The sequence below is a fragment of the Parabacteroides sp. D25 genome (genome assembly GCF_000307475.1).
GTDB classification, from domain to species: domain Bacteria; phylum Bacteroidota; class Bacteroidia; order Bacteroidales; family Tannerellaceae; genus Parabacteroides; species Parabacteroides distasonis.
Genome location: NZ_JH976507.1, coordinates 57,672 through 173,014, shown reverse-complemented (window position 1 = coordinate 173,014; position 115,343 = coordinate 57,672). Strand labels below are relative to the sequence as shown.

The window sequence follows — 115,343 nt, the reverse complement described above, 5'->3', positions numbered from 1 at the left end:
ACGAGGCGTAAAGGCTTTCGTCCCCTATCCGGAACATCCCGGAAACGAGACACCCGCCTATATCTCCGAGCATATCCTAGGCGTAATGAACTACGTGGAATATGTGTATGGCGACGGAGAGACGCGAGGCTCCCAGAAAGTAGACCCGAGCGGCAAAGACATCGTCCGCTCTTGTTTCCTATGTCATGATCCCAACGCACTTTTTAGGATTTGAAATCTAACTCATAAATCATAAATTACATGTCAGACAGTTTATCCCGCTTAGTAGAAGCGGTTCGTTCGGCGGGTGTAGATATCGCCCCCGGATATTGTGAATACGTGCGCTTGGCGTTTGCCATCGCCAACGATTGCGGCGAGGCAGGACGAGAAGGGTTCATCGCCCTGTGTTCCCTATCGGTGAAGTTTAACCGGGAGAAGGCCGAACGGCTTTTCTCCAACGCCTTGAAAAAGGGAGACCACAGGATACACCTCGGTACGGCCTTCCACTTGGCCGAACTGGCGGGCGTACGCCTGGAGCCTCCAAGCCGCCCCCGCGATACGCACGCAAATAATGCAAGTAATGCAAGTAATGCAGCACCTTTTTCCCACACACGTGCGCGCGATAATAACGTAGAGATCGAGATCGAGGAGCAGGTCGATCCGTTCACCCACCTGCCCTTCTTCCCCGAGGGGCATGAGTGGCCCCGGATGTTGCGGCAGATCATGGCGTTCGGACAGAGCCGGGAGCAACGGGACGTACTCCTCCTCGGCGGGCTCACCACCTTGGGCGCCTCGCTCGCCCAGACGCTGCGGTTCCTATATGGAGGCAAATGGTTCTTCTCCAGTTTGCAAACCTTCATCGTCGCTCCCCCCGCCTCCGGAAAAGGCGTGCTCGCATGGACGCGAATGCTCGTGCAACCGATCCACGACGAGATCCGGGCGACCGTGGCGGAGGAGATGAAAAGGTATAAGAAAGAGATGACCTCCTTCAATTCCTTGGGACGGGAAAAGGCGAAAGCCGAGGAACCGGAAATGCCTCTCAACCGTATGTTTATATTCTCCGGCAACAACACCGGTACCGGTATCTTGCAGAATATCATCGACTCGGGCGGCGTGGGGATCATCTGCGAGACCGAGGCGGACATGGTCAGCAACTCCATCGCCTCGGATTATGGCCATTGGAGCGAGGTGATCCGCAGCTCGTTCGATCACGACCCGCTCAGTTACAACCGGCGGACAGACCGGGAGTATCGGGAGCTGCGGCACTCCCACCTGTCGGTATTGATAAGCGGGACGCCCGGGCAGGTGAAGCCGCTGATCCCTTCCAGCGAGAACGGATTGTTCTCCCGGCAAATGTTCTATTATATGCCCCGTGTACTTCACTGGATCAACCAGTTCAGTCTACAGCGGACCGACACGTCGCTGGAATTCCAGAAATTGGGCAAGGACTGGATCGTTCACTTGAGAGAGATCCAGAAACTGGGGGTGATCTCGCTTCGCTTGACCGACGCGCAAATCGCCTCCTTCAACGAGGTGTTCCAAACCTTGTTCGAGCGCTCCCGGAAGGGCACCGGCAACGAGATGAACAGCTCCGTCGTACGGATGGCCATCAATATCGGACGTATCCTGTCGATCGTCGCCCTATTGCGAATAACAGGGGAATGCGAGGAGGCGGGAGACTTCGCCGCCAGCCTGCGCAAGTCGCCCCGGCTCACACCAGACCCGCAGACCTGCGCCGACAACATCAAGGACGGGATCATCACCCGCTGGGATCTCTCCATCCAAGAGGATGATTTCCAAGCGGTCCTTTCCTTGGCCGAGCCTATGTACCTACACGCCGTACACATACTCTCGTTCCTTCCCGCCAACGAGGTGAAGAACCGGGGCATGGCCGACCAAGAACGTCTCTTCATCACCTTGGATACGGAGTTCACCTATCAATCCCTCTTGGAAGAAGCCGAGAAGCTGAAGATACCCAAAAACACCGCATGCAGTTGCTTGCAACGTTGGCAGAAACAGGGAATCGTCCGAAAGGGAGAAAAACGAGGGGATTATAAGAAAACATAATCCCTTTTCCTCCTCTTCTTTTAAGTATGTACGCACGTGTGTGGGAAAACAGGTACTGCATTACTTGCATTATTTGCATTACTCGCACGCCCCACACGTACACCGGCATCGCCTCACGCCTACGCCCGCATAGGGCCACGGCGATATACGTGTGGGCTAACGTCAATATACACATGAAGCGATGCCGATATACGCATGCGAAAGCGAACGTGGAAGATCCTCGTTCAAGGACGGCCCAAATAGCGAAAGATCAGTTCCACTTGCAGGGAGGTGAAAATCCGCTGCCGGTTTTGGTAGCCTGTCTCATCCAGCTCATGGCTGAGCTTCTGATGATGTCGGACCCATCCCGCCAAGCGGTTGAGAGCGGAACTCGGACTGATATCGGGAGCATAGGCCATGGCCAACTCCCGTTTGCTATAAGGGCGCACCGGCCACTCATCCAGATATTCGTTGTTTGTTTGCATAAAATAGGTATTTTTCAATTCATTTACAGGAATAAAGATACTGAAAAAGTACGAATCCGGCAACGATCCGATCCACTAATATTCATCTTTTATCACCTTATTCCCCTCGATTTCACACCGCCTCTACGAGACTCATTCCGGAGGAAACCGGAAGTCGTACATTCGTAATCGAAAACAGATCGATCCCATTTTCAATTATCAATTATCAATTTTTAATTATCAAAACTATGGCATTAAATTACAGTGTGGCCCTTCGGCCCAACCCCTTGAAGAAAGACGAGCCGGCGAAAGCGTACGCCACGGCACAGATCAATGGAGAGCTGTCGCTCAAGCAACTGAGTCGCCGGATATCCAAGCAAACCACCGTCAGCCGTGCGGACGTGGTGGCGGTATTGATCTCCACCGTCGAGAACCTGCTCGATGCCCTCCAAGAGGGAAAGCAGGTGGATTTCGGCGAGTTGGGCAAATTCCGTCTACAGATCCTCAACGAGGGGGCGGAGAGTCTTGAGAAATTCACATCTACAAACATCACCGGTGTCAACATCCAGTATATACCGGGCGAGGACCTGAAGAACATCTTCGCCGGACTGGAGTTCCAGCCGGTGGCCAGCCGCAAGGCTCAGCAAGCCGTGCTTCGTGCGGAGAAGGCCGGGGAGACCTCTGTAGATATCAGTAAGAAGCCCGCTTCCGGAGGGGACGACTCGGAATCGCCTGACGAGATATAGCGTGTCACTTTTGGCTTGACCCAATCGGTATGTCACTTTTGGCTTGACCCAAAAGTAACCAAAAGGTCAAGGCTGACGCTGACGGGCTACTTCGAGACCTGCGCTCGCTGTCGCATCCCAACTCGCTGCGCTCAAACAGGGATGCTCCGGGCGCTCGCTACGGTCTCTCCGCTTCACGCCCGTCCGCTGAGGCCGTCCGAAGGAAAGCGTCGCTTTCCTCTTATATCAGCCGGGATATCATTATTCATTATTCATTGTTCACTATTAATTATTAATTATCATGAAGAAGTCTGTTTGGAGTACCATTCTCAAAGTGATCATCGCTGTTGCTACCGCCATCGCAGGGGCCTTCGGCCTGCAAGCTTGCCAATTGTTTTAGCAAGCCTCCCCCACCCGTTCCCACTCCCTAAAGAAGACAACCTCCCCAAAAGAGGACACCCTCTACCCAGAAGGACAGTCTTTCTCAAGGGGCCGGCCTCTCCTCAAAGAGCCGGGAACGGCTCTCCATCCGGCCTTAGCGGGCGGGCGTAAAGCGAGGCGGCCGAAGTGAGCGACAGGAGCGTCCCTGTTTGAGCGAAGCGAGTTGGGACGCGACAGCGAGCGAAGGCCGACGAGTAGCCCGTCCGCGTCAGCCTTGAACTTTTGGTTACTTTTCTTTCAAGAGAAAAGTAACACACAAACAAAAAAAAGAATAAAAATGAAACAATATTGCTTTTACCAGAATTACAGGGAGGTTCGCCTCCTTGTAATTCATTGCAGCGCAACACGCTACGACCGGGATTTTCCAGTGGAAGCGCTTCGGAGCGCACACAAGGATCGTGGGTTCGCCGACATCGGCTATCATTACTATATCACCCGGGATGGCGAGCTGCACCGCTGCCGGCCGGAGAACCAGATCGGGGCACACGCCTCGGGCTGGAACGATCACAGTCTGGGTATTTGCTACGAGGGCGGATTGGATGAGCGAGGTCTTCCCGCTGATACCCGCACCTACGCCCAGCGTTGTACCCTGCTCGATCTCTTGCGGCAGCTACGCCGTGATTACCCGTCAGCGCATATCCTGGGACATTACCAACTCAGCCCCTATATCCGCAAGGCTTGCCCCTGCTTCGACGCGGAGAAAGAATATACGGAATTGTATTAGGCTTCGTGATATTTGAATAGGCAACAGATTTTTTCGTATGTTTGCGGACAATATAGAAAATAAACAAAAAGATACGACATGAACTACTACGAACTTAGTTTCACATACACCTCTCCTATCGAGAAAGAGATTATCAATGACGTGCTGGCCGCCGAGTTGGGGGAAATCGGTTTTGAGAGCTTTACGGAAAGCGAGAAGGGTTTGCTGGGATATATATCCGAGGCTTTATACGACAAAAAGACATTGGATGATAAACTGGCCGACTTTCCGCTAGAGAATACCCGGATCGATTACACCTCCAAATGGGTAGAAAGCAAGGACTGGAATGAGGAATGGGAGAAGAATTATTTCAAACCCATCCGGATCGGAAACGAGTGCATTATCCGTGCCTCCTTCCACGAGGCGGAGCCCGGCTATACATATAATATAATAATAGACCCGAAAATGGCTTTCGGTACCGGCAATCACGAAACGACTTATTTGATGATAAGCGAGATGCTGAAACTAGACCTAGAAGGCAAGGAGTTACTGGATATAGGATGCGGCACAGCCGTGCTGGCCATCTTGGCCCGGCTGAAAGGGGCGAAACGGGTAGCGGCCATCGACATCGACGAATGGGCTTATAACAACGCCCTAGAAAATATCCGCCTGAATCATACCGAAGACATACAAGTTGCCTTGGGCGGCGCCGAGAAAATCAAGGAATTCGGGCAATTCGACATCGTCTTCGCCAATATCAACCGGAACATCCTCCTGAATGACATTTGTCAATATACAAACAGTATGAAACCGGGAAGCATCCTATTTATGAGCGGCTTTTATGTAGAAGATATCCCGGCGATAGAAGCAGAATGTCAGAAGAACGGGCTGAAATTGGATTCTTATAACGAAAGAAATAACTGGGTTGCCGTGAAGGTCTTAAAAGGATAACTTTTTTTAACAACAAAAGTTAAGACAAAGATAAACCTTAATCCAAATAAATACGTTATCTTAGTGGAAACTTCTAAAAAGAAAAAGTTATGAAAAGCGTAGATTCAAAATTATTACTTGGCCTTGTAGTAGGTGCGGCTGTTGGTGCCGCTGTAGGTTATTTGGCAGCGACAGATAAGAGAGAACAATTACTGGAAGAATTGAACGGTGTTGTCGGAAAAGTAAAAGAAGGTTTTAACTCCGCTCTTGCCAAATATAAAGAAGGAAAGCAAGAAGTAGTACAGGCAACAGAAGAAATCGTAGCTGAATAAGCTTTGTATGGAGAAAGATTCAGGAACAGTCTTCCGTGAGCTGAAAGAAGATGTATCGGCTTATGTGGAGTTAAAACTTGAGCTCCTAAAGTTGAGCACATATGAGAGAACGGGTAAAGTCATAGCCGTTCTCTCATATGGCTTGATATTATTGTTCTTGGCGTTCTTCGCCATCTTGTTCATATTCTTGGCCTTGGGCTTCTTCCTAGGGGATTGGCTCGGCTCCTCCGGGTTCGGATTCGGTATCGTGGCGGTCTTGTACCTGCTACTTATCGGCATTATAATAATGAATAGGGACAGGATCAGCACAAAAGTATTAAATGAGGTAATAGCCGCCATGACGGCGAATGACGATAAAAATAACGCGACAAACGATGAACAACCGGCAAACCCCACTGGAGAAACTGATTTCTGACAAAGAACGCATACAGAGACAATGTAAGCGACAGGAACAGAAATTGAATGAGGATTTCTCTTATATACAGGAGAACGCCGGAAGTTTATTGTTATCCGGATTATCGTCTCTCCTTTTCCCGAGCAATAAGTCAACGACAAAAACAAACGACAAGAACACAGCTCCCGTAACGGCTGGACAACCCTCCATCGCTTTAGGGATCTCAGACTATTTATCCATAGCGAAAGGCATGATTCCCATCGCTTGGGATCTCGCTCAACCATTTATTATGACGTGGGGAATCAAAAAAGCGAAAAAATGGTTCTCTAATCTCTTATTCAAGAAAAAGAAATAACCTCCAACAATTAATTTATGTTAGAGGGCAGCTTTTTTCTGGCTATATTATAAGGCTCAATACAAAAAACATGACTACATTTGCAGTCGTTAAAGCAAGGATAAAATGAATATCTACTCCTTGCGATGGATAAGAGATAAAAATAAAGACTTATTATTAATAAACCCATAAAAAGTTTTATTACAATGATCAAACTAGGTATTAACGGTTTTGGCCGTATCGGACGTATGGTGTTCCGTGCTGCAGTTGCTAACTTTGGCAACGACATTCAAGTTGTAGGTATCAACGACCTTTTGGATGCTGATTACTTGGCATACATGTTGAAATATGACTCAGTACACGGTCGTTTCGACGGCGAAGTAGCTGTAGAAGACGGCGCTTTGGTTGTAAACGGTAACAAGATCCGTTTAACTGCTGAGATGGATCCTGCTAACTTGAAATGGAACGAGGTTGACGCTGACGTTGTTGTTGAGTCTACTGGTTTCTTCTTGACAGACGAGACAGCTCGCAAACACATCCAAGCTGGCGCTAAGAAAGTTATCATGTCTGCTCCTTCTAAGGACGCTACTCCTATGTTCGTTTACGGTGTTAACCATACAACTTACGCAGGTCAAGACATTATCTCTAACGCTTCTTGTACTACAAACTGCTTGGCTCCTATCGCTAAGGTTTTGAACGACAAGTTCGGTATCGTTAAAGGTTTGATGACGACAGTTCACGCTGCTACAGCTACTCAGAAGACTGTAGACGGTCCTTCTAAGAAAGACTGGAGAGGTGGTCGTGGTATCCTTGAGAACATCATCCCTTCTTCAACGGGTGCCGCTAAGGCTGTAGGTAAAGTATTACCTGTATTGAACGGCAAATTGACAGGTATGGCTTTCCGTGTACCGACTTCTGATGTTTCTGTTGTTGACTTGACAGTAGTTCTTGAGAAAGAGGCTTCTATGGCTGACATCTGCGCTGCAATGAAGGAGGCTTCTGAAGGCGAATTGAAAGGTGTTCTTGGTTATACTGAAGACGCAGTTGTTTCAACTGACTTCCGTGGCTGTGCTAACACTTCTATCTTCGACGCTAAAGCTGGTATCTCTTTGGATTCTAACTTCGCTAAGATCGTATCTTGGTACGACAACGAGTGGGGTTATTCAAACAAAGTTTGTGAGATGGCTCGCGTTATCGCTGGTAAGTAATTTATTACCACTCTACATAGAAAAGGCTATCCTCTTTGAGGATGGCCTTTTTTTTCGTACGTTTGTATCATGAAATCATATGAACTTATCACGATTCTAGGGCCTACGGCTTCCGGAAAGACGACCTTCGCCGCCGCTCTCGCCGCCCAGTTGGATACGGAGATCATCAGCGCTGATTCCCGGCAGATCTATCGTTCTATGGATATCGGGACGGGTAAGGATTTGGCCGATTACAACGTGAATGGAAAACAAATCCCCTATCACTTGATCGATATCTGCGAGCCCGGCTATAAATATAACGTATTTGAGTATCAGCATGACTTTTTCCGGGTCTATGAGGATATGAAGCGGAGGGGTAAACTCCCGATCTTATGTGGAGGAACCGGGATGTACATAGAGGCCGTACTAAAAGGATATAAGCTATTAGACGTGCCTCAAAATCCTGAGCTAAGGGAATCCTTGAGGAATAAAACCTTGGAGGAACTGGAAACCATCCTCGCCTCTTATAAGATATTACATAATAAAACGGACGTGGACACCGCCCAGCGGGCTATCCGTGCGATCGAGATCGAGGAGTATTATAAGACTCAGGCACCAGACGTAAATGAATATAATCCGATCAACAGCCTGATCATCGGTATCCACATCGACCGGGAATTACGTAGGGAAAAAATATCCAGACGCTTGCGGACCCGGTTGGACGAAGGAATGGTGGATGAGGTTCGTACGATCTTGGCTACGGGTGTTAAACCGGAAGACTTGATCTATTACGGATTGGAATATAAGTTTCTTACTTTATATATTATCGGGGAGCTTTCTTTTGAGGAGATGGTCTCGCAACTCGAGATAGCGATCCATCAATTCGCCAAGAGGCAAATGACTTGGTTCCGGGGCATGGAGCGCCGGGGTTGCGAGATTCATTGGATAGACGCCACTCTACCGACCGAAGAAAAAATAGCGACAACAATGCGAATTCTAAATAATCAGCTATGATAACAATAAACGATCTAAATAAAAGCGAGAACTTCTTCTTGATGGCAGGTCCTTGCGTAATCGAGGGGGAAGATATGGCGTTACGTATCGCCGAGAAAATAGTGGGTATCACGGAAAGACTGCATATACCCTATGTATTCAAAGGCTCCTATCGGAAAGCGAATCGCTCCCGTCTGGATTCTTTCACGGGCATCGGGGATGAGAAGGCGTTAAAGATCTTACGGAAGGTGAGCGAGACGTTCGATATTCCCACCGTTACCGACATCCATGAGACAACGGAAGCTGCCATGGCCGCCGAATATGTCGATGTCCTTCAAATCCCGGCTTTCCTATGCCGCCAAACGGATTTATTGGTAGCGGCGGCCGAGACCGGGAAGATCGTCAATATAAAGAAAGGACAGTTCCTTTCGCCGGGTGCCATGCAATTCGCCGTACAAAAGGTAGTGGACGCAGGAAATGATAATGTCATGATCACCGAGCGGGGAACGACATTCGGCTATACCGACCTTGTTGTCGATTTCCGGGGTATCCCGCAAATGCAAACATTCGGTTTCCCAGTCATTATGGATGTAACCCATTCCTTGCAACAGCCGAACCAAACCTCCGGCGTGACCGGTGGATTGCCCGCCCTTATCGAGACGATAGCGAAAGCCGCTATAGCCATAGGCACGGACGGCCTGTTTATAGAGACCCACCCGGAGCCAAGCCAAGCCAAATCCGACGGGGCCAATATGCTCAGACTGGATTTATTAGAAGATCTTTTGACACGTTTGGTACGTTTACGCCAAGCGATCCTATAAAAAATAAGGGGCCCTTACTAAAAAGGCCCCTTTATTTCTTATTTTTACGATCAATAATCTAATTATCCCATCTTGCTGATTTTCTTCAACCGATCTTCATCTATCAACTTAATCTTTCTACCGTCTAAAGCAATGATACGTTCCGCCACAAAGGTAGACAACGTGCGAATAGCATTCGATGTAGTCATATTAGATAGATTTGCCAGATCTTCACGAGCCAAATAGATGCTTAACGTAGCACCGTCTTCTTCCAGTCCGTAACTATCTTTCAGGAATAACAAAGATTCAGCTAATCGCCCACGAATATGTTTTTGCGTAAGGTTAACCGTACGTTCATCCGAGATACCGAGATCAATGGATAATTGTCGGATGAAAAACATAGCCAAATTCGGATTACTCATTAAAAGGCCCGTAACCACTGTCATAGGAATCATGCAAACCGTAGAAGCCTCGAATGCGGAAGCGTTCGTCAAGTAATCTTCTTGAGCGAAACTAGCCCGGTAACCAAAATACTGCACAGGCTTAATCATTCGGATAATCTGGCTTCTGCCACCTACTCCATCCTTGTAAATCTTCACTTTACCCTTTAACAAGCACATCATGTCCTTTGGTTCGTCGCCCTCGCAATAAATCAACTCGTTACGTTTGAAATGCTGGATCGTCGAATTACTACGGAGGATCTCACGTTCCTTATCGGTCAGAACCCTCCACACCTCTGATAAACTGGCCGATAAATCGACCTCTTCTTTTTGCTGTTTAACCACGACTGCTATATAACATACTTATGAAGCACAAATATACGATTTTTCTTTTGATAAAATAAAAACTTTTGTACGATTAATTACACCATATTGTAACATTTTACTTTCTTTCACGTCTAAACTGAAATTTATTCATTATGTTTGTCTGGAAAGAATGTAAAATCGTTGAAAAAGTTATATTCGATACTTACCTTGATTTTAATCTCTATAAGTATTTTCGCGAAGAGCACTGATACTTATAGTGATAAGATCCTGTCTTTTGGCAAGGGGAATCGAGAAACGAGAGAACGGGCGGACTCGATCATGCACCTTGTTATCGAAAAGGCAACCCAATATCAAAATACGGTATCGAAATATGAGGCTGAGATCTATATCAAAGGACGTACAGAAATTTTAAAACAAAATATGTTAATACGTCTCGCCCACCATATCTTCCCTATCGACCGAAAAAATAAGGATATGCTTTTTGAGATGGTCAGCCAATCTAAATTTAACGCTCCGCAGAACTATCTTCATGATCTAAAGGCGGTCAACGGAAACAGCATACCCAACGGGAAAAAGCAGCAGGAGGCCTTGGCCTTCTTGAATTTGAACGTATACTCCCCTACCGCTTACGATGATGCTATCTTCATGCCGATAGCTAGCAACGCTTTTAAGTTTTATACGTTCAATTTGGAAGGGCTGGAAACTATCAACGGCTTGACGATTTACAAAATCCGTTTCCTGCCGAAGCAATGGAGCCAGAAATTGGTATGCGGGGATTTATATGTCATCGACCAGTCATGGACGATCGATAAGATCGATATGAACGGTCGTTACTCTTTCGCCGAATTCAACCTAGTCATGAGCTACGGACGGGATTTCAGGCGGTTCATCCTGCCCGAGAAGGCGGATCTATTCCTCCGATACAGGGTATTGGGAAACGCAGTGGCAACCACCTACCATTCTTCCTTTAAGTATCAGGAAGTGGAATGGGTGGAGGAGGACAACGAAAGCCATAAATGGAAATCCTTGGACCTGACCAATTATTACAAGCTCTCGTCCGATACGGTTCCTATTATCAGGGATTCCACGTATTGGAATATCCATCGTGACAATCCCTTGAGTCCGGATGAAGCCCACTTATACAATAAAGCCCAAGAGCAGAATATAAATAAAATCGATACGGCCGATGATCTCCAGAAGTACGTTAAACTAACGGAGCAGTTAACGAATACGGTCAATATGGATTATAAAACGACCCGTATTAAATATTCCGGGCTTCTGAATCCATTCCAATTGGGTTATTCCGCCCGTAACGGCATCACTTACAAACAGCGATTCCGTATCAGCAAGACATTTACCCGTGACAAGCAAATTCGTTTTCGTCCGGAGATAGGTTACGTATTCAAGCGCAAGCAGATATTTTTCAAGGTTGGAGGCGATTGGGAATACTCGCCGCAGAAACGGGGAATTTTATCGGTAGAAGTAGGAAACAGTAATGAAAGCTATTCCTCCGAGATCACCCAAAAGATCAATGAGGAACTAAAGGATTCCACCTTCAATTTTGATGATTTAAACCTTGAGTATTTCAAACACTACTATGCGGAAATAAAAAACTCCATTGAGTTATTCAATGGGTTTCAATTAACAACAGGCATCTCTTACCATCGCCGTATCCCCTCTAAAAAGAAAGTGGCGATTGATCCCGGGGATGATGTAGAGGAAATACTTAGCCAAAATTATAATGACTTTACGCCCACGCTCGGTTTCTCCTATACCCCCCGCCAATATTATCGCATGGACGGATACCGGAAGGAGTATGTCTATTCGTATTATCCCACGATATCAATCGAAATAGCGAGAGGTATCCCCGGAGTCGGGAAAAGCTCGGGAGATTACGGACGTATAGAGGCGGACGTGCATCAAAGCCTTATGCTTGGCCTATGCAGACGATTGAACTATCATATCAGCGCCGGTCTTTATACGCAACAGAAGTCTACCTATTTCGCAGACTTTAGGTATTTCACCCGCAGGAATTTCCCCGATACATGGGATGATCAGATCGGCGGAGTCTTCAATCTGCTGAAAGGCGAGTGGTTCAATGCCTCCGATAAGTATATACAAGCGCATTTCATGTATGAAAGCCCTTTTGTCTTATTCAAGATCCTCCGCATCAACTCCACGAAAAAATTCATGCAAACGGCCTCACGCTATATCCTCTCCGAACGCTTTTATCTGAGCCAGCTATGGACACCGGTCTTGCCTAGCTATACGGAAGTCGGATACGGGATCGGGAACCATATCTTTAATATCGGGATATTCGCCGGATTCGATCGCTGGCATTACCAAAGCATGGGATTCAAGTTTGCCTTCGAGTTATTTCAATAAATCGATAGTGGGCGGGCTACCAATATCCCTTTACAGCTCTTTATCCCCTCGGCGTAATCTCGTAAGGAGGATACTTGGATGATTACCTTTTTAGCGGAAAAAGAGGCATGGATAAATGTCAGTTGTCCATCCTTCCAATAGGCGATCCCGACATGCGTCACGTCCAGCCCCTTGATAGAAGTAACAAAACAGAGGATATCGCCATTCTTGATTCCGGACGAACATTTCTCGATCTCCTGTTTAGGCACATAATAATGAGGACGCAGGTTTATCTCCTTTTCCTTATCGGCCATCCTTCGAACCCTTTCCGGATGGTTCTTCAATTGCTTATAGCTATCCGGATGCGTGGATATAAAAGATAAATCCAAAGGTAGGGAGGCACCACCGATCTCCCGCCCCATATCTTTCACGATTCCTTTTCGCTCGTTCTCATAGAACCAGTCGGTCATATAATGCAAACGATCCGTGTAATCATGGATCGTGCCGTCTCTGTACCGGAGCTGCTGTAAATTCTCACAGAAGTTCTCAAAGGTAGGATTTTCTTCCCACAGGGTGCGGGATAAAGCCAATACGCTCTCCGCGAATGTGGTACAATCCAGTTCCCGCAGATTAACCACCAAGCCCTCCGGCTCCTTTTCCAAGGTAGAGGCGACATAAGGAGTCCCCCGGAAGAAAAGGGCGGTATGGATCATTAGCTTGTCTAGGGGTAACGACTTCTTAGGTTCCATCTGAGTACAATACCGATCGAAAATAGCACGATCCTCATCCGTACAATACAACTTACGGGATGTATGCTCTTGGGCGTTCACTAAAAACACCATACATACACACATCCAAAAACCGAGCAGTAGCATTCCCCTTCTCATAAGCTAATCCTTTTTCGTTTTCAGTAAATCCTCCAATTTCACCAGCTCGTCACGGAATTGGGCAGCCTCGATGAAATCCAGTTTCTTCGCCGCCTCTGTCATCTGTTTGCGAGTCCGCTCGATCGCCTTCTCAAGCTGCGTACGGTTCATGTATTGCACGACCGGGTCCGCTACCAAGCTTGGTTCCGGCTCTATATAAGCGTAAGGCTCCGCCGTTTGTTGTTTCTCGGCAAGCATGGATACACTGTTTTTCATGACTTGCTTCGGAGTAATGCCATGCGCCTCGTTATAAGCCATCTGTTTCTCCCGCCGGCGATTGGTCTCGTCCATGGTCTGCTGCATACTCGCCGTGATCTTATCGGCATAGAAGATAACCTTTCCATTCACGTTTCGGGCGGCACGTCCAGCTGTCTGCGTCAAGGATCGGTGGGAACGCAAAAAGCCTTCCTTATCCGCATCCAAGATAGCGACCAACGAGACTTCCGGTAAATCCAGCCCCTCGCGTAGCAGATTGACACCGATCAGCACATCAAACAGGCCATTCCGCAGGTCGTCCATAATCTGTACACGTTCCAAGGTATCTACATCGCTATGTATATAGTTGCATCGTACCCCCATGCGGGTCATATACGTAGTCAGCTCTTCCGCCATACGCTTGGTCAAGGTAGTCACCAAGACTCGTTCGTCTTTTGCCGAGCGCTGCGTGATCTCCTCCATCAAGTCGTCGATTTGGTTTAATGAAGGACGGACATCGATAATCGGGTCCAGCAGGCCTGTCGGACGTATCACCTGCTCCACCACCACTCCCTCGCTCTTTATCAACTCGTAATCAGCGGGAGTAGCGCTCACGTAAATGCCCAGAGGCGTCAACGACTCGAACTCATCAAAGGTAAGCGGACGGTTATCCATCGCCGAGGGCAAACGGAAACCATACTCCACCAAGTTTTTCTTCCGGGCATAATCCCCGCCATACATCGCACGAATCTGCGGGATCGTCACATGGCTCTCGTCTACGACAAGCAGGAAGTCTTTCGGGAAATAATCCAACAGGCAGAAAGGGCGATCACCCGCCGCGCGTCCGTCGAAATAACGGGAATAGTTCTCGATACCCGAGCAATGCCCTAGCTCCCGGATCATTTCCAGATCAAACGTGACACGCTCATACAGGCGTTTCGCCTCGAAGGGCTTACCGATCTCCTTGAGGAAATTCACCTGCGTTCCCAGATCCACATCGATCTGACCGATCGCCATATTGATACGCTCTTGGGTGGTCACGAATAAATTGGTAGGATAAATATTCAGCTCATCTTGCTCATCATACTCCTCGCCTGTCAACGGATTGAAAGAGGAGATGCGGTCTATCTCATCATCCCAGAACTCGATACGGTACGCCATGCCGTCGAAGGTCTCGATCGCCGGGAAAATATCCACCGTATCACCATTCACACGGAAACAGCCGCTTTTGAACTCCAGCTTATTATTCACGTACAAGGCGTCTACAAACCGGCGCAACAGCTTATCCCGGTCGATACGCATACCCCGTTCCAGATGCGTCACTTTCTCGGCGAATGCCGTAGGATCCGCCATACCATATAAGCAGGATACGGATGAGACCACGATCACGTCCTTACGACCCGACAATAAGGAAGCCGTGGCCCTCAAACGCAGCTTATCGATCTCCTCATTGATCGCCAAATCTTTCTCTATATAGGTATCGGTAGAAGGTAGATAGGCCTCCGGCTGATAATAATCATAATAAGAGACAAAGTACTCTACCGCATTATTTGGGAAAAACGCTTTAAACTCACTGTATAACTGAGCGGCAAGCGTCTTATTATGGCTGAGTATCAAGGTTGGTCTCTGAACTTCCTTTATCACGTTAGCGATCGTAAACGTCTTACCAGAACCGGTAACACCTAAAAGTGTTTGAAAAGGAACGCCGCTCTTGATCCCTTCCGACAATGCCGCAATCGCCTCGGGTTGGTCACCCGTGGGACTGAACGAAGACGATATTTCAAAATTCATTCTTTATCCGATCTGTTGTTTAGGCATTATTAACCATAATATAATGTAGAGCAGTATACCGAATCCGGCGAAAAGAACCATCAATACCCATACGATCCGTACGATCGTCGGATCGATATCCAAGTATTCCGCAAGACCGGCACAAACACCCCCTATCATCTTATTATTCGAACGAGTCAATCTTTTCTTCTCTTCCATTATCCTCTATTTTAACAATTAGACAGTATACACGCAAAGATAATTTTTTCCCTCTAATAAAATAACAACTCCTGTCGATAATTCTTACAAATACGACAATGCCCATTGCAGGCTCTTTATAATGGGCATTATAAAGCACTTACAATGGGCATTCAACACCGCTTACAATCGTGATTAAGCGGCCTATCGATCCAGCAACTCTTGCAAATATTTACGAGTTTGGATCACATAATCATGGCGGGTACCATTCAGCTCACATTCAATTGTTATCGCACCCTTGAATCCTTGTTTTTTCAACTCGGCAATCACTGCGGGAAAATCTACATCGCCCGTAGGGATCGGTACCTCATGGCCCAGCTCATACGGATTGTTAGGATCCGGATACTTGCCATCCTTCGCATGGAACTCTTTAATCAAGTTACCAAACAACTTGACCGCATCCAGGGAGTTCGACTTGCCATACATTAGTAAATTCGCCAAATCACAATTGATAAACAAATTACCCGTACCGATATCCCGGATCGCACGAATCAAAGTGATTGGTGTCTCCTGCCCAGTCTCGAAATAAATCAAGACATTACGCTCCTTCGCATAAGTAGCCAAGCCACGCATCACCTCAATGAAATCCTTATACTGCGCCGAAGACGGATCCTCTGGAATAAATCCAAAATGCGAGTGCATAGCCGGAATACCAGCCTGTACACAAAAATCGATCATTTTACGGTATAAGTCCAACTTCTCGAAACGCTCATCGATAGGTACCAGGCCGATCGTAGCCGGTCCTTGACGAAAATTCCACGTACTTTTACTTCCCGGCACACCAACCAACGTAGTTACCCGGATCCGGTGCTTCTCGGAAGCGGCCTTCACCTGCTCCGCCAATTCCTTCGTGAATCTTTTTTCACTATAATTTAACTCACAAGAACCAAAGCCCTGCTCATGCAGGGCTTTGAAACTCTTATCTATATCGCGTACATCATATTGGATAACACCGATCGTGATCTGTTCCTGCGCCTTCACGCCCGGACAAATCAAGGCCATAGCCACCACGTACGCCCATATATATTTCCTAATGTTCATATTCCTTATTATTCAATCTAAGAATCAATCAATTATTGTTCCATAGTCGGATTGAACGTACCTCCCCAATTATTATTCTGCTCCAAATTCGGGTTCTCGTCCAAGTAAGTTTTCTTGATCGGGAAGAAATAGAAGCTTTCCTCGATCACGAACTGGCGCTCAGCTGCCTCCGTATAAGGAACTTGATGGATTACGTAGCGAAAATCACCGGTAGTCAACTCATTCTTGGCGATCCGGTCGCGAGCGACGTTCAAGTCCATATCCGAGCCATCCGGGTTGACTGCGATCGCCTCGATACCATGTTTCGTCCAACCGGCCAACATCATCATATTACGCGTACGGCGCAAGTCCCAGAAACGATGTCCCTCATAGCACAGCTCGATATGACGTTCATCCAAAATCGCCTGACGGATCTCCTCACGGCTACCAACCTTCAAGCCATACAAACCATCCGCCCCTGCCTCTATACCCGCACGCTTACGGATCTGTTTCAACAAATCGATAGCTACATCAGAATGTCCGTTCTCATTAGCGGCCTCCGCATAGATGAACATCACTTCGGCAAAGCGCATCAAGATATAATCAATATCGAACGTCATCACCTTGTCTTGTGTCAAGGAAAGATCAGACACTTTGTAATTATACATTCCAGAGAAAATATCATTGTTGGCCGCATTGACACCCGCATTCGGATTGACACCATATTGATCGTCTGCGTTGCTCACACCCAAGGCGTTATACATACGGTTGTCGGCAGATCTACCAGCTACCGGCCATTCGCGTCCGTTATACAAACAAGCCCTGTTGAAACGCGGATCGCGATTCTTCCAGAAAGCCTTCAGCAAAGCCTGCTCGTCACCTACGTAATACTTGCCCGTAGGATCGTCGTAACGCTTACCATCCAACATCGGGAAATCCTTTACGAATTCCCAAGTAGGATTATGATAAGGTTTATCACGGCTCACAGAAGCCGGACGCGTACCATACTCCCAAGTAGCGACACGGTTCGGATTTGAATAAATAACCGGGAAGATAACCTCCGGACCTCTTTCTTGCAACCAAATATCCGCCGGATTCTCTGTCAACGCGATGCCATTCTGCACACAAAAATCATACGCCTCCTTAGCCGCCACGTAAGCCTCTTTCCAGTATGCGTTATCATACATACGTTTCGGATTGAACTGAGGAGAAGCTTTCAGTAACAAGGTCTTTGCTTTCCAAGACTTTGCAAAACACTGGTCTATACGCCCATAATCACTGGAACTACCAGCTATTTTGGCAGGCAACAAGGAAATCGCATGATCCAAATCCTCTATCATAAACTGGAAACATTCCGGCGTAGAGTTACGTTTCACGTACAAATCATCCTTATCTTTATCTTGCGGCACTTTCAAATAAGGTACGCCACCATGATGCAACACCATCCAATAATACATATAGGCACGCATGAAATAGGCTTGTCCCAACATGAAATCCACAGCTTTCTTATCCTCTATCACGCTAGACTCCAGTTTAAAGATCGCCTCATTGATGTGGCGGATCTTGGTATAGTCCCATTTTTTATAACTATCCCCAGTCTCCGTGATCGTACCCAAATACCAAGGAATGCCCGTCACTTGATCCGAATTTTGGTCGGCAGAAACACTCCAGCCCTCAAAACACTCCTCATACAGATTGTTCACGTACGCCTGAGCCAGGTTAAGGTCTCCCCAAACCATAGACTCATCGTAGGTCTCTAGGTTGTCGATATCCAACGTGTCACAGCCTGTTGTCATTCCACCTAACAGAAAGGCCGCACTAATTATCGCATATTTAAATTGAATCATTTTCATATCTTCCTATATTATATTTAGAATGAGAAATTAAGACCAAAAGAGAACGTTCTCATCAAAGGATAAGAATCATAATATTCTTGTTCCGGATCCAAGAACTCGGTCACAGCTGAAATACAGAACAAGTTAGTAGCATTCGCAAATACCTGAGCATGCGTGATTCCTAACGGACGAAGAATAGCCATAGGCAAATCGTAACCAATATTTAGATTCTTCAAACGCAAATAAGCGCCATTGCGCATCCAGTAACTCGTATTACCCGCTCCAGACTCATACCAACTCGTGCCCGTGATACGTGGATAAACCCCATCCGGATTAAGTTCCGGATCATACACCTTATCACTCGTCCAAATCGGGAAATAAGGACGAATCGTACCACCATGTTGATAGAAACCTCCATCTACGCCACCTACGAAGCGATCATATTTTCCGACCCCTTGAAAATGCACATCCAGCGTGATTCCCTTCCACTTGATACTACCGCCAAAACCATAATTGATACGTGGCGTACCATTCTCACTCAACAAATTATACTCATCATTGCTATCAATACGTCCGTCCGGTCCCTCCGAGTAGCCATCGCCTCTCGTATCCTTATACAAGATACCACCCAGATAAGGATCCCGTCCGAATTGCTTGAAACCTTTCGCCTTCAAGGCTTCCACCTCTGCCGGATCCGTCAGCAAGTGATCGGCGATCAGGCCCGTCAAGATTCCCTCAGCCTTACCCTGTTTTGACAACGCATGCAGGTTACCCCCTTCTCGATAAGTGGCATCCTCATCCAATACATCCCAACGATCACGAGCGAATCCCAGATTCAAGTAGGCAGAGTAAGTAATCTCGCCATTCGCGGCCTTATCCATCCAAGTCAGAGCCAACTCACCGCCTCGCCAAGAACGCTCGGCATAGTTTTCCGGAGCCAAAGCCTGTCCGTACGTGCTTGGGAGTGTCACCGTACGCGGTCCGAGGATATCTACCTCTTTCCGATAAAAGGCATCGAACGTTCCAGACAAACGATTATTGAAGAAACCAAAATCCAAACCACCATTATAAGTAGTTGAGGTTGCCCATGTCAAGGCATAGTTCGGAGTCGCTCCAGCCACAATCGTATTTGCCAAGTTATTACCAAAGATATATTTTTCACCCAATTGATACTTTTGCAAATAAGAGAACGCATCCACCTTGTCAATCGGGTCCTTGCTCAAATCCATATCATTACCCGTCGTACCATAAGAGGCACGGATCTTCAAATTACTCAACCAATCAGATGTCGGCTCCATGAAAGACTCTTGGCTGATACGCCATGCGGCAGATACAGAGGGGAAGAAGCCCCAACGCTTACCGTCTGGGAAAAGGGTATTACCATCGTAACGGAAAGAAAATTCTGCTATATACTTCTGATCAAATGTATAATTGAAACGGCCGATCCAAGAAAGGCGCCCTCCGTTCTTCTCCTTCGCCTCGCCCCAGCGTCGCAAAGCATCGGATGAGTAGTTGAACATCTGGTCTAAATTCGTAAGCGGAGACTCACCTTTGGCCGATACCTCCTCGCCACCATTAGATGCCTGCTCGAATACCACCATGGCTGCCACATCATGCTTACCGAACGTATTGGCATAATTCACGAACCAGTTGAATTGCTCGGTCCACAATTGTTTAGTCTTATACTCCAGATTCTCGTAATTCTGCGAGAAGTTGAAGGTATTATATTCATTCAAATTCAATGGAGCCGGCAAAAAACGATTGCCTTGCGGATCCGCTTGCTGGAATTTATAGTTTTTCTGGAAGGTCATAAAGCGCTTCCGGTTGTAATCGTGGCCTAGATAAGAGGCCATCACTTTCGTGCTCAAACCTTTCGTTATGAAATCAAGGTTGATATTGAACGAAACGATACCGTTCAAATTACGCCGACGTGTCTTCAAATAACGGTTTCCAACCACTTGATCCACGGGATTCCATCCCTGCCAAGAGCCATAGTCTTGATAGATCGGATAATCCGTGATGGTGTTAGCGGGCGTTCCGTCTAAGTAAGAGTAAAACGGCGTTGTCTTCATTGCGTTGAAGGTACAACGATATAAATCGTACACCGATTGGTCGTCATCGTCAGAGAAAGGCCAGTAGAAACGCTTATCGTTCGATTGATTCGCATCCAAGTTCACATTCATGGTTATATACTTGGTCAAATCGACAGAAAGGTTCGAACGTAAGGAGAATTTCTTATTCTCCAACGACACATACGATCCCTCCTCGGCCAAGAACGATCCCATCACATAATACTTTACCTTATCCGTACCACCGTTCACGCTCAAGGAGTGTTTCGTATTCCAGGGATTCTGCCAAATATAATCGTTCACGTTATAGTTGATCTTATTATCACGGAAATAGGCATACTCCTCCTCGCCATTAGGAAGCGGCGTACCTTGGAAACGAGCTACCGCATTCTGGTAGTCCAAATCATCAATCGCATCCCAACGGTCGGCAAACAATTCCTGAGTCGGTTTACTAAACGCATAAGAACCTTGGTAATTAAATATCGGTTTTTGGTTTTTCGTTCCTCCCTTAGTCGTTACCAACACGACACCATTTCCAGCAGCGGAACCATAGATTGAGGCGGTAGCCGCATCTTTCAAGAAGCTCATTTGGTCTATTTCATAAGGTTCCAATAAGTCGAAAGCCTCTTTATCGCGAATCACCCCATCAATAACGAACAAAGGATCACCGAATCCTCCACGCATACGAATCTCGGATTTAGCCCCCATCAAACCAGAGTTGCCCGTGATCGTAGCTCCCGGAGCACGTCCGGCCAAAGAGTTTGAAAGGTTTGTACTCGGGATCACAGATAGATCATCCGCTTTCACGTTCGATATAGACCCGGTCATGTTCACTTTTTTCTGCACGCCATAACCTACGACAACGACCTCATCCAACTTCTGCGTATCCTCTTTCAAACGGATTTCCAACGTACTTTTCCCTGCCACAGGAATCTCACGGTCTAGATATCCGATATAAGAAACCACCAAGATTGCGTTTTCAGGAACATTGATTAACGTAAACTTACCATCCATATCGGTAATCGTACCGTTTGTCGTACCTTTTACAAGAATGTTTGCACCAATCACTGGTATACCGGCTTCATCAATAACGGTACCCGTCAATCTTATATCATTCTGATTTACAGAATAATTATGGGGGGGGGGTATTTTGTACACCATACAACGGAGAGAACGCTCCTAACGCTAAAAGCACCGTTGCTAAGTAATATTTATTATTCATAAAACTAGATTTAAGTCTCTTTTACACTTGAATTATACTAAAAATTCTTTTCAAAAACATCTCATCTGAATGAGATTACCCACACACTGTTCTATCCATCTCTCACCATATCTAAAATTTAAGATTTATTCATTAAACATCAAGGTTAACTTGCCTCAAAATCTTGTTTGCATTGAGAAGCATTTTTCTTTTCACCGCAAATATAAATAAAAATCATAAAAAACAAACAACACGATCAGGTTCCGCCAACATCCATTCAATAATTCAATCCGAACTACAAATAGACTATAGATTGAACCAATAATTCATTTTGATCATGAACGTATTTGTAGCGGGGAGTCCCCACATACGATCCAGATTACTTCCCCAGCCGGAGGAGTACCAGTTGTCCCGGTTAGACATCCGGTGTTCCCATACGAAATAAAGCGTGGAACCGGGCAAGTATTCCCAGCGGGCTACCAAGTTGGAACGAAACTCGTTAAACCTAAAATCAGGGTTCCTAAAAGGCATCTGCCCAGCTCCCTCCCCGATGGTATAGACTCCATCCGCATAAGTCAATTGATCCGGATCAATACGTTGGAAACGGTTCTCAAAGGTATGCGACTTCGTATCCGCCGCTAATTTAAAATCATCGTATTTAGCGATGGAGGTGAACGGGGCACCATAAAATTGAATGGAAATATCGGGGGTCACGTTCACTTGTAATTTCAGCGTGAGGCCATAGGTCTTCTGATCCATGTGGCCCATGACATAATAATAAGGGGCCAAGCTACTCGAGCTAAGCGGACTCGTCGTAGCCACATATTGCATCTCATCCGTATTCCACGCATAATCCAGTTGACCGGACAAATAGACATGGTTTCCCAAGCGGAATGTCAAGCTCGGCGAGATCGTATTGAAGCGATTTCCCTCGAAATTATGATCGCCCTCGTATTTGAGCATGAACATCATTCGTTTCGCCTTATCGGTATTGAACTTAGCGGAAGTTAAGAAATAAGAACCGAAGCGAACATCCGGTCCCCCTCGCAGCAAGCGGCTATCCAGCCAATTCCAAGCAAAGGTTTCCTTGACATCCCATTCATACCGGTTCATCGTCATACTTTGCCAACGCAAAGAAGCGTTGTTGCTAAAAGGAGTACCGCCGTAATTCCACATATTCTTTTGGGACAGGGTAAAGGCGTTGTACCGGAATATCTTCCAGATATCGGTCTGCCGATACATGATCTCCGTCTCATTCATCAGATAATCTGTCTCCTTCATATATCCCATATCATTCAAGTCGAAACCGGGTGACGACCAAGTAAAGGTCTCCGAGAAGTTCCATTTGGCGTTTCCTTTCCGTCCCACTTTCACATAACCACCCGTTCCGGTCAGGGAGCGACGGGTAGGATCCACCCCCAGATAATCGGCGGAGGAAGCCCTTTGATAATAATGCGCCACGCTATTCTGCAAAGCCGTGATCGCCCCGGCGCTACCATGCAAGGAACTCAACATTCCCTTTACATCTATATAATAAAGGCGATTCTTGAAATACTGGGTAAAGTCAATACCCGCCGTGAAAGCGTTACGCACCATGAAATCCTCCAGATAAGGCTGATCCAAGGCACGGTTTACCGAAGTCACCATACCGCCCAGCAAGGTATTCCCCTTCCAGTTCTTTTGCACACGGGCCACGGTATAGTTTGTCAAAGGCTCCACGACTTCCACATCCTCCACCCCGTTACGGGTAACCTTGGAGGAGGAACGTGCCGTTACGCTCTCGATCACTCCGATCGTCAAGCCCCGTTTATTCGTACCCGTCAGTTTCAAAGCACCAATAATCGGCACATTCTCTTTCGTCTCGGCATAACTGCCTACATTGTCTATACCCCGTGGCGTATAAGAGGGAGAGGCGCCGATCCTACGGGTATAAAACATCATATCGCTACCGTTCGCAAAATCCAAGATATGTTTTCCTTCCAAGAAGAAGGGGCGTTTCTCATCGTAAAACGTCTCGTAAGCCGTAAGGTTCATTACGGAGGGGTCCAACTCCACTTGTCCGTAATCCGGATTGATCGTCATATCCAACGTATAATCCGAGAGGGCGAACTTAGCGTCCAAGCCCACGTTTCCTCCCCAGCTATGCCCTTTTTGATAAGGGCTGCCGTCTATCCGGGGTTCCTGCCTGTATTTACCCATTACATACGGCAAGAACTCGATGCCGCGAGGCTTGGGAACAGAGTCCATGCCGCTCATGTTTCCGAACGAAAAGACATGTCCATTATTCTTCAAGGGAATCATGCTCCAATTTTGCACCTCGTTATTCCTACGTATGATACGGCGTACGTGCAAGCCCCAAACGCCATCCTCCGATTGCTGGTTATAGCGCAACTGGCTGAACGGGATACGCAGCTCGGCGGTCCAACTGGAATCCGCCCGATCAATATGCGTCCGGCCCTCCCAAACGGCGTTCCAGCTCTTATTGACATCCAACTTGTCGGTAACGATTAAATCGGTCTTATTCCCTCCCAGATTGATATTAAATTCCGGCGCCGCCCGATAATCATGGTAGGTATCGAAAGCGACACTGATCAAATCGCCCAGACTATTATCATCCCGGTTCCCGATAAAACGGTTCATCTTATCCGGCACGGCGTCCTTACAATACACGCCTATATAGATATATTTATCATCATAGAAAAGTTTCACCCGGGTCGGAGATTGGGTGATCGCCCGCTCATAGGGGATAATCTGTACGAAACGATCCGACCATTCGCCTTGCTTCGTCCAAAAGTCCTCATCCAGCTTACCGTCAATCGTAGGTTTCACTTCCGATACTTTCCGGATATTATAGGTACGCTTATAAGCTTTCTCAAAAGGGACGATCGAATCTTGCTGGGCTTCGCACAACAACGAGATTCCTAAAAACACGAGTAGAGTCAGATATTTCATAATGGTCTAGACTATAAGATAACAATAAGCCTCAAAGATAAGCACTTCTTTTCAGAAAAGAACACATCTTCCTTAGATTTATCGCAACGAAGCCGAAGGCATACGATATCAAGTACTCACTGCACCCCGTTTTGCAGTATTACTGCGACACACGTGCAGCGCTACTGCAACCGGCGTGCAGTAACACTGCAATGCGGGTTGCAGTACAATAACAATAGCGTCACGATAAAAATCAACAACCGCCTCCCAACGCCCGGTATAGCAATATCTTCTTCCGGCATAAATCGGTGACGATATCGATATGCTCCAGCTCGCTATCCAGATAACGCTCCTCGGCGGAAAGAACCTCCAAGAAACCGGTATAGCTTAATTGGAACATCTCGCCGGCATTCACCACGGAACGTTGGTGGGCAAGGGATTCTTTCTCTTTCAAGCGGATACGCTCCGTTTGGGTCTGGCTGGCGCAATAGAGATCGAGCACCTCGGTGTAAGCGTTCAAAGCGGTCTCGTGGTATTGGGATAAAGCGATACGCTGGGAAGCCTTCGCCTCGTTCCACATCGAACGGATCTCATTGCGGCGGAAGATAGGCGCCGTGATACCCGCCGCCAAGTCGTACACCAAAGAGGCCGGCGAATGAAACCACTTACCCACATCAAACGCATTGAAACCGCCACTGGCGCCAAGCACCAACGAGGGATAGAAAGCTGCCTTCGCCGCTATCACATCCGCCTTGGAGGCGATCAGCTCCATCTCGGCGGAACGTACATCCGGACGCAACGTCAAGAGGTTCGCCGGAATCCCTTCCGACAAGGGAACCGGCAACTTACGCAACTCATCGAATCCCATCCGGCGAATCTCGAAAGGGAAAACACCCAACAGGCAGGCGATCGCTCGCTCCTTCTCACCGATCAACTGATCGTTTTCCAGCAACTTACTCTCGATCGACAGCACACGGGCATAAAACTGATCGACCGCCAACTGCGTCTCCGCCCCTTCCTTCTTCAACTGGCGGGTCAGCTCATGGGAACGACGGGCACTGGCCAGCGCGTTCCGCAACACCTCCTTACGCCGGTCCAAGCCGATCAACTCATAATATTGAATCGCCAAATCGGAGATCAACATCGACTGGGCAAAACGGGTAGCCTCCACGGAAGCCATCCAGCGAGCGGCGGCGGCCTGCTTCTTCCGGGTCAGTTTGCCCCAGATATCCGCTTCCCATTGAAAGCTCAAGCTCAAGCCGAAATCCCGGTAAGGGTCCGGTATATGCTTATCTTTTGGCAAAGAAGGCACGTTCGTCTCGCTATTCCCCACACCATCCATCGTATATTCACCGAAACGGTTCACGGAGGCTCCGATGTTCAAATTCACGTCCGGCAGCAAAAGCCCTTTCGCCCGCTGCAAGGCCGCGCGGCTCATGGCGATGCGCTCCATGCTCTGCCGGAAGGAATGGTTATTGCGTAAAGCCACATCCACATAGCCTCGCAATAAGGTATCTTGGAAAAAGACATCCCACGACAGCGGTTTCACGAACGTAGTGTCGTTCATTCCCATCTCGCCGGATTCCGGAAGCGAGATCCGCTCGTCCATCGATAGCTCGGGAGTCTTACAACCGGCCAAAGCAATCAGAGCCAAGGCGCAGCCTATCATTATATATCTCATCTTATCAATACACATACTCGTCTTCTTTAATTTGCTCTTTCTCTTTTCTCTTTTTAAAATAAGTAGCCAGCGACTCGAAGATCACGTAAAGCCCCGGGATCAAGAAGATACCGACAAACGTACCGATCAACATACCTCCGGCCGCCGCCGTACCGATCGAACGATTACCCAAGGCACCGGCTCCCGAGGCGATCGTCAACGGGATCAAGCCGCTGATAAAAGCGAAGGAGGTCATTAGGATCGGGCGCAAACGACTGGTAGCCCCTTGAATAGCGGCCCCCATCACGCTGATACCTTCCTTACGGCACTGGTTCGCCACCTCGATAATCAAGATCGCGTTCTTTCCCAGCAAACCGATCAACATCACCAACGCCACCTGCGCGTAGATGTTATTCTCCAGCCCTACCACGTACAGCAAGAAGAACGAGCCGAACACACCCGCCGGAAGCGACAGGATGACCGGAAGCGGAAGCAATAAGCTCTCGTATTGGGCGGCAAGCAACAGATAGACGAATGCCAAACAAATAGCGAAAATCACCAATGTTTGCCCACCGGACTCATTCTCCTCCTTCGCCACACCGGACCATTCGGTATCGTAACCACGGGGCAATACCTCGGAAGCGATCTCCTCGACAGCAGCCAAAGCCTCACCCGAGCTGACACCCGGGGCGGCCTCGCCGGTAATCATGGCCGAGGTAAACAGGTTGTAACGGGTAATCTGGCTCGGGCCATACACACGCTCCATCGTCATGAAGTTGGAGTAAGGCACCATATTCCCCTCCTTATTCTTAGCATACAGGCTGAACAAATCCTCCGGATTCATACGATACTCCGGCGCCGCTTGCAACATGACCTTGTACATCTGGCCGAAACGGACGAAGTTGGAGGAATAGAAACTACCTACATAGGATTGCAAGGTTTCCATGGACTCGTTCACGTTGATGCCTAGCTTAGCCGCCTTCGCCAAATCCACCCGGAGCAGATATTGCGGGAAATTCGGGTTGAAGCCGGAAGTGACACCGGTCAGGCGAGGATCAGCGTTCAGCTTCGCCACGAAGTTCTTGGCGACCTCATCCAGCTCGGCGAACGTACCGGCGGTCTTATCTTGCAGACGAAGCTCGAAGCCACTCGCGTTACCGAATCCCGGAACCGTAGGCGGTAGGAAGAACTGGATGTCCGCATCCTTGATATGGGCGACACGATCGGCGTACACGCTCATCAACTCCGCCGCTGTCTGCTCCCGTTGATCCCAAGGGGTCAGGTTAATCATACCCATACCGAAGCTGGCACCCTCCGTCTCGGTCATCAAGCTATAGCCGGCCAAGGTAGAGATCGTCTCCACCTCTTCCAACGGCAACAAAGCCGCTTGCACCTTGTTCAAGGCCGCTTCCGAACGCTCCAAGGTAGCTCCGGGAGGCGCATCTACGTTCACATAGATCATACCTTGGTCCTCGTTCGGGATAAAGCCGGAAGGCAACACGAACGTCATGCCCCACGTGGCCAGACAGAAAAGGATCAAGGTTGCGTACGTCAGCATCCGACGGTTCAAGAACCATCTTAAATTCAAGCGATAACGACGCTCCAAGAAATCATAACGGCGGTTAAAGCCCTCGAAGAAACGAGTCAGAAGGCCCTTCTTCGCCTTTTTCGAATGAGATACCGGCTTCAGTAACAAGGCGCAAAGAGCCGGAGACAACGTCAAGGCGTTCACGCCGGAGATCACGATCGCCACAGCAAGCGTCAATGAGAACTGGCGATAGAAGATACCCACCGTACCATCCATGAAACCGACCGGGATAAACACGGCGGACATCACCAGCGTAATAGCGATAATCGCCCCTCCGATCTCACCGATCGCCTTTTTCGTCGCCTTCAACGGGGGCAGCTTCTCGTTGTGCATCTTCACGTGGACCGCCTCTACCACCACGATCGCGTTATCCACCACGATACCGATAGCAAGCACCAAGGCGAACAAAGTCAGCATATTGATCGAGAAACCCAGCATCTGCATAAAGAAGAACGTACCGATCAACGATACCGGAACGGCGATAGCGGGTATCAACGTAGACCGGAAATCCTGCAAGAAAAGATACACCACGATAAATACCAAGATAAACGCCTCCAGCAAGGTCTTGAGCACGACCGATATGGAAGCGTCCAAGAAACGGGATACGTCGTACGAGATATTATATTCCATACCCGGGGCAAACGTCGTTTCCTTCAATTCCTCCATCTTCGCCTTGATCTGCTGGATCACCTCACGGGCGTTCGAGCCCGGACGCTGCTTGATCATGATAGAGGCCGAGGGCTTTCCGTCCGTCATGGAGATCATATTATAATCCTCGGAATCAAACTCGATCGTAGCCACGTCTTTCAGGCGAAGCACGGAACCGTCCGGCAGGGCTTTCAAGACGATCTCGCCATATTCCTCCGGCGTGCTGAACTTACCGCTATACTGCAAGACGTATTGCAATTGCTGCGGGATCTTGTCGGAGCTGATACCCGTCTTACCCGGCGCCGCCTCGATATTCTGCGAGCGGATCGCCTCCGTAACCTCTTGCGGCGACATATTATAAGCCGCCAACCGGTTCGGGTTCAGCCATACACGCATCGCATAGTCGCGGCTACCCATGATCTCCACGAATCCCACGCCATCGATGCGCTTCAACTCACGCAAGATATTGATATCGGCAAAGTTATATACGAATTTCTCCGTATGGGTACTATCCGAGCTCATGATGTTCAGGTACATCAACATACTGTTTACCTCCTTCTCCGTAATCACGCCGGCACGGATCACCTCTTCCGGAAGCTCATCCAGCACGGTGGTCACACGGTTCTGCACATTCACGGAAGCTACGTCCGGGTCGGTACCGACCTTGAAATAGATCGTAGTCAAGGACATACCGTCGTTCGTACAAACAGAGGTCATATAGGTCATTCCGGGCACGCCGTTGATAGCACGCTCCAGCGGGGTCGCCACCGTTTTCGCCATCACGTCGGCGTTCGCTCCGGTATAACGGGCGGTAACGGTAACGGATGGGGGCACGATATCCGGGAATTGGGTGATCGGCAAGGAGTTGATCGCCAGCAATCCCAAGAAGACAATTACCACCGATATCACGCCCGATAAGATAGGGCGTCTGATAAATATTTCAAACATAGGGCTTACTTATTATTCTCGATTTCATTAGACGATTCCAATTGGCGACGGATCGTGGCTCCATCTACCATATCGGGATTGATAGTCATGCCGTCTGTGATCATCTGAACACCCTCGTAGACGATGACGGTCTGGTCCGGCAAATCCTGTGTTACGTAATAAGAACCGTGGCGGGCCAACGGCTCGAAGCTACGCACGCTCACCTTTCCATCTTCCGCTACCGTATATACATAGGTAAAATCCTGTATCTCGAAAGTGGATTGCTGGGGAACCAAGACCACGTTCTCCATCTTGGTCAGCATCCGGATCTTACCGGATACGCCATGTCGCAGCAAACGTTCCGGGTTCGCAAAACGGGCACGGAAAGCGATCGATCCGGTACCCCGCTCAAAGTCGCCCTCCACGGTCTCTACCTTCCCTTTATACCGATAGGTGGATTGGTCGGAAAGGATCAGCTCCAGATTATTATACTCCGGCTGGTCGATACCGCTCAACTGCGTCCGTTTATATTCCAGATACTCCTTCTCGTTGATCTTGAAATAGGCGAACATATCCGATACGTCCGTCAAGGAGGTCAATAAGCTGCTCGGCGTAACCAAACTTCCCACCTTAAAGGGGATGCGGTCCACGTATCCCTCGAAAGGAGCCGTGATCGTCGTGTACGAGAAATTAGTCTCCGCACGTTGCAAACGGGATTTGGCCTGTTGCACCTGCAAGCGTGCCACGTCCGCCTCGGCCATCGCCTGCTCCAGACGAATCGGCGAGATGATATCTTTCTCCACCAAACGCTTGATGCGGTCTACCTCTACCTCCGCCATCTTCAACTCGGCTTGGGCCTGTTTGTGATTGGCTTGCGCCTCTTTCACCTCCTCGTACAATTCCGCCGAGGAAAGCTTGAAAAGCACCTGCCCTTTCTTCACGTGCTCGCCCTCATCTACAAGGACGGCCTCCACGAACCCTTCCACTTTCGGTTTCACCTCTACGAACTGTACGGCTTGTACATCCGCTACATAGGACTGCGGCACCTCGATCGTGGTCGTGGTTAACCGCATCACCGGCGTATGATCTTTCTTCCCGGACTTTTTCTCCCGGTTTTGGCTACAAGATACCCATACACAAGCCGTTAAGCATAGTAAGGGTAAATAGTTAGAAAACAATTTTATCCTCATAAAACTTATAGATTTATAATTATTTGAATACGACGAAAAGCACATAGGCGAATCACCCCATGCGCGACAATAAGAAACAGGTAAGTTCTACTAAATCAGATAGGAACAGAACCAAACGAAATTCTGTGCTTTGTGTAGGTTATAAAATAAAGGAAGCTTGGCGCATTGCCGTAGTTCCAAGGAATGAATTAATTCATGTAAATCCAGAATCGTAAACAAGTCCCATATCAAATCGATCTCCAAGGCTCGGATTTGCACTTGCTCCTGACGTACCGTTCGCAAGGAGGCGTTATCGTCAAAATCCAACAACACATCGGGTGCCTCTTTATCGACTATTTCCATCGAGGTAGTGGTAATATTCTCCGGAAAGAAATCGCTTCCAATGGAATAAAACTGTAACAGCACCAACATGATCATAAGCATGATACGCTGGTGAAACCCAAAACGATTATTCACTGTTACATTTAGCATCTTTTATCTAATGGAGGCGCAAAGATAAACAATCTTTTTGGGAAGAAAAAACATTTCACCCGCATACGAGTATTGGTATCGCCCCACGCCGGTATAGGCATGAGGCGATGCCGGTATAGGCGTAGGGCTACACCAATACCGACACAGGCTCACGCCTATACCAGCACTTAAATATATGCTTTTACCTTCTCCCGATCCGTTTGCACCGTCTCGAATTCGGAGGACACGATACTGCTTCCCATCGGGACATTCTCATTGCGGTATTCCATTTTACTATATACGATACTTCGGGCGGACGTATGAAACTCTTTCGCTCCTGTCTCCGCCTCTATTTTCCCGATATTATTCTCACGTACGCCACATCCCGGCATGATGATGATCCGTCCGTCCGCACGTTTCACCAGCTCGGCGATCAAGGGGATTCCTTTCACGGCATCCGATTGCTGGCCGGAGGTCAAGATACGGTCGCATCCCAACTCGATTAGCTGCTCCAACGCAGTGAATGGGTCCCGGCAAACATCGAAAGCACGATGACAAGTTACGGACAGAGGTTTTGCCGCCTCGATCAAGCGCCGCATCAAGGGTACATCGATATCCCCGTCTTTCGTAAGACAGCCGAAAACGACGCCATGCACTTTTAGCTCCTTGCACAGTTCTATATCCAATAGCATGGATTGTACCTCGGCTTCCGTATACAAGAAATCACCGCCTCTCGGACGGATAATCACATTGATATCGATCTTGGAAGTCAGAGCCTTCGCCGTCTTGATCTCTCCATAACTAGGTGTAGTTCCCCCTTCGGGTATCCCGGCGCAAAGCTCTACACGGGTAGCGCCTCCCGCCTCCGCCTCCACACAGCTCTGGGCGGAGTTCGCGCATATCTCAATAATTCGTTTCATGTTTATTTAGTATTGTTGACGTACAAAATTACATAAATATCACCACTTGCTCAACAGAACCACAAATAACTATCCGATACCATTAAAAACACCTCTATTATGGATTAACAAAATAAAACAGAACTGTCACCTTTACTATCAAAAAGGCAGCAAATTCGTATCTCCTTATCTATCTATGCCTTAGAAATTTGACTATAGCTTTCTGATTCGTCCAAATAAGAAACAAATTGGTCTATTTCGGAACTACAGCTAAATAGTTTAATGTTTAACTAATCTCAAAAAGACACAAAAAGTTCTATTTTCAAGGATCGAAACGCCATAAAACGTAATATTGCAACGACATTTTAATAGGTTAAGATAAATAACAAATAGGCTTTATGGGAGAAATAAAAGGCTATATCTCACAGGTTATCGGCCCGGTAGTGGATATCCACTTTGATTATGGGACAGAAGAAACAGTAACCCTCCCCCGTATCCACGACGCCATGGAGATTTCCCGCCCAAACGGAAAGATCTTGATCGTCGAAGTTCAGCAACACATCGGGGAAAACACCGTCCGTACCGTAGCGATGGATACGACCGACGGATTGAGACGAGGCATGGAGGCCGTGTCATACGGAATGCCCATCACCATGCCGACCGGCGACCAAGTCAAAGGACGTTTAATGAATGTCACCGGCGACCCTATCGATGGCATGGCCCAGCTTACTAAAGACGGGGCTCTTCCCATCCATCGTGAGCCTCCTAAATTCGAGGATCTGACAACGACCCAAGAGGTCTTGTACACGGGTATTAAAGTAATCGATTTATTGGAACCTTACGCCAAAGGAGGCAAGATCGGACTTTTCGGAGGAGCCGGAGTCGGCAAAACGGTATTGATCATGGAATTGATCAACAACATCGCAAAGAAAAACAACGGATTCTCCGTCTTCGCCGGTGTGGGTGAACGTACACGTGAAGGAAATGACCTATTGCGTGAAATGATCCAATCCGGTGTCATCCGATACGGCGAGGAGTTTAAGAAGAGTATGGAGGCAGGCAACTGGGACTTGTCGAAGATCGATTACGATGAATTGGCTAAGTCGCAGGCGACCTTGGTATTCGGGCAGATGAACGAACCGCCGGGCGCCCGCTCGTCCGTGGCCTTATCCGGTTTGACGATCGCCGAATCCTTCCGTGACAAAGCCTCTGAGGGAGAAAGAAAAGATATATTATTCTTCATCGATAATATCTTCCGTTTCACCCAAGCCGGTTCCGAGGTTTCCGCCTTGCTGGGGCGTATGCCTTCCGCCGTAGGTTACCAACCGACATTGGCCACGGAAATGGGAGCTATGCAAGAGCGTATCACTTCAACCAAGAAGGGCTCCATCACCTCCGTACAGGCGGTGTATGTTCCTGCCGATGACTTGACAGACCCAGCTCCGGCGACTACCTTTACGCACTTGGACGCAACAACCGTCCTCAGCCGCAAGATCACGGAACTCGGTATCTATCCGGCCGTAGACCCGCTGGAATCCACCTCCCGCATCCTTGATCCGCTGATCGTAGGCAAGGAGCATTACGACACAGCGCAACGGGTAAAACAAATCCTGCAACGGAACAAGGAACTTCAAGATATCATATCCATCCTCGGTATGGAAGAACTTTCCGACGAGGACAGGCTAACGGTCAACCGGGCCCGCCGTGTACAACGTTTTCTGTCCCAGCCCTTCTCCGTGGCAGAACAATTCACTGGCGTACCCGGTGTCATGGTCTCTATAGAGGATACGATCCGGGGATTCAAGATGATCATGGACGGGGAAACGGATGACATACCCGAACAGGCATTCTTAAACGTAGGAACCATCGAGGATGTCTTGGAGAAGGCCAAGCAGCTGAAAGAACAAGCAAATTAATCGATATGAAACTGGAAATTGTATCACCGGACGGCATTCTTTTCGAAGGCGAGACCGAATCTGTCTCATTCCCGGGAGTTGCCGGTTCATTCGATATCTTGCCTCATCACGCCCCATTGATAGCAGCGTTGAAGGCGGGTACGATCCGGTTCGAGGCAAACGGCAAAAGACAAGAACAAACGATACAAAGCGGATTCGTAGAGGTAAAAGACGACATCCTATCCGTTTGCGTCGAATAAAAACATACGACAATGAATGGCAGATTAAAAATGAGGTTAATGGGTTTGATCACGTTTATCAACGTGGCAATAGGCGTTTCATTGGGTGGTTTATTATATACCATCTGGCCGGAACACTATTTCTCGTGGTATCCGTCCATTCCCTTCTTTTACTGGGTCATGGCCATGGCGATGACTTTCTTCCTAGACCGGGTAAAAAGGAAAAACGGAGATGTGACCGTAACCATGTACATGCTAGTCCGGTTGTGTAAGTTCACGCTCGCTTTCGTCTTCTTATGGATGTACGCAGCGTTTGTCGGGCAACAATTAAAGACATTTGGTTTCACGTTGATGTTATTCTATTTCATTTACCTCGGACTGGAGACTTACATTTTATATCTGTTTGAAAAGAAAAGAATGAAAAGAGAGAAAAGGGAAAAGGATGATGAGTACAATCAAAGATAACAAATACATATGGATCGCTTTCTGGATGTGGCTCAGCTTTCTCACTCCGGCAAAAGCGGCGTCCGGCGAGATAGACGTGCAGGATATCGTCTTCTCCCACATTCAAGACGCCTATACATGGCATATCACGGAATGGAACGGACAAGAGATTGCGATTCCCCTGCCTATCTTGGTAAAAAGCGAGGAAAGAGGATGGGATTTATTCCTGTCATCCCATCTACATCATGGCCGGACGCATCACAATTATTATATCGCCGGGGAAGGTGAGCATGCGGGAAAGGTTGTTGAGAAGAACAGTGCAGGAGAAGAGGTTCGCCCGATGGATTTCTCATTGACCAAGAATGTTTGCGGACTGTTCCTCAGTTGCGGCCTCTTGCTTTTCATCGTTCTCCGGACCGCCCATTGGTATAAAAAGCACCCGAACGAGGCGCCGGGCGGATTTATCGGATTGATGGAAATGGCCATCTCCTACATACAAGACGGGGTGATCAAAGAGGCGATCGGAAAAGAATATAAGCCGTTCTCGTCCTATTTGCTGACGGTATTTTTCTTTATCTTGATCAATAACCTGATCGGGATCATACCGGTTTTCCCGGGAGGCGCTAATATTACGGGAAATATAGCGGTAACAGGCGTATTGGCACTTTGTACGTTTATAGCGGTCAACCTGTTCGCCACGAAAGTGTATTGGAAAGAGATTTTTTGGCCCAAAGCGCCGATCTACTTGAAACTGCCCTTGCCGATCATGCCGTTCGTGGAGTTCTTCGGGGTATTCACCAAGCCGTTCGCGTTGATGATCCGTCTGTTCGCCAACATCATGGCGGGCCATACGATTATCTTGGCGCTAACCTGTTTGATATTCATAACGGTAACGATGGGAGTAGCCGTGAATTTCGGTATGACGATCGTATCCGTCTTGTTCTGTGCGTTCATGAACTGTCTGGAATTGTTAGTGGCTTGCTTGCAAGCTTATATTTTCACCCTGCTGTCGGCCAACTATATCGGATTGGCCAAGGTAAGGGAATAAATCCAAAGAAATTAAGGTATTAGAATTATATTATTAAGGTTACTAATTTAAAATTAAACACTATGTTATCGACTATTTTATTACAAGCGGCAGCCGGGATGGGCGTAGCGAAGATGGGAGCCACTATAGGAGCGGGATTCGCCGCCATAGGTGCAGGTATCGGAATCGGATTGATCGGTAAAGGTGCCGTTGAAGCTATTGGACGCCAGCCGTCGGCCGCAGGAGAGATCCGTACCTCGATGTTGATTATGGGAGCGTTGGTAGAAGGTGTGGCATTGTTCGCTATTGTCGTATGTTTCTTAGCGTTGTTCCAATAAAAAAGTAACAAACTATGTCTTTATTAACACCGGATTCAGGGCTTCTATTCTGGATGATCGTTTCATTCGGGATTGTCTTCGTGATCCTTTCCAAATACGGTTTTCCCGTGATCGTCAAGGCAATCGAACAACGGAAAGCTTACATTGACAATTCCTTAGAGACGGCACGTCAGGCGAATGAGCGACTTGCCCATATCCAAGCCGAGGGCGAGAAGATGCTAGCCGAGGCCAAGGAAAAGCAAAACGCCGTCCTGAAGGAAGCCTTTGCCGAAAAGGAGCGGATCATCGAGGAGGCACGGAAAAAGGCTGTCTCCGAGGCACATCTGCAGATAGAGGAGGCTACCCGGCGTATCCGCGAAGAAAAAGAGAAAGCTATTCGCGAAGTCCGCTCGGAGATAGCGGATCTGTCTATCGCTATCGCAGAGAAAGTAATGAAAGAGAAAATCGGCCGGGATAAGGAACAACAACAGATGATCGACCGGCTGCTGGATGAGGTATCGTTTAGTAAATCGTAAGGTATGGATATAGGAACTATTTCTTCCCGGTATGCCAAAGCGCTTTTCTCCCTAGCGAAAGACAAGGAACAGGAAAGCCGGGTATATGATGATATGAAGATGTTGGCGGACAGCTTCTCGATGGAGCCGGAGCTTAGGGGCGCCTTGAGCAACCCGATCGTTTCCGTACCGGAGAAAGTGAAATTGCTTACGGCGGCGGGGGGTATCGAGGTCTGCGAGCTATATACACGTTTTATCAATCTGGTATTAGCCCATAAACGGGAGACACTACTGCCCTTCATCGCATACATTTATATCCATTTGTACCGGAAAGAAAAAAAGATTACCCGGGTACGATTCGACACAGCCGTAACGGTAGACGATGCGGTCAAGTCTCACCTGCAAGACAAGCTACGGAAAGAGACGGGATGCACGATCGAGTTCTCCGGCCACGTGGAACCGGAACTAATCGGGGGCTTCCGCCTACGCATCGGCAATTACCGGATAGACGCTAGCTATGCGACGCAACTACGGGATATCCGTACCGGGCTACTCGAAAACAGATAAAAAAGAAGAAGTATGACAGAACAGATAAAAGTGAGTGAAGTCTCCTCCATCCTACGCCAGCAATTGGAAGGAATCCATACCAGCATCAAGCTGGAGGAGGTCGGGACCGTATTGCAGGTGAGTGACGGCGTGGCCCGCATCTACGGGTTGGATAACGCGGAGGCGAACGAGTTGCTTCAATTCGATAACGGGATGGAAGCGATCGTGATGAACCTAGAGGAAGATAACGTTGGCGCCGTCCTTTTAGGTCCGACCGACCGAATCAAGGAGGGCGACACCGTAAAACGCACAGGCCGTATCGCCTCTATCGATGTCAGCGAGGGGATGATCGGGCGTGTGATCGATCCGTTGGGAAACCCGATCGACGGGAAAGGCGAGATCCTTGGCGAGACTTGCGAGATGCCGCTTGAGCGCAAGGCTCCGGGCGTGATCTTCCGTCAGCCGGTAAACGAGCCTTTGCAAACCGGAATCAAGGCCGTAGACGCTATGATCCCCATCGGAAGGGGACAACGTGAGTTGATCATCGGCGACCGGCAGACGGGAAAGACCTCGATCGCTATCGATACCATCATCAACCAACGTAGCAACTACGAGGCAGGGAACCCGGTTTACTGTATTTACGTGGCGATCGGGCAAAAGGGTTCCACGGTAGCGGCCTTGGTGAACACCTTGCAAGAGAAAGGCGCCATGGACTATACGATTGTCGTAAGCGCAACCGCCTCCGACCCGGCGGCCATGCAATATTTCGCCCCGTTCGCCGGAGCGGCCATCGGAGAGTACTTCCGGGATAGCGGACGACACGCCTTGGTGGTCTACGACGATCTGTCCAAGCAAGCGGTCGCCTACCGTGAGGTTTCCTTAATCCTTCGCCGTCCTTCCGGGCGTGAGGCGTACCCGGGTGATATCTTTTACCTGCACTCCCGCCTATTGGAACGTGCCGCCAAGATCATTAACCAGCCGGAGGTAGCCCGTGAGATGAACGATCTCCCCGAGAGCATGAGAGACAAGGTGAAAGGCGGTGGCTCCTTGACCGCTTTACCGATCATCGAGACTCAGGCGGGAGACGTATCGGCTTATATCCCGACCAACGTGATCTCTATCACCGACGGACAGATATTTCTTGAGACCGATTTATTCAACCAAGGGAACCGCCCGGCTATCAACGTCGGAATCTCTGTTTCCCGTGTAGGCGGTAACGCACAATTAAAGGCGATGAAAAAGGTAGCGGGTACCTTGAAAATCGATCAGGCTCAGTTCCGTGAATTGGAATCATTCTCCAAGTTCGGAGGCGAGATGGATGCCGTCACCGCTTTCACGATCGATAAAGGGCAGAAGAATACCCAGTTACTGATACAGCCTCAATATAGCCCGATGCCGGTGGAAGAGCAAATCTCGATCCTTTATTGCGGAACGCAAGGTCTGCTGAAAGAGGTTCCATTGGACAAGGTGCATGAGTTCGAGGCAAGGTTCTTGCAAGAATTACGGACCTCTCATCAACGGGACGTACTGGATGTCTTAAAGACCGGCGTTATCAATGATGAGATACGAGGCATATTGGAAAAAACAGCGAAGGAGCTATGGGTTCATTGAAAGAAATAAAAGTCCGGATCGCCTCTATACGGAGTACGCAGAAGATCACCGCCGCCATGAAAATGGTATCGTCGGCCAAGTTTCATCATGCCCAGACGCAAACCGAGCACACACTTACATATGCTAATAAACTATCCGCTATCTTAAACGGTCTTCTTTCGGCGGAATGCGACCTAGACTCACCTTACACCGAACAGCGTAAGGTGAGCAAGGTGGCTATCGCCGTATTCGCCTCGAGCACGGGGTTATGCGGGACATTCAATGCCAATATATGGAAAGAGTTATCCGCCACGATCCAGACTTATAAGAACCAGCAAATAGAGGTACGCCTCTACCCTATCGGCAAGAAAATAGCGGATGAGCTTCATAAAGCGGGTTATAGCTTCGACACTGATTTCATCACGATCGGCGAAAAACCGTCTTATGAAAGCGCCGTATCCTTGGCGAACCGTCTCATGGAGCTGTTCGTCACAGGTAAAGCAGACCGGGTGGAATTACTGTATCACCATTTCAAGAACATGGCGACACAAGTCGTAACCCACAAGACGTATCTTCCCCTTTCCCTCTCGGATACGGAAGCGGCGGAAACGGCCACCGACTACATCCTTGAGCCCTCGGCGGAAGAGTTGCGTAACCGGCTTTTCCCGAAATTGCTGAACCTAACCATCTATACGATCCTACTCGACACCTCAACCGCCGAGCACGCCGCCCGTATGATGGCCATGCAGACCGCCAACGACAACGCAAACGATTTAATCCAACAATTAACTTTGCAATATAATAAAACCCGCCAGCAGGCCATCACCAACGAATTGCTGGATATCATGGGAGGAGCGGCCGTTTCATCGTAATAAAAACGGGATGCTTCCTTGGCTAAACAGACAATGATCCGTATGTAAAACACTTTACTAACGGATCATTTCTTATTTACAAAAAAAAGTAAGACCTTTGCTCACCAAAACATAAGCCTGTATACATTTATATTATACCAATCTAGGATCGTACTTATGATGAATCAAGAAAAGCTAAAAGGGCATCTCCTTATTTTAGCGGCCAACATCCTGTTCGCCATTAATATGCCCGTATCCAAATATCTACTCCCCGAGCATGTGCAACCCGAGGCGCTGACCAGTATGCGGATGAGCTTCGCTTGCGTGATGTTCTGGATCACCTCCCTATTCGTTCCCTATGAGAAAGTGCCGTTGAAGGACTTGGGACTTCTATGCCTTTGCGCCCTTTGCGGAGTAGGCTTGAACCAAGGGCTGTTTATCTGGGGATTGAATACCACGTCGCCGGTAGACGCTTCCATCATAGCGACCGCCGTCCCCATCTTTGTCATGATCTTGGCGGCCCTGATCCTAAAGGAACCGATCACACGGATGAAAACGTTCGGGGTACTGCTTGGCATATGCGGGGCGATCTCCTTGATACTACAATCCACGCAAGGTTCCAATCAAGCGAGCAGTCTAGGGGGAAACCTGTTGATTACGGTTAGCGGATTCATGTACTCGATCTATTTGGTAGTATCCAAGCCACTAACACTCAAGTACTCATCCGTCACGATGATGAAATGGATGTTCCTGTTCTCCACGCTGATTACCCTGCCTTTCGCTATCGAATCCATCTGGAATACCCCGGCTTTCCACAAAGAGGTCTTCGACGGCCAAGAGTTGGGAGCCATCTTCTTCGTGTTATTCGGGGCCACGTTCGTACCCTATTTATTAATACCGCTGGCCTTGAAGCGAATCCGCCCGACTACCGTCAGCATGTACAATTATATCCAACCGATCGTAGCTTCCTTTATCGCCGTATTCATCGGTCAGGATAGTTTTAGCGTAACGAAACTAGTATCGGCCGCACTTGTTTTCTCCGGCGTCTATTTAGTGACCCAAAGCAAGAGCCGGGCGGACCTTGAACAACAAAATAGTCAATCTTTTAGCAAAAACGCTTGCAATATGAAAAATAATGCGTAATATTGCCCCCATAATATAAAAGAATAAGTAGCATACAAAATCAATGATGAGTGTAGAGTCCTCATATTATACATGGGCATTGATGACCCCTTGGGGGGTTAGAATCTATTAATAAGCATTCGCGTAGACCACGTCACGCTATGTCGCAATCTCGTATTGCATCCTTTTTTATTTCTTCTTTTACATAAATAAGTTTAATCAATCGGTCATCGTGGGTCGCTAATCATGAAAAAGCCTTTTCTTGATTGTCAATCCTCGATGAACCATTAAAAATACATATCGATGAAAGTATTAAAATTCGGCGGAACATCCGTAGGTTCCGTGAATAGTATCTTAAGTGTAAAGAAAATAGTAGAGGCTATCGAAGAGCCCGTAATCGTGGTTGTCTCCGCTTTAGGGGGCATCACCGATAAATTGCTGGCCACTTCTACCATGGCTTCTAAAGGCGACCTTGCCTACGAGAAAGAATTATCGGAGATCATCGCCCGCCATCTGGACGTGATCGAGGGAGTGATCGAGGACAAGGAGGTACGCATGGATGTCCAGAAGAAAGTGATGGCTTTACTGGATGAATTGAGCAATATTTTCAAAGGTGTTTATTTGATTAACGATTTATCCGCCAAGACATCCGATACGATCGTAAGCTATGGCGAGCGCCTATCTTCCCTGATCGTCTCGAACGTGATCAAGGACGCTAAGTTGTTCGACTCACGCAAATATATCAAGACAGTCAAGCAATTCAACAAGCATATCGTGGATTTCGACTTGACCAACAAGCTCATAAAAGAGACCTTCTCGCCGCTGCCCAAGGTTTCCTTGGTGCCCGGATTCATCTCTTCCAGCACGGAAACCGGAGAGGTTACGAACCTCGGACGAGGGGGATCGGATTATACCGCCTCCATCTTGGCGACCGCCTTAGACGCTAACACCTTGGAGATCTGGACAGACGTGGATGGTTTCATGACTGCCGATCCCCGTGTGATCAGCTCCGCCTACGTAATCGACCGGCTTACTTTCACGGAGGCGATGGAGTTGTGTAACTTCGGGGCGAAAGTAATCTATCCGCCGACGATCTATCCGGTTTATCATAAGAATATCCCGATCCGTATCTTGAATACCTTCAACCCGACCGCTCCCGGAACCTATATCTCGAAAGAGCGGGTGAAAGAGGAAGGCAAGGCCATCATCAAGGGTATCTCCTCCATCAACGATACCTGTTTGATCACGGTACAAGGTTTAGGTATGGTGGGCGTGATCGGCGTGAACTACCGGATCTTTAAGACGCTCGCCAAGAATGGCATCAGCGTATTTATGGTATCGCAGGCCAGCTCCGAGAACAACACGACTTTCGCCGTACGTAACGCCGACGCTGATTTGGCCGTACAAGTATTGAACGACGAGTTCGCCTTGGAACGTGCGCAGGGTGATATGAACGATACCGTAGCGGAGAAAGATCTGGCTACCGTCGCTATTGTAGGCGAGAACATGAAACGTACCCCGGGTATCGCCGGGAAGCTGTTCGGTACGCTGGGACGTGCGGGCATCAGCGTGATCGCTTGCGCCCAAGGCGCTTCCGAGACGAATATCTCTTTCGTTATCAAGCATAAATACCTTCGCAAGGCGTTGAACTCCATTCATGACTCTTTTTTCCTATCCGAATATAAGGTATTGAACCTTTTCATCGCCGGTGTAGGAACCGTAGGCGGCAATTTATTGGAACAGATACGCATCCAGCAACCGAAACTGATGCGGCAAAACGGTTTGAAGCTGAATGTCGTAGGTATCTCAAACTCCAAGAAAGCCCTTTTATGCCGGGAAGGGATCAACCTCGACAATTATCTGGAGGAGCTGAAGGAGAACGGGGAAGAGAGTAACCCGGAGCATCTGTGCGAGGAGATCGTAAAGATGAATATCTTCAACTCCGTATTCGTGGATTGCACGGCAAGCCCGGACGTAGCGGCTCTTTACGAGACGTTGATGAACAATAACGTGTCCGTCGTGGCAGCTAACAAAGAAGCGGCCTCCTCCTCCTACGATAATTATACCAAGCTAAAGGAGACCGCCCGCCACCGGGACATCAAGTTCTTGTTCGAGACGAACGTAGGCGCCGGCCTCCCGATTATCAATACGATGAACGACTTGATCAATAGCGGCGACCATATATTGAAACTGGAGGCCGTACTTTCCGGTACGCTGAATTATATCTTTAATACGATCAGCGCCGATATCCCTTTCAGCGAGGCGATCCACATGGCAAAGGAAGCCGGATACGCCGAGCCGGACCCGCGTATCGACCTTAGCGGCAAAGACGTAATCCGTAAGCTGGTAATCTTGGCGCGTGAGGCCGGTTATCCGGTGGAGCAAGCCGACGTAAAACGGAACCTGTTCATCCCGGAAAAGTACTTCGAGGGTTCCCTTGAGGACTTCTGGAAGAATATCAAGGATACAGATGCCGGTTTCGAGGAGAAACGCCAGCTACTGGAAGCGGAAGGCAAACGCTTCCGTTTCGTGGCGAAGATGGAGAACGGCGCTTGCGAGGTAGGCCTACAAGCCGTAGACAGCCACCATCCGTTCTATGAACTGGAGGGCAGCAACAATATCATCATGATCTCCACCGAGAGATATCATGAATATCCAATGATCATCAAGGGATATGGTGCCGGGGCCGACGTGACGGCCGCAGGCGTATTCGCCGACATCATATCCATCGCAAATATTCGATAGGTATGAAGCACATTATCATTTTAGGCGATGGAATGGCCGACGAGCCGATAGAGGCTCTGGGAGGCAAGACTCCGATGCAATACGCCAAGACGCCTTATATGGATAAATTGGCGGAACTGGGAGTAACCGGGCAGATGAAAACCGTAGCGGATGGTTTCCATCCCGGTAGCGAGGTCGCGAACATGGCGGTATTAGGCTATGACCTGCCCTCCGTATACGAGGGACGGGGTGTATTGGAAGCCGCCAGCATAGGCGTCGCCCTGCAGCCCGGCGAGATGGCGATGCGTTGTAACTTAATCTGCGTAGAAGGCGACATCTTGAAGAATCACTCTTCCGACCATATCTCCACGGAGGAAGCGGACGAGTTGATCCAATGCCTGAACGAGCGATTAGGTTCCGACCGTGTTAAGTTCTATACAGGTGTCTCCTACCGCCACCTATTGGTAATCAAAGGAGGCGATAAGCGTCTGGATTGCACGCCACCACACGACGTACCCCTCCATCCTTTCCGGCCTTTAATGATAAAACCGGAAGTTTCGGAAGCACGAGAGACCGCCGATTTATTAAACGAATTAATCCTCAAGTCCCAAGAGATCTTAAAGGATCACCCGGTGAACCTCAAACGTATGGCAGCGGGGAAAGATCCGGCGAACAGTATCTGGCCTTGGTCTCCGGGCTACCGTCCGGCCATGCGAACGATGCGGGAGATGTACGGCTTCGGAAAAGGCTCCGTGATCTCCGCCGTCGATCTCATCCGGGGAATCGGCGTTTACGCCGGCCTCGAGGTGCTTCACGTAGAGGGAGCTACCGGATTATACGACACGAACTACGAGGGAAAAGCGCACGCCGCCCTTGAGGCCCTCAAGACAAACGACTTCGTCTACCTGCATATCGAGGCAAGCGACGAGGCCGGGCATGAAGGAGACGTAGACTTAAAGATCAAGACGATAGAGTATCTGGACGACCGTGCCGTACGTATCATCTACGAGGAAACGCAAAAATGGGACGAGCCGGTAGCGATCGCTATCCTTCCGGACCACCCCACTCCTTGCTCCATACGTACGCATACGAATACCCCGGTTCCATTCCTGATTTACAAGCCGGGCGAGCAACCCGACTCCGTTACCACATTTGATGAGTTCTCCGTATCAAACGGCAAATATGGCATACTGGAAAAAGATCAATTTATAAAAGAATTTCTAAACGATTAGAGCATGAAATATTACAGCACAAACAAACAAGCCCCTGTAGCCAGCCTAGAAGAGGCCGTCGTAAAAGGTCTGGCCGGCGATAAGGGATTATATATGCCCGAGTATATCGACTCCTTGGACGAGGAGGTGATAGCCAACATGAAGAACCAGTCCTTCCACGAGATCGCCTGCACGGTAGCTCAGATGTTCTTCGGGGAAGACATAGAACCGGAGGTATTGGACGGTATCGTAAAAGATACGCTCTCCTTCGAGACCCCGGTGGTACCCGTAAAGGATAATATCTATAGCTTGGAGTTATTTCACGGGCCTACATTGGCCTTTAAGGATGTAGGAGGGCGCTTCATGGCTCGTCTGCTCGGTTATTTCATAAAGAAAGAGGGATTGAAGCAAGTAAACGTATTAGTAGCGACTTCCGGCGATACGGGAAGCGCCGTCGCCAACGGATTCCTAGGTGTCCCGGGCATTCACGTGTATGTGCTTTATCCCAAGGGAAAGGTCAGCCCGATCCAAGAATGCCAGTTCACGACATTAGGACAGAACATCACGGCATTGGAGATAGACGGCACGTTCGACGATTGCCAAGCGCTGGTTAAATCCGCCTTTATGGACGAGGAATTAAAACGTCATATGAAACTGACCTCGGCGAACTCCATCAACGTAGCCCGTTTCTTGCCCCAATCGTTCTACTATTTCAACGCTTACGCTCAGCTGGACAAGCTGGGAAAAGCGGACGAGCTGGTTGTTTGCGTGCCGAGCGGTAATTTCGGAAACATCACCGCCGGATTGTTCGCCTATTGGATGGGGCTTCCTATTAAACGTTTCGTAGCGGCAAACAACCGTAACGACGTATTCTTGGAATACCTGAATACAGGAACTTATACACCCCGCCCATCAGTCGCCACCCTAGCGAACGCCATGGATGTAGGCGATCCGAGTAATTTCGCCCGTATCATCGACCTATTCAGCGCATTCAATGATCCCCATAAAGAAATATGCGCACTGATCTCCGGACATCGCTATATGGACGAGGAAATCGCCTCTACGATGCGAGCCGTCTATAAAGAGACGGGATATATCCTCGACCCGCACGGAGCCTGTGGCTACCAAGGATTACTAGACAGCGACCTAAGCGAGACCGAGACAGGTCTATTCCTCGAGACCGCCCATCCCGCCAAATTCAAAGGAACGGTCGATAAGATATTGGAGGCAGATATCGAGATCCCGGCGAAACTGAAAGCCTTCATGGAAGGAACCAAGCAAAGCATCGAGCTGGCAAAAGACTTCGAGGGATTCAAATCTTTCTTGATGAGCCGGTAAAAAGAAGAATAGTTTTCGTAAGTGATAAGGGGAGGTGTGGCAAATATCGATAATATCAATTTGCCACACCTTCCATTTTATATCACCTAGGACATACAAAACAGGCGAGAATTTCAAAAAGAAATTCCGTAGGCAAGCTATCGCCTATTGGCACAAGTCTACCACCAATAAATAGTGAGCTACCTATATTTTCACGAACGAGATAGCTCTTTTCTTTATTTAACTAAATTATAACCAAGCTTTTCTTCCGAAAAGTCATGTTGTTAAATTCGATTAATTATAAGCCAAATGTATAATTATTGGAGAAATAGAGTTTTTATAGGATCAGTCGATAATTGATGGGGATAATTATTTTCATCTATTTAAAATCTCTACCTTTGCTCTATGGAAACGAATCAACTTTATACATTAGCTCAGATAGTACTACCAAGTGCAGTTCTTACGTATTTTAATATCGTCAACATAGAAAGCACATCCACCGAGATTTTCATCCATCTTGATGAAAAGATGAGTGACAGTCTTAATATACATTAACCGTCTCTCCCCCGATGGTTATCGGGAAATGGCAGAGGAACTATAGATACAAGTGGCCCATTTGTCTTTTTGACAACTTGTAATCTGAAGTCCCGGAGAATCGATTATTCCGTACCTAAGTGCGTCTCGCTTCCAAATTCGAGAGAAAAAAACAGCAATTCTCTGTTTGATAGTTGTTTGCTGAAAAACGGCCTTTCGTTCCAGCCGAAATAATTCACCCTAGTTCATGTTTTACGGCCGTAAGGCGGTAATAATGCCCAACGCTACCGCATGCGAGGGCCGATGCCTATATATGTGTAGGCTTACGCCACTATATGTGTAGCTTGACGCGACTATATGTGTGGGTTGACACTGCTATATGTGTGAGTTGATACAGCCATATGTGTAGGTTGATACGTATATATTCGTTAAAAAGCGACGCTTATCATGTTAAAAAGCGGAGGTGGCAGCTTGTTCGCACTCCCCGTTTACGCCCGTTGGCTTTTATAGCCAGAGAGCCGTGTCGTGAAAAAGAAGGTATTTCAATCAAAAAGATACCTTTCACGCCAAACTCGAAGCACAGGATCTCAATCCACCGCCCACTCTTTCATCTCATACATATCCTTATATTCTTCCCAATCTGGATCCATCTCGGTATAAATAGAGATGGGCAGTAATTCGAAAGGAGCCAAGGCCTCATTCAAGCGTTCGCCGAATACACGCACGGTACGTGTGTAAAACACCCAGACCTTCTCTCCTCCTCCGGTATAGACACCCGTCAGGATAGCCAGCTTGTCTTTCTTTTCCATCGCCTTACGAAGCGCTTCCTCCACGGCCTCCATTTTCTCGCCAAGGTCATCGCTAGGAAGGCCTCTCCCATCTCCCTCGTATTTCCAAGTGATCTCGATACGTTCCTTGAACTTACCGGATTCGGTAAACTCATTCAACTCGTCCCGCCCGTAAACGGTAATCATTTGCCCTGACTCGTTTTCCGAGAGAGCCGTAAACCATACATCGCTTAATCTCATATTTATATTTTCTATTTATCTATAAGTATTCCTTACTGACTTTACCGGGTAAAAATACGACAAAAAAGGCTGCGTCCGGTGAAGATACAGCCTTTTTATATTTCTCGACGGAAATTTATTATCTCTTTCCTAATCTATGATCCATAATGGCGTAATGGCATTCCCCATAATTCTTCAATTGATCCACGATCTCTTTAGCCGTAGATTCTTCCTCTACTTGCTCGCGTACGAACCAGAACAAGAAATCACGGGAAGCATGATCCTTATCAGCCTCGGCGATATCAACCAATTTGTCGATCAACTCTGATACATAGCACTCGTGTTTGTAAACATGCTCGAATACCTCCAACGGATTTCCCCAGCCTGTCGGAACCACGTTGATCTGGCCGATCGTAATATCGCCGCCACGATCCAAGGCGTAATCGATCAACTTATGAGCATGCTCCAATTCCTCAGCCGCTTGTTTCTTCATCCAATGGGCGAAACCGTTCAACCCTGCTTTCTGGAAATACACGGACATTGACAAATACAAATTCGAAGACCACATCTCCGCATTAACTTGGGCATTGAACGCCTCTGATAAATTTCTACTTAAGATCATAATTTTATCATTGTTTAAAAATGTTGAAGTATTATCCGTTCACGAAATTTCACTATGCAAATATAAATAAAAGTAGGATTCCTTATCTCATTTCCGCCCTTAGATATTGGCTACTTTCGAAAATTTTTCTAACTTACGCCCTTATTTGATAAACATCATGCAATACACCGACAAATATCGATCTCCCTTGGGAGAAATAACCCTAGCCAGCGATGGCGACCACCTGACAGGATTATGGTTCGACGGGCAAAAATATTTTGCCGCCACTTTATCGGCGGAACACCAAGAAAGAGAACTGCCGATATTCGAGCAAGCCAAAGAGTGGCTGGATAGCTATTTCATGGGTAAGATTCCCAGCTTCACCCCTCCTATCCATCTGGAGGATACGCCTTTCCGACTTGCGGTATGGGACTTATTGAGCAAAATACCTTATGGCGAAGTCGTAACCTACAAGGAGCTCGCCGGCGAAATCGCCCGGCAAAAAGGTATCCCGAGCATGTCTACGCAAGCGATCGGAGGAGCGGTAGGCCATAACCCGATCAGTATCATCATCCCCTGCCACCGTGTCGTAGGCAGCGATGGCAGCCTAACCGGATACGCCGGAGGTATCGACAAAAAAAGGAGCCTGCTTACAATCGAACGGGCCCCAAAAGTATCGTAAAGAGACTTTACCTTGCAAATCCTTGTGGACAAACATAGAATGTAACTATCCCATTAACGTTATCTCCTTCACCTCATGGTCCTCAATATCAGCATATAGGAAGTGGCCGGCGAAAGTGTCTTCCGTGTCTTGGAAAAAAAGCTCCAGTTCGTAATGGATGGAGCCGTTTTCTTTCTCCTTGGTCTCTATATGAACAGATTGCAATTCTACTTGGAGGGCAAACTCCTCTCTGGACAATGCCGGAAGTTCACAATCTTCCCGCCATGCGTTTGCTGTCGGGAGCAATTCGTCGGCCATGCGCAATTGCCATATCGCTTCCCCTTCCTCTTCCAGCCTATTCATATAGCCACTAATAGCTTTCAGATGTTTCCGGATAAGGGATTCGTGCGGACAACGGGGCTCCAAGTTTTTACCGCATTGCTTCCTAATTAGTTTAATGGTCTCATTCAAACATTCAATCTTAGTACCGATAGAAACCGAGGGCATTTCCCAAAGTCGCTCGTATAACTCCAATCGTTTTTCAAACGAGTGAAGGGCAGACCTTGCTCCAATCTTTATATCAAGATAAGCATCATAGGCTTTAGACTCTTCCTTAGTCATATCTCGCTCAACGCCGTTTAGCTTATTCTGACCCTCATCCATGCGAGTAATGATGTCATTGGTAAATTTCACTAATTGACGTACCTGCTTGGGTGTTTTTATTTTGTTTTTCTTCGCATTTTTCTCTACGCTTTGCGCAAAGAATTGAATGGTGGCCATTGTAATTGAAATATTCGTATCCGCACGCATCAAATCATCCGGCAGTTGGACATTACGCACAAGGTCATATAATTCAATTTTATAAGGAATGAGCTGACTGATTTTTTCTTCAACGGGCAAATCCGGATTGCTCCATATCTTGGTACAGTCTTGAATGATTGCCTTAATCCTCTCGGCGTTCATGTAATCCAAATAGCGTTGCTCTAACGCCTCGTCCACCTTAGGCGGCAGGAGTTTTTTGAGAGCTTTTATCTTCTTTTTGAGTTCGTCTACGTAGGCTTGCTGTTCCGGGGGAAGCAGCTCATTCTTACCTTTTTCCGATTTCTCTTCAATGATAGGTAATTTCTCGGTCGGTGTCTCCAAGGGAGCGATGGAGATGCATAGGTCTACCTCCCTCCCCCAAATCGTCGCTTTATACTCTTCGGGTGTTTGATAGCCATGAAACCATGTCTGGAGTGTACTAAGCCAAAACTCCGTATGCATTTCCAAGGTCATTTTGGAAAGCTGGGCGATCTTATCTGTCAGATGAAATTCCCAACTATTTTCATTCGTTTGTTCCTTTTCCATAAGTATGAATAATTATTATACTGAAATAGACAACTTGATCACCTTTGAGCCAATAAGTTTTCCCCGTAAACGTATATCCTGCAATTAAGATAAATATATGATGATTATAGCTTCAAAGCGTAACGAACGCTGTTCCATGTAATTCACCACGTTTTGCCCAAATCAACAATTCATACCCCATGGGGCAATTGTTGTTATCATATTACAGAGAGTCTTTCATGAAACAACTGCTTGTTTCTCTAGGTGTTTCCGTTTTCTGCTATATAGCTTATTTCATATTTGGGATTTGCTTCAATTTACTGATAAGAGGATAGGAAAGAAAGTTAATGAGGCGGCTCCATCGTTATTTCGGTGTGCCGCCTTTTTCCGGGTCGCATTTATTATTCTAGCTCATTTTTCCTCTTTTTCCACAGCTGATAGCTATTGAAAATATTTTGCCACAGGACATAGCTTCCCGGGCCAACAGAAGACAAGGGGTTCAAATAGGTGTAAGACATCCAGATCGCTAACACGGTATTTTTTTGTCCCAAGGCTTGTCCGGCGCTAATACGGTCATTGTATTTCTTGCCGATGCGCTTTCCCCAATAAAACTGTGCGATACAGGTTATCAAGCCGCCTAAAGCGATCAGGATTTCTACATAAATCTCCGCCTCGCTATTAACCAAGGATTTCACGGTCTGCCCGGTCACGATAGCTAGAGCGACGGCCCAGAGGTAAAAGGCCATATCCCGAAGCCCCGCAAGGAAGCGATGGATAGGTGGTATGAATCTACGCAAGAACAAAGCGAGGAAAAACGGGAATAACAGCAATGGGAAGACTTTTCCCAAGATCTTCAAGAATGCGGCGAAGAAAGTAATCTCGGCATGCGGTTCCACTAATGGAAAGACCAGCGGCACGACAATCGCTGCCAATAGATTCGATAATAAGGTATAAGTAGTCAGACTAGAGGCGCTTCCCCCTAATTTACCCGTAATCACGGCCGCCGTAGCGGTTGGGCAAATCAGGCAGACCATCGCTCCCTCGAACACATCCCGGTATTCCTCTCTCATTGGCAGCCAGAGCAATAAGGCGGCAAGCACCAAACTGGAAACCGCTTGGATAAGCAATAGCCAACCATGCCAAGGGCTGGGCATCAATTCCCGGACATAGATCTTACAGAAGGTTAAGAGCAACTGCGCAAAAATCAAAAAGGGCGTCAGATACGCTATTAAAGTGTACATGAACGGCTTTGCAGGCTCCAGAAAAGTAACATTGGCGAAAACAAAATACCCTATCGCACCCGCTAACATGGAGATAGGGAGTGTCCATGTCTTGAAGAATTTCAACATAACGCCTATTCTTTTAATTCGGGATGCAAAATAACATCTTTCCACCGAAAGAGGCAAGAGAAACGGGGATTAATTAGGGATAAAGAGAGACGGGGCATGCCCCGTCTCTACATTAGATATTCTTACAGCTTACTTTTAATGTCCTTATCCCGTAACGAGGGATAGAAAGACGCATTGAACTGGCGCCTTTCTTCTCGGTGACGGTTAAGTCCTCAACCAGACGGTTATCCAATTCCACCAAGCTCGCTTTCACGTCTCGTCCTTGGAAGGTTATCGTTTTAGGGGAGGCATCGCTTTGGGCATTGAATAGGCGGATGTAAAGGTCATTACCTTTATAGACCATGGAGACCAACTCGTAGGCATTATTCTCTATCCGGAAAAGGGAACCGGATGTCAAGGTAGCATCGCCGCCCAAGGTTGCGACCAAAGGCTCATTGCGTCGTTCGCTTTGTGTCCAAATACGGCTTTTCTCCCAAGTTCCGGCATGAGGGATCAAGGCATACGAGATCTCGGTCGGACGGTCTATGATATAATCCCGGCCCCACAAGCCTTTACCAGCGTATTGTACGTTCAAGGCCAATGGGAAATCCTTACCATGCGCATAGCTGGTCGTATGATCCGTGAATAATGACAGACCGCAAGAGTTATCCTTGCTCGCTACATCCACCCAATTCAAGATGATATTATGCTTGATACTATCCCAACGATTGAAAAAGGTATTCTCCAACCGGCTCTCGCAAACATCGAACGGAGCATCCTTATAAATCTGTTGGTTGGCGATCTGGATAGGCAGATATACCAGAAGTTTGTAACGGTCGTCATAGAATGACTTACGAGGATTATCCGCACGGAATTCGATACCCGGCTCACCAATGCGAGGGTTTCCTGTCCAATCCAGTTTAACATTCATATCGATGCGAGGCTCTCCCTGCGTTAACCGGATCGTTTGGGTAAATGAATACTTTCCGATCTTGCCTTTCACAGCTACCTTCACGAATAAGGGCCCTTGCTCCAACACGCTCACCTCAGCCGGTTGATCCATACTGGAAAGGAAACCACCCTCATCGATAAAATATCCCCGAAGCTCATTGAACCCACGTTCATTCCGGTTATCCACGAATTCCTTGCCTCGTACGGCTTTCGCTTTCAAGCTTTCTATTACACCTCCTTTAGAGGGGGTTAGCACCAAGGTGTATAAATCATTTTCCATGCGAAACGTACCGTCTTTCTGTCTCTCAGCCTTCAAGGTTCCGGACTGTTTATCCTCTGCCTTCCGGATCGCATAAGAGGCATAACCGGCCGAGGGGACTTGCGCACGGAACAGGAGTTTTGAAATGCCGTCTTCCGTCAACCATTGAACCGGTTGTTTCTTTCCTTGCTTATCAAGAACCACCCAATCCGAGTTTCTCCATGAGACGGGGACTTCCACCGCCACCAATTCATTCCGGTCGGTAGCCAAGGTATTATATACGTACACCGTGGATTCACCTTCCTTTTCTTTCAATAAGGACAAGGCGTTATCAATTATCTGACGGCTGTTTTGAATGGTCACCCCAGTCCAATCCGTAACCGTCTCCGCCCATGTCTTTTTCCCTTGTAGTTGATTGTAAGGAACGATCCAGCAATCATGATGCTGGGACAATAGAAGCGTGCGCCATCCCTCATCGATACGTTCAGTCGGCCATTCCATGCCTTTGTATAAGCGAGCGTAAGCCGCCATTTTCTCCGCACGCACGATAGCGTTCTCGGCTACCCGTACCTCTCCGGCCAAACGCTGCATGACCTGCGTTCCCCACATCAAGCCACCTAGGACATCCTCTTGCGAGAAATGCCAATCATCCCGAGTAGTCCCGACGGAACAGTCTTGGATGTAATTCCGCCAAGTCTTATAGGCGGTCGGCGTATAATAGCCCGTCGTATCCTGTCCCAGCCAAGGGCCTTTATCCCAACCATGGCTCCATGAGGCATCTTGGATACACATGCCGACCGGGTGCTGGATGCCGGCATCCAAGCATTTATGGATGTAGTCCTCCGTATTGAACCACGAGATGGATTGCCAGCAAGAGCCGGGTTGTAAATCCTCGCAGGCGTAACGGGGGACGGTGGTAAGTCTCGTACCATCCGGCCCTACCCAATTCACCAACTCACCTCCGTAGGCGCTTACGTAGCCACCCCACATCGTATTCGGGTTCTTAGTAGAGGCATACGAGAAGCCGAATGACTTCAATATATAAGGCAGGCAACTGGTAAAGCAAGGCTCCTCCGCCGAATAGGTGGTGAATACCGCCTCAGGGAAATGTTTCCGGATTAGCCGCATTCCATATTCGAATTGGCGGATAGCGCTCTCGCCGGATGTCCCGAAGAAATAACTTTGGGCATAGGTCGGGTTTACGTACTCGATCCGCCCACTCTCCACGGATTGATCCTTAAATAAGCGCTTGAAAGCCTCGTAACCTTCAGGGTCTCGTTGCCGTACGACTTCCCATGATTCAGGCTCGATCTCGATATTGATATTCCAGTTGGGATTCTGCCTTAATTTCTGGGCGATAAAGGCGGTTTGTCCCACCGGGTAATGCCCGTAGATACCGCCATGATAGCCATCGATGAAATAGGCTTGTTGGGCATCCGCCCAACCGGCCAACAAGAATTGGCTTAATACGAATATCGCTAGTTTCTTTTTCATATAATATGTACTATTAATTCACATTTAGAATACTTCCAGTCGGTGGGAGACGGGGCACGCCCCGTCTCTACAAGTCTGTAAATTTCTTGATCTCTATCTGCAAGGGGATTGGTTTATTTTGCTCATAGATCTGGTTAACCAGATCCTGTTGCTCATTCACGCAATCCTCACGAATCCCCTTGTGCATGTATTGTAGCCAAAGGGCGCCGTTCCATTGCAAGAAGATGTCGTGGGGACGGTATTTGCGCAAGGTGTCCACGGCAGCCTCGTTGCAGGCCCAAAGCATGCCCGTCTTCCGCATCAAGTTATATTCCACCCAATAAAATTCACGCATCTTACGCTCTTTCAACCAGCGTTCCTCGTTCATCTGGCGGATCTTCATCGCTTGTTTATACTGCGGGGTATTCTGAAGAAGAGCCATATTGATACCTCGCTCCAACTCCCTCGCCGTAAAACGACCGATAAACTCCCCACCGATCGTCAACCCGTAATATCCATCCGACAAACCGCTCACGGACAATCCCTCATAATTCATCTCATCCATAAAAGGGATAACACTCAAGGCATCTGCCTGCGTATGTTTCTCATTATCATAATAAGAGGTATCGATAGGATACGGAAGCGATTTCGCCTCGTACGTAAAAGTAAGGTTATCCGAGGAAACAGACAAATCCGAGACACGGCAATTATCCGAGCGAGTCACCTTTTTCCCCGCTCCGTCTATCCGGATATCGGCTACCGGCTTACCGGCCAGACCTTGCGCCTTCAAGAAGAGATAAGCCATGACCAGATGCCCGTCCGTAGAGGGATGTATACGATCCTTCCCGCATAAGGTATACATGGAATCCTCCGCTTGCTCCCATTGGTTGATCGCTACCATCGGGCGGTTAAAATCCACGAATCCCCATTGATTCTCCCGGGCCCGGGCATTCAGGAAATCCACGATCTCCAAGATTGGCGTATTCTTCCCCGGGAAAGCGACCTTATTGAAACGAGAAGTCTCGTCATAAGGAGAGCTTCCGATCAAGATTTTCCTCACCTCCGGATACTTCTTATAGACCTCCTCGATAAGGGCATAATCCCGGCAAGCTTTCTCTACCCGGTTCCGGGCGATCGTATCCGCCCCCGGCTTCCGAAAATCCATATAGCCGACATCGTTCATGCCAAAAGATAGCGTCACCACCGTAGGCTCATGTTCGAAAACCTTATCCAACCGCTGGTAAATCATCTCGGCTACATCCCCACCTACTCCCTCGTTAAAGATATCGATGCGTTGATCCGGGAAACGGGTCATATAATACAGCCAGATATATGAATGATAATGCCCACCGCAAGTAATGCTGTTTCCCACGAAGGCGATCCGATCTCCTTTCTGAAACGGAGCTATCGACTGAGCATATACTCCTGCAAGACCTGATAAAAGCAAACAGACAAACAAAACATATCTTTTCATCTCTATTTCTCTCTTCTCTAATTTTCTGTGATGAATAATATATACCGTGTTAAAAAATATTACTATCAATAGTAATCGTATTTATCATGGATAATAATCCGGATTACTACGGATAGTAATATCCTTCCACACACCTCTAGTCTAGAGAATCGCCCGCTTACTTTTAGCGAACGACATCCTCACCAAGCAGAGGGTTCAGTTCTTTCTCACGCAAAGGTACCGGGAAAACCAAATCCGATTCTTTAAACGGATACGTATGATTAACCGCCTGATAGCCGAATAAATCAACCATTTGCTTCGAAACCGGATCAAACGCACGGTGAGTACGCAACATATCATACCATCCTGTAAACTCATAACAGAGTTCCCACGCACGTTCTTTCAATACTTGATCAACCGTGATTGAAGTCGGTCTCGCCTCATTGGGCAACGCACGGTGACGAACTTGGAAATAAGCATCCACAGCTATAGCGTCGGAAGTAGATCCACCATCCAAGGTAGCTTTTGCCTCCGCACACATTAATAGAACGTCCGCATAACGGTAAACCGGAATATTCGCCCCGCTCTTTCCTGTAGATTCGGCATTCTCATCCCAATATTTGCATAAATAAGGAACATCCAAAGTAATCGTTGTCTCCGGATCACCATATTTGGGTTTAGAAGTATAGAAAAACTCCTCATTCCGTTTACGAATATCTTGGTCATCATAACTTTCATAAAACTCTTTACGAGGAGCCAAACCACCCCCATAAGCCGGAGTAATGGAAATCGGTTGTTCCGGATAAGGCAAAAGGCCAAAATGGAAAGGAGCCCCGGCATCTTGCGCCTCACGCTGGATCATAAAAATATGCTCACCACTATTTTCGTTCTCTGACGCACGCAAATCCTTATAATCAGCGAACAAGCTAAAGGCTCCACTATCAATAACCTCCTTGGCTTTCTCGTAAGCCAATTGATAATACTCATTTCCTTTTTGAAGCGGATAACCTGCCATTGTCAAATAAACCTTAGCTAAAAGGGTCTTGATCGCTCCCATAGAGACATGGCCTGTTTTATCACTCCAATCCAGCCCGGACTGCTCCGCCTTTTTCAAGTCTTCCACGATCTGGTTATAAATATCTTCCTTAGGAGACCTGGGGATCTTCACCGTATTCAAGTCTATCGTAGGTTCCGTCTTCAACGGGATATCCCCGAATAATTGTACCCCTTGGAAATAGTAATATGCCCGCAAGAAATAAGCCTCTCCCAGATACTTCGCTTTCTGGCTCTCGCTAATAATATCCGTAGCGGAAACATTTTGAATCACGCTATTACAATTTTCCAAAGGAAAGAAAGTAGCCTTCCAGAAGTTACGAATAATGCCGTTACTCTCTTCCAAACCGGAAAGCAACAAGAACTGGTTCTGCTCATTACCGGCCGCACGAGGACGATAACTAGTACCTACAAGATATTCCAAGTTAAAAAGGTGAACTGTAGCAATCTCGAGGTCGGAACTCAACAGATCATCAAGCCCGTCATAAGTGCCATCCACAGCCGCCTTTATCTGGTTCTCTGTCGTATAATATTCAGAAGGACTCAAGAAGGTTTTCGGGTCTTCCTCTAAAAAATTCGTACAGGATGTAAAAGCCATTGTCGCAGAAAGCAAGCCACACATCCATACATGCGCTTTATTTTTCATATCTTAGTTTTTTACGAAGTAAAGATTAAACAATTAGAAATTAACACCTAAAGTAAATGAATACGTACGAGGTTTGGGATAGGTATAAAAATCCACTCCTTGCTCAAATACAGCATCATAACTCGTCACCTCCGGATCACTACCAGAATAGTTCGTAATCAAGAACGCATTCTCCACATTGAATCCCAAGGATAAACTCTTGATGTGAGCGGCAGAAAGCATACGGGAACTAAAGTCATATTTCAAGCCGATATTACGTAAACGCAAGAACGAACCCGGCTCACAACTCCAAGAATCTACGTCATTCTCATATCCATCTCCCGGAAGGCGCAAGCTAGGCACCATCGTGTTTTGGTTTTCCGGCGTCCAAGCGTTCACCGGAATGTCCGCATAAGCATTGGAGAATGTCACACGGTTACCCATCAACTGGCGAGTGAAGTTAATCAACTTATTACCATACACCCATTGTAAATCAAACATAAACGTGAAGCCTTTCCACGAGAATGTATTTGTCATATTCATCTCGAATTTAGGAGCGCCATTTCCGATATAGTCTTGGTCTTCACCATCCTTCATTCCATTACCATTTTTGTCCCAATACTTGATATCGCCGGGTTTCTTATTATATTTAGCGGCTTCTTCCGCCTCATCGGTTCCCCATGTACCTAGGCGAACATAGCCGTAAAGGGCATTTAAAGGATGTCCCTCTTCAATACGTCCTCCCCATTTACCAATGATATTATCATTTATATCCAGTACCATCGATCGGTTCATCGTATAATTCCAAGAGGTAGTCCATAAGAAATCACGGCTTTGGATATTGCGTGTATTCAAGCTCATCTCAAGACCTTGATTACGGATCTTACCCAGATTTGTCATAGTTTTCTCATATCCCGAGTTAGAAGGCAATTGTAGCTCATACAATAAATCAGTCGTAATCTTATGATAATAATCCGCCATAAACTCGATACGCCCATTAAAGAAACTCAAATCGATACCCGCATCAAGTTGTCTGGATTTCTCCCAGCGTAAATCCGGATTTGCCATACTTTTCAACGTAACGATCGTCGTCATATCCTTGCCAAAAGGAAGGCGTTTATTCTCATAACGTGCCATAGACGCATAATCACCGATTTCCGCGTTACCCACCGTACCGTAGCTCAAACGGACTTTCATATCATCAATCACCTTTTTTGCGTTCTCGAAGAAATTCTCATTGGATACACGCCAAGCGGCCGAGAATGAAGGAAAGAAACCATATTGGTTATTCAAGCCAAAACGAGAAGAACCATCCTCACGGAAAGAAGCGCCCAATAAGTAACGATTGTCAAAATTATAGTTGATACGGGCATAGTAAGAATTCATTTTATTATCCGTATAGTCTGAGCCAACCTTAGAACGTACGGTGCCGACTCCCATATTATTGTACTCAAAATAATCATCGAAGAAATTCTCGGCCCCTAGCTCGCTTTTCTCTGTTTTTGAGTAATACCAACTGGCTCCCGCTACGACATTCAAGTTATGCTTATTCCAGCTTTTATCAAAAGTCAAGTAGTCCTCATTCGTCCACGACATCGTATTTCGATGTGCTTTCTCCGCTTTACCCTTTTGAGTATCTCCATAGCCGAATAAGGTACTCGGGTTATAAGATGAATTGATATAAGAACCATCCTAGCGGCTGAAGCTAGTCGTTAACTTTAACCAAGAGGTAATCTTAAACGTACCAATCACGTTAGCCAACGTGTACTGATTCTTATCGATATTCTTACGTTCCTTTAAAATCCTCACGGGATTCTCCGTATCTTCCGCACCTGGATAATCTCCTTTACGGGAATAGGTACCATCCTCATATTGAACCGGAAGGAACGGTAATGCTTCCAATGTATACCGAGAGATCGCATTCTCCGAGTTTCGGGCATTACTAGATCCAACATTCAACATGGCCTGTAAATGGAACCATTCTTTCAAATCCCATCCGACATTGATAAATGCGTTTAACTGACGTTTATAGGTCTCCAACATTATACCTTGATTATCTTTGTAACTTACATTCGCCACAGCGGTCAGCTTATCGCTTCCTCCAGAGAAACTAAGTGAATGCTGATGAGAAAAAGCCGTACGAGTCACGGCATCCTGCCAATCCGTATCATATTTCGGAGTCCCGTCCGGATTGAACAGGTCATTCTTATGCGTAAACATATTGCTCGGATCCAGATGGGGAGCGATACGTCCCGGTTGAGCCTCATAAGCACGCTTGAATACATCCAAAGCCTCTTCCGCATTTAAGACATCGACTTTACGAGCTAACGTTCCTGCTGACAGAACTGTATTATACGAGATATTCGTCGTATTTTTCTTACCTTCCTTTGTTGTTATCACCACAACGCCATTCGCACCTCTCGCACCATAAATAGAAGAGGAAGTAGCGTCTTTCAAGATATCGATAGACTGGACAATATTCGGATCAATCTGGTCCGGATCCACGCCAACCACACCATCGACCACATATAGCGGTGTATTAGAAGAATTCAAAGAACCGATACCACGGATTTTTATCGCAGGACTACCACCCGGTGCACCAGAATTCAAGGCGATATTAACACCAGCCACCTTTCCGGCCAATCCTTGGAATACGTTCGTGGCATTCGGACGCTCCAATAACTTCTCCGAGTCTACGGAACCCACTGATGTCGACAAGTTTCGTTTCAACATCGTACCATATCCAACGACAACGACCTCTTCAAGCGCCTTATAATCCTCGGCCAACTTCACGTTAAACAGTGTACGATTCCCGACCTCGATCTCTTGCTCCGCATAGCCGATATAGGAAAATGACAGGATATCGTTATTAGCCGCATCCAAGCTAAACTTTCCATCCAGATCCGTAACCGTACCGACCGTCGTACCCTTAATCACGACATTGGCCCCGATAACCGGTATGCCATCCGGATCCGTAACGATACCGGAGATCTTTTTCTTTTGTTGCTGTACGGCGTCTTTCTTCAAGATCGTGATGTGCTTACCTGATATGCGGTAGGTCAAGTTCGTGTTTTTCAACAACTCATTCAACACGTCGGTGACTTGGCGATTCTTCACCTGTATATCCACCTGCTTACTATTATCAATATCCTCGCTCTTATAGAAAAACATGAACTCGGTCTGTTTCTCAATCTCCGAGACGACATCATAGAACGTCCCGTTCTTTACTTCTACCGTAACTTGAGCTTTTTGCGCATAGGTATCCGCCGAGACATGCAATATACCCAGTATTAAAAAAAGCAATGTGATCTTCATGATTGATTTAATTTTTTTAGGCAATAGCTCATCGCTATTCCAGACTTTTTCCATAAGTTTGTAATTATTTTTTATTAATGACTTACCTTGCTCGCTACTTTTTAGAGGACAGCGATAAAGGTGATTAAACGAATAATGAACGTCTAAGAATCGGGGGTGAGTGGTGTCAGTCCCGATTCTTTTTTGTGATCAGGTATTTGTCATAGGCAATTCGAATGTTTAAGGTTATACATCTATTATTTTGTTATTTGCTCCTCGCCGATATCAGGATATCTTTTCCGTCTTTCGTGAAAGTGAATTGTTTCTCCGAGTTAATAATATCTAGCACCTCTTGTATACCTTGATCCAAGGAGAAGGTTCCTGTGTAGCGGATGTTCCGCAGACTGTCATGCGCCAAGCGGATATTTACCCCATAGTAATTCTCCATACGTTTTACGATAGAGACTAAGGTCTCATCCTTGAAACGATATTTCCCACCTACCCAAGCGTTCGAGATCGAGGCATCTGTCTCTGACAAGAAAATAGAGCCGGTCCGGTTATCCGACCGGGCTTGCTGGTTCGGCTTTAGCTTCATACTACTCATTTTCCGTCCTTGAGCGTCAAAAGATTCCAATAGGATACTACCACTTAATAAGGTGGTGACGCTAAAACGATCATCGTTGAAAGCCTGTATATTGAATGAGGTTCCGAGTACCGTGATTTGTTGGTTCTTTAGTTTTACGATGAAAGGTTTCGAATGATTCTTCGCAACCTCGAAATAGGCCTCACCCTCCAGATGAACCACACGCTCATCTCCATTAAAAGAGGTGGGGTATTTAAAACGGGTGGAGGCATTGAGTATGATCTTACTGCCGTCGGATAGCAATAGCGTGTTCGCACGTCCGCCTTTTTCCACTACAATCTCGTTATATTCCGTATCGCCAGCATATAAACGATTGCTTATCCATTGATTCATACCCACACCTATTCCCATAGCGATTACGATAATCGCCGCATATCTCAAGAATGAAAGCCAGAACTGTTTGCCAAGGACCTTGGATTTCACAGATACGCCAGAGATCGCATCCAGCTTTCCAGCCATTCGCTCCCAACTACGCTCCACGGAATAATGGTTCAAGAACGCCACTTCTTTCCGAGTGTCAAAAAGCCCCTTAAGCTCAAAGAAGTGGGATTTATTAGCGTCACTCTCGTGAATCCAAGCATCCAACACCCGAAGTTCATCCTCCTGAATCTCGTTCTGCAAATAGCGTATGATCAGTTCTTCTATCGAATTATTAGATTCCATTTTCTGTTTCATTTATAATATATACGACCGGTTCCCTCTTTTTACTTACGTATTCTACCGTATTTTCATCTAAAAAATAAAATCAGTGCCAGAAGCACCAACACATTCCGTATGATCTTCAATCCTTTATAGAGTTGCGCCTCTACCGTACGTTGAGAGATATTTAGCATTCCTGCGATCTCCACTGATTTCTTCCCGTCCACATAAGCCAACGTAAAAACCTCTCGGCATCTGTCCGGTAACTTGGCTATTTCCCGGTAAACGGAGTCCAGACGCTCTTTCTCCAGCTCCGCCGCATCCAACCGATTATAATAATCTATCTCCTCTATCTTTAGTCTACGAGCAACCTCATCCGCATAAGTCTTTTCTATTGATTTATGCTTTAGGTAATCGAGGCAAGCATTTTGAACGGAACGGAATAGGTATGTCTTCAAGCCTTCTTCCACGGAATAAATCTCTTTCTTTTGCCAGATCTTGATGAATATATCATGCACTAAATCTTCCGCCGTATCGCTATCCACATATTTCGAGGCATAAAAGATCAGTCTGGGGGCATTCTCCAGATATAATAATTTAAATTTATCTAACTCATGGTTCTTAATAATATAGTCTTTCATGCTCAACGTGGACATTTCTTGTATTATATTAGACAGTTCAAGGCTTCTCCTTTGTCTATATACGATCATAGAAACAGATATACTTACGCCCACACGAAAAAAATAACACAAAAACAAAAAGCCCTATCCGAACTTAATCAGATAGGGCTTTCAGATTATTCTATCGCTAGATATTATCTCAACGGGATATATTGTACAAACGCCTCGATCGCCTCATAAGAAGCCAAACCTAATTGGCGATACAACTCCGCGGTAGCACGGTTGCGATCTTCGGCACGCTGCCAGAACAAACGCTCGTCGTCACCCAGATACGGAGCGCTCTCGGCCTGCGATTGATGCTTCAAAATAGCGTTACGTTTGAAGCGCAACTCCTCCGGACTGATAGGTACGGCCATCTCAATATGGTCCATTTCCCATTCTGCCCATGCGCCGCGATACATCCATACACGGCAGTTCTTCATCCATTCCTCGTCTTTCACCTCGTCGATAGCGGCCAGTACGGCATCCAGACAAACCTTGTGGGTTCCGTGCGGGTCAGCCAAGTCACCGGCGACAAACATTTGATCCGGCTTGATCTCGAGCAACAGGGCCTTTACGATATCCTTGTCGACCTCACTCAAATCATTCTTTTTCACTAATCCGGTCTCGTAGAACGGAAGATCCAAGAAATGAACATGATCGTCCTTCACGCCCGAGTAGCGGCAACCGTGACGGGCCTCCTCCCGACGGATCGTTCCTTTCATAAAGAGGACATCCTTCCGCTCCGGCTCGCCGTTCTCCACCTTCTCGTAACGCAGGTAGTTGATGATCTCGTTCGCCTTATCCTTCACGGCCGAGTCGGGAGAGTATTTCTCACATACATCACGCAAATACTCGCAATAACGGATTACCTCCTCGTCGCCTACGGCAATATTACCGGAAGTCTCGTAAGCCACATGCACATCATGATGCTGGTCGCACAAACGACGCAAGGTTCCGCCCATGGAGATCACGTCATCATCCGGGTGCGGACTGAATACGATCACTTTCTTCGGATACGGGTTAGCACGCTCCGGACGATTGGAATCGTCGGCGTTCGGCTTGCCACCCGGCCATCCGGTAATCGTATGCTGGATATCGTTGAATATCTTGATATTTACGTTGTAAGCGGAACCATATAACGCCAATAGCTCACCCAATCCGTGCTCGCTATAATCCTTGTTTGTCAATTTCAAGATCGGTTTGTCCGTCAACTGACACAACCAAACGATCGCACGGCGGATCAACTTATTATCCCACTCGCAGCTAGTCACCAACCAAGGATGACTGATACGAGTCAAGTCATAAGCGGCGGAAAGATCGATCACGACCTTGGCGTTCGGATGATTCTGCAAATAGCTGGAAGGAACGGCATCGCTAACCTTGCCCTCAACGGTCTTAGCGACAATGCTAGCCTTATCCTCGCCCCAAGCCATCAAGATCACGCTGCGGGCGTTCATCATCGTAGAGATACCCATCGTGATGATACCTGCCGGGACATTCTCCTGCGAAGGGAACGTACGGGCAGCCTCCTTGCGAGAAGCGCCTTCCAACAAGACCATACGGGTACGCGAGCTGATCGTCGTTCCACCCACGTTGAACATGATATTGCTGGAGTTACCGATACCTAGCAACATGCAATCGATACCTCCCACGGATTGGATCGTCTCCTCATACTGGCGGCAGAAATCAAGGATAGCGTCTTTCGGCATGCTTCCGTCCGGGCAATAGATATTCGCCGGATCGATATCGACCTGATCGAATAACTCCTCTTTTAGGCGAGCCAGATTTCCGGCACTGGGATTAGCCAATGGATAGAACTCATATTCCACGAAAGCGATCACGTTGCGAAAACTTAATTTCTCCTCTTTATGCATACGGATCAACTCCTTGTAAACGCTTAGCGGAGAACGTCCGCCGGGTAAAGCGATCACGAAGGGCTTACCGATATCTTGTTTTTTACGGATTTGTGTTGCTATCTCTTTAGCGATAGCGAAAGAACCTTCCTCGGCCGATTCATAAATGTTTGTCGGAATCTTTTCCAAACGGGTTAAAACTGAATGCTCGAAAGCATTTTCCGGGCGATAATACCGCAACGGTATACGCGTCAGAGTAATTTGAGAACTAAGGTTCGTTTTCATGTTTAATTATTGATTTAGTATTACAATCTTACTTGAATCACAAATATATGAAATAAGTACTGATTTCGCCATACGTTGATAGAACAAATTTATTAACCGAAAGGTTTGATCTATATCGCCTAAAAATAAAAAAGGACCGTCCCGGCCAGCCAAGACAGCCCCTCTCTTTATTATTAACGTGTTTAGACCAATGTATTTGTCTCCGGAACTAAGTTTCCCATGCTCCATACCGCACGCACGTTCAACTTACGATCCAAGATCACGATATCCGCATCCTTCCCTCTTTGCAAGGTTCCGGTGCGATCGCTTACCCCCATCAGGCGGGCCGGAGTCTCGGAAGCCATACGGACTGCATCGGCCAAAGGAATGTCAGCCTTCTGCACCATCGTACGTACCAGTACGTCCATCGTGGCGATACTTCCCACCAATGAAGAATGATCCGCCAACTTGCATACGCCATCCTCAATGATAATGCGGGGATCGGATAACGGCTTACCCTCGTTGGCTGCGCATGAGAGAGCGTCCGTAACCAAGCAAGTACGTTCCACTCCTTTCAACTTATAGACCAATCGGAGGATCGTAGAGGGTAAATGACGCCCGTCAGCAATCACCTCTACCGTCATATCGTCCATCAAGAAAACACTTTCCACCGTTCCCTCGTACTTATATTCACGACGCTTATGGAAACCAGGCATGGCGTTATAGAAATGAGCCGCATGCGTGAAACCGGCATTGTAAGCGGTCTTAATATCATCAAACTCCGCTTCCGTATGCGAGATAGCGGATAGGATTCCCCTCGACTTCAAGTATTGGGCGAACTCAAGCGCACCCGGTATCTCCGGGCTGGAATCCCAGCGCTTGATGCAATCCGTGCGTTCCAATATCTCTTTATATTCTTTCGGGTCGGCGGGATTCTCCTTATCGATAAACAGGCTCGCCGCCATCTTCGGATTCAGATACGGTCCCTCGATATGCAATCCCAAGATAGGGCCGTCTTTTTTCCTCATCATCTCCTCGCATACGGCCACCGCCTTATCGATCACCCCGATTTCCGGAGCCAACACGGTAGGGAATATCGTCGTGGCCCCATGCTTCTGATGGGCAGCTACCGCACCGTGGAAAGCCTCTTCCGTACATTCGGAGAAGTCGAAGCCCCCACCGCCATGGATATTCATCGCCACGAAACCGGGAACGATCGACATTCCTTTCGCATCCACCACCTTGGCGCCAATCACCGCTAAATCGCTATTTGTAACCTCCAATATCTTCCCGTCGCTAATCAATACGGAACCATCCTTCATCCATCCTTGCGGCGTAAGGATATGGCCATTTATAATCTGTGTCAACATAATCGTTCTTGCTTAGAATAGTTTATTCGTACCTTCAACCAACTTACCCATCGCCCAGACCGCACGGACATTCAAGTCACGGTCCAACAAGACGATATCGGCGTCTTTGCCCCGCTGCAACGTTCCCTTGCGATCGGATACGCCCATGATACGGGCGGGAGTCTCCGAGGCCATACGCACGGCATCCTCCAAGGGGATCTCGGCCTTCTGCACCATCGTACGGATCAGGCGGTCCATCGTGGCGACACTACCCGCCAAGGCCGAGCGGTCGGCCAACTTACACACGCCATCCTCGATGATGACACGGGGATCGAAAGCGACTTGGCTATCACTGGCAGCGCAAGCCAAGGCATCCGTGATCAGACAAGTGCGTTCCACACCTTTTATCTTATAGACCAGACGAAGGATCGTAGGCGGCACATGGATACCATCGGCCACGACCTCGACGGTCATATCATCGAGCAGATAGATACTTTCCACCGTTCCCTCATACTTATACTCGCGGCGTTTATGGAAGCCCGGCATGGCGTTATAGAAATGGGTGGCGTGGGTATAACCTACCTCATAAGCGGTCAGGATATCCTCAAACTCGGCTTGGGTATGCCCTACCGAGGCGAGCACGCCTTTCGAGGTGATATATTTACCAAACTGCATCGCTCCCGGAAGTTCCGGAGCGGCATCCCAGCGCTTGATACAATGCGTTTCCTCCAGCAAAGGGATATATTCCTCGGGATCGGGATTCTTGATGTTCTCAGGGATTTGTCCACCAGCCATTTTCATATTGAAATAATGTCCTTCTAAGTGAAGCCCCAGAACCGGGCTATCTTTCTCGGCCATCAGTTTCTCGGTGGTCTCGGCGGCGGCACGGATCATCGGGATGGTAGAAGAGGATAAGGTGGGGAAGATACTGGTAGTACCGTGTTTCATGTGTGTGGCCACCGCCGCACGGAAAGCTTCCTCGGTGCCTTCCATAAAATCACGGCCTCCACCTCCGTGCACGTGAATTTCCACGCCTCCGGGGACGATGTACATACCTTTGGCGTCTATCAAGGTTGCCCCCACTACCGCTAAGTCGCAGTTTGTCACTTCTAAAATCTTCCCGTCGCTTATCAATACCGAGCCGTCTTTCAGCCAGCCTTGCGGGGTAAGAATCTTTCCATTAATGATCTGTGTTAACATGATATGTGTTTTAAGCTTTCGCGTTTCTTTGGATAGCAAAGTTAAGGACTTTCTTTTTAAAACGAGTAAGCTATTAGAGGTTATTTTCAAAGAATAATCAAAATGACACTTTGTAATCCGAACCTCCGGAGAATCGAATATTCCGGGCCCTAAGTACAGCTCGCCTCTAAATCCGAAAGAAAATTTCAGTAATCAACTAATGGCCAACACCATACCCCAAAACAGCCTTTTATTCTAGCGAAATCAATTCATCCTAATTCATATCAAAGGGAGAGATTGGTATCATTTATAGGGTTACAATACGGTTCTAGCAGGGTAAGAATGCCTATTCACGAGTAGTCATAACCCTATTCTTGAGTAGTCACGATGCCCAACGGCGGCATATGCGTCGGCCGATGGCAGTACTGGCGTAGCCCAATGCGGCCTATCACGCATGGGAAAAGGGATATTCTCCCTTTTAAAAGCCAGCTCTCGCACTCTCTCTTCCGCTATTTCGCATCATCAACGGCAAGCACTTGTCACGAAAACAGGAGTATTTGAATCAAAAAGATCAGATAAGCTGCCTTTCACTGGCTAGCAGCCTTTTCATGAATCCTGCGTATTCAACTCTTCCAACTCCATTGTCCGTTCGGTCCATAGATCCATCGCATCGGAAAGTTCTTTTTTTAGGGCAGAATATTCACCGTAGAGAGAAGCGTCGGAGGCACCTTCCGGCGTAGCCAGCTTCGCCTCGATAACGGCAATGCCATTCTCAAGCTCCGAGATACGGGCCTCGGCCTCGGCAACAGCTTTCTCCGCTTTCTTAATCACTTTACTCAGTTCCTTCCTTGCCTCATAGGAGAGCTTGTTATGGGATACCTGAGCCTCACCGGTACCGGACATGGAAGTACTCGTCCCAGTAGAACGTTCCAATTCACGCAAGCTATCCATTTTCTTATGCTCCAAGAAATTATAGATGCCGCCTAAATGCTCGACGACTTTCTGGTTACCGAACTCATAGACCTTATCGACTAGGCCATCCAAGAACTCACGGTCGTGGGAAACCACGATCACCGTGCCGTCGAACTCCCTCAAGGCGTCTTTCAGCACGTCTTTCGAACGCATATCCAAGTGGTTCGTCGGCTCATCGAGAATCAGCAGGTTGACCGGCTCCAATAACAAGCGGATCATCGCCAAACGGGTACGCTCGCCACCCGACAGGACTTTCACCTTCTTATCGGAGGCCTCGCCGCCAAACATGAAAGCACCTAGGATATCCCGTATCTTCAAACGGATATCCCCTTGGGCTACGTAATCGATCGTATCGAAAACGGTAAGGTTCTCGTTCAATAGCTGCGCTTGGTTCTGGGCGAAGTAACCGATCTTCACGTTATGGCCTAATTGGAGCTTTCCGGTGAAATCGGTAATCTCTCCCATGATACATTTCACCAAGGTAGATTTACCCTCACCGTTCTTTCCGACAAAAGCGACTTTATCACCCCGGTTGATCGTAAGCGTCACATGATCGAAGATCAGATGATCGCCATAACGCTTCGCCACCTCCTCGCAGATCACCGGATAAGAACCGGAACGGGGAGCGGGCGGAAATTTCAGCCGCAACATGGCTGTATCCACATCGTCTACCTCAATACGTTCCACTTTTTCCAATTGTTTGATGCGGGATTGTACCTGTACGGACTTCGTGGCTTTATAACGAAAACGCTCGATAAACGCCTCGGTATCGGCCAATTTCTTCTGTTGGTTCTCATAAGCGCGCTGCTGCTGCTCACGGCGTTCACGGCGAAGTACGACGTACTCCGAATATTTTACCTTATAATCGTAGACCTTACCTAGTTCGATCTCCAAGGTCCGGAAAGTCGTATTATCGATAAAGGCACGGTCGTGCGACACTAAGATCACAGCGTTGGCACGGGTAGCGATAAAGTTCTCCAACCATTGGATGGACTCGATATCCAGATGGTTCGTCGGCTCATCCAGCAGCAACACGTCCGGCCTACGGAGTAAGAGCTTCGCCAACTCGATACGCATGCGCCAGCCTCCGCTGAACTCAGACGTCGGGCGGTCGAAATCGCTACGGCTAAAACCTAGTCCGGCCAATGTACGCTCCAACTCCGCATGGTAGTTGTTTCCTCCCATCATCTGGAAATGCTCCGATAGATACGTGACACGATCAATCAGCTTTTGATAGCCCTCGGAGTCATAATCCGTACGCTCCGCCAATTGAGTATTCAAGCGATTGATCTCCTCCTCCATCTCATGGATATGCTCGAAAGCGCATTCCGCCTCCTCCCGAACCGTACGGGTATCCACCAATTGCATGTGCTGGGGCAGGTATCCGATCGTGACCTCCTTCGGTACGCTAACAGTTCCAGAAGTCGGCGATTGCAGGCCTGCGAATATTTTCAACATTGTAGATTTGCCCGCTCCGTTCTTGCCCACCAAAGCGATACGGTCCTTCTTGTTTACCACAAAAGAAATATCATCAAAAAGCGTAAAACCGCCAAACTCCACTGTTAGTCCTTCAACCGAAATCATACTGTCTCTTTAATTTATGACCGCAAAGATACAACAGTTCAAGGTTTACTCACAAACTTTTCAATTAATATCAGCACATCCTTATGCAACGGAAGGGCCGGATCGGTATAGGTAGCCATCTGTTTTTGCTGATCCATCGTATCGCAAGTCTTCATCAGATGGTTCATATTCCCGATCAAATGGTAATCGGCCGAAGGTTGAGATCGCTTCAATAGTTCGGCGTCTTTTACGGATACTTGCATATCCTTATCCCCTTGCAAGATCAACACCGGGACTTTTAGTTTCTTGATGATTTCCTGCGGATTATACGTATACCATGAGATCATATAAGGCTGTACCGACGAGCGGAACAGGGCTTGCAAACCGATCGGCACGTCCGGTACGAGCTTCCCTTCCTTCAAGGACGTGTTTATGGATCTCACCATATTCCGGATCACTTCCGGTTGACCGGCCATCTGTTCCTCTATGATCTCATAAGCGGGACGCCCCGCACCCGCCACCGAAATGTATCCTTTCACTTTCGGATTATCCACCGAAGCCGCCATACCGACCAACGCTCCCTCGCTATGCCCCAACACATAGATTCCGGAGATCCGTTTGTCCTTGCTTAAATAATCGATCCAGCCTCGTGCGTCCTTGATCCCGTCCTCGAAACGCATGGAATACTCATCCTTTCCGGCCGAGGCACTCGAAGCGATACCCCGCTTATCATAACGCAGGGAAGCAATCCCCTTCCCTGCCAGCCCTTCCGCCAAATATCTCAAGGAATTATTCTTACCCGGCAAGGCGGCGGAGTTCCCGTCCATATCCGTAGGGCCGGAGCCGGGGATGATCAATACCACAGGATAACCGGACTCCTGATTGGGAGTTACCATCTTCCCTTTTAATGCCCCGGTAGACGTATTCAACACCACCGGACGCTCGTTCAACCGTACAGGCAACTGGGGCAGACCAGACAAGGATACGAGAAGAAAGCAAACGAAAGCTATCAGTTTCTTTTTCATAACGGAATCAATTTATATACTTAAAGCACACATGAGACATACAATCTCAGTATCCGCCAAATGTAACTAAAAAAGGGGAAAACCTCTCGGCCTTCCCCCTTCTTTATCTAACATCTTTATAGGAAATTAATACCCCGGATTCTGTTTCAAGTTTGGATTCTTATCCATGCTTGTTTGAGGAATCGGCAAGTAACGGTTACGAGAAGAGAACTGACGAGTCTCAATAACAGCCGTACCCGTGATTTCCGCACGTTTAGTAGGCTCAGACTCCCCATAATTAATCGTTCCTGTAACACGTAACAAATCACCATTCAGGACTTTCTCGGCAAGCATCTTTCCATCTTCCTGCCAACGGACGATGTCCGCACGACGCAAGCCTTCGCCGGCCAACTCTACCGTACGCTCACGACGGATCAATTCACGAAGTTTATCCTTCGTCCCATATTTAGCCTTATCCACTTCCCGCATTCCTACACGCTGACGGATCTGATTCAAATAACCATAGATCTCATCAGAAGGACCGCTCAACTCATTCGCAGCCTCCGCATACGTCAATAGAACCTCCGCATAACGGAATACGATCGGACAAGCTCCCGAGCTCCAAACATCTCCATATTGATCCATCGGATCCAAGTATTTCGCCCAAGTCAAAGCACTCTTGGAAGCATTATCTGTATAAGTCGGGAAGTTCTTGTTGACAGTACCATCTTGAAGTTTCTCGTCCAAAGTATTCAAGACATCACCTCTCCAGTCACGTCCCGGATATAAAATGGTCATGGCCATACGAGGGTCACGATTCGCGAACGGATGCTTTGCGTCATAAGTCTTCGACTCTTCTTTCGTCAATCCATCAGACATTTCATACATATCCACCAAATTCTGGGTCGGGACGATAGAAGACCAGCCTTGGTCTACATTATTGTACATTTGCCCGATGGTTCCCAATCCATCCAACGTCTCAATATTCTGATCCGCTAGGATTATCTCTTTAGAATCCACTCCCGATACCTTAAAAAGATTCGTATAATCCGGATCCAACTCATACTGCTTCAAATCAATGATTGCCTTAGCTGCGTCTTTTGCCTTTTGCCAATCACCATAATACAAAGCCTCACGCATCTTGATAGCTAAAACAGCACCTTTAGCGATATAGCCACGAGCCTCCGGAGCCTCCGCGATCCCAGCTAAGGCCTCGTCTAAATCCTTAGCTATATAATCGCGTACCTCTTGTTCCGTATTGCGTTCCACTTTAGCCTCGTCCGCACTTGAATAAGAACTAATAATAGGCACACCACCATACCACCAATTCATCAAGAAATACTTATAAGCACGGATCGCTTTAGCTTGAGCCACATAATTAGCTTTTACAGCGTCACTAGAAAACGTCACCTTGTCTACATTCTCCAAGAATGTATTCGCCTTACGAATCGACTTGTAATCATAAAGGATCTGCCCAGGATTAGAACTAGACAATGACCCATCCCCCCACGGGCGGAATCCTTCCCAAGGGAAATTATTATAGCCTATATCTGAGCCACAATCCAGATAAAGCAACGTATTTCCATCTAGCAAATCCTTATAACAGCCTACTATGAAGCCCTTCGCATCCGCCTCTGTCTGCCATGTGGTAGAAGGAGCCAACTGATCCTTAGGCACCGTATCCAGAAAATCTGAACACGAAGTAGATAACGCAGCCATACCAGCCGCCAACATATATATTGATAATCGTTTCATAAAATCTTCTATTTAAATGGTCTTAACTAATTAGAATGTCACATTTACGCCAAAAGAATTTGTCATCACTAATGGGTAGCTAGACAAACGGGAACTAACCGTCTCCGGGTCTACGTTCAATGGCATAGAATCTATCGTAAACAAATTCTCCGCAGAATAATAAACACGTACATTCGACAAACCGATAGCGTTCAGCACACTCTTTGGAAGCGTATATCCCAATTGCAATGTCTTCAGACGCAGGTAACTGGTATTAATTACCCAGAAATCAGACATCACGTTAGAAGCCTCACTCGGAGATTTTCTAGACTCCGCTACACGCGGCATACTTGCATTGGTATTTTCCGGTGTCCAGCTATCCAGCCATGCAGTAGAAGGATGTCCGGCACTACCCGAGAACTCACCAAACGCTTCTTTCGTAAACGCACGACCTACATTAGCCGCACCGGTGAAGTTCAAAGTCAAGTCAAATGCTTTATAGCCTACATTCAAGTTCAAACCAAATGTAACAACTGGATTGATAGTCTTAGACAATACACGGTCATCCGCATCCAGCTTTCCATCTCCATTCGTATCTACATAACGTAAATCACCGGCTTGAAAATCCTGTCCGAACGGGTAGCCGTCTTTTCCTTTATAGGTATCCATCCATTGCTGTGCCTCCGCGTCAGATTGGAAAAAGCCATCAGCCTTATATACATAGTAAGAATCGATTGGCTTTCCAACAAAACGCCACAAATCACCGTCATCAGGATTTGTCATACGGTCTACACCTCCTAAATCCTCGATCTTGTTCTTATTATAGGCCATATTTCCCATCACATTCAATGACCAGTCATTCCACTTATTGTTATAACCTAGCTGTACCTCGACACCTCGGTTACGCATAGAACCCACGTTGTCGAAATAAGGATCCAAGCCAAACTCAGTCGGGACCGGTACCTCCATGATGATATCCGTAGTCTTGCGATCATAGTAATCAAACGTGAAAGTCACATGATTAATAACCGCATCCAAGCCAATACCCCAAGTCGTAGATTTCTCCCATGACAAATCCTCGATACGATAGGCTTTCTGATAATATCCCGTCGTCAAGTTGCCTCCCATAGGATAATTACCATCCAAATTATAAGTCTGCATCCAAGGATAATATTGGTTCTCCCAAGGATTCGATTTATTTAAGGCGTCTTGATTACCTAACATACCCCAAGAAGCACGAATCTTCAAACTGCTCAACCAATCATGCGTACTTTCCATAAACTCCTCCTCGCTGATACGCCAAGCACCGGAGAAAGAAGGGAAATATCCCCAACGATGTCCCGGAGCAAAACGAGAGGAAGCATCCGCACGGAAGTTTGCCTCTAATAAATATTTTCCCGCAAAATCATAATTAATACGCCCAAAATAGGAAAGCATGGCAAGCTCTCGGCTCAAACCATCATTTGTTTGTGTAGAAGCCCCACCGGCATCCATATCATTCAGGCTATTACTCGGGAAATTATTCCTCTGCATCTGATTCTTGCTAACCTCATACTTCTCCGCATGATAACCTACCATCACTTTCAAGCCATGCTGACCAAAGTTCTTGCTGTAATTCAGCAAAGCATCGAAATTATAACGTTTCCAATTCACGAAACGTTCAACCAAGGAAGTGGTACGAGACGCAGATGCCGGATCATCCGGTATGCTCAGAACTCGCTCCGTATGACGTTGGTCCTCGTTCACATAGGCACCCGTCACAGTAGCCTTCAGCCCATCAATAATATCATAATCAACAGAAAGTGCCCCCGTAAAATTCTGGTTACAATTATCCACCGTCTGCCCGGAATCCAACCATGCGATAGGGTTACCATCGTTAGTTTGTCCGTATTTGCCATCCTTATCTTTGACTGGGATCATCGGGCTAATAATATTCAATTGACGGATAATCTGGTCGGAAGAACCACCATAATAGCTAGCATTCGGATCCGAGAAGTCATTCTTGATAAAAGACATGTTCATCCGAACAGCCAGTTTCTTCGTCAACTGCATATCCAGATTCGTACGTCCATTAAACTGTTTACGATCTGAGTTAGGAAGGATACCCGTCTGCCCTAAATATCCGGCCGAAGCCATATACTTCACGTTCTCCGCACCTCCTGTAATACTAACATTGTGTTTATGCAACAAACCTGTCCGATAAGCCTCATCATTCCAGTCCGTATTAGGATGTCCGTAAGGATCAGAGCCATCCTCAAACATCCGGATGTCCTCGTCACTATAACGTCCCGGCTCGAAACGATTCCACAAACGTGCGTAATCGGCTGAGCTGACACGATCAATCATGGAAGTAGCTTTCGAGGCACCCACATATCCGTTATAAGAGATACGAGGAGCACCCGTCTTACCACGTTTTGTCGTGATCAAGATAACACCATTAGAAGCCTTCGAACCGTAAATAGCGGCGGAAGAAGCGTCTTTCAATACAGAAATACTCTCAATATCATTCGGATCGATATCATTCATGGAGCCACTCTCGATACCATCGATCAAGATATATGGGCTGGCAGAGTTCAAAGTACCGACACCACGGATACGGATCGTACTACCATCCTGTCCCGGACGGCCTTGACCCGAGGTAACGGTTACACCCGGCATCATACCTTGAAGACCGGAAGACACGTTGGAGATAGGACGGCTTGTCAACTCCTTGCTATCCAATTGGGCTACCGCTCCCGACAAGTTCGCCTTCTGTTGCGTACCATAACCGACAACGATCACCTCATCTAATTTCTGGGTATCTTCCTGCAAGGATACATTGATGGAAGGCTCTCCATTATATTTGAATTCTTGAGTTAGATAACCGATAAAGGATACTTGGATCACATCCCCTTTCTTCACATCCAACACGAAATTACCATTCATGTCGGTTACAGTACCATTCGTAGTACCTTTTACAACTATTGACGCTCCAGCCACAGGGCCAAAACTGTCACTAACCGTTCCCTTCAAACTACCTTCTTGCTGGGAAATACCTACCCTCGGAGTTATCGCCGCACGATCAGAAGCATGAACCACACCCCCGGAACAAAACGCTGCAGACAATAGAACAAAACTGACAGGTCTTACAATTTTCAACATAAGAATCGTTTTTTGTTTATTAAATAGCTGTTACTATTATAAGACTTAAGGCATACTATTTTAGATCTCGTTTCTTATAATATTCACTCTTCTAAATCATTAATGTATAATTATAAATCCTCGGTTAACTACCATGAAAGCGCTTCTTCATCGTTCTGGCGGAACTTATAATCATTAGACGCAGCAAATATAGCACTATTTTTAATTATAAAACAAAAAAGACTAATTTTTCGCATACGAATCTAAAACGACACCACCTAATTATTAAAATATTTAACAAACAATCTTTTCAACCATAATCTTTTTTAGTATGGAGCTATGGACATCAAAGAGGTATATGGTTTGAAATTCAAACATGAAGTTAGTGTATATGAGTAATAAACGGAGTTCCGCCAGAACTACGTACTTATAGAAGCCTGACTAATATTAAGGCACTTATTCCATTTATTCCTTTATAACCACTATTTATCATGAAAAAGTTGTTATCTTCGTCCCTTGTAATAACTAATTATTAAATTATGAAAAAGAAAAGCTTAACTTTATTACTAGCGACTACGGTGGCAAGTAGTATCCTATTTTCGTCCTGTATAGGATCTTTTGGTTTAACAAACAAACTTTTAACGTGGAATAGAAGCATCGACAGTAAGTTTGTTAATGAGCTAGTGTTCATTGCTTTCTGGATTGTCCCGGTTTACGAGATTTCCGCTTTGGCTGATGTCCTTGTGATCAACTCTATCGAATTTTGGAGCGGAAGTAATCCTGTAGCGGATGTAGGTAACGTTAAAACAATCGATGGTAAAGACGGCGTTTATACCGTAGAAACAAAAGTTGATGGATACCATATCCAAAAGGAAGGCGATGAGAAAGCGGTTGACTTAGTTTTCAACGAGGCTGACCAAAGCTGGAATGTAGAAGCTAACGGAGAAAGCACAAAATTATTAAAATTCAATGGTGATGACGAAGTTGTCATGTATTTACCCGATGGCAAGGAAATGAATGTCGAGCTAAACCAAGCAGGTGTTTTAGCTTTCCAACAGGTAGCTGACGGATATTCTTACTATGCAGCTAAATAATTGAAAATTGAGAATTGAAAATTACGTAGAGTCACTTCTAATTCTCAATTCTCAATTTTCAATTCCCCAGTGCTAATCTAAATAAAATACGATGAATATGAACTCTATCAAAAAAATGATGCTTTCCGGAGCATTAGGTTGCCTTATTTCCGGAATGGCTTATGCGGACGGTTCTTCACCCCAACCCGTAAAACCTTATTGGCAAGACATTCAAGTCGTAGCCGTAAACAAGGAAAAACCCAGAAGCTCCTTCATGAGTTATGCGGACCGAGAAACCGCCCTCACCTCTCGATTTGAGAAAAGCCCGTACTATTCCCTATTAAACGGTACTTGGAAATTTTTCTTTGTCGACTCTTACAAAGATCTTCCTCAAAATATCACAGATCCTTCCGTTAATACCTCTTCATGGGATGATATAACCGTTCCCGGAAACTGGGAAGTACAAGGACATGGCGTAGCCATTTATACGAATCATGGTTACGAGTTTAAACCAAGAAATCCCCAACCTCCGTTATTGCCGGAAGCGAATCCGGTTGGCGTATACCGCAGAGACATCGAGATACCCGCAAGTTGGGATAACCGGGATATTTATTTACACATCGGCGGAGCTAAATCCGGCCTTTACGTATATTTAAACGGGAAAGAAGTGGGTTATAGCGAGGATTCCAAAAATCCCGCCGAGTTCCTGATCAATAAATACCTGCAACCCGGAAAGAATGTGCTTACATTAAAGATATTCCGTTGGAGCACCGGTTCTTATTTGGAATGTCAGGATTTCTGGAGAATGAGCGGTATCGAACGTGACGTATTCCTTTGGTCTCAACCCAAGGCCAGTATTCAAGATTTCCGTGTCGTCTCAACCTTGGACGATACGTATACGAATGGAATCTTCAAACTGGCGGTAGACTTAAAGAATCATACCCAAGAAACGAAAAATTTAAATGTCGGATATGAGCTTTTGGACGCAAAAGGTAATCTTGTGACCTCCGAGGCTAATGATATATGGGTAAGTCCTGCAAGTCCTCAAACAGCATCTTTCGAGTATGATTTAAAGAACGTAGCCCCTTGGAGTGCCGAGCATCCGAATCTATACAAATTATTGATGACGATAAAAGAAGAGGGTAAGGTAATCGAGGTAGTTCCATTCAACGTTGGTTTCCGCCGGTTCGAGATGAAGCAAATTGACCAAGTAGCGGAAGACGGAAAACCTTATACGGTCTTATTGTTCAATGGGCAACCGGTTAAGTTCAAGGGTGTCAATATTCATGAGCATAACCCGGAAACCGGACATTACGTAACCGAGGAACTCATGCGTAAGGATTTCGAGCTGATGAAGCAAAACAATATCAACGCTGTCCGCCTATGCCACTATCCGCAAGACCGTAAATTCTATGAACTCTGCGACGAATACGGATTGTATGTTTACGATGAAGCGAATATCGAGTCTCACGGTATGTATTACAGCCTGAAAAAAGGCGGCACTTTGGGTAATAATCCGGAATGGCTGATCCCGCATATGGACCGTACGATGAATATGTACGAACGAAACAAGAATTATCCGAGCGTTACTTTCTGGTCACTCGGAAACGAGGCTGGAAACGGATACAACTTCTATCAAACTTATTTATATCTGAAAGACAAGGAAATAAATAGCATGAATCGTCCGGTGAACTATGAACGTGCCCTTTGGGAATGGAATACGGATATGTACGTACCTCAATACCCGAGCGCTGAATGGCTAGAGGAAATCGGGCGTAAGGGTAGTGATCGTCCGGTAGCTCCTTCGGAGTATTCACATGCGATGGGAAACTCTTCCGGCAACTTATGGGATCAATGGAAAGCTATCTATAAATACCCGAACCTGCAAGGCGGATTCATCTGGGACTGGGTGGACCAAGGTATCTTGGAAAAAGATAAGAATGGACGTGAATATTATACCTATGGTGGTGACTATGGAGTAAACGCCCCTAGTGACGGAAACTTCCTTTGCAACGGTATAGTAAACCCGGATCGTACCCCGCATCCCGCTATGGCAGAGGTTAAATACGCCCATCAAAATATCGGGTTTGAGGCGATCGATTTAGCGAACGGTTTATTCCGCGTCACGAACCGTTTTTATTTCACGAACCTAAAGAAATATATGGTCCACTATAGCGTAACAGCCAATAATAAAGTTGTACGCTCCGGTAAAGTCTCTTTGGACATAGAACCCCAAGCTTCTAAGGAATTTACGGTTCCCGTAGGCAACTTAAAGCCACAAGCCGGTACGGAATATTTCGTAAACTTCAACGTAACGACCGTAGAAAAAGAGCCGTTAATCCCTATCGGACACGAAATCGCTTGCGATCAATTCCGCTTACCGATCGAAAGCCCCAAGAAGGCGTTTAAGACCAGCGGCCCTAAATTAACGGTTTCGACAAATGGAGATAACTTATCGGCATCCTCCTCAAAGGTAAACTTCGTGTTTAACAGGAAGACAGGAATCGTTACTTCTTATAAAGTGGATGGTACGGAATATTTCAGCGAGGGTTTCGGTATCCAACCGAACTTCTGGCGTGCGCCGACCGATAACGATTACGGAAACGGTATGCCAAAACGCTTGCAAGTCTGGAAGGAAAGCAGCAAGAACTTCAACGTGACAGACGCTACCGTCACTATGGATGGCAATAACGCCGTGGTTAACGTGAACTATTTATTGCCGGCAGGAAATCTATACATTGTTAATTATACGATCTATCCAAGCGGAGCCGTAAATGTGGCCGCCCGTTTCACATCCACGGATATGGATGCCGCCCAAACCGAGGTATCGGAAGCTACTCGCACGGCAACCTTCACTCCGGGACGTGACGCCGCCCGTAAAGAGGCTTCCAAACTAAACGTTCCTCGTATCGGTGTTCGCTTCCGCTTACCGGCAAGTATGAATCAAGTGGAATATTTCGGACGGGGACCTGCTGAGAACTACTTGGACAGAAACGCCGGTAGTATGATCGGCTTATATAAATCTACAGCCGAGGAATTATATTTCCCATATGTACGCCCGCAGGAAAACGGTCATCATACCGACACTCGTTGGGTATCACTTAGTACCGGCAAGAAAGGCTTGTTGATCCAAGCGGATAATACGATTGGATTTAACGCTTTGCGTAATTCCATAGAGGATTTCGATGACGAGGAAGCAACTGGGCTACCCCGTCAATGGAGTAATTTCACACCAGAGCAAGTAGCGAACCATGATGAAGCCGCAGCAAAGAGCGTATTACGTCGCCAGCATCATATCAACGATATCACGCCTCGCGACTTCGTTGAGGTTTGCGTCGACTTGAAACAACAAGGTGTAGCAGGTTATGATAGCTGGGGTTCACGTCCGGAACCAGCTTATACATTACCCGCAAACCGGGAATACAACTGGGGCTTTACCCTTATTCCGCTTAAATAAAGAAAAGTCATAACTTATCCATAACAAAGGGAGTGTATTAGGCTTAATCCAATACACTCCCTTTGTTTATACTACTGCAACGGCTTTGCAGCACTACTGCAAGGCGGGTTGCAGTAACGTATCCTTATTTAATCACTTCCTTCAAGGTATTCTGTAAGTCTTCTCCAGTGATATTCTTGGCGATGATCACCCCATTCGGATCCAATAACACATTTGCCGGAATACCTCGTACCCCATAAAGAGCAGGGATCTCAGAATCCCAATATTTCAAGTCGGAAACGTGAGCCCAAGTCAGATGATCATCTGCGATCGCTTTCTGCCATTTAGCCTTATCCTTGTCCAAGGATATACCTACGATCGTAAAGTTCTTATCCTTATATTGCTGGAAGGCATTTACCACGTTAGGGTTTTCCTTGCGACACGGGGGACACCAAGAGGCCCAAAAATCCAATAACACATATTTTCCCCTAAAGTCCGACAATGACACAGAAACTCCTGCAGTATCCGGCAAGGAAAACTCCGGAGCGACTTGTCCGATCTGTACGTGTTCTAATTGTTTGATAATACCGTCCAAGTCCTTCACATAAGGACTATTCGCCAATACCGGGGAAATCTTCGCACGAGTCGCCTTCAAATCATCCAAAGATAATTGGTAGGTAAAATAACGATATAGATAGAACGACGCCGCCGGAGAATCTGGATATTTCGAAATCAAACTGTCAATATCATACCCTTCCTCAAATACCTTCTCCGCATTTTCTTGAAAGACATCATTCACCGGTGAATTCTGTACGGTAATAGTCTCCCCGTCATTCCCGATCTTGACATTCATATCCGTATTCTCCAAGAAAAGTTGAACCGGATAGTTCATGCTCTCGGTTGCCAAACCGAATAGTAAAGGCTGATCTACCTCACCTTTAAAGGTGAATTTCCCATCTTTGATCTCCGCCGTATCCACGTCAAAGAACATTTTATTACGGAATGACTTCAAGTAAATTTTACCGTCGGGCATATTCTCTACCTCACCATTGATAACATATCCTTTTGGAACTTCTTGGCAACCAACCACCAAAAGGCCGGCAAGCGCCATCATACAAAATTGCTTCATTTCTCTATTCTATTTATTGATTACTTAAACCCAGGGTGATGATAACGTCCCTTTTTCAACGAGATCTTACCATATTCTATCGCACGCACCGGGCAACGATGAATGCAGGCAACACACTGAACGCAAGAATCGGCCCATTCCGGTTTTCCGTCACCCGACAGGGAAATCGTACCGGTCGGACAGACCTTCGCACAGATGCCGCAAGAGATACAGGCATCCGTAGCATAAAATCGGTTGCCGCCTATCGCAAAGTGAGTGAACAACGGATAGACCATATAGCTCTTCAAAAGAGGGACACTTCCCGCATAATACAAAGAGGGATTTCTCTTCTGCCGGATCGCCTCTACGATCTCGCCTACACGTTCCGGCGCTTTTTCCAGTTTCTCAGTCTCTACCATCTTACTATCCACGTCGAAGCCGGGCATCAAGACATAATTGTTCGGCATTTGTACAGAGAATCCTCCGGTTACGGCAATTCCCCGCCTCGCCAAGATGCTCCGCATGATCCGATCCGTATATCCACAATCATCACCACAAGTACAGACGAAATAAACCTCTTGCCCCTTATATCCGGACAGGATCAACCGGGAAATAAAGCGGGGCACCAATACAGCCGGCCCCCAAGAATGGACAGGGAACACAAAAAACACTTTCTCCCTCTCCCCCAATGGATAAGCATTCTTACCCTCATTCAACGCATCGGCAATGGAAACCAACGGCTCATCGAAAGCCGTCCCTAACGCTTCCGCAACCCAACGGGAGTTTCCTGTCCCTGTAAAGTAGAATATCATGCGCTCATTTTTTTAGATACAAAAATACATAATATCCAAATATATACGCTATCTTTATCTAGTTTAAGAAACCTAAAAAACAAATCTTATGACAACGATGGAATTAAATTTACGGAAAGAATATCTCTATGACTTGATAAAAGGCATGGATGAGGAAAGATTATCGAAAGTGGAGACCTATATAAAACGTTTGTGCTCTCCTACTTCCAAAAAGGCAACGAACTACCCTTGGACGCCATCGGTAGAAGAATTAGAATCTATGATAGCCGAATCTGAAGAAAACTATGAGAAGGGACTTTATATAGAGGAAGAAGAGATGAATAAGTTTTTTGAATCGATGAGATGAAACAAGCCATTACAAAATATTGTATTGTATAGAAAATGATGATTTCATCCACATTGTAGTCGTTTTCGATTGCAGGCAACCCCCCAATAAATAAATATCTTTTTTCAAATAAAAAAACAGCTATATCAAAAGTATTATAACCGGACGTTGGTTTCACAGAAAAACATCTATTTGTAAAGTCTACGTTACCAACGCCCGATTATAAAAACTTACACTCTTAGGAGATGATCAGATCTCAATATCCCAAAAACCCGCCGAACGTTCTAATTCGACCAAGGCTGAGCTGTAATTAAACAGCGTCTCAATATACTGAGCTTGTACTTCATCGTAAGTACGCTGGGCGTCCAAGACTTCCAACAAAGAGACTTCCCCCCTATTATAGCTGTAAATCTTGCCATCCATCACCTCACGGGCTTGCCTTAAAAGCCCATCCTGATAATGATTGACTTGCTCGGCGAAAGATTGATAATTGCGATATGCCTGCATCACCTCCGTCTGCACTTGCAAAAGAGCCTGCTTATATTGCGCTTCCGCTTGTTGCTCCCGATAACGAGCGGCACGAACCGTCCCCTTATTGAAATTAGAGAATTTCAAAGGAACAGCGATACCTGCCGTCACTCCGGTAAAAGGAGGCGCCGGGGCTTCCTCATTATAAACCCGGGCATTACGGCTTACGGCGATAGACAAATCCACATCCGTATTCCGCTCCCGGCGAGCTACTTTCAAGGCTCTAGCGGCCACTTCCTTGTTTTTTAAGGCAGCTACCAAATCCGTACGCCCCTCGCTTGCCGCCGTTATTAAGTCAACAAGGATAAAATTCCGAGGCTCCATACGTAACTCGGCCTCTGGGTGAAATAAAGTATCCATACTGAAAGTCCCCGTCAAGAGGTTTAAGTTCGAGAAAGCATTCTTTAATTCCGCACCGGCTTGCAACAACTCGTTCCGCAAGACCCCGGCCTCCACCCGGCTCTGCGTAGCGTCCACCTCACGGATTTGCCCTAAAGAGAAACGGATACTGTCGCTCTCCGCCAATGCCCGGATATTCTCATAGGCATTCTCCTTTACTTTATACAACTCATGTTGCTTTAAGGCTTCCATATAGGCAATCGTAGCGTCTGCCCGGAGATTCCGGAAATAATCGGCCAACAATGCCTCGGTCAACTCACTCTCGCTACGTGCCAATGAGATATTCGCACCCCGTTTCCCAAAAGAGAAAGTTTTGCTCAGTTCTACCTCAACACCTTCTCCCATCTGCAAGGAATTATTCTCATTATTGAAATAAGACACGGAAAGATTCGGATCGTTAAACACCTTTGCCGCCGTTACCTCGGCCTTAGCGGCCGGCACATTCAATTTCTCCGACACATACTCAAGGTTACCTTCCGCAACCCGCTCCATATATTGCCGATACGTAAGCGGAACCATGGTCTGGGCATTCGCGGATAAGCATCCGCAGAGTAACGACAGGATTATATATTTCTTCATATCTTCTAATCTAAACATAGTACATCTTTTTAATTCCACCGCCGGATTAAGCGTGCAGCTCTTTTTCCTCCGATACCGGCGTCAAATCCTTCCCCTCATAATGCTTCTCGATCATATAGTATAAAGCGGGAAGCACATAAAGCGTGATTACCGTAGCAAATAAAAGCCCGTAAACGATTACCGTAGCCAAGGGACGCTGCACGTCCGAACCGATCCCCGTACTGACAGAGGCAGGAAGCAATCCCAAGACCGCAACCGTAGCCGTCATCAAGATCGGACGGAAACGGTGCTTGGTTCCCGTTATCACCGCATCTTTCAAATCCCGCTCCCTCGTACGTAAGTTATTGATATGGGAAATCATGATCACGCCATTTTGGATAGCGACACCGACCAAGGCGATAAAACCAACCGCCGAGGAGACATTCAATGTCATTCCCCGCACATTCAACGCCAACATACCACCAAACAAAGCCAAGGGAACGACACTCATCATCAAAGCCGCCTGCCGGAATTTACCGCAAGCCGCAAACAACAAAAGCAGCATCAGCCCCAACGCCAAAGGAACCACAGCCCCCAAACGGGCATACGCACGATGCTGGTTCTCGAACTGTCCGGCCCATTTCAAATGCACGGAATCATGATCGTATTTCACCTCTTTATCGATCAACGCATTCGCCTTATTCAAGAACGCCGTCAAGTCCACGCCACGTAAATTAACCCGTACCGTCAAGTGCCGCTTATTCATCTCACGGGTAATCGTACTGGCACCAGTTGTCATCTTAATCTCCGCTACTTGCGAAAGAGGAATCTTTGTTCCGGAACCGGTAGTCAGCAATAGATTTCCGATACGTTCGGGAGAATTGCGGCTAGCGTCATCGAAACGACAAATCACGTCATAACTTTTACTTCCGACAAATATCTGGGAAATAGAAGCTCCACCGATCGCTAACTCAATCAAATCAGCCACATCCGACACGTTCAAGCCATACTGGGCGATACGGGCACGATCCGCAATAATCTGCAATTGCGGCAACGGAGGCTCTTGATCTACCGCTACGTCGGCAGCACCCGGTATTTCCTTCAACACATTAGCGACTTGATCCGCAATATGGCGACTTTCCGTAATATCATCGCTATAAATCTTCAGCGCCAAATCACTATGAGCCCCAGCGATCTGATCCATCACCATATCGATGATCGGCTGGGAGAAACCGACCGAGTAGCCGGGCATGGTCTCCAACTTAGCCGCCATTTCCTCGATCAGATCCGCTTTCGTCTTACCGAATTTCCATGTACTATAGGGTTTCAATCCCACGCCACACTCCACATGAGAGAGTGAGAACGCTTCCGCCCCCTCATCATCGCGACCGACTTGAGTCATTACATATGAGACTTCCTTAAACTCTTTCAAAGTCTTCCGAAGCTCCGCCCCCATCTCCTTCGATTTCTCAATGGAAATACCCGGAGGAAGCTGTACCTGTATCCAGATCGCCCCCTCATCCAACGGAGGCAAGAAGTCTTTTCCTACGGTATAACTTAAAATCCCCGCTCCCAGCAATATCGCCAGTAACGGTACAATAACCCGTCTTGGCTTCTCCATCAATCGGACAATTTGTGAATGATAAGCCGTGGAAAGTTTCTCCAACCAACGATTATGGTAAATCTTTCCCGGCTTACGATACGCATAAAAGGCCAATCCCGGAATCAAGAACAAGGCCACACACAAAGCGCCCAGCAAAGCATACCCTACGGTATAAGCCATCGGCGTAAACAATTTCTTCTCAATATGCTCAAAAGCGAACAAAGGAAGATAGGCTGTTATAATAATTAATGTAGAGAAAAAGATCGGGCGAGCCACCTCAGTCGTACGGCGCAAGATCGAATCTTCCGTCAATACCTCATCCGGATGCCGTTCCCTTTTCTTCAAGACCGTCTCCATCATCACGATCGCTCCGTCTACCAAAATACCGAAGTCTATAGCGCCTAAGGAAAGTAGGTTCGCAGGAATATTCGTAACATGCATCAAGATAAAGGCAATCAATAGAGACAAGGGAATGGTTAAGGCCACCAACAAAGCGCCACGCCAACTCCCCAAGAATAAGATCAGTACTAAGACAACCAATACCATACCCTCGAACAACGTATGCGATACGGTATGCAAGGTCGTATTAACCAAATCCGTACGATCCATAAACGGATGGATACGGGTTCCCTCGGGAAGTGTCTCGTTATTTAGTTCGTCTACCGCCTTATGCACATCATCCAACACCCGGGACGGATTCTCCCCCCTGAGCATTTGTACGATACCTTCCACGCCATCGGAGTAATCACGGGTATCGTCCGTAAAACCTAAAACGCCCTTACGCTCCAAGTTTCCGTATTTCAGTTTACCGATATCATTCAAGTAGACCGGGACACCATTCACTGTCTTGATCACGATATGCCCCAAGTCTTCCAAGTCCTTAACCAGACCGATTCCACGGATCACATAACTCAAATCCCCCCGGCTTAACATACTACCACCGGCGTTCACGTTATTCTTCTCTATCTTTTCCGTAATATCCCCTAAGGTAATGTCGTATTGCTCCATCTTATAAGGGTTCACCTCGATCTGATATTGGGTAGTGATACCGCCGTAATTACTTACATCCGCTACACCCGTAACCTGTTTCAGTCTCGGAATAATTACCCATTTATGCAAATCGGTCAACTCCCTCAAGTCTAAACGGTCACTTTCCACCACATAACGAAAGATCTCTCCCGTCGGCGAAGTCAAAGGATTTAAGCCGGGAACCGCATTATAAGGAAGCTCCACGTCTACCAACCGCTCTTGTACACGTTGCCGGGCCCAATAATCCTCAATACCATCATCAAAAACCAATACGACCGTAGATAAACCAAACGTATTCTTGCTACGCATTACGTTTAGTCCCGGCAGACCATTCATAGCCCGCTCGATCGGAATACTGATTTGTTGCTCGATCTCCTCGGCGGCCAATCCGGGAACCTGCGTCACGACTTGCACGGTGGTATCGGCGATATCCGGATAAGCATCTATCGCCAACCGCATCCAAGAATAATAACCAACGATCGCTAAGAACAGAAATAACACGAACATCAGTCCTCGCCGATGTATCGCCAAGTAAATAATCCTTTTCATAATCCGTTAGCGTGCGTCAAGTAAATAAAACGCTCCCGTAACTACGATCTCGTCACCTACATTCAAGCCGGATAAAACCACCGTCTTGCCATCTTCAGTATGGCCGGTCTCGATCTTTTGTTTCCGGTAATCGTTATTCCCCAATTCCACCAATACGTACATGTTCTCCTCTTCCTGCAAGATAGCGGAAGTAGGTATACGGATCACCTCCGCCTCACGGTCGCTCAGCTTGACCGTGCCGTACATCTCCGGCTTCATCAAACGGGTACTGTTATCGCACTCGATCAAGACCTCCACCGAACGGGTATCGGGGTCCAGCATCTCGCTGATGTGATAAATCTTTCCCGATATCGGTTTATCCGGCATGGCTACCAACCGGATTTCCACCTCATCCAAAGCCTGTATTAAACTCAAATCCTTCTCTTTTACATGGGCGACCACCCATACCTTGCTCAAATCGGCGATGACAGCTACAGGCTCGGCGTCCTCTTTCATATATTGCCCGATTACGATCCGATCTTTCACGACCTCACCGGCTATAGGCGAGCGAACGATCAATGGTTGCCCCAAAGCCATTTCATCCGGATTAATCTGAAAGACTTTCAATGCCGCTACCATATTCTCATAGTCTTTTTTCTTTAACTCGTAATTCACCTCGGCCTCTTCCAATTCCTTTTGGACACCAACCTTGTTTTTCATCAAGTCTTTCTCCCGATTCAAGCTTTTCAAGGCCAGTTCCATCTCTTGGTAAGCTTGGTAATAAGATTTCCCCGCCTCATAAACAGCGGGAGCGCTAATCTCGAAGATCGGACTACCCGGGGCCACTTTTTGCCCTAAGCGAACGAACGATTTCGTAATTCGCCCGCTTACAGGTGAAGCCACCTCCGCATAATTAGAAGGAATCGCCTGTACGACCCCCGAGGTGGTAAACTCCATACGGTAAGGTTCCTGTTTAACCGTTTCCTTTGTCAACTTGGATAAAACAGGAGATTCGGAACCGATATGTATAATATCTCCTTTGAGTGTTACGGCATGCGCAGACTCATCCTCTTGCTTTTGGGTATGGCAAGAGCATAATACTATTGCTGGAAGCAATAGTAAAAATATAGATTTCATATAAGATGCGTAAAATGTTTAGTATAAAAAGTGATTCTAATGCTTGATTCAAACTACTATACCAAACGAGGGAGGCGCACGGGATTCGCCACGCCGCACAAGACGCAAGACAACCTCTTTCTTTAGAAAGACGAGCACTACCATCAAAAGCGCCCAAGCCATAACCAAAGGTAAGTACGGAATTAACTCCAGACACAATTCGGTCAGCTCTTCAATCGTATTAAACGCTACCGTACTATGCTCATGATGAGGCAAGCCGTCGGCTCCCGGCAGATAGGGATGAGAGTGAGTGATACTAGAGTTTAGGAAATGATGCGTATGGGTAAAGGCCGTGCCACCCACGTAGTAACTCATAAAGAGTACTACCAAGAGGGGTCTTAACCACTTCAAGCTACGCATTGTTTTCATTCGCCATCTGTTTACTTCGCAAAGTTATAAAAGAAACTGCCATTTCATTTGCAATAAGTCAAAATTTATTCCTTTATTTGCATACACTGAATAATAAACAGTCATATCAATGAAATAAACACTACTTTATGAGAAAAATCTTACTTGTTTGTGCGGCATTAGCCTGCATGACAGTCTCCCCTGTACCAGCTCAGGACGCTGCCGTAAAAAAAATCATCGAGATGGGTCAGAACGATAATCAAGTGATGCATCAGCTGGATATCCTTACGAACCGCTTTGGCGGACGTTTAATCGGTTCCGACGCTTATGAGAACGCCGCCGAGTGGATGGTGCGTGAGTTTAAGAGTTGGGGACTCGATGTCCAATTAGAAGAAGCCGGTACCGTCCCTGTCGGCTTTAATCGAGGACCTTGGTTCGGACGCTTGTTGAGCGACAACGGAATGATCCTGCATTTCGCCACCCCTTCCTACACTTCCGGAACGAAAGGCGTGCAACGTGGGCATGCGGTGATGGAGCCTCGTAACGACGAGGAGTTCCAGCAAATCAAAGGAAGATTGAATGGTGCTTGGGTTCTTATCTCAGGGAAAAATGTAGGTTGGCCTATCGACCGCTCCGCCTCGGGAGATTCCATCCGTGCGGAGATCAAGAAAGAGAACAACGAGATCATGAAGAAAAACAATGATCTAAGACGCCGCAACTGGGAAAACGGGGAGAAAAACGAGATGTTGCCTTATAAAGAATTCCCCGGATTATATTATAAGGAAATGTGCGAGGCCGGAGCTTTAGGTTTTATCCAATCCTCCACCGTACCTATCCGTGCGTTATACGACCGGAAAATGATGAACGACCCGAATACGAACTTCGACAATCTGCCGGAACTTCCGGATATCAAATTAGACGAGCATCAATTCGCGATCATCGAACAAATGGTGAAAGAGAGACGTACATTCGAACTAGAGTTCGATATTCGTAATCATTTTAAATTAGGCCCGGTTAAATACCATAATGTCGTAGCGTCTATCAAAGGCAGCAAATACCCGGACGAATATGTAATTATCAGCGGTCACCTAGATGCTTTCGACGTGGCTACCGGAGGCATCGATTGCGGTACTGGAATCGGACCGATGATGGAAGCCGCTCGCATGATCGCCAAATCCGGAGCCAAACCTAAGCGCACGATCTTATTTATCGGATTCGCCGGTGAGGAATTTGGCTTATTAGGAGCACAAGCTTGGGTGAAAGCGCATAAGGATAAATTACCCAAAATCGCTAATTTGTTCAATCGTGACGGAGGCCCGGAACCTCCTGTCGGTATCTCCGTCCCTCAAGCCATGTATGATGATTTCGTGAAGATCAGCGAACCCATCCAAAAAATCCGTCCGGACTATCCTTTCGAGGTAAAAGTTCGTGAACCCCGTAAACGCCCGACACGCATGGGGGGAACAGACGCATCAGTTTTCGCCATCGAAGGTGTCCCTACATTAGGTTTCACCACAGAGGATTTCAAAGGATATGATTTTGATTACGGCGAAATCTGGCATACGGAACGGGATTTATACACAAAGAACATCCCCGAATACCAAGAACATACGGCTACTGTTACCGCTATCATAGCCCTCGGTGTAGCGAATCTGGATAAGCAATTATCAAGAGAAGGTTTATATACCGAAGAGTAGGTCAGCACGATCGCTATTATAAGGAGTTTACAATGCCTATTGTAAGCTCCTTATGATGGGCATCATAAAAGACTTACAATGCCCATTATAAGAAATAGAAAAAGGATATGCCCTAATAGGCATATCCTTTTCTCATTCTAGGGTGAAAGATGGGGCTCGAACCCACGACCCTCGGAACCACAATCCGATGCTCTAACCAACTGAGCTACTCTCACCATATAAAAAAAACTTTCATTCTTCATAGACGCCTTGGTTTATAAAACCTTGTTTTATTCATAACAAGATTTTTATCTAAAAAACCACAATGGGTGAAAGATGGGGCTCGAACCCACGACCCTCGGAACCACAATCCGATGCTCTAACCAACTGAGCTACTCTCACCATATCCGCCTTTCAAAGGATTCCCCCTTTAAGACGGCGCAAAGATAGGTATAAATTCTGATTACACAAACCTTTTGCGAACTTTTTTATCCATCCACTTACTTATAGATCGCTTTCTTTCCCGCTAACAATGTGTTACGCATCAAAGAAATGATTGTCATAGGCCCTACGCCACCCGGAACCGGAGTGATATAGGAACATTTAGGAGCGACCTCATTAAACAAGACATCTCCCGTTAACTTAAATCCGCTCTTGGTTATGCTGCTTGGCATACGGGTTGTTCCCACGTCAACGATCACGGCGCCTTCCTTCACCATATCCCCTTTCAAGAATTCAGGAACACCTAAAGCCACGATAATAATATCAGCAGACAAGCACATCTCCTTCAAGTTCTTAGAACGGCTATGGCATACGGTCACCGTACAATCGCCCGGATAAGATTTCTGCATCATCAAGGTAGCCATCGGCTTGCCGACAATATTGCTGCGTCCCAAAACCACGCAATGCTTTCCTTGCGTCTCGATATGATAACGCTTCAATAATTCCAAGATACCGGCAGGCGTAGCCGATACGAAACAAGGTAAACCGATAGACATACGTCCCACGTTAATCGGATGGAAACCGTCCACATCTTTACGATAATCGATCGCCTCGATCACCTTCTGCTCGGATATATGTTTCGGAAGCGGAAGCTGTACGATAAAGCCATCCACATCCGGATCATTATTTAACTCATCGACCTTACGAAGCAATTCTTCCTCCGTAACATCCTCCTCAAAGCGAATTAAGGTAGACTTAAAACCAATCTCCTGACAAGTCTTGACTTTACTAGCCACATAAGTCTCGCTACCACCGTCATGGCCCACCAAAATAGCGGCCAAGTGAGGGATCTTACCTCCGGCAGCCTTGATCTGGGCTACCTCCTCAGCCATCTCCTTCTTCATCTGAGCGGAAACGGCCTTACCATCCAGCAATTGATAATGTTGTTCTTCCATATTATTGATTGTCTCCTGTTAATTAACGTCTGAACGAGGGCTTCATCGAAGGTAGCTTCATCTTCCCCGACTTTGCGGAAGTAAGCATACGCATCATCTTACGGGTCTCATCAAATTGCTTGATCAGCTTGTTCACCTCCTGGATGCTCGTACCGCTACCTTTGGCGATACGCTGACGGCGTGAGCCATTCAAGATAGCCGGATTGCTACGCTCATCCGGAGTCATCGAATAAATGATAGCCTCGATACTCTTGAACGCGTTATCATCGATATCCACGTCTTTCAATGCCTTTCCTACGCCCGGGATCATGGATGCCAGCTCTTTCAAGTTACCCATCTTCTTGATCTGTTGGATCTGGGAGATAAAGTCGTTAAAATCGAACTGGTTCTTAGCGATCTTCTTCTGCAAGCGTTTCGCTTCTTCCTCGTCATATTGCTCTTGCGCACGTTCCACCAAAGACACGATATCACCCATGCCCAAGATTCGATCCGCCATACGTTCAGGGTGGAAAATATCCAAGGCATCCATCTTCTCGCCCGTACCGACAAACTTAATCGGCTTATCAACAACCGTACGGATCGACAAAGCGGCACCACCACGGGTATCACCATCCAACTTCGTAAGTACGACGCCGTCGAAGTTCAGCCGCTCATTAAATTCCCTTGCGGTATTCACGGCATCCTGACCCGTCATGGCATCTACCACGAACAAGGTCTCATCCGGCTGGATAGCGCTCTTGATAGCGGCGATCTCGTTCATCATCTGCTCATCGATAGCCAAACGACCGGCGGTATCCACGATCACGACGTCATTGCCTTTAGCCCGTGCCTCGCGGATAGCGTTCATAGCGATCTCCACCGGATTCTTATTCTCCAATTCCATGTATACCGGAACACCTACCTGCTCTCCGACTACACGCAACTGCTCGATAGCTGCCGGACGATACACGTCGCAAGCGGCTAATAATGGTTTCTTATTTTTCTTGGTCTTTAATAAAGACGCTAGTTTACCTGTGAAAGTAGTCTTACCCGAACCTTGCAAACCGGACATCAATATAATGGCGGGATTTCCCTGCAAATTCACGTCAACCGCCGTGCCACCCATCAAGCTGGCCAACTCATCGTGAACAATCTTAACCATCAACTGACTAGGCTTAACCGATGTAAGCACGTTCTGTCCTAAAGCCTTCTCTTTTACCGTATCCGTAAAACTCTTGGCAACCTTATAATTGACGTCGGCATCCAACAACGCTTTACGCACATCCTTCAATGTTTCCGCCACATTGATCTCGGTAATCTTGCCTTCGCCCTTCAACAGTTTAAACGATCTGTCTAACCTTTCGCTTAAGTTCTCAAACATAATTCGTATGTGTATTTATATTATTTTCTACTGGATTAAGGGGCAAAGGTACGAAAAAGAGATGAGTATGCGATGAAAGCGATCTCGAAATTCTTCACTTCTCAACGTTTTAGTATACGGACCGAATTAAGAACCGCCAGCAGAGACACGCCTACATCCGCGAAAACAGCTTCCCAAAGCGTGGCAAAACCGAAGGCTCCCGCCACAAGGACTATCACCTTCACGCCAATAGATCCCACGATATTCTGACGGACGATATTCCGGGTAGCACGTCCGATAGAAATAGCTTCCGCTACTTTAGAGGGCTGGTCCGTTTGGATAACCACGTCCGCGCTCTCGATGGCCGCATCCGATCCCAATCCACCCATCGCAATACCGACATCACTTAAAGCCAGTACCGGCGCATCGTTCATCCCATCGCCCACAAAGGCAACCGACTTATCCGTCTCCGCCGTTAATCGCTCTATATAAGCGGCTTTATCCTCCGGCAGCAGATTACCATACGCTTTATCGACACCCAAACGCTCAGCGAATTGATTCACGATCTCTTGCTTATCCCCGGACAACAAGCGAATATCTTTAACATCCAGATCCTTTAACCGACGAATCGCATCCACGGCATCCTTCTTCAAGGTATCCGAAAGGAGAAGATGCCCCGCATATTTCCCATCGATCGCACAAACCACCACGGTAGAAACACTATCGGATAATTCCTTCGGGACAGGAATATCACGTTCGGCCAATAAACGAATGTTACCGACAAGCACCTGCCGACCGTTCACGATAGCCTCGACACCATGCCCTGCCAATTCCCGCATGTCAGTGATTTCCATCGGCACGCTATCTTGTTTTTCCGCATAGCGAACTACAGCCTGCGCTACCGGATGGGTACTTTTCCGCTCTACTGATAACAAAATACTCAAAAGATCAGAAACCGGGATCTCCGTGCTTTCCACCGTTGTGACCTCAAAACGCCCGGTAGTCAATGTACCGGTCTTATCGAACGCTACCGTATTTACCCGTGTGATCGCATCTAAATAATTACCGCCCTTAAATAATATCCCGGCACGAGAAGCGGCGCCTATACCACCGAAATACCCGAGCGGAACACTTATAACCAAGGCACAAGGACAAGAAATAACCAAGAAAACCAATCCCCTATATAACCAATCCGAGAAAACATACTGGAAAGAAGGCGTCACCATCCCTACCAAGGCTGGAACCGACACGATTAGAAACGACAGAAGAATCACGATTGGGGTATAAATCCGTGCGAAACGCCGAATAAACAATTCCGCCGGCGCTTTCCGCTCCGAGGCATCTTTCACCAAAGCCAAAATACGGGCCAAGGCACTTTGCTCGTACGGCCGATTCACTTGTATACGTACCGCCTGCCCCTGCACGATCATTCCGGCAAGCACCTCCTCACCCTCACGGATAGAACGAGGCATACTTTCCCCGGTTAATGCCGAGGTATCGAACTGTGCCTCGGCTTCCAATAAAACGCCATCCAAAGGCACACGTCCGCCGGGTTTCACCTCGATCCGCTCGCCTACTTTTACATCCTTCGGAGATACATTCATATATGTACCCGTCCGCCATACATCCGTTCGTTCCGGCCGGACATCTAATAAGTCACTGATATTCTTCGAGGCTTTATTCACGGCTAGAAGTTGCAACCTCTCTCCTACCGTATAGAAAAGCATCACGGCTACGGCCTCGGGATACTCCCCAATACAAAACGCCCCAATCGAGGCGATCGCCATTAACGAGAACTCACTAAAAAAGTCTTTCCGCAAAGCCGCTTCCCAAGCTTCTCGCATAACAGGAAGTCCTACCGGCAAAAAAGCGACCAGAAACCAAATGGCCTCTATCCAAGACTCAGCAAACCAACTTATCCCCGAGTACTTCCCGATAAGTCCTATCACCAACAAAACGAAAGAAACCGTCGGCATCCATAAACCGGAACTTCCGTGCGAATGGCAATGTTCGCATCCACATGTTGTACTCATAATCTTATCTATTTTAATTATTTACTTCTTGATTACGGTACAAAGGTAAGAGAAGGGAGTTGCAACTTGATTGCAAATTATCAGGGTTTCTAGGAACGTCGCTTATTACACAATGGGCAAACACCCTTTACCGTATAATTAATGGTATCCATTATATATCCTTCCGGCAATTGAGCGACCGGGATCTTGATATTATTCAAACAAGAGGTTTTACGGCATACCTCGCAGAAAAAATGAATATGCCTATCACCCACTGGGCATGTCTCCGAACGGCTCTGGCATATCTCATATTTTATAGAGCCACTACCATCTTCGAAAGAATGGATCGCATGATGTTCCAATAACAAGGCCAATGAACGGGAAATGGTCGATTTATCCAACGTCTCCAACTCCGCCTCCAATTCGAACAGGGAAGCCGGGCTGGTTCGTTCTGATAATTTTTGCAAGACAAGGATCCGTGCGGCAGTAGGCCGTACTCCTTTTCCTACCAACATATCTTCACATTGCTTCGTGGACATGAGTTACCTTTCTTATTTGATTACAATACAAAAATACGAACAATTTCCCAATATTCACAGTTCAAAAAAAGACGTACGTGTTTTTCAGAATTCACGTACGTGTTTTCGAAAAAAGACGTACGTGTTTTTTTCCCCTCATATACTTATATTCTCTTATTTTGCCAAGAGGCTTTCTTTAAATAGATTACGCTAGCGACGAGCAATCCACTATAGTAAATAGCCTCTGTCAAGAAGCATACGGCTACCGACAAACGCAAACGTATCCCCGCGACATATACAAAAAGCACATACAGAATCAATACCGCCACTTCCATAAAAAGCGCAGAACGTGTATTTCCCGTACCCGACACCCCGTTGAACGCCACATTAGCTACCGATCCGATCAATAAAGAACCGACAATCACGTAGACGGATGGAACCGAGGCCGCCACTAATGAAGCGTCATTCGTATAAACAGACACGACCCATCCCGGCATCAAACTGACAATAGCGGCAAACACGACCATAATGCCCAACGATAACTTACAGATCTTCCAGATAGTCGGTATAACTTGATTGATCGCTCCCGCCCCGATACTATTACTCACGAACGTGTTTGTCGTGGTCGCCAAGGAATTAACGGGAATCAACATCACGACGTAAATACTACGTACGATATTCGCCACCGCCAACTCCCGTTGCCCCAAATGCTCCACAGCGATAAAGAATATAAACCAAGTAGCGATAGACAAGAAATATTGCAGCATCGTGAACACGGAAATATCCAGCACCCGTTTCAACAAGCCAAAATCGAAAGAACGAATCTGGTTAAGCGCATATTTACGTATATCTACGGTAAGTCTCGTGTAAACCACGAAAAAGAGAATCGATACCGCCTCGGCTATGACGGAAGCGATAGCCGCCCCTTGAATACCCATCTTTGGGAATCCGGCATGTCCGAAAATCAAAAGATAATCCAGTAAGACATTCGTCATTGCCATCAAGACAGCGTTCAATGTCAACACCTTTGTACGGGTAATACCAATAAAAAGAGCCCGGAACATCACGTTCACGAAAGAGAAGAAGAAGCCAAACACACGCCAATCCAAAAATTCCTCCGTGGCATTCAAGATAGCGTCCGAAGAAATCAATACACGCATCACGTCTCCCGCGAAAAAACGAGAAAACAAGAACAATATAGCAGCCAGCGACAATAGGAAGAAAACGCCTTGTATCATGACAGGCCCTATCTGGTCATAACGTCCCTCTCCGTTTCTACGGCCAATCACGATTTGAGATCCCGTACTAAAACCGAAGGCGATCGTAAAAGCGCAGATATAATAAAGTCCTCCCATAGCGGAAGCCCCCAACTCGACTTCACCAACCCTACCTAGAAAAGCCGTATCAGTCACGTTTATCACGTTTTGCGCCAACAAGCTCAAAAAGATCGGGTAGCTAACATTCCATATATTCCTGTTCGTGTACATAACTCGCTTATTACTTAAATTTATGAAGATAAAAAAAGCCCGCCGCATCCCGACGAGCTTTTCTTATGATTAGAGATCTCTACAAAGTCTAGTGTCTACTATATCAACTTATTTGTCGCCGTATCGGGAAATACCACGGAAGGCTTGAATGTTTTCGCCTCCTCGAAATCCATCATGGCATACGACATAACGATAATAATATCTCCGGGTTGAGCCTTACGGGCAGCCGCTCCGTTCAAGCAAACCACTCCCGAGCCACGTTCGCCCTTGATAATATACGTCTCAAAACGTTCTCCGTTATTATTATTCACGATCGAGACCTTCTCGTTCGCGATCAAATTAGCGGCGTCCAACAAATCCTCGTCGATAGTGATGCTACCGATATAGTTTAAGTTAGCTTCCGTTACCGTTACCCGGTGAATTTTTGACTTTACTACCTCTATAAACATGTATGACTTATAATTAGTATTTGATATTGTCGATCAAACGTACCTCTCCGCAATATACCGTGATGCAACCTACCGGATAATCGGTATCCGACCAGTTCTTGATAGACTCTAACGTATTGCCATCTACGATCTCGTAGTACTCAACTTCCATGACTGGATCGCTATTAATCGTATTGACAACATAGTCAATCACTTCTTGTACGCTTTTTCCGGGCACAAAGGTAGTACTTTCTTTTAACGTACGAGCAATTAACGGAGCTTTTTGACGTTGTTCCGGTGTCAAACGGGTATTCCGGCTACTCAAGGCCAAGCCATCGCCCTCACGAACGATCGGACAAGCATTGATCGTTACAGGGATATTCAATTGTTTCACCATCGCCCGGATCACAGCGATCTGCTGGAAATCCTTTTCCCCGAAATAAGCGTTATCCGGCTCTACGATATAGAACAACTTACTTACTACCTGCGCTACACCGTTAAAATGCCCCGGACGCTTAGCGCCTTCCATTACCTCAGATACCGTTCCCAAATCAAATGTACGGGTATCTGGCTCCGGATACATCTCTTCTACAGAGGGAGCGAATACATAGTCACAGCCGGCAGATTCTAATAACACACAATCAGCCTCCAACGTACGGGGATACGTTTCCAAGTCGTGTTTGTCATTAAATTGGGTTGGATTTACAAAAACACTGACTACACATACATCATTGTTTTTCACGCAATGTTGTACTAAGCTAAGATGTCCATTATGCAGTGCTCCCATGGTAGGAACAAAGCCAATTTTCTTATTATCCTGCTTTGCCTCAGCAAGATAAGCCTTCAAATCTTTAATACTATTTACTATTTTCATCAGATAGATGCTTAATTGACGGTGCAAAGCAACTAAATAATTACCGTAAATAAAAGATTTTTCGTATCTTTGTAGCGTCTTTATAAAACTAGTTTACAGAATGGATGCAAAAAAAATCTTGTTTATAGCCCAAGAAATCACTCCCTACCTTCCCGAATCCGAGATTGCGACAATATGTAGAAATTTGCCGCAAGGAATTCAGGAGCGTGGTCGCGAAATCAGGACATTCATGCCAAAATTCGGAAATATCAACGAGCGCCGCAATCAGTTGCACGAGGTTATCCGTCTGTCTGGTATGAATCTTATTATTGACGACACGGACCATCCTCTGATCATTAAGGTAGCATCCATTCAATCGGCCCGGATGCAGGTTTACTTTATTGACAACGAGGATTTCTTCCAACGGAAATCCACGGTCAGCGATGAGAATGGAAATGAGTATGAAGATAATGACGATCGTTCGATCTTCTATGTACGCGGAGTATTGGAAACCGTAAAAAAATTGCGTTGGATTCCTGATGTAATCCATTGCCATGGCTGGATGTCAGCGTTAACAGCTCTTTACATCAAGAGAATGTATGCCGATGACCCGTGCCTGCGTAATGCGAAAATCGTTTATTCGATCTACAACGATGACTTCAAGAACCCGCTAAACAAAGATTTCGCGACAAAACTGAAGGCGGACGGAGCCAAAGAAGCTGACTTGAAGTTAATCAAGGCAGATACAAGTTTTGTGGGCCTAACCAAATTAGCGATTGATTTCGCTGATGGTGTAATCCAAGGTAGCGAGACGATCAATCAAGAAGTCCTTGATTATATCTCTGCCAAGAAAGATACTCCTTTCCTTCCCTATCAGTCACCGGAAACTTATATGGACGAGTTCAATAAGTTCTACGACGTGGTATTGGATTCTAACACGAAATAATAAATGTAGTAATGAAAATCAAGCTTTTAATACTTGGACTTGGCCTTGGTGCTAGCATTTTGGCCGGGTGTAATGATGATTTTAGTTCGATAGGAACAAGTATTCAGCCAGGCGACGATACAATTGCGGTATATATGGACACGTTCCAGATACAAGCCACTACGGTGCAATTAGATTCTATTTACGCAAGGTCTACTAGCGCCCAGTTGGGTGAACTCTACGATCCGCTGTATGGTAACCTTGTATCGGATTATATGTGCCAATTCTATTGTCCGAGTGATTTTCAATTTAAGCATACACCTTATGAGGGAAAAATTGATTCGGTGGAATTCAATATATATTATAATGGTTCCAATAAAAACGGTGTATGGGTAGGAGACTCCTTGGCGCCTATGCGTGCGGAGATCTTTAAAATTACAAGTCCGTTACAAAAGAATTTTTATACAAATATTGACCCTAAGCAATATTGCAATATGCAAGAGTCAATGGGTGCTCAAGCTTATACAGCTTATAACACAAGTATATCCGACTCCCTTAGAAACTCTGATGGTTACAGCCCTCATGTAAGCATTAAAATGCCTACTGAGTTCGGACAAAAATTTTATGATGAAACGATTAATAATCCGGGTACATTCAAGAATCAAGAAACTTTCAATGAGTTTTTCCCGGGGCTTTATGTAACAACTACCTTCGGTAGTGGTAATATATTGTCCGTGGCTAGCTCTGTCCTTAAGATATATTATAATTATGCGGTTAAAAGCACAGCAGGAAAAGACTCTTTAATAACCACGTGGGAAGCTTTCTCCGTCACTAAAGAGGTCATTCAGCTAAGTCGTTTCAAAAATACGGATATGAGTCAATTGCTACAACCGAACGACAGCTATGCATTTTTTAAGACTCCTGCCGGCGTTTGTACACGCATCGTTCTTCCGACACAGGAAATTACTCCGATCATGGAAAAACGTATCGTGAATAATTTACCACTAGAGTTAAAAGCGATGCCGCAAGAAGATTGGCAATATGCGCTGGCTCCTCCTCCTTATTTATTGATCTTGCCGGAGGATTCTGTAAAGAGTTTCTTTGAGGGTAGTCAAATTGACAATAATGTAACCTCGTTTCTATCCAAGGCTTACGATGCGACTACTCGTACGTACTCATTCCCGAATCTTGCCAATTTATTAAAATATCAGATGGAGAATAATCCGGACAAAGATTTGAGTTTACTTCTTATCCCTGTTCAACGGACAACGACCACAGGTAACAGTTACGGTCAAAGTACAGTTGTTACAACAGCCATCACGAATTATCTAGCTCCCTCAGGTGTAAAGATACGAAAGGATGAAGAGGTGATGAAAATTGGTATTACATCATGTAAATATGTCAGATAGCAAAGAATCTATATAATAAAAAAAGCGAGATGTTTTTCATCTCGCTTTTTTTATATCCGTATCTCTAAGGCAAAAAATAACGGGTCCCTAAAAGGACCCGTCACTCTCCAAAAATAGTCTAGTCAAATCAATTAACGACTTATTTCTTCGCCGCCTTCTTTTTTAATTTATCTAATTCTTTCTGTAGACTCTCGATTTCCTCTCCTTGATTCTTAATCGTAGAAAGCAATGAATTCAATTCCTCATTCTCTATATTCTCCGGGAATTCCGCATTTACACGAACAATGAAATCGGAAAGAACATTCATATAGTTATTAAATGCATCATACGGATTATCGTAAGGGCTAAAGCCACCTTGTCCCATATGCTTTGTACTCATATAATAGAAATGGTCACTGCTCTGCAGATAGTACCAGTCCTGACGGATACGACGAGTCTGAGACAAACGAACACGTTCACCGATCTCATTAATCTTACGGAACGCTTCCTGCTGCAATACATTTCCTAACCAAGAACTACAATCTCTCTCCTCATCTACCCAAGAGATCGGATAAGGAACGGAGATAGAGTCTACCGGCTTGATCAATGTAAATACTTCCGATGGAGTAGAGAAGCTAATCCCCTTATCCGCAGCAAAACGAGGCAAAGCCTTGAAGAACTCAAAAATACCGGTTGAAGCTGGATGCAAAGATCCCAGCACCTCATAATTCATAAACAAATTAATGATTTGCTCTGAATCCGGAGTAGCAGCGATCCATGACATATACTTATCGGCTGTCAAAGGATACTCATTCCAACTATAATCACTGAAACGGTTCGATAAATCCTCGCTGAAACGGTCATTCTTCAATAATAAACTCAACTTCGGAGCTACGCAAGAAGAATACATATAGTTCGGACTCTTCCAACCTAAGATATGCTTAGCACCCTCCGTCAACATCCCCTTATAGCCCATCTCAGAAACCATAGCGGAAATATCATCCGAGTAAATCAACTCCGTATTACGGAACACTTTCGGTTTAACCCCGAATAAAGTCTTGATCTTATCTTCTTGTTTCTTTACTTGATGCTTGAACTCCTCCGGATCTCCCAAGGAAGAAAGAGAATGAGCATAAGTCTCAGACAAGAATTCCACATTCCCCGTAGCCGCCAATTCCTTAAAGCTATCGATCACTTCCGGAGTATAAATCTCCATCTGCTCCAACGCTACGCCGGAAATAGAGAACGCTACCTTAAACTTACCACCACTGGTCTTAATCATCTCCAAAATAGTCCGGTTAGCCGGCAAGTAACATTGTTCAGCTATACGATGGATAATCTCCTCATTCTGGAAATCATCGTAATAGTAATGGTCGTTACCTATATCGAAGAAGCGATATCTTTTTAAACGGAACGGCTGATGTATTTGAAAATAAAAGCAGATCGTTTTCATAATATTGTTTGTTTTATTTTTGTCTTGTCGTTAATTTATTTGTTACCTATCACATTGTCGTAAATACGACGAACCTTTTGTCCGGCATATTCCCATTTGATATTATCCACCTCTTTCTTACCTTCCACTTTCAAGAACTCATGCATGGCAGGATAAGTAATAATAGAATACATGGCATCCGCTAACGCCTCAATATCCCAATAATCCACCTTAATCGCATAATCCAAGATCTCGGCGCAACCGGATTGTTTAGAAATGATAGAGGGTACACCACATTGCATGGCTTCCAACGGAGAGATACCAAAAGGCTCAGAAACCGAAGGCATCACATATACGTCACTGGCTTTCAACACCTCATAGACCTGCTTGCCCTTCATAAATCCGGTAAAGTGGAAACGATCTGAAATATTACGTGCTGCGGCCAAACGAATCATTTGATCCATCATATCACCACTACCAGCCATCACGAAACGTGCATAAGGAGCCTTAGCCAAAACCTTTGCGGCAGCCTCAACGAAATATTCCGGCCCTTTCTGCATCGTGATACGACCTAAGAATGTAATAACCTTATCCTTTACACCCTTTTTATCTGGGATCGCTAAAATCTCAGGACTTAAAGGCTCTACGGCGTTATGTACGGTCGTTACCTTAGCGGGATCTTGATGATATTTCTCGATCACCGTCTGACGAGTCAAATTACTCACCGTTATGATATGATCTGCATTGTCCATACCATTCTTCTCAATCGCATAGACATCCGGATTCACATTACCACGGCTACGATCATAATCCGTAGCATGAACATGGATTACCAAAGGCTTACCACTCACATTTTTAGCGTGAATACCCGCCGGATAAGTCAACCAGTCGTGCGCATGGATGATATCATACTCTTCCGTACGAGCGATTACTCCCGCAACGATCGAATAGTTATTGATCTCTTCCAGAAGATTATCCGGATAACGTCCGGAAAACTCAAGGCACCCTAAATCAGTCACATGACGATAACTGAAATCCGCATAAATATGATCCCTGTACTTATAATACTGGTCAGCGTTCATTCCCGCTTTGGAAACCCGTTGCTGCACATATTCACGGTCAACATCCTTCCAAACAATCGGAACTTGGTTGACACCCACTATCTTTAGAAAGCTCTGGTCTTCATCGCCCCAGGGCTTCGGTATACAAAAAGTAATATCCATATCGGGCTGCATTGCCATGCCTCGTGTCAAACCGAAACTGGCCGTTCCTAAACCGCCCAAGATATGAGGAGGAAATTCCCATCCAAACATTAATGCTTTCATAATGGTACTTAGTTTTATTCGGCGTTATACTTCTTCAACAAATCCACAACACGGAGGATAGCCGCAACATTCATCGCAAAAGAGACAGCTCCACGTCCGGTAAACGGTGGGTTACCATCAAACAATTCCGGGATCGTCCCGATACAGTGTAATGACATCTCCTCCTCCAAGCTTATCAACATACGTTCAGCAAAAGCAACGCCACTCTTTCCGAATACACGCAAATAAGCTTCCAAATAGGCGCCTAACAACCACGGCCAAGCAGTACCTTGGTGATAAGCCAAATCTCGTTCATATTGCGGCCCCACATAATACGGGCGATATCCTTCGCTCTTCGGACTCAAGGAACGCAAGCCCTTCGGGGTAAGCAACTCTTTCGTCACGATATCCACTACGGCACGTTTCTGCATCCTCGTCAATGGGGAATAAGGCAATGCCACAGCGAAAATCATATTAGGCCGTACGCTCCAATCTACCGTAGAACCATTCACGGAATCGAACAAATAATTATACCCGTTCACAAAGGTTTCCGGGAACGATTTATCCATCGACTTGATAATCGGATCAATACCCTCGACAGGTACTCCCCCCATCAATTCTGTATAGAAACAAAGAGCATTATACCAAAGAGCGTTAAATTCCACTATATAACCAGAACGAGTTACAACAGGTTTTCCGTTTACGGTAGAATTCATCCAAGTAATCGCCTTATCTTTTCCATTAGCGAAAAGTAAACCATTCTCCATCAATTTCATATCGGGATGTTTCTGGTCCCGTATATAATCGATAACTTCTTTCACGAAATCGCCATATAGCTCACGTGCCTTTTCAACGCCCTCATGCTTAGCATACTGTTGGATCGCCCAGATCGCCCATAAAAAGACATCCGGATGCTCGATCTCACGAATCACCGCATCGAAACGCCCATTCTCCATATACGCCCGCATCGCCGGCATCGCCGTATGCATGATCTTCTCAAAACGAACCGGATCATCGATAGACAACGTACTACCCGGAAGAGCTACGAACAAATCTCTCGCACGTACTTTAAACCATGGATAGCCCGCTAATAGATAAGCGTCGTCTTCCTTGGGACGAAAATAAAATTGCTGAGCGGAATTCTTCAAGCAATTGAAGAAGCTAGTACGAGGCGTACGAGCTACGACCTCATTCTCATACAGTGCCTTCAAGCGGGTAGTTGCCACTGCACTATCGCCAGCGCTGAAAATAATAGTCTCACCTTTTTTGATAGGGACCTCGAAATATCCGGGAACATACAAATCCTCCTGATAAGGATATCCCCTCTCTTGTTCTTTCGGATACTCGATGCCATTGTACCAATACGGCTCATACACAAATTTAACTTTCTTGTTAAATTGCATATACAGTTCCGGATAACCGGGATACATACATGTCTTGATTCCGTTTGTGACTTCCTCGTAAGATTGGTTCACGTTACCATTGGCTTGCGTTAAGTTCTTCACGCTACGGAAAGCGAGGAAAGGACGGAAACGTAAGGTCGTAGCGGAATGAGCATCTTCCAACGTATACTTAATCATGATACGATTCTCGTACATGGAAAACACTTTCTCTTTCGAGAAGATCACACCTCCTACACGGTAAAGCGTACGAGGTACTGTCTCTGAGCTATACTCGCGGATGTACTTATGTCCCTTGGGACTGAAATTATCGCCTGCATATTTATGCAACCCAAGATTAAATTCGGCACCATGTTGAATTACCGTCTCATCAAAAGAAGACAGTAACACATGGTTGTCATCATCAATCGCAGGCACAGGCATAACGAGTAGTCCGTGGTATTTCCTGGTATTACAATCAACAACAGTAGTGCAGTGATAGGCTCCCAAACGGTTGGTTCGAAGCACCTCACGAGTCAGCGACTCTTCCAGGTTTATCATTACTGTTTTGTCAAATTTAAGATAACTCATATGTGTATTTGGGTTTTAAGTTACTTTCTTTAATATCAAAATGAAATTATTTTCGTTTCTGAGAATCAAAAGTATTATTTAATAACTAAAAAAACAAACTGTCTTTTATATTTATTTAGAAAAAAAGGCATCCTTCTTCTACGATAAACTTATAGATCAAGGCTTTAAAAAGAAAGGTGCTCTAAAGGAGTGTTTTCAAACATATAAATTTTTGTTAAATCAATCCTATTATCATATTCATCAAAGCTCAAAATCAAGGTACAGCCCCCCGAAAACAAGCCTCGGTTTAGTCATAGGAAATATTCTATTTTTCATTTTAAATCAATCTGAATATAAAAACAGATGCCTATAATGTTCCTGTGATTAAAATGCCTACCTTTGCGGAAATTTTCAAACAATTTTTAATATGAGGAAGTTATTATATAATGTAGTAATTTTATTAAGCGCAATTCAAATGACACACGCAGCAAATAACCCTTTCTTCGGGAAGTTTAAAACACCGTTCGAGACCCCTCCTTTCGATAAGATCAAGATCGAGCATTATGAGCCCGCTTTCGACGAAGGAATCAAGCAAATGGAAAAAGAGGTGCAAGAGATCGCCAATAACCCGCAACCGGCTACTTTCGAGAATACGGTAGTAGCTCTGGAACGTAGCGGCAAATTATTAGAAACAGTCTCTTCTGTTTTTTTTAATGTATTAGGGGCAGAGGCTAACGACGAAATGATGGAAATCTCGCAACGTGTCTCCCCGAAGTTATCCCAGACATCCAATAACATCTTCTTAAATGAGAAGCTACTTGCTCGGGTCAAATCAATCTATGATAAAAAAGAACAATTGAACCTTTCTACCGAGGATGCTAAATTGCTGGAAGACCTTTACGAGTCGTTTAAAGCGAATGGGGCTACGTTAAATAAAGATGACAAGGAAAAATACCGCAAGCTAAGTATGGACCTAAGCATGTTAACCTTGCAGTTCGATCAAAACGCCTTGAAAGATAAAAACCGGTTCGAATTACTAATAACGGACGAGAACGAACTATCCGGCTTACCCGAAAGTGCTCGTGACGCAGCGGCCATGTTAGCCAAAAGTAAAGATAAAAATGGATGGTTATTCAATCTCTCGGCTCCGAGTTACATTCCATTTATGCGTTATTCCGACAAGCGTGATTTGCGAGAAAAAATGTATCGTGAATACATGAGCGTAGGAAATAAAGGGGATGAGTTCGACAATAAGGACATTATCAAAAAGATCGTTAATATCCGCCTAGAGATCGCCCAGTTGATGGGATTCAAGAATTACGCCGAATATGCGCTGGAACACACAATGGCTAAAAACTCAGCGAACGTATACAAATTATTGAATCAGTTACTCGAAGCTTATAAACCGATAGCGATCAACGAATACAATGCGGTAGAAGGATTTGCGTTAGGTACAGAGAAAGAGAATATCACCGTTATGCCTTGGGACTGGAGTTATTATTCCGAGAAGTTACGGGATATCCGCTTCAAGGTAAACGACGAGATGACTCGCCCTTATTTCGAGTTAAGCAACGTAAAGAAAGGCGTATTCGGATTAGCTACCCAGCTCTACGGTATCACCTTTAAGGAAAACAAGAAAATCCCGGTTTATCATCCGGAAGTAGACGCTTACGAGGTATACGATGCCGATGGTAAGTTCCTTGCTATCCTTTATACGGACTTCTTCCCTCGTGACGGAAAACAATCCGGCGCTTGGATGAACAATATCAAGGCTCAATACAAAGATAAAGACGGAAAAGATAGCCGTCCTCAGATCGTTATCGTGATGAACTTTACCCGTCCGACAGACACGAAGCCCTCTTTGTTAAGTTTCGACGAGGTGAACACACTCTTGCATGAGTTCGGGCACTCCTTGCACGGCATGCTAGCGCAAGGAACATATTCCAGCCTTTCGGGAACCAGCGTTTATCGTGATTTCGTAGAATTACCTTCCCAGATCATGGAGAACTGGTTGACTGAAAAAGAGTTCTTAGATCAGATCGCCGTTCATTACCAGACCGGAGAGAAAATCCCGCAAGAGATGATACAAAGCTTGGTAAACGCCTCAAACTTCAACGCTGGCTACCTTTGCTGCCGCCAATTAAGCTTTGGCTTGCTGGATATGGCATGGCATACGTTGGAGCAACCTTTCGACGGTGACGTAGCGGCATTCGAGAAAAAAGCTTGGGCTCCGACCGTAATCATGCCGGAAGTACCGGAAGCCTTGATGGGCACAAGCTTCGGACATATCTTCTCCGGAGGATACGCGGCTGGCTATTACGGATATAAATGGGCCGAGGTATTAGACGCCGACGCTTTCTCCGTTTTCAAATCGAAAGGAATCTTCAACAAGGAGGTCGCGAAATCTTTCCGTGACAATATCTTATCCAAAGGTGGAACAGAAGATCCTGCCGTGTTATACAAGCGTTTCCGTGGACAAGAGCCTACGATAGACGCCTTATTAATCCGTAATGGTATTAAGAAGTAATAATTTACCGGGCGATAAGCCCGGTAAATCTAAATAATCACTACCTTTGTGTCTGGATTAAAAGACAAAAGAGTAAACAAATGTGCGAGAAAACAGAAAAACAGCACGAATTAGATAAACGTTACCTGCGAATGGCCGCTATCTGGGCCGAGAATTCGTACTGTAAACGACGCCAAGTGGGCGCATTATTAGTAAAAGATAAAATGATCATATCCGACGGATACAATGGAACACCCGCCGGTTTTGAAAATGTTTGCGAAGACGAGAATAATGTCACCAAGCCTTATGTTCTACATGCGGAGGCTAACGCCATCACAAAAGTGGCAGCCTCATCGAACAGCAGTAAAGGAGCGACCATTTATGTTACCTCCTCCCCTTGCATTGAATGCGCGAAATTAATCATACAATCCGGGATCAAGCGAGTGGTCTATTCCGAGAATTATCGAATAGCGGACGGCTGCGAATTATTGAAGCGTGCCGGTATCATAGTAGATTATATAGATTTGAACGAATAAATAAAACGTTTTTATGGATAAAAACAAAAGACTGACCGTATGGCTCCCGGTTATCATCGCAGCTAGTATCGCTTTAGGTATCTTTATTGGGAACCATTATTTATCTATCAGTCAAGGAAAAAAACGGTCCTACTCCAGCGGCAACAAGATAAATGCCATCTTGGACATTATCGACGAGCAATATGTTGACACGGTTAGCATGTCTAAGTTGGTAGAGAGTACGATCCCGAAAATATTCAGTGAATTAGACCCTCACTCCGTATATATCCCCGCGGAAGACGCTTCCGTGGTGAATGAGGAGCTGGAAGGTTCTTTCAGTGGTATTGGCGTATCATTTAATATGCAAACCGATACGATCCTAGTGATTAGCGTAATTAGCGGCGGTCCCGCAGAGAAAGCAGGTTTACTGCCCTTCGACCGGATCATCTCGATCAATGATTCTATTTTTTCCGGAAAGAAAAAGAACCAAGGAGAGATCATGAAGACACTTCGGGGCGCAAAGAACAGTACGGTGAAACTAGGCGTACAGCGAGGGAATTCTCCTGAGTTGCTCTATTTTGACGTAACCCGTGGAGATGTCCCAGTTAATTCGGTCGATGTTTCTTATGAGGCGGCTAAAGGTATAGGTTACATCAAGGTTAGCAAATTTGCCCGGAATACTTATAATGAGTTCATCACGGCGATCGCCAAGTTAAAACAAGCGGGCTGTACCTCTTTCGTGATCGACTTACGGGGTAATACCGGCGGATATATGGATGCCGCTATCAATATGATTAACGAGTTTATGCCGGAAGGACGCTTGATCGTCTACACGGAAGGTAAGTCGTTCCCCCGTTCCGACGTATACGCGAACGGAACCGGAACTTGTAAAGACGCCCCGATCGTAGTATTGACCGATGAGATCTCGGCTTCCGCCAGTGAGATATTCTCCGGAGCGATCCAAGATAACGACCGTGGTACGATTATCGGACGAAGAACGTATGGCAAAGGTCTGGTACAAACTCAAATGTCATTGAGCGACGGTTCAGAGATGCGATTGACCATCGCCCGTTATTACACGCCGTCCGGTCGCTGCATCCAGAAGAAATATGAGATGGGTAATACGGACGCTTACGACCAAGATATCTATAACCGATATATGCACGGCGAGTTTGACTCGGCCGATAGCATCAAGATGGATGATTCCTTAAAATACCAGACCGTAGGCGGACGTACCGTATACGGCGGGGGCGGTATCATGCCAGATATCTTTATCCCTCGTGATACGAGTGGCGTTACCTCTTACTACTCAAATGTGGTAAATAGCGGCGTGCTTTACCTGTATGCGCTCGAGTACTCAGACCGCCATCGGGAGAAACTAGGCTCATTCAAGACTTGGGAGGAATTATATAATTACTTGCAGCAACAACCGCTCCTTTCCGACTTCGTGAACTTCGCCGCTACCAAGGGCATCAAGAGACGTCCTACATTAATTAATATATCCGGCAAGTTAATCGAGAACCAATTGCAAGCGTATATCGTAAGGAATTTCTTCGACGAGGCGGGCTTCTACCCCATTTTCCTAAAAGATGACGTTACCTTATTACGCGCGATCAAGATCTTGCAAGAGGGAAAATCTGTGCCGAACGCGGAACTATTAAAACAATCAGCGAATGGAGACTTACACAGCCAAGCAGGCCCTACGAAAAGATATGGCCTCTCGAAAGAAAGAATATTCGAGGATTACCTTGTGCGAGCTATCGGATAAGATCATGGACCGCTTGGAACAGACGGAACTGTTCCAAGCGGCTTCTTGTATCGCCCTTTATCACGCTATAGCGGGAGAAGTGCAGACCGCCGGCTTTATCGAGAAATGGTACCAAAAGAAAAAGCTTCTGTTGCCCTTGATCGTTGGTGATGATTTGAGATTGCTTCTTTACGAAGGACCGGAATCCTTAAAACCCGGACCTTTCGGGATATTAGAGCCTAAGGTGGACGGCATAGAAGTTCCAAAGAATGAGATCGACTTGATTATCGTGCCCGGAGTCGCCTTTGATAAAGACAAGAACCGCATGGGACGAGGAAGGGGATTCTACGACCGCCTTCTTTCCACGCTCAACGCTCCCAAGGTTGGCATATGCTTCGGGTTCCAGATGATACCGCAAGTCCCGGTAGAGCCACTCGACAAGAAAATGGATTACGTAATAACAGAAGACACCATCTATTGATCTCTCCGCAGAATATATACTTACTGGGGCTGGGCAGTATATGTTACTTGACCCAGTAAGTAATATTGCGAATGGTAAAGCCACACTCAATGAAAAACGATATTGGTAATGACCGAGGCACCCGCGTAATCATTCAAGCTTTTCACCAACCGTTCCCGGCAAAGCGTCAACTCGCTACGAAGTACGGAGGAAGTCAATGAGACATGAAGCACCTTATCACGTACATATATATTACGTGTGTACTGCATGATCGTAGGCCCTAAAACTTCTCCCCACGCACGTTGGACCCGGATCTCCATCATTTTCTCGTACAACTCGGTATTATCCTCGAAAAAGTCACGAAGCACCTCACCCAATGTCTGTGTATTTCTTCTCTGCATCCTTATTCCTCCATAGGTTGTACCTCGCCACGTTCCACACGGAAGAGGGCATAGTCATGATTCATAGCCAATAAGATCTCATCCAGATACTTCCGGTTCGTATCCGTAATAAAAATCTGCCCGAAGCCATTCTCGCTGACCAGTTTGATGATCTGCTCCACACGGCTAGCGTCCAGCTTATCGAAAATATCATCCAACAGCAAGATAGGTGTAGTCCGTCCCCGTTTATTTAGGAAAGCGAACTGAGCGAGTTTCAAGGCGATCAGATACGTCTTATTCTGTCCTTGCGAACCAACCCGGCGAATCAGGTACCCGCCCAACGTCATTTCCAGCTCATCCTTATGGATACCGGAAGAGGTATAGCCCAATATACGATCCCGTTCCCGGCTCATCGCCAATTTACCGGCAAGCTCCGTTTCCTCCAATTGCGAGATATAATGTAGCCCTACCTCCTCGGCAGAGCCGCAGATCGTCTGGTAGTACTCATTAAAGATCGGGGTAAAATCCTCCACCAGTTTTTTCCGCTTCTCGTAAACGATTTGGCCGTACATACCCAGCTGCATCTCCAATACCTCATAAAGAGAGGCATCCATGCTCTGATCTTTCAGCAACGTATTCCGTTGGAGCAACGCTTTATTATATTGGATAAGCGCATGCAGATAAGGCTTGTCCTGCTGCGAGATGATTAAGTCCAAAAAACGGCGTCGCTCATCGCTCCCCCCCCGGATCAAGTCGGCATCAGCCGGAGAGACCATGACCAACGGTAATAGGCCGATATGCTCGGACAGCTTGTCGTACTCCTTCTTATTCCGTTTGAACTGTTTGCGTTGCCTACGCCGCATGGCACAGAAAATCTCCTCCTCACGTCCCTCATAATCATAGTTACCCTGCACCACGCAAAGATCTTGATCACTGTTTATTATCTGGCTATCAGGCGTATTGACATGACTCTTGCAAAACGAGAGATAATGAATGGCATCCAATAGATTCGTCTTCCCCATCCCGTTATTGCCGAAAAAGCAATTCATCTTGGGCGAGAAAATAACCTCGGACTGAAGTATATTTTTGTAATTGAGAACAGAAAGCTTCTTTAGTATCATCTAAACCGTATTAATCGTACAAAATTAAAAAATATACTTCTAAGTATAGATTATATCAGCAAAAAAAACTACTTTTGCGCTTTGAATCGCCAACCGTATGGTATGGCTTAAAATCAGCGATAAAATTAATAAATAACTATAACACATTATGGCTACTAAAGAAAAGGACACCAACAAGGAGTTAGAAGTAGAAGAGATTGTCTCCAAATCGGAGCAATTCATTGAAAACAATTCAAAGAAGATTATTTACGGTATAATAGCTGTCGCACTCGTTGTTGGAGCTGTTTTGGGAATCAAGCATGGTTATTTAGTTCCTCAGGAGAAAAAAGCTGCCGCCGCCATGTTCAAGGGTGAGCAATACTTCGCCAGAGATTCTTTCGCCTTGGCTTTAAACGGCAATGGAGCTGACTATGAAGGTTTCGAGGCTATCATCGACCAATATGGAAGCACGGACGCCGGAAACTTGGCGAAAGCTTACGCAGGTATCTGCTACTACAAGATGGGCGATACGCAGAAAGCGATCGATTTATTGAAATCTTTCAGCGGAAAGGACCAAATGGTATCTCCGGCGGTTACAGGCTTGATCGGTGATTGCTACGTGAACATGGGTAATACGAAAGAAGGCATCAGCTATTTCGAGAAAGCCGCTAAGGAGGCCGACAATGAGGTAATCAGCCCGATTTACTTGAAGAAGGCCGGTATCGCTTACGAGAACTTGAAAGAGTACGACAAGGCTGTAAAGGCTTACACGACTATCAAGGACAAGTATTACACTTCCATGGAGGCATCCGATATCGATAAGTATATCACCCGTGCTTCGGCAGGAAAATAAATAAACAGTATATTATATAGTATAACAGAGGATGTCTCGGTCAAACAAGGCATCCTCTTCTTTTAAAGAGACAAGTATGGCTACAGCTTATCAGAATTTATCCGAGTACGATTTCAACAGCGTACCCGATGCTTCAGAGATGAACATCGGCATCGTAGTTGCGGAATGGAACAAGAACATTACCGAGAAGTTATTGGAAGGTGCTTGCAACACGCTTGAAAAGCACGGGGTGAAACCGGAAAACATCGTAGTTAAACGAGTTCCGGGAAGTTTTGAACTGACTTTTGGAGCCAAAAGATTGGCCGAGACTAAAGAATTAGACGCAGTGATCGTTCTGGGATGCGTCGTAAGAGGCGACACGCCACATTTTGATTACGTTTGTTCCGGCGTTACTCAAGGTATTACAGAATTGAATTTAATGTACGATATCCCTTTCATTTTCGGCCTGTTAACTACCGACACCATGCAGCAATCCGAGGATCGTGCGGGAGGTAGATATGGCAATAAAGGGGACGAGGCAGCGGTTACCGCAATAAAAATGGTAAATTTTTCTGCCTAAACGCTTGCAGGTTTCAAAATAAATCGTACCTTTGCACTGCAATTAAGAACAAGGGGGCAGTTACCAGAGTGGCCAAATGGGGCTGACTGTAACTCAGCTGGCTTTCGCCTTCGGTGGTTCGAATCCATCACTGCCCACCTTAATTGATCGGTTCACTATGTGAACCAATTCTTTCGAAAACCGAAAGAATACATATTGCGGAAGTAGCTCAGTTGATAGAGCATTAGCCTTCCAAGCTGAGGGTCGCGGGTTTGAGCCCCGTCTTCCGCTCTAGGAAAAGAGGAAAATCGAAAGGTTTTCCTCTTTTTTTATATCCTCGTATTACTATATATCCGGGATAATGTCTACTTTAGCCCCCAATACAACAAATAACAAAAAGAGAGATGAAGATGGTGAAAGGGATATACGTGTTGCTGACAATGTTCTTATTGATAGGATGCGCTACGGTAATGAATCCTTATAAAATGGACAACCGGATGCATAAGATAGAGCTAGGGATGACCAAGCAAAAGGTTATATCGATACTAGGAAAGGATTTTGAGTCGGCTGGCGCACGGATAACCCCCGACGGCCCGATAGAGAGTATCAGTTATAAGACGGTAACCATGACGATAGCCGACTACTCTGAAGGCTACTACATCCTAAGCTTCAAGAATGGGATACTAGTGGAGTGGTTCAAGGAAAAGACACCGATCAATAACAATACAGCGAACTAAGGTCTCCTTTTAGGCCACTAAAAACAAATAAGGCAGATGCCTCTGGGCATCTGCCTTCATTCTTTTACGATTATAAACTTTCTTCGATACATGAATCCGGTTATGACTGACCGGCCTGCCGTGGTTTTCTAACTCGGCCTCACGACTGCCTTTCCGGTTAGCCTTTATGTACTCGACTAACGGATCTTGCTTTTTTCTCTTTGTCTTCATAGCTTTATTGCTTTTATATCGCTTTCACGAGCGCAAAGATACGAAAAGAATTCATTTCACCTCACTATCGTCCCAAGGGTATTTTCTTTTCGGATTTCGAGGGAACCAGCCTTTCTGCACACGCTCCTCCTGCTCGAAAATCTCCTTGATCGTCCAGAACGATGAAAAGGCGAATACGCCGCAAATAGCGGACACAAACACGCTGTCTATAAACAGGGAGGCTATCACTCCTAAAATCCCTAAGACAAGGAATATCCACCAGCATTTCGTCCCCCAATAATACTCGGCCTTCACGACTACCGGATGAAACAGACCGATAATCAAAAATGTAACGATACCGATCAACAACCCATCAAAATTTATCATATCCATATCTGAGTATTTATACTTATTACTATTATATGTAACAAATATACGAACAATATTCCACTTAACTGATCATTTCTTTCTATGAAGAGATAGAAGCCCCTATTCGCAATAATCGTCTCACAAAGATGAAACGATCTTTTCATATACGTGATACGATCTTTTCACCCTTGTGATACGATCTTTTCACATAGGTGAAAAGATCAAGACCTAAAGAAGCTTACACTTAAAGTAGCACAAAAAAAAGTCACATCCATTGTTAGTAGACATGACTTCTATATTGTTTTCAAATAAGATTCTTATCTGTTGCTTTCCTCCGCAGGTGTAGTAGTAGCGGGAGTTTCCTCTGCCGGAACTGCCGGTTGTTGAGCCGTACCAAAGTCCGGAGCGATCGTATTCGGATCGATAGAGATAGCGTCGTTTACTTGTTGCTTGATCTCAGATTGAGCGGCATGCTCCGCTCTGGGGATAAATGCGGTAATCAAGATACTCAATACGATTACGGTACCCGCCAAACTCCAAGTAGCTTTCTCCAAAAAGTCTGTGGTCTTACGTACACCCATGATTTGGTTAGAAGAAGAGAATCCTGAAGCCAAACCTCCACCTTTTGAGTTCTGGATCAACACGATCAAGATTAATAGTATAGAGGCAATCAGGATTAAGATAGAAATAAATACGTACATCTTAGTTTTATTTTTTAGTGTTAATAATCAACTTTTCCAAAAATCTGATTTGGTCTGCAAAGTAAACATTTTTTTCTGGATATTTCAAGCTTAAGTTTTTAATAATTTGCAAAGCCTTATCATATCGCTTCTGTTTTATATAAATCCGGGCTAAAGTTTCCGTAAGGCACGAGTCTTCCAGCGATTTGGACTGCTCATCATCCAAATCTTTCACCGACTCTGGAGTCTCCGCACGGCTGTTTTCCT

At 46.4% G+C, this 115,343-nt stretch carries 92 protein-coding genes, 4 tRNA genes and 1 pseudogene (2 of these 97 cut by a window edge); 42 read left to right on the top strand and 55 right to left on the bottom strand.

Going from position 1 to position 115,343, the window contains the following annotated elements:
- Both HMPREF0999_RS18300 and HMPREF0999_RS18295 read left to right on the top strand, forming a co-directional pair.
- Window positions 1-214: the final stretch of a BT4734/BF3469 family protein gene (locus tag HMPREF0999_RS18300; protein WP_010185435.1), read on the top strand. 419 nt of this gene lie to the left of the window's left edge; the window shows 214 of its 633 coding nt (coding positions 420-633); its start codon lies off the left edge, out of view; it ends in the stop codon at window positions 212-214.
- A 26-nt stretch (window positions 215-240) separates the two neighbouring features.
- The gene (locus tag HMPREF0999_RS18295; protein ID WP_009276580.1) at window positions 241-2,046 is read left to right on the top strand and encodes a DUF3987 domain-containing protein; all 1,806 of its coding nucleotides are present in this window, start codon (window positions 241-243) and stop codon (window positions 2,044-2,046) included.
- Window positions 2,047-2,270: 224 nt separating this feature from the next.
- On the opposite strand, the gene HMPREF0999_RS18290 is transcribed toward HMPREF0999_RS18295, so the two are convergent.
- Window positions 2,271-2,510 (bottom strand): DUF4248 domain-containing protein, encoded by a 240-nt coding sequence (locus HMPREF0999_RS18290; RefSeq protein ID WP_009276579.1) that lies wholly within the window; start codon window positions 2,508-2,510, stop codon window positions 2,271-2,273.
- A 227-nt stretch (window positions 2,511-2,737) separates the two neighbouring features.
- Here HMPREF0999_RS18290 and HMPREF0999_RS18285 point away from each other — a divergent pair, with 227 nt between their 5' ends.
- The 10 genes from HMPREF0999_RS18285 (at window position 2,738) to kdsA (ending at window position 9,349) form a co-directional block, all read left to right on the top strand.
- Window positions 2,738-3,235: an HU family DNA-binding protein gene (locus tag HMPREF0999_RS18285; protein WP_009276578.1), complete on the top strand. Its 498-nt coding sequence runs from the start codon at window positions 2,738-2,740 to the stop codon at window positions 3,233-3,235.
- 280 nt (window positions 3,236-3,515) lie between these two features.
- Entirely contained in the window at window positions 3,516-3,614 is a 99-nt protein-coding gene (locus HMPREF0999_RS22535; RefSeq protein WP_005861849.1) for a smalltalk protein, read from the top strand.
- A gap of 318 nt (window positions 3,615-3,932) precedes the next feature.
- A complete protein-coding gene (locus HMPREF0999_RS18280; RefSeq protein WP_009276577.1) occupies window positions 3,933-4,379 on the top strand; it encodes an N-acetylmuramoyl-L-alanine amidase in 447 nt (148 codons plus the stop codon).
- 78 nt (window positions 4,380-4,457) lie between these two features.
- A complete protein-coding gene (gene prmA, locus HMPREF0999_RS18275) occupies window positions 4,458-5,309 on the top strand; it encodes a 50S ribosomal protein L11 methyltransferase (protein WP_009276576.1) in 852 nt (283 codons plus the stop codon).
- Window positions 5,310-5,398: 89 nt separating this feature from the next.
- Window positions 5,399-5,620 carry a YtxH domain-containing protein gene (locus tag HMPREF0999_RS18270; RefSeq protein ID WP_005861840.1) on the top strand — a complete coding sequence of 74 codons (222 nt, stop codon included), beginning with the start codon at window positions 5,399-5,401 and terminating at the stop codon, window positions 5,618-5,620.
- Window positions 5,621-5,627: 7 nt separating this feature from the next.
- Window positions 5,628-6,035 (top strand): phage holin family protein, encoded by a 408-nt coding sequence (locus HMPREF0999_RS18265; RefSeq protein WP_005861838.1) that lies wholly within the window; start codon window positions 5,628-5,630, stop codon window positions 6,033-6,035.
- Window positions 5,995-6,369, top strand: a complete 375-nt coding sequence (locus HMPREF0999_RS18260) for a hypothetical protein (RefSeq protein ID WP_005861836.1) — start codon at window positions 5,995-5,997, stop codon at window positions 6,367-6,369. Before HMPREF0999_RS18265 ends, HMPREF0999_RS18260 begins: the two co-directional genes overlap by 41 nt.
- 185 nt (window positions 6,370-6,554) lie before the next feature.
- Window positions 6,555-7,556 carry a type I glyceraldehyde-3-phosphate dehydrogenase gene (gene gap / locus HMPREF0999_RS18255; RefSeq protein WP_005861834.1) on the top strand — a complete coding sequence of 334 codons (1,002 nt, stop codon included), beginning with the start codon at window positions 6,555-6,557 and terminating at the stop codon, window positions 7,554-7,556.
- 69 nt (window positions 7,557-7,625) lie between these two features.
- Window positions 7,626-8,549, top strand: a complete 924-nt coding sequence (gene miaA, locus HMPREF0999_RS18250) for a tRNA (adenosine(37)-N6)-dimethylallyltransferase MiaA (RefSeq protein ID WP_005861832.1) — start codon at window positions 7,626-7,628, stop codon at window positions 8,547-8,549.
- The gene (gene kdsA / locus HMPREF0999_RS18245; RefSeq protein ID WP_008780822.1) at window positions 8,546-9,349 is read left to right on the top strand and encodes a 3-deoxy-8-phosphooctulonate synthase; all 804 of its coding nucleotides are present in this window, start codon (window positions 8,546-8,548) and stop codon (window positions 9,347-9,349) included. The genes miaA and kdsA overlap by 4 nt, the downstream gene beginning before the upstream one ends.
- A 62-nt stretch (window positions 9,350-9,411) precedes the next feature.
- Here the strand turns inward: kdsA and HMPREF0999_RS18240 are convergent, their stop codons facing one another.
- Complete coding sequence (locus tag HMPREF0999_RS18240) at window positions 9,412-10,062, bottom strand: Crp/Fnr family transcriptional regulator (protein WP_369799702.1); 651 nt, start codon at window positions 10,060-10,062, stop codon at window positions 9,412-9,414.
- Between the two features lie 213 nt (window positions 10,063-10,275).
- Here HMPREF0999_RS18240 and HMPREF0999_RS18235 point away from each other — a divergent pair, with 213 nt between their 5' ends.
- Window positions 10,276-12,480, top strand: a complete 2,205-nt coding sequence (locus tag HMPREF0999_RS18235) for a DUF5686 family protein (RefSeq protein ID WP_029257255.1) — start codon at window positions 10,276-10,278, stop codon at window positions 12,478-12,480.
- On the opposite strand, the gene HMPREF0999_RS18230 is transcribed toward HMPREF0999_RS18235, so the two are convergent.
- The 12 genes from HMPREF0999_RS18230 to HMPREF0999_RS18175 all read right to left on the bottom strand — a co-directional run bounded on the left by HMPREF0999_RS18230 (window position 12,474) and on the right by HMPREF0999_RS18175 (window position 32,047).
- Window positions 12,474-13,346 carry an N-acetylmuramoyl-L-alanine amidase-like domain-containing protein gene (locus HMPREF0999_RS18230; protein WP_009276574.1) on the bottom strand — a complete coding sequence of 291 codons (873 nt, stop codon included), beginning with the start codon at window positions 13,344-13,346 and terminating at the stop codon, window positions 12,474-12,476. The genes HMPREF0999_RS18235 and HMPREF0999_RS18230 overlap by 7 nt on opposite strands.
- A gap of 3 nt (window positions 13,347-13,349) precedes the next feature.
- Window positions 13,350-15,371, bottom strand: a complete 2,022-nt coding sequence (uvrB, locus tag HMPREF0999_RS18225; RefSeq protein WP_005861822.1) for an excinuclease ABC subunit UvrB — start codon at window positions 15,369-15,371, stop codon at window positions 13,350-13,352.
- A 3-nt stretch (window positions 15,372-15,374) separates the two neighbouring features.
- Window positions 15,375-15,569 carry a PspC domain-containing protein gene (locus tag HMPREF0999_RS18220; protein ID WP_005861820.1) on the bottom strand — a complete coding sequence of 65 codons (195 nt, stop codon included), beginning with the start codon at window positions 15,567-15,569 and terminating at the stop codon, window positions 15,375-15,377.
- A gap of 183 nt (window positions 15,570-15,752) precedes the next feature.
- On the bottom strand, window positions 15,753-16,649 hold the full coding sequence (locus HMPREF0999_RS18215) for a sugar phosphate isomerase/epimerase family protein (protein ID WP_005861818.1): 897 nt from the start codon (window positions 16,647-16,649) through the stop codon (window positions 15,753-15,755).
- A 32-nt stretch (window positions 16,650-16,681) separates the two neighbouring features.
- Window positions 16,682-18,481 carry a RagB/SusD family nutrient uptake outer membrane protein gene (locus tag HMPREF0999_RS18210; RefSeq protein ID WP_009276573.1) on the bottom strand — a complete coding sequence of 600 codons (1,800 nt, stop codon included), beginning with the start codon at window positions 18,479-18,481 and terminating at the stop codon, window positions 16,682-16,684.
- Between the two features lie 17 nt (window positions 18,482-18,498).
- Complete coding sequence (locus HMPREF0999_RS18205; RefSeq protein WP_010185450.1) at window positions 18,499-21,636, bottom strand: SusC/RagA family TonB-linked outer membrane protein; 3,138 nt, start codon at window positions 21,634-21,636, stop codon at window positions 18,499-18,501.
- A 403-nt stretch (window positions 21,637-22,039) separates the two neighbouring features.
- Window positions 22,040-24,685, bottom strand: coding sequence for a DUF5916 domain-containing protein (locus HMPREF0999_RS18200; RefSeq protein ID WP_009276570.1), 2,646 nt, complete (start codon window positions 24,683-24,685; stop codon window positions 22,040-22,042).
- A gap of 232 nt (window positions 24,686-24,917) precedes the next feature.
- The gene (locus HMPREF0999_RS18195; protein WP_009276569.1) at window positions 24,918-26,360 is read right to left on the bottom strand and encodes an efflux transporter outer membrane subunit; all 1,443 of its coding nucleotides are present in this window, start codon (window positions 26,358-26,360) and stop codon (window positions 24,918-24,920) included.
- Window positions 26,350-29,508 carry an efflux RND transporter permease subunit gene (locus tag HMPREF0999_RS18190; RefSeq protein ID WP_009276568.1) on the bottom strand — a complete coding sequence of 1,053 codons (3,159 nt, stop codon included), beginning with the start codon at window positions 29,506-29,508 and terminating at the stop codon, window positions 26,350-26,352. The genes HMPREF0999_RS18195 and HMPREF0999_RS18190 overlap by 11 nt, the downstream gene beginning before the upstream one ends.
- A gap of 5 nt (window positions 29,509-29,513) precedes the next feature.
- On the bottom strand, window positions 29,514-30,677 hold the full coding sequence (locus tag HMPREF0999_RS18185) for an efflux RND transporter periplasmic adaptor subunit (RefSeq protein ID WP_005861805.1): 1,164 nt from the start codon (window positions 30,675-30,677) through the stop codon (window positions 29,514-29,516).
- Window positions 30,678-30,767: 90 nt separating this feature from the next.
- Complete coding sequence (locus HMPREF0999_RS18180; RefSeq protein ID WP_005861803.1) at window positions 30,768-31,148, bottom strand: hypothetical protein; 381 nt, start codon at window positions 31,146-31,148, stop codon at window positions 30,768-30,770.
- Window positions 31,149-31,315: 167 nt separating this feature from the next.
- The gene (locus HMPREF0999_RS18175) at window positions 31,316-32,047 is read right to left on the bottom strand and encodes a copper homeostasis protein CutC (RefSeq protein ID WP_005861801.1); all 732 of its coding nucleotides are present in this window, start codon (window positions 32,045-32,047) and stop codon (window positions 31,316-31,318) included.
- Between the two features lie 377 nt (window positions 32,048-32,424).
- Here HMPREF0999_RS18175 and atpD point away from each other — a divergent pair, with 377 nt between their 5' ends.
- The 13 genes from atpD (at window position 32,425) to thrC (ending at window position 45,845) form a co-directional block, all read left to right on the top strand.
- Window positions 32,425-33,942, top strand: coding sequence for a F0F1 ATP synthase subunit beta (atpD, locus tag HMPREF0999_RS18170; RefSeq protein ID WP_005861799.1), 1,518 nt, complete (start codon window positions 32,425-32,427; stop codon window positions 33,940-33,942).
- A gap of 5 nt (window positions 33,943-33,947) precedes the next feature.
- Window positions 33,948-34,181: an ATP synthase F1 subunit epsilon gene (gene atpC, locus HMPREF0999_RS18165; RefSeq protein WP_005861798.1), complete on the top strand. Its 234-nt coding sequence runs from the start codon at window positions 33,948-33,950 to the stop codon at window positions 34,179-34,181.
- Between the two features lie 12 nt (window positions 34,182-34,193).
- Window positions 34,194-34,625: a hypothetical protein gene (locus HMPREF0999_RS18160; protein ID WP_008774073.1), complete on the top strand. Its 432-nt coding sequence runs from the start codon at window positions 34,194-34,196 to the stop codon at window positions 34,623-34,625.
- Window positions 34,603-35,652 carry a F0F1 ATP synthase subunit A gene (atpB, locus tag HMPREF0999_RS18155; RefSeq protein ID WP_008780815.1) on the top strand — a complete coding sequence of 350 codons (1,050 nt, stop codon included), beginning with the start codon at window positions 34,603-34,605 and terminating at the stop codon, window positions 35,650-35,652. The genes HMPREF0999_RS18160 and atpB overlap by 23 nt, the downstream gene beginning before the upstream one ends.
- 62 nt (window positions 35,653-35,714) lie before the next feature.
- Window positions 35,715-35,969 (top strand): ATP synthase F0 subunit C, encoded by a 255-nt coding sequence (gene atpE, locus HMPREF0999_RS18150; RefSeq protein WP_005861792.1) that lies wholly within the window; start codon window positions 35,715-35,717, stop codon window positions 35,967-35,969.
- Between the two features lie 14 nt (window positions 35,970-35,983).
- Entirely contained in the window at window positions 35,984-36,484 is a 501-nt protein-coding gene (gene atpF, locus HMPREF0999_RS18145) for a F0F1 ATP synthase subunit B (protein ID WP_005861790.1), read from the top strand.
- Window positions 36,485-36,487: 3 nt separating this feature from the next.
- Window positions 36,488-37,030, top strand: coding sequence for a F0F1 ATP synthase subunit delta (locus HMPREF0999_RS18140; protein WP_009276567.1), 543 nt, complete (start codon window positions 36,488-36,490; stop codon window positions 37,028-37,030).
- A 12-nt stretch (window positions 37,031-37,042) separates the two neighbouring features.
- The gene (atpA, locus tag HMPREF0999_RS18135; RefSeq protein ID WP_005865921.1) at window positions 37,043-38,620 is read left to right on the top strand and encodes a F0F1 ATP synthase subunit alpha; all 1,578 of its coding nucleotides are present in this window, start codon (window positions 37,043-37,045) and stop codon (window positions 38,618-38,620) included.
- Window positions 38,608-39,471, top strand: coding sequence for a F0F1 ATP synthase subunit gamma (locus HMPREF0999_RS18130; protein ID WP_005861784.1), 864 nt, complete (start codon window positions 38,608-38,610; stop codon window positions 39,469-39,471). Before atpA ends, HMPREF0999_RS18130 begins: the two co-directional genes overlap by 13 nt.
- Before the next feature lie 156 nt (window positions 39,472-39,627).
- Window positions 39,628-40,593 carry a DMT family transporter gene (locus tag HMPREF0999_RS18125; protein ID WP_005861782.1) on the top strand — a complete coding sequence of 322 codons (966 nt, stop codon included), beginning with the start codon at window positions 39,628-39,630 and terminating at the stop codon, window positions 40,591-40,593.
- Window positions 40,594-40,875: 282 nt separating this feature from the next.
- On the top strand, window positions 40,876-43,317 hold the full coding sequence (gene thrA, locus HMPREF0999_RS18120; RefSeq protein ID WP_005861780.1) for a bifunctional aspartate kinase/homoserine dehydrogenase I: 2,442 nt from the start codon (window positions 40,876-40,878) through the stop codon (window positions 43,315-43,317).
- Between the two features lie 2 nt (window positions 43,318-43,319).
- Window positions 43,320-44,528: a cofactor-independent phosphoglycerate mutase gene (locus tag HMPREF0999_RS18115; RefSeq protein WP_009276566.1), complete on the top strand. Its 1,209-nt coding sequence runs from the start codon at window positions 43,320-43,322 to the stop codon at window positions 44,526-44,528.
- A 3-nt stretch (window positions 44,529-44,531) separates the two neighbouring features.
- Entirely contained in the window at window positions 44,532-45,845 is a 1,314-nt protein-coding gene (gene thrC, locus HMPREF0999_RS18110; RefSeq protein ID WP_009276565.1) for a threonine synthase, read from the top strand.
- A 1,100-nt stretch (window positions 45,846-46,945) separates the two neighbouring features.
- Here thrC and HMPREF0999_RS18105 read toward each other — a convergent pair.
- Window positions 46,946-47,386: a DUF695 domain-containing protein gene (locus HMPREF0999_RS18105; protein WP_009276564.1), complete on the bottom strand. Its 441-nt coding sequence runs from the start codon at window positions 47,384-47,386 to the stop codon at window positions 46,946-46,948.
- A gap of 118 nt (window positions 47,387-47,504) precedes the next feature.
- The gene (locus HMPREF0999_RS18100; RefSeq protein ID WP_005861772.1) at window positions 47,505-47,987 is read right to left on the bottom strand and encodes a ferritin; all 483 of its coding nucleotides are present in this window, start codon (window positions 47,985-47,987) and stop codon (window positions 47,505-47,507) included.
- A 157-nt stretch (window positions 47,988-48,144) separates the two neighbouring features.
- Between HMPREF0999_RS18100 and HMPREF0999_RS18095 the strand changes: the two genes are divergently transcribed.
- The gene (locus HMPREF0999_RS18095; protein ID WP_008780811.1) at window positions 48,145-48,648 is read left to right on the top strand and encodes a methylated-DNA--[protein]-cysteine S-methyltransferase; all 504 of its coding nucleotides are present in this window, start codon (window positions 48,145-48,147) and stop codon (window positions 48,646-48,648) included.
- A gap of 45 nt (window positions 48,649-48,693) precedes the next feature.
- On the opposite strand, the gene HMPREF0999_RS18090 is transcribed toward HMPREF0999_RS18095, so the two are convergent.
- The 15 genes and pseudogenes from HMPREF0999_RS18090 to HMPREF0999_RS18020 form a co-directional block, all read right to left on the bottom strand.
- Window positions 48,694-49,974 carry a DUF2262 domain-containing protein gene (locus HMPREF0999_RS18090; protein WP_009276563.1) on the bottom strand — a complete coding sequence of 427 codons (1,281 nt, stop codon included), beginning with the start codon at window positions 49,972-49,974 and terminating at the stop codon, window positions 48,694-48,696.
- 380 nt (window positions 49,975-50,354) lie between these two features.
- Window positions 50,355-51,302, bottom strand: coding sequence for a bile acid:sodium symporter (locus HMPREF0999_RS18085; protein WP_009276562.1), 948 nt, complete (start codon window positions 51,300-51,302; stop codon window positions 50,355-50,357).
- Window positions 51,303-51,414: 112 nt separating this feature from the next.
- A complete protein-coding gene (locus HMPREF0999_RS18080; protein ID WP_009276561.1) occupies window positions 51,415-53,985 on the bottom strand; it encodes a glycoside hydrolase family 38 C-terminal domain-containing protein in 2,571 nt (856 codons plus the stop codon).
- Between the two features lie 67 nt (window positions 53,986-54,052).
- Window positions 54,053-55,438, bottom strand: coding sequence for an SGNH/GDSL hydrolase family protein (locus tag HMPREF0999_RS18075; protein ID WP_009276560.1), 1,386 nt, complete (start codon window positions 55,436-55,438; stop codon window positions 54,053-54,055).
- A 163-nt stretch (window positions 55,439-55,601) separates the two neighbouring features.
- Entirely contained in the window at window positions 55,602-57,116 is a 1,515-nt protein-coding gene (locus tag HMPREF0999_RS18070; RefSeq protein WP_009276559.1) for a RagB/SusD family nutrient uptake outer membrane protein, read from the bottom strand.
- 33 nt (window positions 57,117-57,149) lie between these two features.
- A pseudogene (locus HMPREF0999_RS18065) lies at window positions 57,150-60,266 on the bottom strand (TonB-dependent receptor).
- A 388-nt stretch (window positions 60,267-60,654) separates the two neighbouring features.
- Window positions 60,655-61,695 carry a FecR family protein gene (locus tag HMPREF0999_RS18060; RefSeq protein WP_009276556.1) on the bottom strand — a complete coding sequence of 347 codons (1,041 nt, stop codon included), beginning with the start codon at window positions 61,693-61,695 and terminating at the stop codon, window positions 60,655-60,657.
- Between the two features lie 65 nt (window positions 61,696-61,760).
- Entirely contained in the window at window positions 61,761-62,327 is a 567-nt protein-coding gene (locus tag HMPREF0999_RS18055; RefSeq protein WP_009276555.1) for an RNA polymerase sigma-70 factor, read from the bottom strand.
- Window positions 62,328-62,485: 158 nt separating this feature from the next.
- Window positions 62,486-64,471, bottom strand: a complete 1,986-nt coding sequence (locus HMPREF0999_RS18050; protein ID WP_005861744.1) for a glucosamine-6-phosphate deaminase — start codon at window positions 64,469-64,471, stop codon at window positions 62,486-62,488.
- Window positions 64,472-64,653: 182 nt separating this feature from the next.
- Window positions 64,654-65,820, bottom strand: a complete 1,167-nt coding sequence (gene nagA, locus HMPREF0999_RS18045; protein WP_005861742.1) for an N-acetylglucosamine-6-phosphate deacetylase — start codon at window positions 65,818-65,820, stop codon at window positions 64,654-64,656.
- Window positions 65,821-65,832: 12 nt separating this feature from the next.
- Window positions 65,833-66,999: an N-acetylglucosamine-6-phosphate deacetylase gene (gene nagA, locus HMPREF0999_RS18040; RefSeq protein ID WP_008774091.1), complete on the bottom strand. Its 1,167-nt coding sequence runs from the start codon at window positions 66,997-66,999 to the stop codon at window positions 65,833-65,835.
- A gap of 585 nt (window positions 67,000-67,584) precedes the next feature.
- Window positions 67,585-69,534 (bottom strand): ABC-F family ATP-binding cassette domain-containing protein, encoded by a 1,950-nt coding sequence (locus HMPREF0999_RS18035; RefSeq protein WP_008774092.1) that lies wholly within the window; start codon window positions 69,532-69,534, stop codon window positions 67,585-67,587.
- Between the two features lie 38 nt (window positions 69,535-69,572).
- The gene (locus tag HMPREF0999_RS18030; protein ID WP_009276553.1) at window positions 69,573-70,538 is read right to left on the bottom strand and encodes an alpha/beta hydrolase; all 966 of its coding nucleotides are present in this window, start codon (window positions 70,536-70,538) and stop codon (window positions 69,573-69,575) included.
- A 126-nt stretch (window positions 70,539-70,664) separates the two neighbouring features.
- Complete coding sequence (locus HMPREF0999_RS18025) at window positions 70,665-72,272, bottom strand: RagB/SusD family nutrient uptake outer membrane protein (protein WP_009276552.1); 1,608 nt, start codon at window positions 72,270-72,272, stop codon at window positions 70,665-70,667.
- A 30-nt stretch (window positions 72,273-72,302) separates the two neighbouring features.
- Window positions 72,303-75,392 (bottom strand): SusC/RagA family TonB-linked outer membrane protein, encoded by a 3,090-nt coding sequence (locus HMPREF0999_RS18020; RefSeq protein WP_005865885.1) that lies wholly within the window; start codon window positions 75,390-75,392, stop codon window positions 72,303-72,305.
- A 518-nt stretch (window positions 75,393-75,910) separates the two neighbouring features.
- Here HMPREF0999_RS18020 and HMPREF0999_RS18015 point away from each other — a divergent pair.
- Window positions 75,911-76,465 carry a DUF3332 domain-containing protein gene (locus tag HMPREF0999_RS18015; protein WP_005861730.1) on the top strand — a complete coding sequence of 185 codons (555 nt, stop codon included), beginning with the start codon at window positions 75,911-75,913 and terminating at the stop codon, window positions 76,463-76,465.
- 97 nt (window positions 76,466-76,562) lie between these two features.
- The gene (locus tag HMPREF0999_RS18010) at window positions 76,563-79,901 is read left to right on the top strand and encodes a glycoside hydrolase family 2 TIM barrel-domain containing protein (protein WP_009276551.1); all 3,339 of its coding nucleotides are present in this window, start codon (window positions 76,563-76,565) and stop codon (window positions 79,899-79,901) included.
- Window positions 79,902-80,025: 124 nt separating this feature from the next.
- Here the strand turns inward: HMPREF0999_RS18010 and HMPREF0999_RS18005 are convergent, their stop codons facing one another.
- Window positions 80,026-81,009, bottom strand: coding sequence for a TlpA disulfide reductase family protein (locus HMPREF0999_RS18005; RefSeq protein WP_005861726.1), 984 nt, complete (start codon window positions 81,007-81,009; stop codon window positions 80,026-80,028).
- 20 nt (window positions 81,010-81,029) lie between these two features.
- Window positions 81,030-81,800 (bottom strand): EFR1 family ferrodoxin, encoded by a 771-nt coding sequence (locus HMPREF0999_RS18000; protein WP_005861724.1) that lies wholly within the window; start codon window positions 81,798-81,800, stop codon window positions 81,030-81,032.
- Window positions 81,801-81,888: 88 nt separating this feature from the next.
- Here HMPREF0999_RS18000 and HMPREF0999_RS17995 point away from each other — a divergent pair, with 88 nt between their 5' ends.
- Window positions 81,889-82,146, top strand: coding sequence for a hypothetical protein (locus HMPREF0999_RS17995; RefSeq protein ID WP_009276550.1), 258 nt, complete (start codon window positions 81,889-81,891; stop codon window positions 82,144-82,146).
- A 228-nt stretch (window positions 82,147-82,374) separates the two neighbouring features.
- Here HMPREF0999_RS17995 and HMPREF0999_RS17990 read toward each other — a convergent pair whose 3' ends face one another.
- Genes HMPREF0999_RS17990 through HMPREF0999_RS17975 form a run of 4 tightly spaced genes read right to left on the bottom strand, consistent with a single transcriptional unit; the run spans window position 82,375 to window position 88,315 of the window.
- Complete coding sequence (locus HMPREF0999_RS17990) at window positions 82,375-83,649, bottom strand: TolC family protein (RefSeq protein WP_009276549.1); 1,275 nt, start codon at window positions 83,647-83,649, stop codon at window positions 82,375-82,377.
- A 28-nt stretch (window positions 83,650-83,677) separates the two neighbouring features.
- Window positions 83,678-86,791, bottom strand: coding sequence for an efflux RND transporter permease subunit (locus HMPREF0999_RS17985; RefSeq protein ID WP_009276548.1), 3,114 nt, complete (start codon window positions 86,789-86,791; stop codon window positions 83,678-83,680).
- 6 nt (window positions 86,792-86,797) lie between these two features.
- Window positions 86,798-87,907, bottom strand: a complete 1,110-nt coding sequence (locus HMPREF0999_RS17980; RefSeq protein ID WP_009276547.1) for an efflux RND transporter periplasmic adaptor subunit — start codon at window positions 87,905-87,907, stop codon at window positions 86,798-86,800.
- Window positions 87,908-87,955: 48 nt separating this feature from the next.
- Complete coding sequence (locus tag HMPREF0999_RS17975; RefSeq protein WP_008774100.1) at window positions 87,956-88,315, bottom strand: hypothetical protein; 360 nt, start codon at window positions 88,313-88,315, stop codon at window positions 87,956-87,958.
- Between the two features lie 128 nt (window positions 88,316-88,443).
- On the opposite strand from HMPREF0999_RS17975, the gene HMPREF0999_RS17970 reads away from it, so the two are divergent.
- Entirely contained in the window at window positions 88,444-89,991 is a 1,548-nt protein-coding gene (locus HMPREF0999_RS17970; protein ID WP_005865866.1) for a M28 family metallopeptidase, read from the top strand.
- A gap of 141 nt (window positions 89,992-90,132) precedes the next feature.
- Here HMPREF0999_RS17970 and HMPREF0999_RS17965 read toward each other — a convergent pair.
- The 9 genes from HMPREF0999_RS17965 to panC form a co-directional block, all read right to left on the bottom strand.
- A tRNA-His gene (locus HMPREF0999_RS17965) sits at window positions 90,133-90,206 on the bottom strand.
- A 92-nt stretch (window positions 90,207-90,298) separates the two neighbouring features.
- Window positions 90,299-90,372, bottom strand: a tRNA-His gene (locus tag HMPREF0999_RS17960).
- 98 nt (window positions 90,373-90,470) lie between these two features.
- Complete coding sequence (gene folD / locus HMPREF0999_RS17955) at window positions 90,471-91,367, bottom strand: bifunctional methylenetetrahydrofolate dehydrogenase/methenyltetrahydrofolate cyclohydrolase FolD (RefSeq protein WP_009276546.1); 897 nt, start codon at window positions 91,365-91,367, stop codon at window positions 90,471-90,473.
- A gap of 22 nt (window positions 91,368-91,389) precedes the next feature.
- Window positions 91,390-92,727 (bottom strand): signal recognition particle protein, encoded by a 1,338-nt coding sequence (gene ffh / locus HMPREF0999_RS17950; RefSeq protein WP_005861632.1) that lies wholly within the window; start codon window positions 92,725-92,727, stop codon window positions 91,390-91,392.
- A 101-nt stretch (window positions 92,728-92,828) separates the two neighbouring features.
- On the bottom strand, window positions 92,829-94,739 hold the full coding sequence (locus tag HMPREF0999_RS17945; RefSeq protein ID WP_009276545.1) for a heavy metal translocating P-type ATPase: 1,911 nt from the start codon (window positions 94,737-94,739) through the stop codon (window positions 92,829-92,831).
- 89 nt (window positions 94,740-94,828) lie between these two features.
- Window positions 94,829-95,257, bottom strand: a complete 429-nt coding sequence (locus HMPREF0999_RS17940; protein WP_005861628.1) for a Fur family transcriptional regulator — start codon at window positions 95,255-95,257, stop codon at window positions 94,829-94,831.
- 143 nt (window positions 95,258-95,400) lie between these two features.
- Entirely contained in the window at window positions 95,401-96,723 is a 1,323-nt protein-coding gene (locus tag HMPREF0999_RS17935) for an MATE family efflux transporter (protein WP_009276544.1), read from the bottom strand.
- A 98-nt stretch (window positions 96,724-96,821) separates the two neighbouring features.
- Window positions 96,822-97,172, bottom strand: a complete 351-nt coding sequence (gene panD / locus HMPREF0999_RS17930) for an aspartate 1-decarboxylase (protein ID WP_005861624.1) — start codon at window positions 97,170-97,172, stop codon at window positions 96,822-96,824.
- A 13-nt stretch (window positions 97,173-97,185) separates the two neighbouring features.
- Window positions 97,186-98,025 carry a pantoate--beta-alanine ligase gene (gene panC / locus HMPREF0999_RS17925; RefSeq protein WP_005861622.1) on the bottom strand — a complete coding sequence of 280 codons (840 nt, stop codon included), beginning with the start codon at window positions 98,023-98,025 and terminating at the stop codon, window positions 97,186-97,188.
- A gap of 100 nt (window positions 98,026-98,125) precedes the next feature.
- On the opposite strand from panC, the gene HMPREF0999_RS17920 reads away from it, so the two are divergent.
- Window positions 98,126-98,950 (top strand): glycogen/starch synthase, encoded by an 825-nt coding sequence (locus HMPREF0999_RS17920; protein ID WP_005861620.1) that lies wholly within the window; start codon window positions 98,126-98,128, stop codon window positions 98,948-98,950.
- 11 nt (window positions 98,951-98,961) lie between these two features.
- Window positions 98,962-100,338, top strand: coding sequence for a DUF4270 domain-containing protein (locus HMPREF0999_RS17915; RefSeq protein ID WP_005861618.1), 1,377 nt, complete (start codon window positions 98,962-98,964; stop codon window positions 100,336-100,338).
- A 139-nt stretch (window positions 100,339-100,477) separates the two neighbouring features.
- On the opposite strand, the gene HMPREF0999_RS17910 is transcribed toward HMPREF0999_RS17915, so the two are convergent.
- From HMPREF0999_RS17910 to HMPREF0999_RS17900, 3 genes are read right to left on the bottom strand one after another with little or no spacing between them, the layout of a single operon-like run.
- Window positions 100,478-101,770 carry a glycoside hydrolase family 57 protein gene (locus tag HMPREF0999_RS17910; protein WP_005861616.1) on the bottom strand — a complete coding sequence of 431 codons (1,293 nt, stop codon included), beginning with the start codon at window positions 101,768-101,770 and terminating at the stop codon, window positions 100,478-100,480.
- 35 nt (window positions 101,771-101,805) lie between these two features.
- Window positions 101,806-103,074, bottom strand: coding sequence for a glycosyltransferase (locus HMPREF0999_RS17905; RefSeq protein ID WP_005861614.1), 1,269 nt, complete (start codon window positions 103,072-103,074; stop codon window positions 101,806-101,808).
- A 14-nt stretch (window positions 103,075-103,088) separates the two neighbouring features.
- Window positions 103,089-105,023 (bottom strand): glycogen debranching enzyme N-terminal domain-containing protein, encoded by a 1,935-nt coding sequence (locus HMPREF0999_RS17900; protein ID WP_005861612.1) that lies wholly within the window; start codon window positions 105,021-105,023, stop codon window positions 103,089-103,091.
- A 406-nt stretch (window positions 105,024-105,429) separates the two neighbouring features.
- Here HMPREF0999_RS17900 and HMPREF0999_RS17895 point away from each other — a divergent pair, with 406 nt between their 5' ends.
- The 4 genes from HMPREF0999_RS17895 (at window position 105,430) to HMPREF0999_RS17880 (ending at window position 110,251) form a co-directional block, all read left to right on the top strand.
- Entirely contained in the window at window positions 105,430-107,529 is a 2,100-nt protein-coding gene (locus HMPREF0999_RS17895) for a M3 family metallopeptidase (RefSeq protein WP_008780785.1), read from the top strand.
- 80 nt (window positions 107,530-107,609) lie between these two features.
- Window positions 107,610-108,044 (top strand): deoxycytidylate deaminase, encoded by a 435-nt coding sequence (locus tag HMPREF0999_RS17890; RefSeq protein WP_008778036.1) that lies wholly within the window; start codon window positions 107,610-107,612, stop codon window positions 108,042-108,044.
- Window positions 108,045-108,057: 13 nt separating this feature from the next.
- Window positions 108,058-109,791, top strand: coding sequence for a S41 family peptidase (locus HMPREF0999_RS17885; RefSeq protein ID WP_005865846.1), 1,734 nt, complete (start codon window positions 108,058-108,060; stop codon window positions 109,789-109,791).
- Window positions 109,736-110,251 (top strand): 5-formyltetrahydrofolate cyclo-ligase, encoded by a 516-nt coding sequence (locus HMPREF0999_RS17880; protein WP_009276543.1) that lies wholly within the window; start codon window positions 109,736-109,738, stop codon window positions 110,249-110,251. Before HMPREF0999_RS17885 ends, HMPREF0999_RS17880 begins: the two co-directional genes overlap by 56 nt.
- A gap of 86 nt (window positions 110,252-110,337) precedes the next feature.
- On the opposite strand, the gene HMPREF0999_RS17875 is transcribed toward HMPREF0999_RS17880, so the two are convergent.
- Both HMPREF0999_RS17875 and recF read right to left on the bottom strand, forming a co-directional pair.
- Window positions 110,338-110,631, bottom strand: coding sequence for a DUF721 domain-containing protein (locus HMPREF0999_RS17875; protein WP_005865842.1), 294 nt, complete (start codon window positions 110,629-110,631; stop codon window positions 110,338-110,340).
- Between the two features lie 2 nt (window positions 110,632-110,633).
- Window positions 110,634-111,731 (bottom strand): DNA replication/repair protein RecF, encoded by a 1,098-nt coding sequence (recF, locus tag HMPREF0999_RS17870; protein ID WP_009276542.1) that lies wholly within the window; start codon window positions 111,729-111,731, stop codon window positions 110,634-110,636.
- Window positions 111,732-111,879: 148 nt separating this feature from the next.
- Here recF and HMPREF0999_RS17865 point away from each other — a divergent pair, with 148 nt between their 5' ends.
- The 5 genes from HMPREF0999_RS17865 to HMPREF0999_RS17845 all read left to right on the top strand — a co-directional run bounded on the left by HMPREF0999_RS17865 (window position 111,880) and on the right by HMPREF0999_RS17845 (window position 113,838).
- Complete coding sequence (locus HMPREF0999_RS17865) at window positions 111,880-112,563, top strand: tetratricopeptide repeat protein (protein WP_009276541.1); 684 nt, start codon at window positions 111,880-111,882, stop codon at window positions 112,561-112,563.
- A gap of 76 nt (window positions 112,564-112,639) precedes the next feature.
- A complete protein-coding gene (ribH, locus tag HMPREF0999_RS17860; RefSeq protein WP_008774114.1) occupies window positions 112,640-113,122 on the top strand; it encodes a 6,7-dimethyl-8-ribityllumazine synthase in 483 nt (160 codons plus the stop codon).
- A gap of 54 nt (window positions 113,123-113,176) precedes the next feature.
- Window positions 113,177-113,259, top strand: a tRNA-Tyr gene (locus HMPREF0999_RS17855).
- Window positions 113,260-113,319: 60 nt separating this feature from the next.
- Window positions 113,320-113,392 (top strand) — tRNA-Gly (locus HMPREF0999_RS17850).
- Window positions 113,393-113,505: 113 nt separating this feature from the next.
- The gene (locus HMPREF0999_RS17845) at window positions 113,506-113,838 is read left to right on the top strand and encodes a hypothetical protein (protein ID WP_005861592.1); all 333 of its coding nucleotides are present in this window, start codon (window positions 113,506-113,508) and stop codon (window positions 113,836-113,838) included.
- A 9-nt stretch (window positions 113,839-113,847) separates the two neighbouring features.
- Here HMPREF0999_RS17845 and HMPREF0999_RS17840 read toward each other — a convergent pair whose 3' ends face one another.
- The 4 genes from HMPREF0999_RS17840 to HMPREF0999_RS17825 form a co-directional block, all read right to left on the bottom strand.
- Complete coding sequence (locus HMPREF0999_RS17840; RefSeq protein ID WP_005861590.1) at window positions 113,848-114,048, bottom strand: hypothetical protein; 201 nt, start codon at window positions 114,046-114,048, stop codon at window positions 113,848-113,850.
- Window positions 114,049-114,099: 51 nt separating this feature from the next.
- Window positions 114,100-114,420, bottom strand: coding sequence for a DUF4491 family protein (locus tag HMPREF0999_RS17835; protein ID WP_008774116.1), 321 nt, complete (start codon window positions 114,418-114,420; stop codon window positions 114,100-114,102).
- A 293-nt stretch (window positions 114,421-114,713) separates the two neighbouring features.
- Window positions 114,714-115,097, bottom strand: a complete 384-nt coding sequence (gene secG / locus HMPREF0999_RS17830) for a preprotein translocase subunit SecG (protein ID WP_005861586.1) — start codon at window positions 115,095-115,097, stop codon at window positions 114,714-114,716.
- Between the two features lie 7 nt (window positions 115,098-115,104).
- Window positions 115,105-115,343: the 3' end of a hypothetical protein gene (locus tag HMPREF0999_RS17825; protein ID WP_008774118.1), read on the bottom strand. 529 nt of this gene lie beyond the right edge of the window; only the last 239 of its 768 coding nucleotides appear in the window; its start codon lies beyond the right edge, outside the window; it ends in the stop codon at window positions 115,105-115,107.

Bases quoted from the DNA above. Each gene is read 5' to 3' on its own strand.
- HMPREF0999_RS18295 (WP_009276580.1), top strand. From the start codon at position 241: ATGTCAGACAGTTTATCCCGCTTAGTAGAAGCGGTTCGTTCGGCGGGT.
- HMPREF0999_RS18290 (WP_009276579.1), bottom strand. From the start codon at position 2,510: ATGCAAACAAACAACGAATATCTGGATGAGTGGCCGGTGCGCCCTTAT.
- HMPREF0999_RS18285 (WP_009276578.1), top strand. From the start codon at position 2,738: ATGGCATTAAATTACAGTGTGGCCCTTCGGCCCAACCCCTTGAAGAAA.
- HMPREF0999_RS22535 (WP_005861849.1), top strand. From the start codon at position 3,516: ATGAAGAAGTCTGTTTGGAGTACCATTCTCAAAGTGATCATCGCTGTT.
- HMPREF0999_RS18280 (WP_009276577.1), top strand. From the start codon at position 3,933: ATGAAACAATATTGCTTTTACCAGAATTACAGGGAGGTTCGCCTCCTT.
- prmA (WP_009276576.1), top strand. From the start codon at position 4,458: ATGAACTACTACGAACTTAGTTTCACATACACCTCTCCTATCGAGAAA.
- HMPREF0999_RS18270 (WP_005861840.1), top strand. From the start codon at position 5,399: ATGAAAAGCGTAGATTCAAAATTATTACTTGGCCTTGTAGTAGGTGCG.
- HMPREF0999_RS18265 (WP_005861838.1), top strand. From the start codon at position 5,628: ATGGAGAAAGATTCAGGAACAGTCTTCCGTGAGCTGAAAGAAGATGTA.
- HMPREF0999_RS18260 (WP_005861836.1), top strand. From the start codon at position 5,995: ATGAACAACCGGCAAACCCCACTGGAGAAACTGATTTCTGACAAAGAA.
- gap (WP_005861834.1), top strand. From the start codon at position 6,555: ATGATCAAACTAGGTATTAACGGTTTTGGCCGTATCGGACGTATGGTG.
- miaA (WP_005861832.1), top strand. From the start codon at position 7,626: ATGAAATCATATGAACTTATCACGATTCTAGGGCCTACGGCTTCCGGA.
- kdsA (WP_008780822.1), top strand. From the start codon at position 8,546: ATGATAACAATAAACGATCTAAATAAAAGCGAGAACTTCTTCTTGATG.
- HMPREF0999_RS18230 (WP_009276574.1), bottom strand. From the start codon at position 13,346: ATGAGAAGGGGAATGCTACTGCTCGGTTTTTGGATGTGTGTATGTATG.
- uvrB (WP_005861822.1), bottom strand. From the start codon at position 15,371: ATGAATTTTGAAATATCGTCTTCGTTCAGTCCCACGGGTGACCAACCC.
- HMPREF0999_RS18220 (WP_005861820.1), bottom strand. From the start codon at position 15,569: ATGGAAGAGAAGAAAAGATTGACTCGTTCGAATAATAAGATGATAGGG.
- HMPREF0999_RS18215 (WP_005861818.1), bottom strand. From the start codon at position 16,649: ATGAACATTAGGAAATATATATGGGCGTACGTGGTGGCTATGGCCTTG.
- HMPREF0999_RS18210 (WP_009276573.1), bottom strand. From the start codon at position 18,481: ATGAAAATGATTCAATTTAAATATGCGATAATTAGTGCGGCCTTTCTG.
- HMPREF0999_RS18200 (WP_009276570.1), bottom strand. From the start codon at position 24,685: ATGAAATATCTGACTCTACTCGTGTTTTTAGGAATCTCGTTGTTGTGC.
- HMPREF0999_RS18195 (WP_009276569.1), bottom strand. From the start codon at position 26,360: ATGTGTATTGATAAGATGAGATATATAATGATAGGCTGCGCCTTGGCT.
- HMPREF0999_RS18190 (WP_009276568.1), bottom strand. From the start codon at position 29,508: ATGTTTGAAATATTTATCAGACGCCCTATCTTATCGGGCGTGATATCG.
- HMPREF0999_RS18185 (WP_005861805.1), bottom strand. From the start codon at position 30,677: ATGAGGATAAAATTGTTTTCTAACTATTTACCCTTACTATGCTTAACG.
- HMPREF0999_RS18180 (WP_005861803.1), bottom strand. From the start codon at position 31,148: ATGCTAAATGTAACAGTGAATAATCGTTTTGGGTTTCACCAGCGTATC.
- HMPREF0999_RS18175 (WP_005861801.1), bottom strand. From the start codon at position 32,047: ATGAAACGAATTATTGAGATATGCGCGAACTCCGCCCAGAGCTGTGTG.
- atpD (WP_005861799.1), top strand. From the start codon at position 32,425: ATGGGAGAAATAAAAGGCTATATCTCACAGGTTATCGGCCCGGTAGTG.
- atpC (WP_005861798.1), top strand. From the start codon at position 33,948: ATGAAACTGGAAATTGTATCACCGGACGGCATTCTTTTCGAAGGCGAG.
- HMPREF0999_RS18160 (WP_008774073.1), top strand. From the start codon at position 34,194: ATGAATGGCAGATTAAAAATGAGGTTAATGGGTTTGATCACGTTTATC.
- atpB (WP_008780815.1), top strand. From the start codon at position 34,603: ATGATGAGTACAATCAAAGATAACAAATACATATGGATCGCTTTCTGG.
- atpE (WP_005861792.1), top strand. From the start codon at position 35,715: ATGTTATCGACTATTTTATTACAAGCGGCAGCCGGGATGGGCGTAGCG.
- atpF (WP_005861790.1), top strand. From the start codon at position 35,984: ATGTCTTTATTAACACCGGATTCAGGGCTTCTATTCTGGATGATCGTT.
- HMPREF0999_RS18140 (WP_009276567.1), top strand. From the start codon at position 36,488: ATGGATATAGGAACTATTTCTTCCCGGTATGCCAAAGCGCTTTTCTCC.
- atpA (WP_005865921.1), top strand. From the start codon at position 37,043: ATGACAGAACAGATAAAAGTGAGTGAAGTCTCCTCCATCCTACGCCAG.
- HMPREF0999_RS18130 (WP_005861784.1), top strand. From the start codon at position 38,608: ATGGGTTCATTGAAAGAAATAAAAGTCCGGATCGCCTCTATACGGAGT.
- HMPREF0999_RS18125 (WP_005861782.1), top strand. From the start codon at position 39,628: ATGATGAATCAAGAAAAGCTAAAAGGGCATCTCCTTATTTTAGCGGCC.
- thrA (WP_005861780.1), top strand. From the start codon at position 40,876: ATGAAAGTATTAAAATTCGGCGGAACATCCGTAGGTTCCGTGAATAGT.
- HMPREF0999_RS18115 (WP_009276566.1), top strand. From the start codon at position 43,320: ATGAAGCACATTATCATTTTAGGCGATGGAATGGCCGACGAGCCGATA.
- thrC (WP_009276565.1), top strand. From the start codon at position 44,532: ATGAAATATTACAGCACAAACAAACAAGCCCCTGTAGCCAGCCTAGAA.
- HMPREF0999_RS18105 (WP_009276564.1), bottom strand. From the start codon at position 47,386: ATGAGATTAAGCGATGTATGGTTTACGGCTCTCTCGGAAAACGAGTCA.
- HMPREF0999_RS18100 (WP_005861772.1), bottom strand. From the start codon at position 47,987: ATGATCTTAAGTAGAAATTTATCAGAGGCGTTCAATGCCCAAGTTAAT.
- HMPREF0999_RS18095 (WP_008780811.1), top strand. From the start codon at position 48,145: ATGCAATACACCGACAAATATCGATCTCCCTTGGGAGAAATAACCCTA.
- HMPREF0999_RS18090 (WP_009276563.1), bottom strand. From the start codon at position 49,974: ATGGAAAAGGAACAAACGAATGAAAATAGTTGGGAATTTCATCTGACA.
- HMPREF0999_RS18085 (WP_009276562.1), bottom strand. From the start codon at position 51,302: ATGTTGAAATTCTTCAAGACATGGACACTCCCTATCTCCATGTTAGCG.
- HMPREF0999_RS18080 (WP_009276561.1), bottom strand. From the start codon at position 53,985: ATGAAAAAGAAACTAGCGATATTCGTATTAAGCCAATTCTTGTTGGCC.
- HMPREF0999_RS18075 (WP_009276560.1), bottom strand. From the start codon at position 55,438: ATGAAAAGATATGTTTTGTTTGTCTGTTTGCTTTTATCAGGTCTTGCA.
- HMPREF0999_RS18070 (WP_009276559.1), bottom strand. From the start codon at position 57,116: ATGAAAAATAAAGCGCATGTATGGATGTGTGGCTTGCTTTCTGCGACA.
- HMPREF0999_RS18060 (WP_009276556.1), bottom strand. From the start codon at position 61,695: ATGGAATCTAATAATTCGATAGAAGAACTGATCATACGCTATTTGCAG.
- HMPREF0999_RS18055 (WP_009276555.1), bottom strand. From the start codon at position 62,327: ATGTCCACGTTGAGCATGAAAGACTATATTATTAAGAACCATGAGTTA.
- HMPREF0999_RS18050 (WP_005861744.1), bottom strand. From the start codon at position 64,471: ATGAAAACGAACCTTAGTTCTCAAATTACTCTGACGCGTATACCGTTG.
- nagA (WP_005861742.1), bottom strand. From the start codon at position 65,820: ATGTTGACACAGATTATAAATGGCCATATCCTTACGCCGCAAGGATGG.
- nagA (WP_008774091.1), bottom strand. From the start codon at position 66,999: ATGTTAACACAGATCATTAATGGAAAGATTCTTACCCCGCAAGGCTGG.
- HMPREF0999_RS18035 (WP_008774092.1), bottom strand. From the start codon at position 69,534: ATGATTTCGGTTGAAGGACTAACAGTGGAGTTTGGCGGTTTTACGCTT.
- HMPREF0999_RS18030 (WP_009276553.1), bottom strand. From the start codon at position 70,538: ATGAAAAAGAAACTGATAGCTTTCGTTTGCTTTCTTCTCGTATCCTTG.
- HMPREF0999_RS18025 (WP_009276552.1), bottom strand. From the start codon at position 72,272: ATGAAACGATTATCAATATATATGTTGGCGGCTGGTATGGCTGCGTTA.
- HMPREF0999_RS18020 (WP_005865885.1), bottom strand. From the start codon at position 75,392: ATGTTGAAAATTGTAAGACCTGTCAGTTTTGTTCTATTGTCTGCAGCG.
- HMPREF0999_RS18015 (WP_005861730.1), top strand. From the start codon at position 75,911: ATGAAAAAGAAAAGCTTAACTTTATTACTAGCGACTACGGTGGCAAGT.
- HMPREF0999_RS18010 (WP_009276551.1), top strand. From the start codon at position 76,563: ATGAACTCTATCAAAAAAATGATGCTTTCCGGAGCATTAGGTTGCCTT.
- HMPREF0999_RS18005 (WP_005861726.1), bottom strand. From the start codon at position 81,009: ATGAAGCAATTTTGTATGATGGCGCTTGCCGGCCTTTTGGTGGTTGGT.
- HMPREF0999_RS18000 (WP_005861724.1), bottom strand. From the start codon at position 81,800: ATGATATTCTACTTTACAGGGACAGGAAACTCCCGTTGGGTTGCGGAA.
- HMPREF0999_RS17995 (WP_009276550.1), top strand. From the start codon at position 81,889: ATGACAACGATGGAATTAAATTTACGGAAAGAATATCTCTATGACTTG.
- HMPREF0999_RS17990 (WP_009276549.1), bottom strand. From the start codon at position 83,649: ATGTTTAGATTAGAAGATATGAAGAAATATATAATCCTGTCGTTACTC.
- HMPREF0999_RS17985 (WP_009276548.1), bottom strand. From the start codon at position 86,791: ATGAAAAGGATTATTTACTTGGCGATACATCGGCGAGGACTGATGTTC.
- HMPREF0999_RS17980 (WP_009276547.1), bottom strand. From the start codon at position 87,907: ATGAAATCTATATTTTTACTATTGCTTCCAGCAATAGTATTATGCTCT.
- HMPREF0999_RS17975 (WP_008774100.1), bottom strand. From the start codon at position 88,315: ATGAAAACAATGCGTAGCTTGAAGTGGTTAAGACCCCTCTTGGTAGTA.
- HMPREF0999_RS17970 (WP_005865866.1), top strand. From the start codon at position 88,444: ATGAGAAAAATCTTACTTGTTTGTGCGGCATTAGCCTGCATGACAGTC.
- folD (WP_009276546.1), bottom strand. From the start codon at position 91,367: ATGGAAGAACAACATTATCAATTGCTGGATGGTAAGGCCGTTTCCGCT.
- ffh (WP_005861632.1), bottom strand. From the start codon at position 92,727: ATGTTTGAGAACTTAAGCGAAAGGTTAGACAGATCGTTTAAACTGTTG.
- HMPREF0999_RS17945 (WP_009276545.1), bottom strand. From the start codon at position 94,739: ATGAGTACAACATGTGGATGCGAACATTGCCATTCGCACGGAAGTTCC.
- HMPREF0999_RS17940 (WP_005861628.1), bottom strand. From the start codon at position 95,257: ATGTCCACGAAGCAATGTGAAGATATGTTGGTAGGAAAAGGAGTACGG.
- HMPREF0999_RS17935 (WP_009276544.1), bottom strand. From the start codon at position 96,723: ATGTACACGAACAGGAATATATGGAATGTTAGCTACCCGATCTTTTTG.
- panD (WP_005861624.1), bottom strand. From the start codon at position 97,172: ATGTTTATAGAGGTAGTAAAGTCAAAAATTCACCGGGTAACGGTAACG.
- panC (WP_005861622.1), bottom strand. From the start codon at position 98,025: ATGAAAATAGTAAATAGTATTAAAGATTTGAAGGCTTATCTTGCTGAG.
- HMPREF0999_RS17920 (WP_005861620.1), top strand. From the start codon at position 98,126: ATGGATGCAAAAAAAATCTTGTTTATAGCCCAAGAAATCACTCCCTAC.
- HMPREF0999_RS17915 (WP_005861618.1), top strand. From the start codon at position 98,962: ATGAAAATCAAGCTTTTAATACTTGGACTTGGCCTTGGTGCTAGCATT.
- HMPREF0999_RS17910 (WP_005861616.1), bottom strand. From the start codon at position 101,770: ATGAAAACGATCTGCTTTTATTTTCAAATACATCAGCCGTTCCGTTTA.
- HMPREF0999_RS17905 (WP_005861614.1), bottom strand. From the start codon at position 103,074: ATGAAAGCATTAATGTTTGGATGGGAATTTCCTCCTCATATCTTGGGC.
- HMPREF0999_RS17900 (WP_005861612.1), bottom strand. From the start codon at position 105,023: ATGAGTTATCTTAAATTTGACAAAACAGTAATGATAAACCTGGAAGAG.
- HMPREF0999_RS17895 (WP_008780785.1), top strand. From the start codon at position 105,430: ATGAGGAAGTTATTATATAATGTAGTAATTTTATTAAGCGCAATTCAA.
- HMPREF0999_RS17890 (WP_008778036.1), top strand. From the start codon at position 107,610: ATGTGCGAGAAAACAGAAAAACAGCACGAATTAGATAAACGTTACCTG.
- HMPREF0999_RS17885 (WP_005865846.1), top strand. From the start codon at position 108,058: ATGGATAAAAACAAAAGACTGACCGTATGGCTCCCGGTTATCATCGCA.
- HMPREF0999_RS17880 (WP_009276543.1), top strand. From the start codon at position 109,736: ATGGCCTCTCGAAAGAAAGAATATTCGAGGATTACCTTGTGCGAGCTA.
- HMPREF0999_RS17875 (WP_005865842.1), bottom strand. From the start codon at position 110,631: ATGCAGAGAAGAAATACACAGACATTGGGTGAGGTGCTTCGTGACTTT.
- recF (WP_009276542.1), bottom strand. From the start codon at position 111,731: ATGATACTAAAGAAGCTTTCTGTTCTCAATTACAAAAATATACTTCAG.
- HMPREF0999_RS17865 (WP_009276541.1), top strand. From the start codon at position 111,880: ATGGCTACTAAAGAAAAGGACACCAACAAGGAGTTAGAAGTAGAAGAG.
- ribH (WP_008774114.1), top strand. From the start codon at position 112,640: ATGGCTACAGCTTATCAGAATTTATCCGAGTACGATTTCAACAGCGTA.
- HMPREF0999_RS17845 (WP_005861592.1), top strand. From the start codon at position 113,506: ATGAAGATGGTGAAAGGGATATACGTGTTGCTGACAATGTTCTTATTG.
- HMPREF0999_RS17840 (WP_005861590.1), bottom strand. From the start codon at position 114,048: ATGAAGACAAAGAGAAAAAAGCAAGATCCGTTAGTCGAGTACATAAAG.
- HMPREF0999_RS17835 (WP_008774116.1), bottom strand. From the start codon at position 114,420: ATGGATATGATAAATTTTGATGGGTTGTTGATCGGTATCGTTACATTT.
- secG (WP_005861586.1), bottom strand. From the start codon at position 115,097: ATGTACGTATTTATTTCTATCTTAATCCTGATTGCCTCTATACTATTA.